The 85835-nt window shown below is 53.2% G+C and carries 78 protein-coding genes and 5 tRNA genes; 20 read left to right on the top strand and 63 right to left on the bottom strand.

Features of this window, described 5'->3' with window-relative positions:
• Positions 1-97: 97 nt before the first annotated feature.
• From hemG to pepQ, 4 genes are read right to left on the bottom strand one after another with little or no spacing between them, the layout of a single operon-like run.
• Positions 98-643, bottom strand: a complete 546-nt coding sequence (hemG, locus tag N0B36_RS22200) for a menaquinone-dependent protoporphyrinogen IX dehydrogenase (RefSeq protein ID WP_016155152.1) — start codon at positions 641-643, stop codon at positions 98-100.
• An 11-nt stretch (positions 644-654) separates the two neighbouring features.
• Positions 655-2106, bottom strand: coding sequence for a Trk system potassium transporter TrkH (gene trkH / locus N0B36_RS22205; RefSeq protein ID WP_003017848.1), 1452 nt, complete (start codon positions 2104-2106; stop codon positions 655-657).
• A 38-nt stretch (positions 2107-2144) separates the two neighbouring features.
• Entirely contained in the window at positions 2145-2759 is a 615-nt protein-coding gene (locus N0B36_RS22210) for an IMPACT family protein (protein ID WP_047499555.1), read from the bottom strand.
• Complete coding sequence (pepQ, locus tag N0B36_RS22215) at positions 2759-4090, bottom strand: Xaa-Pro dipeptidase (protein WP_101701060.1); 1332 nt, start codon at positions 4088-4090, stop codon at positions 2759-2761. Before pepQ ends, N0B36_RS22210 begins: the two co-directional genes overlap by 1 nt.
• A gap of 189 nt (positions 4091-4279) precedes the next feature.
• Between pepQ and fadB the strand changes: the two genes are divergently transcribed.
• Together fadB and fadA are read left to right on the top strand one after the other, a co-directional pair.
• Entirely contained in the window at positions 4280-6469 is a 2190-nt protein-coding gene (gene fadB, locus N0B36_RS22220) for a fatty acid oxidation complex subunit alpha FadB (protein WP_259688981.1), read from the top strand.
• Positions 6470-6478: 9 nt separating this feature from the next.
• Positions 6479-7642, top strand: coding sequence for an acetyl-CoA C-acyltransferase FadA (fadA, locus tag N0B36_RS22225; protein ID WP_259688982.1), 1164 nt, complete (start codon positions 6479-6481; stop codon positions 7640-7642).
• A gap of 213 nt (positions 7643-7855) precedes the next feature.
• On the opposite strand, the gene N0B36_RS22230 is transcribed toward fadA, so the two are convergent.
• The 4 genes from N0B36_RS22230 to ubiD form a co-directional block, all read right to left on the bottom strand.
• A complete protein-coding gene (locus N0B36_RS22230; RefSeq protein ID WP_047416482.1) occupies positions 7856-8836 on the bottom strand; it encodes a LacI family DNA-binding transcriptional regulator in 981 nt (326 codons plus the stop codon).
• 7 nt (positions 8837-8843) lie between these two features.
• Complete coding sequence (locus N0B36_RS22235; protein WP_019078422.1) at positions 8844-9758, bottom strand: ROK family protein; 915 nt, start codon at positions 9756-9758, stop codon at positions 8844-8846.
• A gap of 233 nt (positions 9759-9991) precedes the next feature.
• Positions 9992-10693, bottom strand: a complete 702-nt coding sequence (gene fre / locus N0B36_RS22240; protein WP_003828903.1) for an NAD(P)H-flavin reductase — start codon at positions 10691-10693, stop codon at positions 9992-9994.
• 40 nt (positions 10694-10733) lie between these two features.
• Positions 10734-12227, bottom strand: a complete 1494-nt coding sequence (gene ubiD / locus N0B36_RS22245; RefSeq protein WP_016155145.1) for a 4-hydroxy-3-polyprenylbenzoate decarboxylase — start codon at positions 12225-12227, stop codon at positions 10734-10736.
• 204 nt (positions 12228-12431) lie between these two features.
• Here ubiD and rfaH point away from each other — a divergent pair, with 204 nt between their 5' ends.
• Positions 12432-12920, top strand: coding sequence for a transcription/translation regulatory transformer protein RfaH (gene rfaH, locus N0B36_RS22250; protein WP_047358740.1), 489 nt, complete (start codon positions 12432-12434; stop codon positions 12918-12920).
• A gap of 5 nt (positions 12921-12925) precedes the next feature.
• Here rfaH and tatD read toward each other — a convergent pair whose 3' ends face one another.
• The 9 genes from tatD to udp all read right to left on the bottom strand — a co-directional run bounded on the left by tatD (position 12926) and on the right by udp (position 20867).
• Entirely contained in the window at positions 12926-13708 is a 783-nt protein-coding gene (tatD, locus tag N0B36_RS22255) for a 3'-5' ssDNA/RNA exonuclease TatD (RefSeq protein ID WP_047416487.1), read from the bottom strand.
• Between the two features lie 41 nt (positions 13709-13749).
• The gene (tatC, locus tag N0B36_RS22260) at positions 13750-14541 is read right to left on the bottom strand and encodes a Sec-independent protein translocase subunit TatC (protein ID WP_016155142.1); all 792 of its coding nucleotides are present in this window, start codon (positions 14539-14541) and stop codon (positions 13750-13752) included.
• A 2-nt stretch (positions 14542-14543) separates the two neighbouring features.
• Positions 14544-15092 carry a Sec-independent protein translocase protein TatB gene (gene tatB, locus N0B36_RS22265; RefSeq protein ID WP_016155141.1) on the bottom strand — a complete coding sequence of 183 codons (549 nt, stop codon included), beginning with the start codon at positions 15090-15092 and terminating at the stop codon, positions 14544-14546.
• A 3-nt stretch (positions 15093-15095) separates the two neighbouring features.
• Positions 15096-15350, bottom strand: a complete 255-nt coding sequence (gene tatA / locus N0B36_RS22270; RefSeq protein WP_003017888.1) for a Sec-independent protein translocase subunit TatA — start codon at positions 15348-15350, stop codon at positions 15096-15098.
• 78 nt (positions 15351-15428) lie between these two features.
• Entirely contained in the window at positions 15429-17069 is a 1641-nt protein-coding gene (gene ubiB / locus N0B36_RS22275; RefSeq protein WP_200104181.1) for a ubiquinone biosynthesis regulatory protein kinase UbiB, read from the bottom strand.
• Positions 17066-17671, bottom strand: coding sequence for a ubiquinone biosynthesis protein UbiJ (gene ubiJ, locus N0B36_RS22280; RefSeq protein WP_016155139.1), 606 nt, complete (start codon positions 17669-17671; stop codon positions 17066-17068). Before ubiJ ends, ubiB begins: the two co-directional genes overlap by 4 nt.
• Before the next feature lie 13 nt (positions 17672-17684).
• Positions 17685-18440 carry a bifunctional demethylmenaquinone methyltransferase/2-methoxy-6-polyprenyl-1,4-benzoquinol methylase UbiE gene (ubiE, locus tag N0B36_RS22285; RefSeq protein WP_003017897.1) on the bottom strand — a complete coding sequence of 252 codons (756 nt, stop codon included), beginning with the start codon at positions 18438-18440 and terminating at the stop codon, positions 17685-17687.
• 94 nt (positions 18441-18534) lie between these two features.
• Positions 18535-19965 (bottom strand): DNA recombination protein RmuC, encoded by a 1431-nt coding sequence (rmuC, locus tag N0B36_RS22290; RefSeq protein ID WP_259688983.1) that lies wholly within the window; start codon positions 19963-19965, stop codon positions 18535-18537.
• Between the two features lie 140 nt (positions 19966-20105).
• Entirely contained in the window at positions 20106-20867 is a 762-nt protein-coding gene (udp, locus tag N0B36_RS22295; protein WP_259688984.1) for a uridine phosphorylase, read from the bottom strand.
• A 265-nt stretch (positions 20868-21132) separates the two neighbouring features.
• Between udp and N0B36_RS22300 the strand changes: the two genes are divergently transcribed.
• On the top strand, positions 21133-21939 hold the full coding sequence (locus N0B36_RS22300) for a dienelactone hydrolase family protein (RefSeq protein ID WP_016155137.1): 807 nt from the start codon (positions 21133-21135) through the stop codon (positions 21937-21939).
• 102 nt (positions 21940-22041) lie between these two features.
• Here N0B36_RS22300 and metE read toward each other — a convergent pair whose 3' ends face one another.
• Positions 22042-24303, bottom strand: coding sequence for a 5-methyltetrahydropteroyltriglutamate--homocysteine S-methyltransferase (metE, locus tag N0B36_RS22305; RefSeq protein ID WP_259688985.1), 2262 nt, complete (start codon positions 24301-24303; stop codon positions 22042-22044).
• 234 nt (positions 24304-24537) lie between these two features.
• On the opposite strand from metE, the gene metR reads away from it, so the two are divergent.
• Positions 24538-25491: an HTH-type transcriptional regulator MetR gene (metR, locus tag N0B36_RS22310; RefSeq protein WP_200052413.1), complete on the top strand. Its 954-nt coding sequence runs from the start codon at positions 24538-24540 to the stop codon at positions 25489-25491.
• Here the strand turns inward: metR and N0B36_RS22315 are convergent.
• The 3 genes from N0B36_RS22315 to pldB all read right to left on the bottom strand — a co-directional run bounded on the left by N0B36_RS22315 (position 25379) and on the right by pldB (position 28191).
• On the bottom strand, positions 25379-26278 hold the full coding sequence (locus N0B36_RS22315) for a carboxylate/amino acid/amine transporter (protein ID WP_141876190.1): 900 nt from the start codon (positions 26276-26278) through the stop codon (positions 25379-25381). The two genes, metR and N0B36_RS22315, sit on opposite strands and share 113 nt — an antisense overlap.
• 80 nt (positions 26279-26358) lie before the next feature.
• A complete protein-coding gene (gene yigL / locus N0B36_RS22320; RefSeq protein ID WP_008787091.1) occupies positions 26359-27159 on the bottom strand; it encodes a sugar/pyridoxal phosphate phosphatase YigL in 801 nt (266 codons plus the stop codon).
• Between the two features lie 15 nt (positions 27160-27174).
• Positions 27175-28191, bottom strand: a complete 1017-nt coding sequence (gene pldB / locus N0B36_RS22325) for a lysophospholipase L2 (RefSeq protein ID WP_003017911.1) — start codon at positions 28189-28191, stop codon at positions 27175-27177.
• A gap of 110 nt (positions 28192-28301) precedes the next feature.
• Between pldB and rhtB the strand changes: the two genes are divergently transcribed.
• Positions 28302-28922 carry a homoserine/homoserine lactone efflux protein gene (gene rhtB, locus N0B36_RS22330; protein ID WP_049281624.1) on the top strand — a complete coding sequence of 207 codons (621 nt, stop codon included), beginning with the start codon at positions 28302-28304 and terminating at the stop codon, positions 28920-28922.
• A gap of 44 nt (positions 28923-28966) precedes the next feature.
• Here rhtB and rhtC read toward each other — a convergent pair whose 3' ends face one another.
• The 3 genes from rhtC to pldA all read right to left on the bottom strand — a co-directional run bounded on the left by rhtC (position 28967) and on the right by pldA (position 32439).
• Positions 28967-29587 carry a threonine export protein RhtC gene (gene rhtC, locus N0B36_RS22335; protein WP_016155134.1) on the bottom strand — a complete coding sequence of 207 codons (621 nt, stop codon included), beginning with the start codon at positions 29585-29587 and terminating at the stop codon, positions 28967-28969.
• A 64-nt stretch (positions 29588-29651) separates the two neighbouring features.
• Positions 29652-31481, bottom strand: coding sequence for an ATP-dependent DNA helicase RecQ (gene recQ, locus N0B36_RS22340; protein ID WP_019078429.1), 1830 nt, complete (start codon positions 31479-31481; stop codon positions 29652-29654).
• Between the two features lie 88 nt (positions 31482-31569).
• Positions 31570-32439, bottom strand: a complete 870-nt coding sequence (gene pldA, locus N0B36_RS22345) for a phospholipase A (protein ID WP_016157849.1) — start codon at positions 32437-32439, stop codon at positions 31570-31572.
• A 165-nt stretch (positions 32440-32604) separates the two neighbouring features.
• On the opposite strand from pldA, the gene yigI reads away from it, so the two are divergent.
• Complete coding sequence (yigI, locus tag N0B36_RS22350; RefSeq protein WP_003017917.1) at positions 32605-33072, top strand: acyl-CoA thioesterase YigI; 468 nt, start codon at positions 32605-32607, stop codon at positions 33070-33072.
• Between the two features lie 51 nt (positions 33073-33123).
• A complete protein-coding gene (rarD, locus tag N0B36_RS22355) occupies positions 33124-34017 on the top strand; it encodes an EamA family transporter RarD (RefSeq protein ID WP_016155131.1) in 894 nt (297 codons plus the stop codon).
• Between the two features lie 41 nt (positions 34018-34058).
• Here rarD and corA read toward each other — a convergent pair whose 3' ends face one another.
• From corA to lptM, 8 genes are all read right to left on the bottom strand, one after another.
• On the bottom strand, positions 34059-35009 hold the full coding sequence (gene corA / locus N0B36_RS22360; RefSeq protein WP_003017920.1) for a magnesium/cobalt transporter CorA: 951 nt from the start codon (positions 35007-35009) through the stop codon (positions 34059-34061).
• A gap of 154 nt (positions 35010-35163) precedes the next feature.
• On the bottom strand, positions 35164-35220 hold the full coding sequence (gene ysgD, locus N0B36_RS22365; protein WP_212723238.1) for a YsgD/CorL family protein: 57 nt from the start codon (positions 35218-35220) through the stop codon (positions 35164-35166).
• A 265-nt stretch (positions 35221-35485) separates the two neighbouring features.
• On the bottom strand, positions 35486-37648 hold the full coding sequence (gene uvrD, locus N0B36_RS22370) for a DNA helicase II (protein ID WP_003828957.1): 2163 nt from the start codon (positions 37646-37648) through the stop codon (positions 35486-35488).
• 88 nt (positions 37649-37736) lie between these two features.
• On the bottom strand, positions 37737-38453 hold the full coding sequence (gene yigB, locus N0B36_RS22375) for a 5-amino-6-(5-phospho-D-ribitylamino)uracil phosphatase YigB (protein ID WP_259688986.1): 717 nt from the start codon (positions 38451-38453) through the stop codon (positions 37737-37739).
• Positions 38453-39355, bottom strand: coding sequence for a tyrosine recombinase XerC (gene xerC / locus N0B36_RS22380; protein ID WP_046274891.1), 903 nt, complete (start codon positions 39353-39355; stop codon positions 38453-38455). Before xerC ends, yigB begins: the two co-directional genes overlap by 1 nt.
• Complete coding sequence (locus N0B36_RS22385; RefSeq protein ID WP_103767363.1) at positions 39352-40059, bottom strand: DUF484 domain-containing protein; 708 nt, start codon at positions 40057-40059, stop codon at positions 39352-39354. The genes xerC and N0B36_RS22385 overlap by 4 nt, the downstream gene beginning before the upstream one ends.
• Entirely contained in the window at positions 40056-40880 is an 825-nt protein-coding gene (gene dapF, locus N0B36_RS22390; protein WP_016155126.1) for a diaminopimelate epimerase, read from the bottom strand. The genes N0B36_RS22385 and dapF overlap by 4 nt, the downstream gene beginning before the upstream one ends.
• Before the next feature lie 48 nt (positions 40881-40928).
• Positions 40929-41132 carry an LPS translocon maturation chaperone LptM gene (gene lptM / locus N0B36_RS22395; protein ID WP_003017937.1) on the bottom strand — a complete coding sequence of 68 codons (204 nt, stop codon included), beginning with the start codon at positions 41130-41132 and terminating at the stop codon, positions 40929-40931.
• Between the two features lie 138 nt (positions 41133-41270).
• Here lptM and cyaY point away from each other — a divergent pair, with 138 nt between their 5' ends.
• Positions 41271-41591, top strand: coding sequence for an iron donor protein CyaY (gene cyaY, locus N0B36_RS22400; protein WP_003828967.1), 321 nt, complete (start codon positions 41271-41273; stop codon positions 41589-41591).
• 40 nt (positions 41592-41631) lie between these two features.
• Here cyaY and cyaA read toward each other — a convergent pair whose 3' ends face one another.
• Positions 41632-44178 carry a class I adenylate cyclase gene (cyaA, locus tag N0B36_RS22405; RefSeq protein ID WP_047499563.1) on the bottom strand — a complete coding sequence of 849 codons (2547 nt, stop codon included), beginning with the start codon at positions 44176-44178 and terminating at the stop codon, positions 41632-41634.
• Between the two features lie 395 nt (positions 44179-44573).
• Between cyaA and hemC the strand changes: the two genes are divergently transcribed.
• From hemC to hemY, 4 genes are read left to right on the top strand one after another with little or no spacing between them, the layout of a single operon-like run.
• Entirely contained in the window at positions 44574-45515 is a 942-nt protein-coding gene (gene hemC, locus N0B36_RS22410; RefSeq protein WP_141876191.1) for a hydroxymethylbilane synthase, read from the top strand.
• On the top strand, positions 45512-46252 hold the full coding sequence (gene hemD, locus N0B36_RS22415) for a uroporphyrinogen-III synthase (protein WP_259688987.1): 741 nt from the start codon (positions 45512-45514) through the stop codon (positions 46250-46252). Before hemC ends, hemD begins: the two co-directional genes overlap by 4 nt.
• Before the next feature lie 21 nt (positions 46253-46273).
• Complete coding sequence (hemX, locus tag N0B36_RS22420) at positions 46274-47449, top strand: uroporphyrinogen-III C-methyltransferase (RefSeq protein WP_019078439.1); 1176 nt, start codon at positions 46274-46276, stop codon at positions 47447-47449.
• 2 nt (positions 47450-47451) lie between these two features.
• Complete coding sequence (gene hemY / locus N0B36_RS22425) at positions 47452-48651, top strand: protoheme IX biogenesis protein HemY (protein WP_047499566.1); 1200 nt, start codon at positions 47452-47454, stop codon at positions 48649-48651.
• A 459-nt stretch (positions 48652-49110) separates the two neighbouring features.
• Here the strand turns inward: hemY and N0B36_RS22430 are convergent.
• From N0B36_RS22430 to trxA, 20 genes are all read right to left on the bottom strand, one after another.
• Positions 49111-49187: transfer RNA gene (locus N0B36_RS22430), tRNA-Pro, on the bottom strand.
• 41 nt (positions 49188-49228) lie between these two features.
• Positions 49229-49314 (bottom strand) — tRNA-Leu (locus tag N0B36_RS22435).
• 20 nt (positions 49315-49334) lie between these two features.
• Positions 49335-49410, bottom strand: a tRNA-His gene (locus tag N0B36_RS22440).
• Between the two features lie 57 nt (positions 49411-49467).
• A tRNA-Arg gene (locus N0B36_RS22445) sits at positions 49468-49544 on the bottom strand.
• Between the two features lie 102 nt (positions 49545-49646).
• Entirely contained in the window at positions 49647-51032 is a 1386-nt protein-coding gene (gene thrP, locus N0B36_RS22450; protein WP_181626745.1) for a bifunctional threonine/serine APC transporter ThrP, read from the bottom strand.
• A 278-nt stretch (positions 51033-51310) separates the two neighbouring features.
• Positions 51311-52051 carry a lipopolysaccharide N-acetylmannosaminouronosyltransferase gene (gene wecG / locus N0B36_RS22455; RefSeq protein WP_200108582.1) on the bottom strand — a complete coding sequence of 247 codons (741 nt, stop codon included), beginning with the start codon at positions 52049-52051 and terminating at the stop codon, positions 51311-51313.
• Complete coding sequence (gene wzyE, locus N0B36_RS22460; RefSeq protein WP_103767360.1) at positions 52051-53406, bottom strand: ECA oligosaccharide polymerase; 1356 nt, start codon at positions 53404-53406, stop codon at positions 52051-52053. The genes wecG and wzyE overlap by 1 nt, the downstream gene beginning before the upstream one ends.
• A complete protein-coding gene (locus N0B36_RS22465; protein WP_259688988.1) occupies positions 53403-54482 on the bottom strand; it encodes a TDP-N-acetylfucosamine:lipid II N-acetylfucosaminyltransferase in 1080 nt (359 codons plus the stop codon). The genes wzyE and N0B36_RS22465 overlap by 4 nt, the downstream gene beginning before the upstream one ends.
• Positions 54479-55729 (bottom strand): lipid III flippase WzxE, encoded by a 1251-nt coding sequence (gene wzxE / locus N0B36_RS22470; protein ID WP_259688989.1) that lies wholly within the window; start codon positions 55727-55729, stop codon positions 54479-54481. The genes N0B36_RS22465 and wzxE overlap by 4 nt, the downstream gene beginning before the upstream one ends.
• A 1-nt stretch (position 55730) precedes the next feature.
• On the bottom strand, positions 55731-56861 hold the full coding sequence (gene rffA, locus N0B36_RS22475) for a dTDP-4-amino-4,6-dideoxygalactose transaminase (RefSeq protein WP_259688990.1): 1131 nt from the start codon (positions 56859-56861) through the stop codon (positions 55731-55733).
• A 4-nt stretch (positions 56862-56865) separates the two neighbouring features.
• Positions 56866-57543: a dTDP-4-amino-4,6-dideoxy-D-galactose acyltransferase gene (gene rffC, locus N0B36_RS22480; protein WP_200052407.1), complete on the bottom strand. Its 678-nt coding sequence runs from the start codon at positions 57541-57543 to the stop codon at positions 56866-56868.
• On the bottom strand, positions 57521-58402 hold the full coding sequence (gene rfbA, locus N0B36_RS22485) for a glucose-1-phosphate thymidylyltransferase RfbA (protein ID WP_016155112.1): 882 nt from the start codon (positions 58400-58402) through the stop codon (positions 57521-57523). Before rfbA ends, rffC begins: the two co-directional genes overlap by 23 nt.
• Positions 58403-58430: 28 nt before the next feature.
• The gene (gene rffG / locus N0B36_RS22490; RefSeq protein WP_259688991.1) at positions 58431-59498 is read right to left on the bottom strand and encodes a dTDP-glucose 4,6-dehydratase; all 1068 of its coding nucleotides are present in this window, start codon (positions 59496-59498) and stop codon (positions 58431-58433) included.
• On the bottom strand, positions 59498-60760 hold the full coding sequence (gene wecC, locus N0B36_RS22495; protein WP_047358756.1) for a UDP-N-acetyl-D-mannosamine dehydrogenase: 1263 nt from the start codon (positions 60758-60760) through the stop codon (positions 59498-59500). The genes rffG and wecC overlap by 1 nt, the downstream gene beginning before the upstream one ends.
• On the bottom strand, positions 60757-61887 hold the full coding sequence (gene wecB / locus N0B36_RS22500) for a non-hydrolyzing UDP-N-acetylglucosamine 2-epimerase (protein ID WP_259688992.1): 1131 nt from the start codon (positions 61885-61887) through the stop codon (positions 60757-60759). The genes wecC and wecB overlap by 4 nt, the downstream gene beginning before the upstream one ends.
• Positions 61888-61942: 55 nt before the next feature.
• Positions 61943-62989 (bottom strand): ECA polysaccharide chain length modulation protein, encoded by a 1047-nt coding sequence (wzzE, locus tag N0B36_RS22505; protein ID WP_016155108.1) that lies wholly within the window; start codon positions 62987-62989, stop codon positions 61943-61945.
• Positions 62990-63001: 12 nt separating this feature from the next.
• Positions 63002-64105, bottom strand: coding sequence for a UDP-N-acetylglucosamine--undecaprenyl-phosphate N-acetylglucosaminephosphotransferase (gene wecA, locus N0B36_RS22510; protein WP_053389656.1), 1104 nt, complete (start codon positions 64103-64105; stop codon positions 63002-63004).
• A gap of 249 nt (positions 64106-64354) precedes the next feature.
• Positions 64355-65614: a transcription termination factor Rho gene (rho, locus tag N0B36_RS22515; protein WP_002437993.1), complete on the bottom strand. Its 1260-nt coding sequence runs from the start codon at positions 65612-65614 to the stop codon at positions 64355-64357.
• A gap of 87 nt (positions 65615-65701) precedes the next feature.
• Positions 65702-65821, bottom strand: a complete 120-nt coding sequence (locus N0B36_RS22520; RefSeq protein ID WP_049259789.1) for a rho operon leader peptide — start codon at positions 65819-65821, stop codon at positions 65702-65704.
• A gap of 130 nt (positions 65822-65951) precedes the next feature.
• Positions 65952-66281: a thioredoxin TrxA gene (trxA, locus tag N0B36_RS22525; protein ID WP_001280776.1), complete on the bottom strand. Its 330-nt coding sequence runs from the start codon at positions 66279-66281 to the stop codon at positions 65952-65954.
• A 143-nt stretch (positions 66282-66424) separates the two neighbouring features.
• Here trxA and rhlB point away from each other — a divergent pair, with 143 nt between their 5' ends.
• Both rhlB and gppA read left to right on the top strand, forming a co-directional pair.
• A complete protein-coding gene (gene rhlB / locus N0B36_RS22530; protein ID WP_003829013.1) occupies positions 66425-67693 on the top strand; it encodes an ATP-dependent RNA helicase RhlB in 1269 nt (422 codons plus the stop codon).
• A gap of 8 nt (positions 67694-67701) precedes the next feature.
• Positions 67702-69186, top strand: a complete 1485-nt coding sequence (gppA, locus tag N0B36_RS22535; protein ID WP_181636113.1) for a guanosine-5'-triphosphate,3'-diphosphate diphosphatase — start codon at positions 67702-67704, stop codon at positions 69184-69186.
• 47 nt (positions 69187-69233) lie between these two features.
• On the opposite strand, the gene rep is transcribed toward gppA, so the two are convergent.
• The gene (rep, locus tag N0B36_RS22540; RefSeq protein ID WP_016157836.1) at positions 69234-71255 is read right to left on the bottom strand and encodes a DNA helicase Rep; all 2022 of its coding nucleotides are present in this window, start codon (positions 71253-71255) and stop codon (positions 69234-69236) included.
• A 145-nt stretch (positions 71256-71400) separates the two neighbouring features.
• On the opposite strand from rep, the gene ppiC reads away from it, so the two are divergent.
• Positions 71401-71682 carry a peptidylprolyl isomerase PpiC gene (gene ppiC / locus N0B36_RS22545; protein ID WP_016155104.1) on the top strand — a complete coding sequence of 94 codons (282 nt, stop codon included), beginning with the start codon at positions 71401-71403 and terminating at the stop codon, positions 71680-71682.
• 53 nt (positions 71683-71735) lie between these two features.
• Here ppiC and ilvC read toward each other — a convergent pair whose 3' ends face one another.
• Complete coding sequence (ilvC, locus tag N0B36_RS22550) at positions 71736-73211, bottom strand: ketol-acid reductoisomerase (RefSeq protein ID WP_259689230.1); 1476 nt, start codon at positions 73209-73211, stop codon at positions 71736-71738.
• A gap of 152 nt (positions 73212-73363) precedes the next feature.
• Between ilvC and ilvY the strand changes: the two genes are divergently transcribed.
• The gene (gene ilvY / locus N0B36_RS22555; protein WP_016155102.1) at positions 73364-74266 is read left to right on the top strand and encodes an HTH-type transcriptional activator IlvY; all 903 of its coding nucleotides are present in this window, start codon (positions 73364-73366) and stop codon (positions 74264-74266) included.
• A 175-nt stretch (positions 74267-74441) separates the two neighbouring features.
• Complete coding sequence (gene fabV, locus N0B36_RS22560; RefSeq protein WP_016155101.1) at positions 74442-75635, top strand: enoyl-ACP reductase FabV; 1194 nt, start codon at positions 74442-74444, stop codon at positions 75633-75635.
• Between the two features lie 63 nt (positions 75636-75698).
• On the opposite strand, the gene ilvA is transcribed toward fabV, so the two are convergent.
• The 6 genes from ilvA to ilvL form a co-directional block, all read right to left on the bottom strand.
• Positions 75699-77243: a threonine ammonia-lyase, biosynthetic gene (ilvA, locus tag N0B36_RS22565; protein WP_016157833.1), complete on the bottom strand. Its 1545-nt coding sequence runs from the start codon at positions 77241-77243 to the stop codon at positions 75699-75701.
• 5 nt (positions 77244-77248) lie between these two features.
• Positions 77249-79099, bottom strand: coding sequence for a dihydroxy-acid dehydratase (gene ilvD / locus N0B36_RS22570; RefSeq protein ID WP_016157832.1), 1851 nt, complete (start codon positions 79097-79099; stop codon positions 77249-77251).
• Between the two features lie 156 nt (positions 79100-79255).
• A complete protein-coding gene (locus N0B36_RS22575) occupies positions 79256-80185 on the bottom strand; it encodes a branched-chain amino acid transaminase (protein ID WP_003829030.1) in 930 nt (309 codons plus the stop codon).
• A 17-nt stretch (positions 80186-80202) separates the two neighbouring features.
• On the bottom strand, positions 80203-80466 hold the full coding sequence (ilvM, locus tag N0B36_RS22580; protein ID WP_003018017.1) for an acetolactate synthase 2 small subunit: 264 nt from the start codon (positions 80464-80466) through the stop codon (positions 80203-80205).
• Positions 80463-82109, bottom strand: a complete 1647-nt coding sequence (gene ilvG / locus N0B36_RS22585) for an acetolactate synthase 2 catalytic subunit (protein ID WP_047499578.1) — start codon at positions 82107-82109, stop codon at positions 80463-80465. The genes ilvM and ilvG overlap by 4 nt, the downstream gene beginning before the upstream one ends.
• Positions 82110-82248: 139 nt before the next feature.
• The gene (ilvL, locus tag N0B36_RS22590; protein WP_001311244.1) at positions 82249-82347 is read right to left on the bottom strand and encodes an ilv operon leader peptide; all 99 of its coding nucleotides are present in this window, start codon (positions 82345-82347) and stop codon (positions 82249-82251) included.
• Positions 82348-82700: 353 nt separating this feature from the next.
• On the opposite strand from ilvL, the gene N0B36_RS22595 reads away from it, so the two are divergent.
• Positions 82701-84221, top strand: coding sequence for a YifB family Mg chelatase-like AAA ATPase (locus N0B36_RS22595; protein ID WP_204566433.1), 1521 nt, complete (start codon positions 82701-82703; stop codon positions 84219-84221).
• Between the two features lie 25 nt (positions 84222-84246).
• On the opposite strand, the gene maoP is transcribed toward N0B36_RS22595, so the two are convergent.
• Complete coding sequence (gene maoP, locus N0B36_RS22600) at positions 84247-84585, bottom strand: macrodomain Ori organization protein MaoP (RefSeq protein ID WP_003018025.1); 339 nt, start codon at positions 84583-84585, stop codon at positions 84247-84249.
• A gap of 106 nt (positions 84586-84691) precedes the next feature.
• Here maoP and hdfR point away from each other — a divergent pair, with 106 nt between their 5' ends.
• The gene (gene hdfR / locus N0B36_RS22605; RefSeq protein ID WP_094761725.1) at positions 84692-85537 is read left to right on the top strand and encodes an HTH-type transcriptional regulator HdfR; all 846 of its coding nucleotides are present in this window, start codon (positions 84692-84694) and stop codon (positions 85535-85537) included.
• A 100-nt stretch (positions 85538-85637) separates the two neighbouring features.
• Here hdfR and N0B36_RS22610 read toward each other — a convergent pair.
• Positions 85638-85713, bottom strand: a tRNA-Trp gene (locus N0B36_RS22610).
• Positions 85714-85835 lie beyond the last annotated feature (122 nt).

Here is an 85835-nt window from a genome sequence, read left to right on the forward strand (position 1 = left end):
TTCCGTGTCAGTGGAGGCGCATTATAGGGAGTTATTTCAGGCTGACAAGGGGAAATTTAAAATAATCTTCCGAGTGCGTATTTTTTATTCTTTGTGCTTATTTTGACAACGTTTTGTGGGTTAATTGGGCGATTTCCCGCGCGAAATCCGCGACCTGTTCCCAATCGGTATACACCACTTCTTTATTGGTATCTGTTTCACCGCCTGACATCTTCATTATCAGTTGGATCATAACGCGGTCATACCAGCGATAGCGGGGATACAGCAAAGCGCCAGCAATAACCGCACTGCGATCAGGCCGCCACGGCGAACTCATCAGGAACTTACGCGCATAGCTGTTAGTTTGCGGCGTGCGTTTCTCCGGTTTACGGGCAACCAGGTTTACGGAGTAGAAGGCACTCGGCATCGCATTCAGCCGCGTGGCATGCTTTTTCACAAACTCCTGAAAAGCTGCATGGTAATGACCATAGCGAATCGAGGCGCCAATCACCACGCTGTCATAATTTTGCCAGTCAGGCTCCGCGGTACGATGCAAATTAACGACATCCGCCCAAACGCCCAGCTCTTTGAGTTCAGAAGCCAGATACTCGGCGATTTCACGCGTTTGTCCGTCCCGGGAAGAAAAAAGAATCAGTGTTTTCACGTGTTACTCCATTATTCACGCCAGAAAGTAGGGGTAAAGAGTACCAGCAGGGTAAAGACCTCCAGACGACCAAACAGCATATTGGCAATCAGGATCCACTTCGCCACGGGGTTCATACTGGCAAAGTTGTCGGCAACAACCCCCAGCCCTGGCCCCAGGTTATTCAGCGTCGCCACAACAGAGGCAAACGCGGAGAAGTCATCAACACCGGTCGCAATAATCGCCAGCATACTGATAATAAAGACCAGCGCATAGGCAGAGAAGAATCCCCACACAGCTTCAAGGATTCGCTCCGGCAAAGCACGGTTACCCAGCTTGATACTGTAAACCGCATTCGGGTGGACCAGTCGTTTCAATTCGCGGTTACCCTGCTTAAACAGCAACAGGATTCGAATCACCTTCAAGCCACCGCCCGTCGACCCGGCACAGCCGCCAATAAAAGCAGAACACAACAACAGCACCGGCAGGAACAACGGCCAGCGGGCAATACTGTCCGTAGTAAATCCGGCGGTCGTCGCCATTGATACCACCTGAAAAAAAGCCTGGTTGATGGTCGTGAGTGCCGAACCATAGGTATTGTGTATCCACAGCACCAGCGTACAGACAGCCACCAGCGTCAGCTGCACCCCAATGAACATGCGGAATTCTGGATCGCGCCAGTAGACCTTCAGGCTGCGGCCGCTGAGTAAAGAGAAGTGCAGACCATAGTTACAACCGGAGATCAGCAAGAAGATAGCAATAATGGTGTTAATCGTGGGACTGTCGAAATACCCCACGCTGGCATCGTGTGTGGAAAAGCCGCCGATGGCTATCGTAGCAAAGCTGTGCCCAATAGCGTCAAACGCGGGCATCCCGGCAAACCATAGCGCCAGCGCACACGCCACCGTCAGTAATACATAGATAAGCCACAGCGTTTTCGCCGTTTCGGCAATACGCGGACGCATTTTGTTATCTTTCAGCGGGCCCGGCATTTCTGCCCGGTAGAGCTGCATCCCACCGACGCCAAGAATAGGCAGAATAGCCACCGCCAGCACGATGATCCCCATCCCGCCGAACCATTGCAGCATCTGTCGATAAAAGAGGATAGCGTGTGGCAATGAATCCAGCCCCACCAGCGTTGTCGCCCCCGTGGTGGTTAATCCGGAGAAGGATTCAAAAAAAGCGTCGGTTATCGTGAGGTTAGGGCTTTCCGCAAAGATGAACGGTAGCGCACCCACGCTACCCAGCACGGTCCAGAACAAAACGACAATCAGAAACCCTTCGCGCGATTTCAGCTCGCCCTTCTCTTTACGGTTTGGCCACCACAGCATGGAGCCGATCGCCAGAGCAACGAAGAAAGTTTGAGTAAACGCACGCCCTGCCCCATCGCGGTAGATGAGCGCTACCAGTCCGGGGATAATCATTGTCCCCGAGAATAAGATGACCAGTAGTCCAACGATTCGGGTGATGGCGCGAAAATGCATCTCTGCCGCTTCCTTAGTTCTTTAAAATGAGGTGGGGATTATTCTTCAATCGCTAACAATTGCAATGAACCCCGACTAAAATCCGCCAGTTTTGCCGAAAATTCATCCACTTTGGCATAAGGAAGCGCCACCCTGAGCCGAACAAAAGCCTGGTAATCACTGGCAACAACTTTACCGTCAAACTGCCCCAGCAAAGCTTCAATGCCTGCCAGCTGACCGTACTCACACTGCAAAGTATATTCGGTTAATGGCGTCTTGCGCTGCGTCGTTAACTGACGCAACGCCTGATTCACGCCGCCACCGTAGGCTTTCACTAGCCCACCCGTACCCAGAAGGATACCGCCGTAGTAGCGCACCACCACCGCGGTAATCTCACCGATGCCACTCCCCATCAGCTGCGCGAGCATCGGTTTGCCTGCCGTACCAGCCGGTTCGCCATCGTCTGAAAATCCCAGCTGCTGCGAGTCATTGGGCGCGCCCGCCACCCACGCCACACAATGGTGGCGGGCGTCCGGGTGTTCCATTTTGACTGACTCAACAAACGCTTTCGCCGCTTCTACGCCGTCCGTATGGGCGAGCAGCGTAATGAAGCGGCTTTTTTTGATCTCTTCAACGACGCTTACCGGCGCCGCAGGGATTAACCAACTGTCCATTACGCCAGTTTTAAATCCCGTGTCATGTTTTCGATATTGTTCTCGTGGACCACCACGTTATCTTCAATACGAATACCGCCGAACGGTTTCAGGGCTTCAATTTTCTGCCAGTTGAAGTGTTTGCTGAACTGCCCTTCACGCCACGGCGCCAACAGCGATTCAATGAAGTAGATGCCCGGTTCGATGGTCAGGACCATGCCCGGTTGCAGCACGCGGGTGCAACGCAGGTAAGGATACTTCGACGGCGCGGCCAGATGCGTACCGCTGTCATCCTGCATAAAACCAGCGACATCGTGTACCTGCAGACCCAGCGGGTGACCAATGCCATGCGGCATAAACGGCCCGGTAAGATCGTTTTCCACCATCGCCTCTTCACTCATATCAGTGACGATTTGATGCTTACGCAGCAGCTTCGCGATGCGCTGATGGAACTGAATGTGATAATCCACATAGCTGGTGCCCGCTTTCATAGTGGCAATCAGCGCCAGTTGCTCGTCATTCACATCCTTCACCAGATGCGCATAGTCGTTGTCGCTTTTCGCCGACCACGTACGCGTCAGGTCTGCTGCGTAGCCGTTGTACTCCGCACCGGCGTCCAGCAGGAAACTGCGGATTTCAGACGGAGCCTGATGATCCAGCCTGGTGTAATGAAGAACCGAAGCATGCTCGTTAAGCGCCACGATGTTGCTGTACGGCACGTCGGTGTCGCGATGACCGGTAGCAGTCAGGTAAGCGAGGTTGATGTCAAACTCGCTCATCCCGGAACGGAACGCTTCTTCCGCGGCACGGTGTCCATTCACCGCCATTTTCTGTGCTTCGCGCATACAGGCCAGTTCGTAATCTGTTTTGTAAGCACGATAATAATGCAGGTAGTCGATAACCCCTTTCGGGTTGATATTACTGGCCGCGATGTCCAGTTGCAGCGCGCGTTCCGGAACCGGACCGATGTAACCGATATTGCCGCGAGCAGCAGGCAGTTGGCTACCGATACCATCAGCTTTTGGCAGCGCGATGATCTCAATTTCTTCCGTCCAGAAAGAGGTCGGCAGCGGCTCAACGTTGTGCCAGTAATCGACCGGCAGGTAGAACCACAGTTTCGGCTTATTCACGCCATCCACCAGCAACCAGCAGTTAGGAACCTGCGTTACAGGCACCCAGGCTTTGAATTGCGGATTGACCTTAAACGGGTAGGGATGATCGTCGAGAAAGACGTTAACAAGTTCTCCTGAGTGAATAAGTAACGCATCCAGCTTGAAGCGCTCCAGCGCGTCGCGCGTCCGTTCTTGTAGGGTAACGATATGATTTTTATAGAGTGCGGCCAGTGATTCCATTTTCTATCCTTCTGTTTTTTTGACCTCAAGTGTCCGCATCTTAGCACATCGTTTTGTGAGTGCGTGATTTCTGCCGAGCGTGATCAAATCGTCATTTCTTTAATCATTCATTTGCATTTTATTAACATAAAACACACACTTCGATTCATCTGGTATGACCAGATCACCTTGCGGATTCAGGAGACTGACATGCTTTACAAAGGCGACACCCTGTACCTCGACTGGCTGGAAGATGGCATCGCCGAACTGGTGTTCGATGCCCCAGGCTCAGTCAATAAACTCGACACGGCCACCGTTGCCAGCCTGGGCCATGCGCTTGACGTGCTGGAAAAACAACCGAATTTAAAAGGGCTGCTGCTGCGTTCTAACAAAGCAGCCTTTATTGTTGGTGCCGACATCACCGAATTCCTTTCACTGTTCCTCGTGCCTGAAGAGCAGTTGAGCCAGTGGCTGCATTTTGCCAACAGCGTGTTTAATCGCCTGGAAGATCTGCCTGTTCCGACTCTCTCAGCGGTTAACGGCTATGCGCTGGGCGGCGGCTGTGAGTGTGTCCTGGCGACCGATTATCGTCTGGCTACGCCGGACCTGCGCATCGGCCTGCCGGAAACCAAGCTGGGCATTATGCCAGGCTTTGGCGGCTCCGTACGTATGCCACGTATGCTGGGTGCGGACAGCGCGCTGGAAATTATTGCTGCGGGTAAAGATGTGGGTGCTGAGCAGGCGCTAAAAATCGGTCTGGTCGATGGCGTAGTGAAGCAAGACAAACTGCTTGATGGCGCGATCGCGGTATTACGTCAGGCGATTAACGGCGACCTCGACTGGAAAGCCAAACGTCAGCCGAAGCTGGAGCCGTTGAAACTCAGTAAAATTGAAGCGGCAATGAGCTTTACCATCGCCAAAGGTATGGTGGCGCAGACGGCAGGTAAGCATTATCCCGCACCGATTACCGCGGTAAAAACCATTGAAACAGCGGCCCGTTTTGGTCGTGAAGAAGCGCTGAATCTGGAAAATAAAAGCTTTGTTCCACTGGCGCACACCAATGAAGCCCGCGCACTGGTTGGAATTTTCCTTAACGATCAGTTCGTGAAAGCCAAAGCCAAAAAGCTCACCAAAAATGTTGAAGCGCCAAAGCAAGCGGCAGTGCTGGGCGCAGGCATTATGGGCGGCGGCATCGCTTACCAGTCGGCCTGGAAAGGCGTGCCGGTTGTCATGAAAGATATCAACGACAAATCATTAACGCTGGGTATGACCGAAGCGGCCAAGCTACTGAACAAACAGCTTGAGCGCGGCAAAATTGACGGTCTGAAAATGGCGGGCGTTATTTCCACCATTCATCCCACCCTCGACTATAGCGGTTTCGAACGCGTGGACGTGGTAGTTGAAGCGGTCGTAGAAAACCCAAAAGTGAAAAAAGCGGTACTGGCGGAAACCGAAGATCAGGTTCGCCCGGACACTGTACTGGCTTCGAATACCTCCACCATCCCAATCAACGAACTGGCCAGCGCGCTTAAGCGTCCGGAAAACTTCTGTGGGATGCACTTCTTTAACCCGGTGCACCGTATGCCGCTGGTTGAGATCATTCGCGGCGAGAAAAGCTCGGATGAAACCATCGCTAAGGTTGTCGCCTGGGCAAGCCAGATGGGCAAAACGCCGATTGTGGTTAATGACTGCCCTGGTTTCTTCGTTAACCGCGTGTTGTTCCCCTATTTTGCCGGTTTCAGTCAGTTACTGCGCGACGGGGCGGATTTCCGCAAAGTCGACAAAGTGATGGAAAAACAGTTTGGTTGGCCGATGGGCCCGGCTTATCTGCTGGACGTGGTAGGTATTGATACCGCGCACCACGCGCAGGCGGTGATGTCCGCAGGCTTCCCTCAGCGTATGCAGAAAGATTATCGCGATGCGATAGACGCCCTGTTTGATGCTAACCGTTTCGGGCAGAAAAACGGTCTCGGATTCTGGCGTTATAAAGAAGACAACAAGGGCAAACCGAAGAAAGAAGAAGATGCCACCGTTGACGCTCTGCTGGCAGAGGTCAGCCAGCCGAAACGCGACTTCAGCGATGAAGAGATTATCGCCCGCATGATGATCCCTATGGTCAACGAAGTAGTGCGTTGCCTAGAAGAAGGCATTATCGCCAGCCCGGCAGAAGCCGATATGGCGCTGGTGTATGGCCTGGGCTTCCCTCCGTTCCACGGCGGTGCGTTCCGCTGGCTGGATACGCTCGGCAGCGCGAAGTATCTCGATATGGCTCAGCAGTATCAGCACCTTGGTCCGCTGTATGAAGTTCCGGCCGGTCTGCGTGATAAAGCGCGCCATAACGAACCGTATTATCCCCAGGTTGAGCCAGCCCGCCCGGTTGGCAGCCTGAAAACGGCTTAAGGAGTCACAATGGAACAGGTTGTAATTGTTGATGCGATCCGTACCCCGATGGGCCGTTCGAAAGGGGGCGCGTTTCGGAACGTGCGGGCAGAAGATCTCTCTGCACATTTAATGCGTAGCCTGCTGGCGCGTAATCCGGCGCTGGAGCCAACCGCGCTTGATGACATTTACTGGGGCTGTGTGCAACAAACGCTGGAGCAGGGTTTCAATATCGCCCGTAATGCCGCGCTGCTAGCGGAAGTTCCGCACTCCGTTCCGGCCGTCACGGTCAATCGCCTGTGCGGTTCGTCCATGCAGGCGCTGCACGATGCGGCACGCATGATCATGACTGGTGATGCTCAGGCGTGCCTGATTGGCGGCGTTGAGCATATGGGCCATGTGCCAATGAGCCACGGCGTTGATTTCCACCCGGGTATGAGCCGCAACGTGGCGAAAGCCGCAGGGATGATGGGCCTGACCGCGGAAATGCTCTCCCGCATGCACGGCATTAGCCGTGAAATGCAGGACGCTTTCGCCGCACGTTCACACGCTCGCGCCTGGGCTGCAACACAGTCTGGCGCTTTTAAAAACGAAATCATCCCGACCGGCGGTCATGATGCCGACGGCGTGCTGAAGCAGTTTAACTACGATGAGGTTATCCGTCCGGAAACGACCGTTGAAGCGCTCTCCACCCTGCGCCCGGCGTTCGATCCGGTGAACGGAACGGTGACTGCCGGTACCTCTTCTGCGCTCTCCGACGGCGCAGCGGCGATGCTGGTAATGAGCGAAAGCCGCGCCCGTCAACTGGGTCTGACGCCGCGTGCCCGTATTCGTTCGATGGCTGTTGTCGGTTGCGATCCGTCAATCATGGGTTACGGCCCGGTTCCGGCCTCAAAGCTGGCGCTGAAAAAAGCGGGGCTGACTACCAGCGATATCGGATTGTTTGAGATGAACGAAGCCTTTGCCGCTCAGATCCTGCCGTGTATTAAAGATCTGGGGCTGATGGAGCAGATCGATGAGAAGATCAACCTCAACGGCGGGGCGATCGCCTTGGGTCACCCGCTGGGCTGTTCTGGGGCGCGTATCAGCACCACCCTGCTCAACCTGATGGAACGCAAAGACGTGCAGTTTGGTCTGGCGACGATGTGTATCGGGTTAGGTCAGGGTATCGCAACGGTATTTGAGCGAGTTTAATCAAAGCATGCCGGGGGCGCTTCGCTTGCCCGGCCTACGAAATGTTATCTCAAAGCCATTGGTGCCAGAACAAGGCGGCAAGCGAATGAATCCCGATGAGCTTACGTATAGTAAGTGATTCGGGTGAATGAGCGAAGCCAACACAGTTATGGTGCCAATGGCGAAGAGAGAAAGTTTAGTTGCCGTTCTTCCCGCCTGTCAGGGGCGGGTTTTTTATTTCCCAGAACTACCACGCACCACTAACTGCACCGGCAGCAGCAGATTCTCTTCCTGATTTTCTTCCAGCAGTAAACGCAGCGCTTCACGCCCCAGCTGTTTTTTATCAACCGCAATGGTAGTCAGCGGCGGATGTGACCAGGACGCAGCATCGATATCATCAAATCCCACCAGCGCAAGATCTTCCGGGATACGTATACCCTGCTGCGCACACACCTGCTGAACAACCATCGCTGCCGCGTCGTTATAGGCAAAAATGGCATCGGGCGGCTCTGGCAGTCTGAGTAGCTCATTAACCGCATCCACCAGAGATTGCTCGGTATCCAGCAGCGGCGGCGCAACGACATCGTACTCTGGCGGCATTAGCAAACGGGCTTCATACAATGCCTGACGGTAGCCCTTTTCACGCTGACGGATGCTGTAGTGCGCAAGCGTACTGGCAAGAAAAGCAATGCGGCTGCGGCCTTGTGCAATCAGATGTTGCGTAGCCAGATAGCCGCCCAGAGTATTGTCAGGATTCACGCAAGGCAGTCCTGGCGCCCAGAGATCCACCAGCACCAGCGGCAATTTCATCTGTTGTAGCAGCCCAAGCAACTCAGGTTCAAAAAATCCCGCGCAGATTAGCGCATCAGGCTGGTGCAGCATTACCTGCTCACTCACTGCATCGCCTGGACCTATAGAGAGAAAGCTCAGCGCAACCCCCTTTTCGCGACACAGATCTTCTATCCCCAGCAGCAGCTGAGAGTAAAACGGTAAAGCCCGGCTGATATTGTGCTGGCGATGCAGTAAAAACAGGACACGTTTGATTTTGTCTGCGCGCAGGCGAGAAAAATCATAACCCTGCTGCTGCGCCACTGAAATAATGCGCTGCCGGGTCTCTTCACGCAGCCCCGGTTGCCCTTTTAGCGCGCGGGAAACAGCGCCAACCGAGACGCCACAAGCGTCGGCAATGTCTCTGATACGTACAGGTTTCGTCATTTCAGTCTCATGGATTTACTGTGGCTTGTTGCGCCCCCAGCCATGCTGCGCCGCGTACGCCGCTGCTGTCGCCGTGGCGGGCCTGAACGATCGGTGTGCGGCACTGTTTACCAAACACGTACTGCGCCACTCGCGCCTGTAAGCCTGAGTACAGTAAATCGATATTGGATACCCCGCCCCCCAGCACGATAACATCGGGATCGAGCATATTTACCACACTCGCCAACGCGCGAGCCAGTTGATCGCAATAGCGTTCCCATAACAAACAGGCGTCTGCATCACCCGATGCTACCCGTTGCATAATTTGTGGCACACCCATATGTTGCGCGGTGTGATTCATATACTGGCGCTCCAGGCCACTACCCGAAATAAAGCTCTCAATACAGTTCAACTGTCCGCAATAGCATGTCACTTCAGCCCCGTCCCGAGATCCGTGGTAGCGCGGCAAGGCATTATGCCCCCACTCTCCGGCACAGGCGTTAGGGCCGGAGATCAACCGGTTCTCGATGCATAGACCACCGCCGCATCCGGTACCGAGGATCACGCCAAATACCACGCTATGCCCACGCCCACTACCGTCCATCGCTTCTGACAGGGTAAAGCAGTTGGCATCATTAGTAACGGGCACTGGCATTCCTAATGCACGCTCGAGATCTTGCGCAAAGGCCTGCTGATTCAGCACCAGAATGTTGGAATTCTTAATCAAACCTTCGCTATCCACCGCACCTGGCACCCCGACGCCAACCGATAAAGGCTGATTAATGGCCTGCATAGCCCTGGCTATCATCTCCGTCACGGCCTGGAAAAAATCACCGTAACGCTGCTTTGGTGTCGCGCATCGTTCGCGGTAAACAATTTCACCCGCGTTATCAATCACCACCGCTTCGATTTTAGTCCCGCCGATATCCAGTCCGAGCCTCATGGTTTTTCCTCATTTGCCTCTCACAATGTGATGCGGTTTAGCTTGCCTATTTTGTTTACTAAACACATGGAGAGCTGTCACAAAAACTCAATTTATGTTTGAGTGACGGACATACTATGTTTACTAAAAAATAATTATGATGAGAAAGAGAGGCAATGACGCCGGGCCTGCGCCCTGCTAGTTGGAAGACAGATGATTGATGGATGCGCCGGAAGGGCTCCGGCGCACAGCGCTTAAATGAACGCGAAAGCGTCGCCAAACAGGCGATCTTCACGCGCACTGCGTTCATTACAGAACAGATCGCGCGCGATTTTGGCCATTTCAAAACGACCGGCAATGTAGATATCGTGCTCAGCCAGGGTACCGTAATCCTGCAATACCGCCGTTAACACGGTTCCCGTACGACCACGCCAGCCGTCTTCTGGCTGTTCCACCACTGGCTCAACGCGCAGATTCGGGTGATTAACAGACAACGCTTCCAGTTCGGAGAGATCGTAGAGATGCTTCTCTTCGCGCCCACCCCAGTAAATGGTGATATCGCGGTTTGGATTACGCGCCAGCGCAGTAAGCAGAATGGAACGCACGTAAGAGAACCCTGTACCACCGGCAATCAGGATCAGCGGGCGCTCGTCTTCATCACGCAGCCAGGCTTCGCCATGCGGAATGTCGACCTTGATTTCCCGGTCTTTCAGAATGCGGTCCATCACAGCCATGGCATAAAGATTTAGCTCAGAGGCGCCAACGTGCAGCTCAATGAATCCTTGCTCGTCCGGCGTGGATGCCATGGAGAACGGACGCTTATCCCTTTCGTCCATCACGACCATTAAATACTGGCCAGCACGAAAGGAAAACGCCGCGTCTGGCACTAAACGAACGCGATATACGGTATCAGTGATAGCTTCTACCGAGGTCACTTTACAGCTTAAGGTTGTCATGCGCTCTCTCTGTCGGATCAATAGGCAAAACGATCGCGCCTCAGGCGCTTTTGCCGTCATTAAAGATGGCCAGTTCATCCCAAATTGCGTCAATACGCGCAGTTACTTCAGGATCTTTTTTAATCGGGCGTCCCCATTCGCGTTGGGTTTCGCCCGGCCATTTATTTGTGGCATCCAGCCCCATTTTTGAACCCAGGCCGGAAACCGGCGAGGCAAAGTCCAGGTAATCAATTGGCGTATTCTCTACCAGTACCGTATCCCGAGCCGGGTCCATACGGGTAGTAATTGCCCAAATCACATCATTCCAGTCGCGTGCATTGACATCATCATCGCAGACAATAACAAATTTGGTGTACATAAACTGGCGCAAAAACGACCAAACACCCATCATGACGCGTTTGGCATGACCAGCGTACTGTTTTTTCATCGTCACCACGGCCAGACGATATGAACAGCCTTCCGGAGGCAGGTAAAAATCGACGATTTCCGGGAACTGCTTTTGCAGAATAGGAACGAAAACTTCGTTCAGCGCCACGCCAAGCACCGCGGGCTCATCAGGCGGACGTCCGGTATAAGTAGAGTGATAAATCGCCTCTTCACGCTGGGTAATGTGCGTGACGGTAAAGACCGGAAAGCTATCTACTTCGTTGTAGTAGCCCGTATGATCGCCATACGGTCCTTCCGGGGCCAGCTCACCCGGTTCGATATACCCTTCCAGCACGATTTCAGCACTGGCGGGCACTTCCAGATCGTTGGAAATACATTTGACCACTTCGGTCTTGGTGCCACGTAACAGCCCGGCAAATGCGTACTCGGATAATGTATCAGGGACGGGCGTCACGGCCCCCAGAATGGTCGCAGGATCTGCCCCCAACGCCACCGAAACCGGGAAGCGTTCGCCAGGATGCGCCGCACACCACTCCTGGTAATCGAGTGCGCCGCCGCGGTGGGACAGCCAGCGCATAATGAGCTTGTTTTTGCCAATCAGCTGCTGGCGATAAATACCCAGATTCTGCCGCTCTTTATGTGGGCCACGCGTTACGGTTAGCCCCCAGGTAATCAGCGGTGCGGCATCTTCCGGCCAACAGGTCATAATCGGAATACGGTTTAAATCGACGTCATCACCGGAGTAGATTTTTTGCTGACAAGGCGCACCGCGCAACCGCTTAGTCGGCATGTTCAGCACCTGCTTAAACTGCGGCAGCTTATCAAACAGATCGCGGAATCCTTTCGGTGGCTCCGGCTCTTTCAAAAACGCCAACAGTTTACCGACTTCCCGTAGTGCCGAGACATCTTCCTGCCCCATCCCCATCGCAACACGCTTCGGTGTGCCAAACAGGTTACACAGCACCGGCATGGAATAGCCTTTAGGATTCTCAAACAGTAACGCAGGCCCGCCAGCACGTAGGGTGCGATCGGCAATTTCAGTAATTTCCAGGTGGGGATCCACCTCAAGCGAAATGCGTTTGAGCTCGCCCTGCTGTTCAAGCAGCGTCAGGAAGTCGCGTAAATCGTGATATTTCATGGCGTCCATTGTGGCCTCTTCGTAAGCGCTTCATTATACGGCGTTCATCATTGTGATGCTGTATTTTTGTTAAATTAGCGTGAACTCTGGCGATACATATAAGCCCTGGGAGTATATACCCGTTGGGTTTCAGCCTGCTTTGAGGCGGGTATAATTAACTTAACTCATGGCTTTTGCTATGCTAGCGCTCAGAACAAGCGAATAAGAGTTATTATGCAATCCTGGTATTTACTGTACTGCAAACGTGGGCAACTTCAGCGAGCCCAGGAACACCTGGAAAGACAGGCGGTGAACTGCCTGACGCCTATGATCACCCTGGAAAAAATGGTGCGCGGTAAACGTACCACAGTCAGTGAACCACTATTCCCTAATTACATGTTTGTCGAGTTCGACCCGGAAGTGATCCACACCACCACGATCAACGCCACGCGTGGTGTCAGCCATTTTGTTCGTTTTGGAGCGACACCTGCGACCGTTCCATCCCCCGTTATTCACCAGCTTTCTATCTACAAGCCTGAAGGTATTGTTGACCCGCAAACCCCTCAGCCTGGGGACAGCGTGATTATTACTGAAGGGGCGTTTGAGGGACTGAAAGCGATCTTCACCGAACCGGATGGCGAAGCGCGTTCCATGCTACTGCTTAACCTCTTGAATAAAGAGATTAAGCAGAGTGTGAAAAATACCGGTTTTCGAAAAATATAAGCCGTTTAGAAGGTCACTTCGAACAGCGTTCTGACGTTGGCATCAATGGTTGCTGACAGCCATTGAGGATCTTCCCCACGCCAGTGAGCAATTCGCTCAAGAATATGCGGCAGGTGCGCCGGTTCATTGCGACGTGACGTCGGTTTAGGCGTTAAGTCGCGAGGGAGTAGATAAGGTGCATCGGTTTCTATCAGCAGTCTTTCCACCGGAATAAACGGCAGCAGCTCCCGCAGTTCCATCCCCCGGCGTTCATCACAGACCCACCCGGTGATACCGATATAAAGCCCTCGGTCCACGCAGTCCTGCATCTCCTGGCGCGAACCGGTGAAACAGTGCAGCACCGCGCCTGGGAGGCTGTCCAGCCACGGCTCCAGCAACGTCAGAAAACGCTCATGCGCATCCCGACAATGCATGAAAATCGGCATCTGCAGTTCAGCAGCAATGCGCAGTTGCGCTTCAAAAGCACGTTCCTGCTCCTGCGGCGTGGAGAAATTGCGATTGAAATCCAGGCCGCACTCACCAATAGCGACTACCTTCGACTGGTTTGCCAGCGCGATGATCTCGTCTTCCGTTGAGGATTGCCATTGGCTGCTGTCATGCGGGTGCACGCCAGCCGTGGACCAGCAATGCGGATAATGCTGCGCCAGCTTTAACGCCTGCTGGCTTTCGTGAAGGTTTGTTCCGGTCAGAAGCATACCGTTTACGCCCGCAGCAAAGGCGCGCGCCACGACCTCATCCCGGTCTTTCGCAAATTGTGAACTGGTTAAATTAACGCCAATATCAAACATGCTTCCTCCCATATGACAACCGCCCTGACGGGCGGTTGAATTTATTCTTCAGTTTTCTCGGTGGCTTCGGCTTCTTTTGCTTCTTCAGCCTCGTTGTCCTCATCTCTCGTACGTCGCTTACCGACATAGAAACGAGAGAAGAAAACACCCACCTCGAACAGGCAGTACATCGGTATCGCCAACAACGTTTGCGAGAAGACATCTGGCGGAGTCAGTAGCATCCCGACGACAAAAGCACCCACCACAACATAAGGACGTTTTTTGCGTAAATCATCTGGCGTCGTAATGCCCATCCAGCATAGCAGCACGATGGCGACAGGCACCTCAAAAGAGACACCGAAAGCCATAAATAGCGCCATTACAAAGCTGAGATAGCTGGCAATGTCCGTTGATACCTGCACGCCTTGCGGAGCCGTGTTGGCCAGAAAACCAAACGCTAACGGGAAGACAACAAAATAGGCGAATGCCATGCCGATGTAGAACAACAACGAACTGGAGACCAGCAGCGGAACAACCAGGCGGCGTTCATGTTTATACAACGCCGGCGCAATAAATGCCCACACCTGGTAGAGGATCACTGGCGCTGACAGGATCAGCGATACCATGAAGGTCAACTTGATTGGGGTAAAGAACGGCGAAGCCACATCGGTGGCGATCATCGTTGCACCCTGCGGCATCTGTTTAATCAACGGCGCCGCGACCATATGGTAAATGTCGTTGGCAAAGTAAACCAACGCCAGAAAGATCACGATTACCGCAATGATGCAGTTCAGGAGTCGCTTACGCAGCTCAATAAGATGCGTGATGAGCGGTTGGGTATCTTCTACAGCCATGTTTACGGTTTATCACTCGACGAGGGGGAGGATTCGGCAACAGGTGCGACAGCTTTCTTTTCTGCATCCATTAACGTAGCGGAAGTGTTTTCCGTTGGCTCTGGCGTTTTAGCACCCGTGGATTCCGGTTTTTGCTCCGGCGAACTGGCCTGGTTTTCAGCGGCAGCAGGGGTGACCCCTTCTCGCTGCGCTTCAGCTTCTTTCACCACCGGATTATGGATAGTGTGCGCTTCATCGCTCTCTTTCTCAGGATCGTGCACACTGTAAGAACGCTTCATCGACTCTGCCGCTTCACGCAGCTCATCCATTGAGGCTTTCAACTCCGGGGTCAGATTTGTCAGGCTCGCTTTCTCTACTTTCTTCAGGCTGTCCTGAAACTCCTGAAGCTTAAGCTCCTGGGTCAGTTCATTCTGAACAGTAGTTGCCAGGGAACGCAAAGCACGAACCCAGCCAGCAACCGTTTTTACCGCTACAGGTAAACGTTGCGGCCCCAGGACGATGAGGCCGATCACGAACACCAATAACAGTTCGCTAAAACCGATATCAAACACGGATTATACCTGCTCTTTATCTTGGCTTTTGGCGTCTTCTTTTTTCACTTCGCCCTGCTTATCGGTAATGGATTTAGCAGTAAAATCAGCGTCCTGGCTGGTTTTATCTTGCTTTGGCTCATCATCACCCATTGCTTTTTTGAAGCCTTTAATCGACGCGCCAAGATCGGAACCGATGGAGCCGAGTTTCTTGGTGCCAAATAGCAGTACAACGATGACGGCAATGATCAACAACTGCCAAATACTGATACCACCCATACATGTTCCTCTGTCATAGATGATGAATTAATAAGGCCGTAGTATACGTTACACGACCTGCCTAGGGCGATGAAAAATTCAGCGCATTTTGCGCCAGCCGATCAACCAGGCTAAGACGCCGCCGGCCATTAACCAGCCCGGCATAAGCCCCCACTCAGGACGGCTTACCAGCAGGAATGTTCCACTGAGCAACAATGTTGCACCAATGCCCAATAAATAACGGGATTGTCCCTGACGTACATGATTCGCGTGAAGCTCGCGGGCAATCTTATCAACACTGTGCTGTAAATATTTGCCCTGGCGCAAACTGTCATACACCAGTTCAGGTATTTCTGGCATTTTTTCGACCCAGAACGGTGCTTTTTCTTTAAATGCTCTAACAAGCGCCGGAATACCGACCTGATCTTTGATCCAGGATTCGAGGAAAGGCTTGGCCGTTTTCCACAAATCTAACTGCGGGTAGAGCTGACGTCCGACACCTTCAACGTACAGCAGCGTCTTCTGTAGCAATACCAGTTGAGGCTGAACTTCCATATTGAATCGGCGCGCTGTGTTGAACAGATTTAACAGCACATGACCAAAGGAAATCTCCGCCAGCGGTTTTTCGAAAATCGGCTCGCACACGGTACGAATGGCAAATTCAAACTCTTCTACGTTGGTATCCGGCGGAACCCAGCCAGAATCCACATGCAGTTCAGCAACTTTGCGGTAGTCGCGGTTAAAGAACGCGATGAAGTTTTCAGCCAGATAACGCTTATCTTCTTTGTTTAAAGAACCCACAATCCCACAATCAATACCAATGTATTTCGGGTTTTCAGGATGCTCATAACTCACGAAAATGTTCCCAGGGTGCATATCCGCATGGAAAAAGCTGTCGCGGAATACCTGAGTAAAGAAGACCTGAACACCGCGTTCAGCCAGCAGCTTCATATTGGTGCCGTTCTTCTCAAGCGAGGTGACATCTGAAACGGGAATACCGTAAATGCGCTCCATCACCATCATGTTCTGACTGCAATAGTCAGAGTACACTTCCGGGATGTACAGCATTGGGCTGTCTTCAAAATTACGTCGCAGCTGAATCGCGTTCGCCGACTCGCGCAGCAGATTCAGCTCATCAATCAACGTTTTTTCATATTCACGGACCACTTCTGTTGGTCGCAGGCGGCGGCCGTCTGGCATCAGGCGAGGTACCCAACGAGCAAGGCGGTAGATCAGTTTTAAATCCGCTTTAATTACCGGCAGTATGTCCGGACGGATAACTTTGATCACCACCTCTTTCCCATTCGATTTCAGTCGCGCGGTGTGAACCTGAGCAATAGACGCGGATGCCAGCGGTGTGATCTCAAAATCATCAAACCATTCCTCGACGGGCAGCCCACCCATCGCCTCTTCGATTTGTTCTTTCGCTCTTTGCCCATCGAATGGGGCTACCCGATCCTGCAATAGCGCTAGCTGATCGGCGATGTGCGGAGGGAAAAGATCACGACGGGTAGAGAGCATTTGCCCGAACTTGATCCACACCGGGCCGAGCTCCTGTAAAGCCAGTCTCAGCCGTTCTCCCAGCGGTTTGTCTTTATGTCGGTTGGGCATCCAGAACAGCGTGTAACGCCACAGCCGGAGCGGCACCGTGATACGCATTTTGGGGATGAGTTCATCAAGACCGTAGCTTAAAAAAGTGCGAATGATGAAATAAAGGCGCCGTACTTCACCTGGCGTCATTTGGCCTCCAGTTTTTCCAGCCGTTTGGCCAGAGATTCGACCGCACGCTCAACGGCTGCCGTTTCTTCTGCAAACCATGCAACCTCAAGCGGACCTGGAGCCATACGCCACTCTTCGGTGATCGCTTCGGCAACATAGCGCTGCTGGCGTTGAATGTTGTGGCACAGGAACTTCGCTCCACCACGTAAAACTTTGCTGACCCCTTCCGCGACGATATCGCCGGTATAAGGTGCTAACAGTTCTGCGGGATCAAACTCCGCCAGATCGGCCAACGCGACAAAATTCTGTACCACCTGGATATCGCCCTGAACCTCCAGCTCACCACTGCGGATAAGCGTGGTGAGTTGCTGCCGGTCGCGTAATTTCGGTAACACGCTGGCATGTGTGATTACGGTGCAATCGGCTTCGCCTTCCCATGCCCCCAGCACATCGACCTGGCGCTCACTAAACACCAGCACTAACGGTGTTGAAAATCCTTTGAGCTCAACACGCAGCACTTTGCCCTGTAAACGCGTTCTGGCTGACTTGAGCGCAGGAGAACGATACAGAAAGGTGTTAAGCAAATTTTCAACGCCGGCGGTCACTAAGGGTTTTAAAGGCATCCCCAATCTCCTGTCAGAACTTGTAACCACGATGCAGCGCCACGACACCTGCCGTCAGGTTGTAGTAATCAACGCTTTCGAACCCGGCATCTTGCATCATTGCTTTTAAGGTGTCCTGATCGGGATGCATGCGGATGGACTCCGCCAAATAGCGATAACTGTCTGCATCGCTTGCCACCATAGAACCAATGCGCGGCAAAACGTGGAAAGAGTATGCGTCGTAGGCTTTACTCAGCGGTTCGATAATCGGCTTGGAGAACTCCAGCACCAGTAGACGTCCGCCCGGCTTCAACACGCGATACATAGATCGTAATGCTTTGTCTTTATCCGTTACGTTGCGCAGACCGAAAGAGATGGTGATGCAGTCAAACGTGTTGTCTGGGAAAGGTAATGCTTCCGCATTCGCCTGAACGTACTCAACGTTACCCACGACGCCGATATTACGCAGCTTTTCGCGACCCATTTTGAGCATTGAGTCGTTGATATCCGCCAGCACAACTTTGCCAGTTTCGCCAACCATGCGAGAGAATTTCGCCGTCAGATCGCCCGTACCGCCCGCCAAATCGAGAACGGTTTGCCCGCGACGCACGCCACTGCAGTCAATGGTGAAGCGCTTCCACAAACGATGAATGCCAAATGACATTAAGTCATTCATAACGTCATATTTAGACGCCACAGAATGAAAAACGTGGGCCACCATGTCAGCTTTCTGCTCTTTAGCGACGGTCTGAAAGCCAAAGTGCGTCGTTTCTTGTGAATTATCCACCATCTCAGTGCCTGCTCATCCAAAAAATGTTCAAGAAGTGTAACAGATTGGGCCAATTTGCCCTACCCTTCTGCCCGGTTCAACTATCCCAAACGGACTAGTTTGATTGCTGGTTTACCGCTTCATCATCAGGGTAAGGTTCATCCTGCTGCGTCTCAGGGACCGAGCGCAAGCGGTACTCTTCATCCTGCGTAGTGGCTTGTTCAGCCAGTTCAGGATTAATCTCGCGCTTAATTTCCACGCCTAAACTGCGAAACGCTTCTGCCTGCGACAGGACGTTTCCACGGCCTGAAGAGAGTTTTTTCATCGCCTGTCGGTAGTTATCCTGAGCTTTATCCAGGCTTTGGCCAATTGCCGACATATCATCCACAAACAATCGCATCTTGTCATAAAGTTTGCTGGCCCGATCGGCGATCTGTTGCGCATTACGACTCTGATGCTCGTAGCGCCACAAGTTGGCAATCGTGCGCAATGCCACCAACAACGTGGTAGGACTAACCAGCATAATGTTATTTTTAAGGGCTTCGGTAATCAGTTCAGGCTGTCTATCGAGCGCCAGTAAAAAAGCAGGCTCAATGGGGATAAACATCAGCACATAGTCAAGTGTGCGCAGCCCAAGAAGCTGCTGATAGTCTTTGCGCCCCAGCAGACGGATATGGTTTCGTACCGAGGCGATGTGCTCCTGCAACGCGCTCTCGCGGGTGTATTCATCTTCAGCATTAAAATAGCGTTCATAGGCGACCAGCGTCATTTTCGCGTCGATCACCACATCTTTGCCCTGCGGTAACCGGACGATGACATCTGGCTGCATCCGCGAACGGGCATCGTTCTCAATGCTGACCTGGGTTTCGTATTCATAGCCTTCGCGTAGACCGGAAGCCTCAAGCACCCGCGTGAGTACGACCTCGCCCCAGTTGCCCTGCGTTTTGTTATCGCCTTTTAATGCCCGCGTCAGGTTTACCGCTTCCTGCGCCATCTGCGCGTTCAGTTGCTGCAGATTACGAATTTCGTGCGCCAGAGTATGGCGTTCTTGCGCCTCTTTACCAAAGCTATCCTGAACCTGGCGTCGAAAACCGTCCAGTTGTTCGCGAAGCGGTGTAAGCAGGCTGTTCAGGCTTTGGCGATTTTGCTCGTCTACACGACGGTTGCTGTGCTCGAAAATACGGTTCGCCAGATTTTCAAATTGTTCGCTCAGACGCTGTTCGCTGTTGATCATCTGGCGGATTTTATCTTCCGCATGCTGCTGCGTCGCTTCCAGTCGGGTAGTGACTTCACGAAGATCGGCTTCAAGAGAGGTGTTGATGCTGTGCAGGCTGCGCAATTCGTTATTGAGTAGTTCGCACTCATCGCGCCAGTGGGCTTCCTGTGAGAGCTGCTGGCGGGCGGCGCTTAGCGCAATATCCAGTTCGCGTCGTTCTTCGATGAGGTCGGCACGGATCCGATCGGCATGCGCTTTTGTTGCCAGCCATCCCACCAGCAGCCCTGCGGCTAACGCCAGCACGGCACTCATCATAATTGAAATATCCACAACGCCCCCTTACAGCAACGACTTACCCGCACAAAATAGAATTGTGCTGTATAAACGTCCAGTTTAAAAGGAATTTCCTGCGAGGCACTACGCAAAATAAAAAGGCCGAACGCGTCGGCCTTTTTGAATAGACGGGAGAATTACAGTAAACGACGCGCAGCTTCCACCACGATTTTCACCGCGTGGCTTTCTGTTTGTTTCATCGTTTCCGCATTAGGGATCTCTTGCTGAGTACGGTTCACGATAACCCCCGCGACCATACCAGCACGCAGACCCTGGCTTGCGCACATGGTGAGCAGCGTAGCAGATTCCATTTCGTAGTTCATGACACCCATAGACTGCCACTCTTCCATTGAGCCTTTGAAACGGATCACTACGCGACCAGAGAAGGTGTCATAACGCTCCTGGCCCGGATAGAAGGTATCAGAAGACGCGGTAACGCCTACGTGGGTGGTGGCGCCGATAGATTTCGCCGCTTCCACCAGCGCGGTGGTGCACTCGAAGTCCGCGACGGCCGGGAATTCCATTGGCGCGAAGTGCAGGCTTGCACCGTCCAGACGGACAGATGCTGTGGTGACCAGTACATCACCTACGTTGATATGTGGCTGAATGGCGCCAGTCGTACCGATACGCAGGAAGGTACGAATGCCCAGCTGTGCCAGTTCTTCTACGGCAATAGAGGTTGACGGACCGCCGATACCGGTAGAGCAAACGATCACGGCTTTACCATCCAGCTCAGCACGCCAGGTAGTGAACTCGCGATGAGATGCCAGCTTAACCGGCTTATCCATCAGCGCGGCGATCTTTTCCACACGCTCCGGGTCGCCAGGGACGATAGCGAGCTGAGCCCCTTGTAAATCGTTCTTAGTGAGGCCGAGATGAAAAACATCAGACTTAGACATAAAAACTCCTCTGTGAATCGGTTTTGTCAGAAGAAGCAAAAACACACTTTACCGAAGGCATGAACATATTTTCGTGACAGTCATCACTATGATGTAAATCAATTGCATTCCATTACCATAAAATAGTGACTTGAATCACATAAATGATGCGATGTAAGGAAGCCCTGCACAAAAGATAGACCGTTTAAGGCAATGTGGTTCGTTGCATGTGTCTATAGTTAACAATGCGCTTTTTGGCTGAATATTTAAGGGTACGGAGAATACCATGACAACACGACAATCTGGCTTTGCACCTGCTGTATCTCCACCGACGTCTACCACGGTTCACACTCCGGATAACGCCATTATCGCCGGTGTAACGTCCATACCTTCACAAGGCGATGATATGCCAGCGTATCACGCACGACCAAAACAGTCCGATGGCCCGCTGCCTGTGGTCATTGTCGTGCAGGAGATTTTTGGCATTCATGAACACATTCGTGACGTTTGCCGCCGTCTGGCTCTGGAAGGGTATCTGGCTATCGCACCAGAGCTCTATTTTCGTGAAGGCGATCCCAATGACTTTGCCGATATCCCCACGTTGCTCAGCAGCCTTGTCGCCAAAGTGCCTGACTCTCAGGTATTGGCCGATCTGGATCACGTCGCCAGTTGGGCTTCTCGTAACGGAGGAGATGCCCACCAGTTGATGATCACCGGATTTTGCTGGGGTGGACGCATCACCTGGCTGTATGCAGCTCATAATCCGCAGTTAAAAGCGGCGGTAGCGTGGTATGGCAAACTGGTGGGGGATAAAACCCTCAACTCACCGAAACATCCTGTTGATATCGCGACCGATCTTAACGCCCCCGTTCTGGGACTTTATGGCGGCCAGGACACCAGTATTCCGCAAGATACCGTTGAAACAATGCGTCAGGCGCTGCGTGCCGCCAATGCAAAAGCGGAAATCGTGGTCTATCCCGATGCCGGACATGCGTTTAACGCCGATTATCGTCCGAGCTATCACGAAGAGTCCGCAAAAGATGGCTGGCTGAGAATGCTGGAGTGGTTCACACAATACGGCGGGAAGAAATAAACGTTAATTGCCCGGCGGCGACTACACCTTACCGGGCCTACAACTCTTGCTATTTCCTGTAAGCCGGGTAAGCGCTTGCGCTTCCCGGCCACCGGCACGGAATTACACCTGACGCAGGTTCTGCGCGGCTTTGACCATGTTCGCCAGCGCGGCGCGGGTTTCCGGCCAGCCGCGCGTTTTCAGGCCGCAGTCCGGGTTGACCCACAGACGCTCGGCCGGAATACGCTGCTCGGCTTTCTTCAGCAGGGCTTCAATCCACTCCACGCTCGGGACGTTCGGCGAGTGAATATCGTATACGCCCGGCCCGATTTCGTTCGGATAGTCGAACTCTTCAAACGACTCCAGCAGCTCCATATCAGAGCGTGAAGTCTCAATGGTGATCACGTCCGCGTCCAGCGCCGCAATGGAGTCCATGATGTCGTTGAACTCGCAGTAACACATGTGGGTGTGGATCTGGGTTTCATCCTTCGCCACCGCCGCGTTAATGCGGAAGGCTTCCACGCCCCACTCCAGATACGCCGCCCAGTCGCTGCGGCGCAGCGGCAGACCTTCGCGCAGTGCCGGTTCGTCAATCTGGATGATGCCAATACCCGCCGCTTCCAGATCCGCTACCTCATCACGCAGCGCCAGCGCAATCTGCTTAGCAATGGTTTCACGCGTCACGTCTTCACGCGGGAATGACCAGCAGAGAATGGTCACCGGACCGGTCAACATGCCTTTTACCGGTTTGTCGGTCAGCGACTGGGCATACTTCGCCCACTCCACGGTGATCGCTTCCGGGCGGCTGACATCGCCAATAACCACCGGCGGCTTCACGCAGCGAGAGCCGTAGCTCTGCACCCAACCATTCTGGGTAAAGACGAAACCGTCCAGGTGCTCGCCAAAATATTCCACCATGTCGTTACGTTCGGCTTCACCGTGCACCAGCACGTCAAGCCCCAGACGTTCCTGTTCAACAATCGCCTGTTTGATATGTTCCGCGATACCGGTGCGGTAGTTACCGGCATCCAGGTTGCCCTTTTTGAAGTCCAGACGCAGGCCGCGAATTTCCGTGGTTTGCGGGAATGAGCCGATAGTGGTGGTCGGCCATGCCGGCAGATTAAAGCGGGCACGCTGCGCTTCGGCGCGAACCGGGTAAGCGTTGGCACGTTGGCTGTCCTGGGCGGTGATCGCCGCCAGACGTTTTTCCACTGCGGCGTTGTGTACGCGGGTAGAGTGACGACGAGCCTGGATCGGTGCGCTCCACGCCACAATTGCTGCCGTATCACCGCTGTTCAACGCATCACGCAGCAGCGCCAGCTCGCCGCATTTTTGTAGGGCGAAGGCAAACCAGCTCTTCACTTCTGCATCAAGGCGGGTTTCCACGCTGAGATCGATTGGGCTGTGCAGCAAGGAGCAGGAAGAAGCTACCCACAGGTCTCGTTTCCCGACGATATCTTTAATTTGCGCGTATTTTTCGCTGAGATCGGCACGCCAGACGTTGCGACCGTTCACCAGCCCCGCTGACAGCAACCAGTCGGCAGGCAGACGCTTGTGCAACTCGGCCACATCATCTTTACCGTGCACGAAGTCAACGTGCAGCCCCTGCACCGGCAGCGCGGTAATGGTATCCAGGTTTGGCGTTACGCCTTCGAAGTAGGTGGTCAGTAGCAGCTTCACCTGACCCGTCAGCGCGTCATACGCCGGTTTGAAGGCGTTCAGCCAAACCTGAGGCAGCTCCAGCACCAGAGCCGGTTCATCAATCTGCACCCACTCAATACCGCGTTTCGCCAGCTCAGCCAGCACCTGCTGGTAAACCGGCAGAATATCGTTCAACAGACTCAGGCGGTCAAACTGTTCGCCCTTCACTTTCCCCAGCCACAGGTAAGTTACCGGTCCCAGCAGCACAGGTTTCACCTTGTGACCGAGCGCCAACGCTTCATCCACTTCATCCAGCAGTTGGGTCCAGGTCAGTTTGAACTGCTGACCTTTGGTGAACTCTGGCACCATGTAGTGATAGTTGGTGTTAAACCATTTGGTCATTTCTGCTGCCGCCGCGGGCTCCCCGGTTGGTGCGCGGCCACGGCCAATGCGGAATAAGGTATCGATATCGACCGAGCCGTCTTTATTTTGATGACGAGCCGGAACGTTGCCGAGCAGCAGGCTGGTGGTCAGCACGTGATCGTACCAGGCAAAATCGCCCACCGGCAGCAGGTCAACGCCCGCCTGCTTCTGCTGATCCCAGTGACGGGCACGCAGCTCGCGGCCAACGGTTAGCAAATCTTCACGGGAAGAATTTCCCGCCCAGTAGCTTTCTTGCGCTTTTTTCAGCTCGCGACGCAGGCCAACGCGAGGGAAACCGAGGGTGTGATTAAGTATTGTCATTTTTCTTCCTCTAATTATATGTAAATCCTATTGATTTTTAATTTAGGGAAGGTGGCAAGTTTATTCATCCCAGGAGCTTACTGAAGTAAGTGACCGGGGTGGAAAAATACAGCCAACGCACCATAAATTTAAAAGACGAAAGATTTTAGCCATCCAGATGTTTACACATCCATAATTGACAGTTACTGTATATTCCTCAAGCGCAATTTGTTCATGCCGAAGTGAAGGACTTTCATGATCGAGATTAAACACCTGAAAACGCTCCAGGCGTTGCGGAATAGTGGTTCGCTGGCGGCCGCAGCGGCGACGTTGCATCAGACCCAATCCGCCCTCTCTCACCAGTTCAGCGATCTGGAACAGCGCCTTGGCTTTCGACTTTTTATCCGTAAAAGCCAGCCTCTGCGCTTTACGCCGCAAGGCGAAATTTTGCTGCAGTTAGCAAATCAGGTGTTGCCGCAAATTGGTCGTGCGCTGCAGGCCTGCAACGAACCGCAGCAAACCCGGCTGCGGATCGCTATTGAATGCCATAGCTGTATTCAATGGCTGACGCCCGCGCTGGAGAATTTTCGTGCCAACTGGCCGCAAGTGGAGATGGACTTTAAATCCGGCGTGACGTTCGATCCGCAACCAGCGCTACAACAGGATGAGCTGGATCTGGTGCTGACATCCGACATTCTGCCGCGTAGCGGACTGCACTACTCGCCGATGTTCGATTTTGAAGTCCGCCTGGTACTGGCGCCGGACCATCCGCTGGCCAGCAAGACGCAGATCACGCCGGAGGATTTAGCCAGTGAGACGCTGCTTATTTACCCGGTGCAACGGAGTCGACTGGATGTCTGGCGGCATTTCTTGCAGCCTGCGGGCGTTAGTCCGTCGCTGAAGAGCGTGGATAACACCCTGCTGCTGATTCAGATGGTTGCAGCCAGAATGGGTATTGCAGCTTTACCGCACTGGGTGGTGGAGAGTTTTGAACGCCAGAGCCTGGTGGTGACCAAAACCCTGGGCGATGGATTGTGGAGTCGGCTGTACGCCGCCGTGCGCGATGGCGAGCAGCGACAGCCGGTCACGGAAGCGTTTATTCGCTCAGCGCGGAATCACGCCTGCGATCACCTGCCGTTTGTACGGAGTGCGGAACGACCCACTTTCGATGTACCCACAGTGAAGCCACTATCACAGCCGCACCAATGATGAAGCTTGGCCAGTGAGGCTGTTGATGCCAGATAGCCAGGTTAACCAGCAGCCCGGCCGGCACATGCATATTGTTCATGATGCCCAGCGTCCCCGCATCCACCTGGGTCGCGCCGTAGTTCCACATAAAGTAACCAATGCCGGACGCTGCCACGCCAAGAAAGACCAGAATTCCCCACTGTAGCGTGGTTGCAGGCATTTTCTGCGCATTCCCCAGCATGAACCAGGCCACGACCGCCACCATAAAGGCCCCCATGTAAAACCAGGCAAAGGCGTTGTGCTGCGGCATTGGCCGCGTTTCCATCAGACGCTTGTAGCCCACCATGCCAATGGCAAAGCTGAGATTGGACAACTGCACCAGCAGCAGGCCGGTCCAGAAGTGGCTGGTCACCTGATCGTAACGAATGATCCCCGCACCAATCACCGCCAGCAACGCACTGAAGGCGTAGCTCCAGCGCAGACGACGTCCGCTCATCAGGTCATAAATCAGCGTAATGTAGAGCGGCGTCAGCACGGTAAAGAGCAGCAGTTCTGATACCGTCAGGTACAGATAGGCGTGAAAACTCAGCATATACATAATGCCAAGCTGCATGGCGCCCACCAGCATATACAGCGCGATGGTTTTTACGCTATGTCCACGGGTACGTAAAAACGGCAGGAACACCAGCGCCGCCAGCCCAACGCGCACCAGCACCGCAAAATAGCTATCGACATGACCGGCAAGGTACTCGCCAAACAGGCTAAAGGAAAAGGCCCACAGAATTGTGGTAATGATGAGTAACGCCACAATGGATGTCTCTTAACAAAAGGTACGCCCATTGTAGCGAAGTTTTAAGTTGACATCTGGTCAACTAACGAACAAAAACATTACTGCAAAAACAGCTCACGCAGATAATGCGGCACGGCATCGTCGGCATTAAGACCAATGACTTCCAGTTCCGGATGCAGATCCTTCAGGCGCTGGTGAGCATTGCCCATAATGCAGCCTTTCCCTGCCATGGAGAGCATTTCCGCATCGTTCATTCCGTCGCCAAAAGCGATGCAATCTTTCAGGCTGTAGCCCATCGCTTTCGCTACCGCTTCCAGCGCATGACCTTTCGATACGCCGCCAGCCATGACTTCCAGGCAGGTAAGCGTAGAGAAACTGACGTTGACGCGGTCGCCCCAGCGAGCGTTAATCGCCTGTTCCAGCGGCAGCAGCCTTTCGTGAGAATCGGTGGTGAAAAACACCTTACTCACGCCTTCCGGCTCCAGTAGCGCAGGTTCAAACAGTGAATAGTTAAACACTGCTTCTTTGAAGAAGCGCATTTCGTCCGGGCGATGGCGGTTCATAAACCACTCATCATCACGATAAACGTTGGTCACGATGTCCGGGTTTGCATTCACTACGCCAAACAGGTCGCTGGCAATGTCGCGATCCAGGTTATGCGAAAACACCAGATTCCCGTCAGAATCATGCACACGCGCGCCGTTGGACGTGATCATGTAGGTTTTAATGCCGAGGTTATCGCGAATTTGCCCCACATCAACATGATGACGGCCAGTCGCAAACACGAAGTTAACGCCACGAGCGGTCAATAACTTCAGCGTCTCTTTGGCATAAGGGGACAGAGTATGGTCGGGAGAAAGCAGCGTACCGTCTAAATCAGACGCAACAACCTGATACATAAGAAAATTCAACCTCTAGGCAAAGCGGGTTCCGCTGGATGAGTTATGCTTGTCGAAAAATTCGACAATAGCGTTAAGCGCGACTGAGCGCATTGCGTCCTTTTCAAAAAGGATCTCATGGTACGCGCCTTTGATGACCAGCGGCTGCCCCCCTTCTACGGGATGGCCCGCTGCGGCGCGGAGTTCACAAAAACGATCGTGCATGCGGTTATCTACCACACGCTCTTCTTCGGCCTGAATCAGCAACGTCGGCGTCGCGTCGTCTCCTGCTCCAGCCAGAACCTGTTCGCCAGCCAGAATACCTTCACGTACCCAGTGGTAGGTGGGGCCGCCAACGCGCAGCCGTGGCTCATCCGCATAGAAGCGTAGATTGCGCCGATAGCGCTGTCGACTATGGGTTAACGCATTCATACCGAATGGCAGCGCCCGCCAGCGCCCGGTACCCATCGCATAACCTTCGCGGATCCGCGGATGCCCTTCAGCCCAGTCCAGAATGTGGCGTACCATCCAGTCGGGAAAGCGCATCACAATACCAAACATCGGCGCGCAAAGCGCGATGGCATCACACTGATTCGGGTGGCGCTGCAAGAATAACGTGGCTATCGCACCGCCCATTGAATGCGCCAGTATATAGCGCTTTCTCCACGGACCGGGTAGCACTTCCTGCTGCCAGAAGGCGGTTAAATCGTCGACATAGTCATTAAAGTTATCGACATGACCGCGATGCGGGTCCGAAAGCATACGCCCGGAACGCCCCTGGCCACGGTGATCGATAATGAGGACGTCAAAACCAGAATGAAACAGGTCATACGCCAGTTCAGCGTATTTCACGTAGCTTTCAATGCGTCCAGGACAGACGACGATAACGCGATCGTTTTTTTCTGCGTGAAAACGCACAAAATGGACGGGGATATCATCCACGCCCGTAAATTCCGCTTCTTCCCGCTGACGCCAGAAATCTGTCAGTGGCCCCATGGAAAAAGCAGCAAACGCGTTTTCTCTTGTTTCCCAGTCTTTTTGCTGCTGAAACATCGGGTATCCAGCCTCGCTGACCAAGTAAAATCGTTTTTTTCTCCGTCGCTGACACAACCTAACGGCAGTAGCGTATTGTGGCATAAAAATAGACAATCCGGGAGTTTCTCATGACCTTTGAATGGTGGTTCGCCTACCTGTTGACCTCTATTATTTTGAGCTTGTCTCCAGGCTCTGGCGCAATCAACACCATGACCACCGCCATCAGTCACGGTTATCGCGGCGCCAGCGCGTCGATCGCTGGTTTACAGACCGGGCTTGGCATTCATATCGTTCTGGTTGGTGTAGGACTGGGAACGCTATTTTCACGTTCGGTTATCGCATTTGAGGTGCTGAAGTGGGCGGGGGCGGCCTATCTGATTTGGCTGGGTATTCAGCAATGGCGGGCAGCGGGTGCTATCGATCTGAACACCATGGCGAATACGCAATCGCGCAGCCACCTGTTCAAACGCGCAGTCTTTGTTAATCTGACCAATCCCAAGAGTATCGTTTTCCTTGCAGCCCTGTTCCCGCAGTTTATCCTGCCGCAGGAACCGCAGTTAATGCAGTACGTGGTGCTTGGCGTCACGACCATCGTGGTCGATATCATTGTGATGATCGGTTACGCGACGCTGGCCACGCGCATTGCTGGCTGGATTAAAGGGCCAAAGCAAATGAAAGCGTTAAACAAAGTGTTTGGCTCGCTGTTTATGCTGATAGGCGCCTTGTTAGCCTCGGCACGGCATGCCTGATGAAGGTGCCGGAGGCGCTTGCGCTTATCCGGCCCGGAAGAAACTTAACGCGAAATAATCAGGTGGATACCGAAGCCCGCAAACAGCGCACCGGCAAAACCATCAATCCACTTCGCCAGACGCTGATAGCCACGACGCATTTTCGGCAGTGCAAACAGGCTGGCGACTACGGTAAACCACGCCAACGTTTCCACGATGATCAGGGCAAAGATCCCCCAGCGTGCGCCCGTTCCCACGTTATCGCCAACGAACAATGAGAACACGGAGCCAAAATAGATAATGGCTTTAGGGTTCGCCAGGTTGGTCAGCAGCCCCTTCAAAAAGCTGCGTCCGCTCTGCGCCAGCTCAACCTGCGGAGTGGGAGTCGCAACATCCTGTTTTTTAAACGCGCCGCGTAGCATCTGATAACCCATCCAGCACAGATACAGCCCCCCGCCCACCATAATAATGGTGTGCAGCCAGGCCATTTTTTCGATAATCAGATGTAGGCCGAGCAGCGCTACGCCAGCCCAGACCATGACGCCACAGGTAATACCCAGCACGCCCATCATGGCTTCTTTGCGCGAACGGCTAACCGCTGTTTGAGAAACAAAGAAAAAGTCGGGACCAGGACTCATCAGCGCAACGATATGCACCAACGCAACGGTGAAAAATAGCGTTAACATAAAAATGACTCGCGGGGGAAATAGTTCAGTGAGTCACCATCCTGGCACTTTTTTGCCTGGCTGACTACTCTTCGTCGTCACCATCAACGTGCGCGCGAATAAGCGCCATAAACTCTTTGCCAAAACGCTCAAGTTTACGCATCCCCACGCCATTGACGCTCAGCATTTCGCTCGGTGAAACCGGCATCTGCTCAGCCATTTCAATCAGCGTGGCATCGTTGAACACTACATACGGCGGGATATTTTCTTCATCAGCAATGGCTTTACGCAGCTTCCGCAATTTGGCGAACAGTTTGCGATCGTAATTGCCACCGAAGGATTTCTGCATCGCTCGCGGTTTCAGCGCCACAATACGCGGTACCGCAAGCTGTAGCGCAACATCACCACGCAGTACCGGACGCGCGGCTTCGGTTAGCTGTAACGCGGAGTGATGAGCAATATTCTGCGTCACCAGCCCAAGATGAATAAGCTGGCGGATAACGCTTACCCAATGTTCATGGCTTTGCTCACGACCAATGCCATAGACCGGCAGCTTATCATGGGCCAGCTCGCGAATTCGCTGGTTATTCGCTCCGCGCAGAACCTCCACGACATAACCCATACCAAAGCGTTGATTAACACGGTAGATAGTCGACAGCGCTTTGCGCGCATCCATGAGTCCGTCGTACTGTTTTGGCGGGTCGAGACAGATGTCGCAGTTACCACACGGCTCCTGACGCCCCTCGCCAAAATAGTTCAACAGCACCAGACGACGACAGGTTTGCGCCTCGGCAAACGCCCCCATCGCATTGAGCTTATGCCGTTCGATATCCAGCAGTTGCCCGGCGGGTTTCTCTTCGAGGCAACGGCGCAGCCATGCCATATCAGCCGGATCGTAAAACAGCATTGCTTCCGCAGGCAGGCCGTCACGCCCGGCGCGGCCGGTTTCCTGATAATAGGACTCGATGTTGCGCGGAATATCGAAATGCACCACGAAGCGTACGTTGGGTTTGTTGATTCCCATACCAAACGCCACGGTCGCTACGACGATTTGCAGGTCATCACGCTGGAATTTCTCCTGCACTTCTGCACGTACAGCGTTTTCCAGCCCGGCATGATAAGCCCCGGCGCTAATGCCTCGGCTTTGCAGACGCGCGGCGGTGTCTTCTACTTTAGCGCGACTGTTACAGTAAATAATACCGGACTTACCGCGCTGCTCTTGCACGTAGCGCATCAGTTGATCGAGCGGCTTAAACTTCTCCATCAACATGTAGCGAATATTCGGGCGATCAAAGCTGCTGATCTGAATTAACGGGTCGTTGAGCCCCAGCAGACGCACAATATCCAGCCGGGTTGTCTCGTCCGCGGTCGCGGTCAGCGCGACAAACGGCAGAGTTGGGAAACGCTGACGCAACTGCCCCAGCGCGGCGTATTCCGGGCGGAAATCATGCCCCCACTGCGAAATACAGTGCGCTTCATCAACCGCCAGCAGCACCGGGTTCCAGTGCGCCAGATTTTCAAGGAAGTTATCCAGCATCAGGCGTTCGGGCGCAATGTACAGTAAGCGAATCTGCCCGCTACGACAGCCTGCCATCACCTCAAGCTGCTGCTCACGGCTTTGGGTGGAGTTCAGACACGCGGCCGCCACGCCGTTGGCAAGCAGTTGATCGACCTGATCTTTCATCAGAGAAATCAGCGGAGAAACAACAACGGTGAGGCCGTTAAGCAATAATGCGGGAATTTGATAGCACAGGGATTTTCCGCCACCGGTCGGCATAACGACCAGGCAGTCGCGACCAGCGATCACGGTATCAATGATTTCTTCCTGACCAGGGCGAAACTGTTGGTAGCCAAAGGTTTCCTGCAAAACCTGTTTAGCGCCCATTTCCAGATTCAACACTTCCGCCTGCGCCACATTAACCCCATTAGCCTGAAATAAAAACAGGCGCTATTTTCAGCGCCTGAGAGAGAAACTGCAATGATTAAAATACTCTCAATACCTGTCAGAAGATATCGTTAAGCATTACACCCACGCCAACACGGGTCTGATTGAAGTTGTAGTCAATCAGTGATTCGCCGTAGCCGCTGTAGACCTGGGTATAAAGACGCACATGCTTCGTAATGGGATAACTGGCCCCCAGCTCTGCGCCGCCGTAGCCGGTATTCCAGTTGTACTGGCCTTTCACACTGATCACCGCGTCACCCAGGTGATAACCCATTTTCAACTGATAGTAGCCCATATATTTGGTGATATCAGGGTTATCGTCAGTGCTGCCGATAACGTACCACGGCTTAACTTCCACCAGCCAGTTACCGTTTTCAGCCATCAGCCGGGTGTAAAGGCGGTTCCAGCTACGTGAGGTGGGGTCGGATCGACCATTGGAGTCATGGTTATAGCCCATTTCAACATCGCGGAGCGTCCAACCGGCAAAGCGATAGTCGGTGGCGAAACCGAGGAACAATTGCGGTTCATAGTTGGTTTCGCGAAACGGCGCAGACTCTTCACTGTTCGAAAGCTGCCACCAGGACTTCTGGGTATAGGAACCGCCGAGTACCGAGTTCGGGCCTAATATTCCGCGCCAGAGCGGAAACGCCAGGCTTAGCTGAAACTTAACCTCATCTTTGCGCGCATTTTCGGACCAGCTATAGCTGCTGATCGCCTCTTTGTTCATGTCGCTGGTATTGGTGTAGATGAGATAGTTGGTCTCATAAGGATAAAGCGTGAAAGGGTTGTCATGCTCCTGCAGCATGTTGGCGATGATACTGCCGCGAACCGCCGGTGCATCATGAATCTCTTTCACTGTCGCTTCCTGCGCATACGCGGTCAACGGCAGCATGACTGCTGGTAGTAACCATCCCAGAATCGCCCGCATCGGTAATGTTCTCCTGAACCAGAATATTGATGAATTGTATAATTATCTGGCAAGTATTCTACATACTTAGCGAGTTCCTCGTTAGTTATCCCGTCCTAAAGTAGAAAACAACAAATAATAAGCATAATATCAACATTTCATTAACCATTGAGATGTAGGGATCGTATGTCTGCCGTACTTACTGCTGAGGAAGCGCTGAAGTTAGTGGGTGAAATGTTTGTCTATCATATGCCGTTTAACCGGGCTCTGGGTCTGGAGCTTGAACGCTATGAGAAAGAATTTGCTCAATTAGCCTTTAATAATCAACCGATGATGGTCGGCAACTGGGCGCAAAGCATTCTGCATGGCGGCGTGATCGCGTCGGCGCTGGACGTTGCCGCCGGGCTGGTGTGCGTTGGCAGTACGCTGACCCGCCATGAGACGATCAGCGAGGATGAACTGCGTCAGCGAATGTCACGTATGGGAACAATCGATTTGCGCGTCGATTACCTGCGCCCGGGGAGAGGAAATCGCTTTACCGCCACCAGCAGCCTGCTGCGGGCGGGGAATAAAGTCGCCGTTGCGCGCGTGGAACTGCATAACGAAGAACAGCTTTATATTGCCAGCGCAACCGCCACTTATATGGTGGGGTAAGTGCTCAAAAAAAGGTAAACTGCTGTTACATTTCTGAAATGAGTTTTCCCGATGGATGCTAAACAAACGCGGCAGGGCGTGTTACTCGCTCTTGCTGCTTATTTTATTTGGGGTATCGCTCCTGCCTACTTCAAGCTGATTTACTATGTCCCGGCGGATGAGATCCTGACGCACCGCGTCATCTGGTCATTTTTCTTTATGGTGGTACTGATGAGCATCAGCCGCCAGTGGTCGGGCATCAAAACGCTGCTACAAACGCCAAAGAAGATCTTCCTGCTGGCGCTCTCTGCAGTGCTCATCGGTGGAAACTGGCTGCTGTTCATTTGGGCGGTCAATAATCATCATATGCTGGAAGCCAGCCTGGGCTATTTTATTAACCCGCTGGTGAATATTGTGCTGGGAATGCTTTTCCTCGGCGAGCGCTTTCGTCGCATGCAGTGGCTGGCGGTACTGTTAGCCGCCTGCGGCGTACTGGTACAGCTGTGGACCTTCGGATCGCTGCCAATCATCGCGTTGGGCCTGGCGTTCAGTTTTGCTTTCTATGGTCTGGTACGCAAGAAGATTGCCGTCGAAGCACAAACCGGCATGCTGATCGAAACCCTGTGGCTTTTACCCGTTGCGGCCATCTATCTGTTTGGCATTGCGGACAGCCCAACCAGCCATATGGGGCAAAACCCCATGTCGCTCAATCTGCTGCTGATTGCTGCAGGTGTCGTGACCACCATTCCGCTGCTGTGCTTTACCGGCGCGGCGACCCGTCTGCGTCTGTCCACGCTGGGTTTCTTCCAGTATATCGGACCCACGCTAATGTTCCTGCTGGCCGTCACTTTCTACGGTGAAGTTCCGGGAGCGGATAAAATGGTCACGTTTGCGTTTATCTGGGTGGCGCTGGCAGTTTTCGTGATGGATGCGATTTATACGCAACGACGGGTACGTCGGAGCTGAAGAAGTGCCGGATAAGGCGTAACCGCCATCCGGCACAGCCATTACAGCCAGTTCTTGCGCTTAAAGTACAGATACGGTGCCAGACCCGCGAGCATCATAAAGACAATCGCCCCTGGGTAACCGAAGCTCCAGTGCAGTTCCGGCATGAACTCAAAGTTCATCCCGTAGCTGGAAGCCACCAGCGTCGGCGGCAGGAACACCACAGAGACCACCGAGAAGATCTTGATGATGCGGTTCTGCTCGATATTGATAAAGCCCATCGCCGCCTGCATCAGGAAGTTAACCTTCTGGAACAGTGATTCGTTGTGCGGCAGCAGGGATTCGATATCGCGCAGAATCTCGCGCGCCTGTTCCAGCTGACTCCCCGGCAAACGCGCTTTACGCACCAGGAAGTTCAGTGCGCGCTGGGTATCCATCAGACACAGGCGGACCTTCCAGCCAATATCTTCCAGTTCCGCCAGCGTCGAAAGCGCTTCGTCATATTCATCGCCCTGACGCCCTTCCATGATCACACGGCTGAGTTTTTCCAGGTCGCTGTAGATATTTTCGATCTCATCCGCCAACTGTTCAATTTTAGTTTCGAACAGGTCGAGCAGCAGCTCGTAAGCGTTGCCATCCACCATCGCCTGATTACGCGCACGCATGCGGTACAGACGGAATGCCGGCAGCTCGCGCTCGCGCAGAGTAAACAGGCGACCTTCGCGAATGGTAAATGCGACGGTTGAGTTACCCGCGTGATCGTCGGCATCTTCATAGAAGAAGAAGGAGTGAATGTGCAGACCGTCTTCGTCTTCAAAAAAACGCGCAGATGCTTCGATGTCTTCCAGTTCAGGGCGCGTAGCCAGATTCTGGCCCAAGTCCTTTTGCACACGGTTTCGTTCTTCGTCATCCGGCTCGACTAAATCGACCCAAACCGAACTGGCCAGGTGCTCGATCTCGTCTGCCTCAAGGCGAGTTAAACGATTGTTTTCCAGTTGAAATGCGCTCAGCATGACCGGGACTCCCAATGCAAAAAATTATCGGACAGTTCGGAGGGCACACAGAAACAAATTGGGTTTCAGACCATTAAACAGCCTGACTCAGCGCGACGGGAAAAAACAGAAGGTCGCTGACAACCGCGAAGGCTATCAGCAAAAAGGGATAGCCTTAGGAGTTGATCCTGGATGACAGGATAATGAGCCAGTATCTACTGGGTGTGTCCAAGGCGAATGTCCTCTTAGCGTAATCGTGCGCGCATGTTACGCCAGCAAAATTTTGACGTCAACACGCAACAGATGGCGAAAAAGTAATAATTTCCCCTTATACAAAAAGGTTAGCAGAGGGGAATTATTTATCTATGATTTCAGAATATTAACCGACAGATAGCGGGATGGCGGCTTCGCCTTGTCCGGCCTGGAAATCAAAATGTTACCCGGTCTGTAGGCCGGATAAGACGCGCCAGCGTCACCATCCGGCAAAGCCAAACCGATCAAACCGTTTCCAGTCTGGCGTAGGCCGCCACCAGCCATTTGATCCCTTGCCCCTGGAACGCGACCTGCAAACGACTATGCTCACCGCTTCCTTCCAGATTGACGATGGTGCCCTCACCAAACTTAGCGTGGCGCACGCGCTGGCCGAGCTTGTAGCCGGTATCATTTTCCGCCATTGGCGTGCCCATCCGCTGATGGCTCACCGGACGGCTAACCGTGGCGCGCAGGCGAACCTCTTCAACGCACGCTTCCGGCAGTTCGCCGATAAAGCGCGACGGACGGTGGTAAACCTCTTTGCCGTACAGACGACGCGTTTCGGCGTAGGTCAGCGTCAGCTTTTGCATCGCGCGAGTCACGCCTACGTAAGCCAGGCGGCGCTCTTCTTCGAGGCGCCCACCTTCGTCCAGCGACATCTGGCTGGGGAACATGCCTTCTTCCATACCCACGATAAATACCTGGGGGAACTCCAGACCTTTCGCCGAGTGCAGCGTCATCAGTTGTACCGCATCCTGCCAGGTATCCGCCTGCCCTTCGCCTGCTTCCAGCGCGGCGTGAGACAGGAACGCCTGTAGCGGCATTAAGTCTTCGTCTTCTTCGTTGTAGCTGAACTGGCGCGTTGCCGTCACCAGTTCGTCTAAGTTTTCGATACGCGTCTGACCCTTCTCGCCTTTTTCCTGCTCGTACATCATGCGCAGGCCGGAGTCTTTAATCACCCGGTCAGTCTGCACGTGCAGCGGCATATCGGCGGTCTCCTGCGCCAGCGCATCGATCAGCTCCATAAAACGCTGTAAGGCGCTGGCGGCGCGACCCGCGAGGGCTTTTTCCTGCAACAGCTCACGACAGGCCTGCCACAACGTAAGCTGGCGGTCACGGGAGGTCTGACGCACGACATCTAATGTACGATCGCCAATCCCGCGGGTTGGCGTATTCACCACGCGTTCAAATGCGGCGTCGTCATTGCGGTTAGCGATCAGGCGCAGGTAAGAGAGCGCATCTTTGATTTCCTGGCGTTCGAAGAAGCGCATCCCACCATAGATACGGTACGGCATGCTGGCTTGTAACAACGCCTCTTCCAGCACGCGCGACTGGGCGTTGCTGCGATAAAGAATGGCGCACTGTTCCAGCGCACCGCCGTTGTCCTGCCAGGTTTTGATACGATTGACCACAAAACGCGCTTCATCGAGTTCGTTGAACGCGCAGTACAGTGAGATTGGTTCGCCGTCGACGCCATCGGTCCACAGCTTTTTACCCAAACGCCCGTTGTTGTTTTCAATCAGGGCGTTGGCCGCGCTGAGGATGTTGTTGGTCGAGCGGTAGTTCTGCTCCAGGCGAATAGTTTCTGCGCCCGGGAAATCCGTGAGGAAACGCTGGATGTTTTCCACCTGCGCCCCACGCCAGCCGTAGATCGACTGGTCATCATCGCCAACGATCATCACTTTGCCGGTATCGCCCGCCAGCAGGCGGATCCAGGCGTACTGAATGTTGTTGGTATCCTGGAATTCGTCCACCAGGATATTGGTAAAGCGTTCGCGGTAGTGCTGCAGGATATGCGGCTTGTTGAGCCACAGTTCATGGGCGCGCAGCAACAGCTCGGCGAAATCCACCAGCCCCGCGCGATCACACGCTTCCTGATAGGCCTGATACACCTTTTGCCAGGTTTGCTCAACCGGGTTGCCATAGCTCTGCAGATGGTGCGGGCGCAGCCCTTCGTCTTTCTGGCTATTGATAAACCACATCGCCTGACGCGGCGGCCACTGCTTCTCATCAAGATTCATCGCCTTGATCAAACGCTTGAGCAAACGCAATTGGTCTTCGCTGTCGAGGATCTGGAAATCCTGCGGCAGGTTCGCATCCATATGGTGCGCGCGCAGCAGACGGTGCGCCAGACCGTGGAATGTACCCACCCACATACCGCCCTGGCTGGTTCCCATGATCTGGCCAATACGGTGGCGCATTTCCGCCGCTGCTTTGTTGGTAAAGGTCACCGCCATAATGGAGTATGGCGAGTTGTTCTCTACCGTCAGTAACCAGGCGATACGGTGCACCAGCACGCGAGTTTTACCACTCCCCGCGCCGGCCAAAACCAGCATGTTGCTGCGTGGCGCGGCCACCGCTTCACGCTGTTTATCATTAAGGCTGTCGAGCAGGTAAGAAACGTCCATTGGCACCGCCGCGTAAAAGTAGGTAAGGCGGATAAGCGTAGCGCCATCCGCCAAAAAGCTGGGTATATATACAGAGTTCTGCTGGTGATTATATCAGCGAGGTCAGAGATGCCAACTGTGAAATTTCGATATGCGGCAGCAAACGGCTGTCTGCGGTTTGCATCAGGTCGGCATTTTCCGGTTTGATCCAGCAGGCCTGCATACCGCAACGGATGGCCCCCGCCACGTCTGTCGTCAGGTCATCGCCCACATGCAGAATCTTAGCCACGGGCATTTTCAGTTTATCTGCCGCCAGCGCGTACATGTCGCTGAATGGTTTTGATCGCCCGTCGGGACCGGCGCGCAGCACAAACTCAAAGTAATCGCCCAGGCCGAACAGTTCTGGCTGTGCGTTACCGTTGGTGATCGCCACCAGCGGCCATTTGCGGGCCAGCGCCTTCAGCGTGTCATGCGTCGCCTGCGGGACGTCAATGCGGCTACGCCATTTGGCGAAATTCATCATCGCCGCATTTGCCCCCATTCTGGCTTCTGCTTCTGACAATCCCGCCTCCAGCATAGCGCGCTCTACGGCGCGGTGACGCCATTGGGTAACGTCGTGGTAGATTTCCGGCTCAGCGTCGCGAACGGCCTGACGTAAGCGCTGTAGGTCGCTATTTTGCAGCGAATTCAACGCCGGATGGTAATTCTGTACAAACGCGAGCGCTTCCTGCTCGGTGCGTGTGATAACGGGACGGTTATCGTAAAGGGTGTCATCAAGGTCAAAGGTGAGCGCAGAAATGCGCCCCAAAGGCCGGTAAAAACGCATTATTTCCCCCGTTTGGCGCGCGGATGCGCCGCATCGTACACTGAAGCCAGGTGTTGAAAATCAAGATGGGTATAGATTTGGGTAGTGGAGAGATTAGCATGCCCCAATAACTCCTGTACCCCGCGCAGATCGCCGCTCGACTCCAGCATATGCGTCGCAAAAGAGTGGCGCAATTTGTGGGGATGTACGTGGCTGTTCAGCCCCTGTTTGATCCCCCATTCCGCAAAGCGTTTTTGCACATTACGCGCAGAAATGCGTTTGCCCAGTTTTGACAGGAATAACGCATCGTCATCGCTGCCAAATAGCCCCCGCAGGTCCAGCCAGTGCTCAATCCACGCCACTGCATTGCGGCCAATTGGCAGGCGACGTTCTTTACTGCCCTTCCCCATCACCCATACTTCGCCGGTGTCGAGATCGAGATGTTTAATATCCAGCCCAACCAGTTCAGACAAACGCAGCCCTGCGCCGTACATCACTTCTAACATTGCCCGGTCGCGCACGGCGAGGGGATCGTTGAGGTCGATATCCAGCAGACGATTAACGTCGTCGACATCGATATTTTTAGGTAGATGACGCGGTGCTTTCGGCGCGGAAACACTTTTTGCGGGATTGGCTTTCAGCTCGCCCTGATTAACCAGCCAGTCAAAGAAACTGCGCAATGCGGAGAGACGCAGCGCCAGGCTCGCCGGCCCTAGCCCTTTACGACGGCTGCGCACGGCAAAACTGCGTACCATCGAAGCGTCACATTGTTGCCAGCTTTGCAGACCGGTCTCTCCGGCTAACGCAATGATGGCATCAAGCTGACGCTGATAATTCAGCAATGTGATCGGGCTAAGCTGCCGCTCAACGCCCAGATAGCGTAAAAAGCGCGCCACATCCTGAGAAAGGGGTGAATCGGTCATACGCGTTCAATCCAGCGCTCCAGCAGCTCCGGCAACATCAGCGAAATTTCCTGCAGTAATTGCGTACCTTGCCCCTGCTGGTAATGATTAACATCGCGACTGCTGAACAGCATCACGCCCAGGGATCCATCTTGCCCCAACATCGACATCGCCACCGAGCCTACCGCTTTCGCCTCGGGCATCATGACCAGAAGTTCCGGGCCATTGAGCGGCCCAAGATAGTGCTGTGACTGGCCCAGACGCTGAATACGCAGCGGTTCAAAAGCCTGACGGCTTAATGCCAGATGAGTGAATTTTGATGGCGCACCAAGTCGCCAGCGATCCGGGAACAGACGAACCGTCGCCCCAGCCAGCCCTAACTCACGCGCCCAGCGATGAAATCGCATCAGCATGTCGTCAAGACTGCTGGCCGATACCAGCCGTGCTTGCAGATTTAACAGACGATAGAACAGGCTTTCATTGGCGTTGGCTTGGTCCATCAACAACGCCATATTCTCTTCCAGCACGTTAATATGATTACGTGCCCGCGCCATATGCCATTCCACTAAAGAGACCGTGCCCCGCACCGGGTGTGGAACACGCATCGCTTCAACTGCCTGGGCATTACGGATAAAAAACTCAGGATTACGTTGCAGGTAATCGACGACCGCCCGGTCGTCCAGCTCCATGAGCGTTTCCTGTAGTTCTTCCCCTGGTTGCTTCATAAGTGAATAAATCCGTCGTAGACATGTGCCGCCGGGCCAGTCATATACAGCGGATGACCCGGACCTTTCCAGGCGATATCAAGTCGACCGCCCGGTAATTCCACCCTCACTTCTTCTGCCAGCAGGCCCTGCTGGATACCAACCGCAACAGCGGCGCACGCACCGCTGCCGCAGGCCTGCGTTTCACCCGCGCCGCGCTCATAGACGCGCAGCCGGATATGCTCGCGCTTTACCACCTGCATAAATCCGATATTGGCGCGTTCAGGAAAGCGTTCGTGGCTTTCCAGAACCGGCCCCAACGTTTCTACCGTGGCCGTATCAACATCATCAACCTGAATTACGCAGTGCGGGTTCCCCATTGAAACCACGCCGCACAATACTGTCTGTTCAGCCACGCGCATAATATAGGTCTTCTCTGCTTTGTTGGCGCGAAACGGAACCTGCGCGGGTTCAAAATTGGGTTCACCCATATTCACCCGTACCAGCTCGTCGTCGGTTACGGTTAATACCATACGACCATTAGCGGTACTGACGCGAATATCACGCTTATTGGTCAGCCCTTTCAGGCGAACAAAGCGGGCAAAACAGCGGGCGCCATTGCCACACTGTGACACTTCACTACCGTCGGCATTAAAAATACGGTAGTGGAAATCCAGCTCCGGATCATACGGAGGTTCAACCACCAGCAGTTGATCAAATCCAACGCCGAGATGCCTGTCGGACAAGCGGCGGATCAGCTCTGGTGAGAAAAAGACATTCTGCGTTACCGCGTCGACGACCATAAAATCGTTGCCAAGGCCATGCATTTTAGAGAATTGCATCATTCACTCCGTTCACGCGGGTACAGAAATATACATCTATTCCTGACGTCAGTAATTCACCTGAGAAGGCCCGTCACTAATCCCACGATCGTTTTTTTCTGGCGTGGTGGATTGCGATTGCGGCTGAACGCTCTTGGTCGGAGGCGGCGCGGTTTTATCTGCTGGCGGGAAATAGAGCGGGCCTTTTAGCCCACAGCCCGTCAGGCTGAACAGAGTAAAAATGACAGCGAGTGGCTTTAACACGTTTTTCATTATCGATTGCCTGTAAAGTTCATGCTTTCTGTTTTCTATCATCGCAGGAGAAGGCGTAAAAGCAAGAGTTAGCCTGTAATCTGCAACGCGTTTTGTTTCAGGTTATACTGCCGTCATCACGAAAAACAGGATAAGAAAATGAACGACAGTGAATTTCATCGCCTTGCTGACACCCTGTGGATGACCATTGAAGAGCGTCTGGATGACTGGGATGGCGACAGCGATATCGATTGTGAGATCAACGGCGGCGTGCTGACCATCAGCTTCGAAAACGGCAGCAAAATTATTATTAACCGTCAGGAGCCGCTGCATCAGGTGTGGCTGGCGACCAAACAGGGCGGCTACCACTTTGACCTGAAAGGCGACGAGTGGATCTGCGATCGTAGCGGCGAAACGTTCTGGGATCTGCTAGAACAGGCGGCGACACAGCAGGCGGGTGAAGAGGTGAGCTTCCGTTAAGTTTTATTGCCGGATACGCTTCGCTTATCCGGCATCATGCTCACGAGAAATACTGCTGTAACTGCGGAGTGTCGTTTTCCTGACTGACGGGCGGCACGGCGCTAATCGGCTGGGTACGGAACGGGATCACCTGCGCGCGCCCGTCGGTTTTCACAATCTGATAGAACTGCGGCAGGTTAAAGTTGATGAAGCTGGAGCCGTAGGTAAAGCGATCGTGCGACGACGAGTAGAAACGGCTGACATCGCGTACCAGCTCCTCTTTGCTGCCTTCGCAGTGGTGATACACCTCAGCCCGATTACTCTCATCCAGAATGTAGATATTAAAGCCCTGCTCATCACCCGTTTCTTCGAAAAAGAACTGAATGATCCCTTCGCTGGCAAAACCGTCAACCACTGACGGGAGTTTCACATGATTGGTCTCAACCTGAACGGAAAGCCCGTGCAGTTTGTTATGTGAAATCGCGCCATAAAATTCAATCGCGTTTTCCAGCTTCTGTACCGAAACGTTCAGGCGCTCGAAGAACAGACCCCACGTCTGACCAGAAACGCGCAGCGCTTTGAAGCGTCCGGTTTCCTGACGGGTGCTGGAGAGGCGCAACTCGATGCACTCAGACACCAGTTGCTGCACGCGGGTGCGAATTAAACCGCGCAGATGCTGGCTATAGCAGAAAACCTCGACGCTATCCGGCGGCGCGGCATCCTGGTGCATTTTGCCGAGAATCGTTTTTAACGCTTCAATCATCGCCTGCTCACCGTTGAAGTGCAGCGTACGCACTTCATTCCACGAGTTGCGGTACAGCAGATCGACGCTACCCACCAGGCAATTTTGTTCTTCACCAAAGCTGAAGACGTCCAGCTTACGGAAATCAAAATGTACCACCTGATTGCGAAATGCTGCCGTCGGGTCATATTCAAGGTTAACGATAATCGCCAGGTGGCGAATCTCGCATGGGCTATAGAGCGCTTTCGGCGTTGGCGCTGGCAGTCGCAGCGGGAAGTGGTGCGACACGTCGGCGACCATTTCTTGCAGCTTCGGCAAATCAACAATGCCGTTGCCCTTAATAAATAAATGCGTACGCGAGGTCAGCAGGCCGTTGAACCAGGCCCACGCCACCAGTTTATTGAGGTAGCGGTTATATTCCAGCGGCTGATGGCTGATGATCGAGTCCATGTTAGGCGCGCGGTTATAGAGATACCAACCCGAACGGTTGGCACGGCCCGGCGGCACATGGATAAAGGTCAGATTCGGTTCCGAGAGATCCGGAGATATCTGCGGGTTCACCAGCGTTACTTTACCTGGTAATGCTTCAAACGCGGCATACAGCTTACGGGTCAGCACGCCGATATCCTGCGGGCTGGCGCTCACGCTGAGGTTATTTCGGCGGGCAAAACGGATCAGGTTACGATAGCTCTGCATCATCGCATCGAGCAGTTCGTTATGCGCTTCGCGTACCTGGTCAATCTTCCAGTTAGCGCGGTTATCCAGCATAGTCAGACGGGCGTCATCCCAGCCCCACTCTTTCACTAACTGACTTAATACTTCACGACGCCAGCCCACGCAGGCGCGCTCGCGGCTCAGTTTCTCACACACTTTTAAGTAGAAACATCGACGCACTAAATCCAGACGAGTCGGGTCTTCGATCGCCGTGAGGTACTCGGTAACGCGCTCCAGCATCATGCAGTAAGGGTCGAGACCAAAAGAGACGATCTCACCATCGTGCAGGCGCTGTTTAATATCTTTCGCCAACAGGCGTGGATTGGGGTATTCCCAGGAATAAGCTTCCAGCAGCAGCGTTTTCAATACCGCTTTGTACGGGGAGTCGATACTCTTGTACAGCTGCCAGAGGCTGGCGCCAAAGTACTCTTCGGCGGAGAGCGAACTGAGTCCGCCGAGATCCAGCCATTCGTTTGGCGTTAATACCCCCTGTGCGTAAAGCGTCATGACGTAATCGTCGTAATGCTCTTCTTCGTCGCCCGGCACCATATTCCACAGAATACGTTTACCCGCGAGACGCACAGCGGTGCGATAGAATTCATCAAGCAACAGGATATGCTGCGTCGAGCCACAGTCTTCACCACCCAAACTGCCGCTTTCATTGTGGCGGAAACGGTTTTCATCAATCAGGAAGAAGCTGACTTCCACGCCCAGCGAGGCGGCCCAGCTTTCCAGCAGGCTACATTTACGCTGCAGCAGTTGGCGCTCTTCGCTATCCAGCCAGGATTGATGGCAGACCCAAATATCAAGGTCAGAGGAACAGCTTTGCCCTACCGAAGAGGTGCTGCCCATTGAGTAAACGCCGGTGATAGGCAGTTCGCCCTTGGGAGGATCCTGCGGTGACATACCGCGGTACAGTTCCAGTTCGTTCAGGTAGTGGCGTTGGGTTTCATCAGGCGTGTAAAGGCATATGCCTTTGGGAACGTTACCATCAAGGTAACCCGGCATCAGCGGATGGTGGTAGTGCAATAATGTCGGCAGCAGACTGTATACCTGCTGGAAGGCAGGTCCCATGGCAGCAAGCGCGCGATCCACACGCAGTTGATTTATGGCATCCAGTCTCTGTTTCAGAGTCTCAATATAGAGGTACAAGACGTATCGCCTGATGTTGCTATCCGTCATGTTGTCGATTGCTGCGGCACAAGGGCTCACAATAATCGTCATCAATTCGGATAAACCGTATGTCAAAAATAACCGTTACCTGTTTTTTCGCCCATATTTTTTTATGCTGTACAGCCGAAAAAATGGTCTAAAACGTGATCAATTTAACACCTTGCTCATTGACCGTAAAGAAAGATGCGCTACATACAAGTGTAGCACCGTTCGTTACGTGTAAATTCCTTCATACGGTCGGGAGGTTTCTCGTCATTATTCACTGCCAGTGATGATGCAGCGCCTTTTCCTCTCACTCACGTTTGAGCGTAACGCTGACATCCCTTTGATAAGGATGTTAGGATGGTCAATGATTGATAATGACGGTAACAAGCATGTTAGACAATGTTTTGAGAATTGCCACACGCCAAAGCCCCCTTGCGCTCTGGCAGGCACATTATGTCAAAGACGCCTTAATGGCAAACCACCCCGGTCTGATCGTGGAACTGGTTCCGATGGTAACCCGTGGCGATGTGATCCTTGATACCCCGCTGGCGAAAGTCGGGGGGAAAGGGTTGTTTGTTAAAGAGCTGGAAGTCGCGCTGCTGGAAAAACGCGCCGATATCGCCGTGCATTCCATGAAGGATGTGCCGGTTGAATTCCCTGACGGTCTTGGACTGGTCACCATTTGCGAGCGAGAGGATCCGCGTGATGCTTTCGTCTCAAATAAGTACAACACGCTGGATGAACTCCCGGCAGGCAGTATCGTCGGGACATCCAGTTTGCGTCGCCAGTGCCAGTTGGCAAAGCGTCGCCCGGATCTCGTCATCCGTTCACTGCGCGGTAACGTAGGTACGCGTCTGAGCAAACTGGATAACGGCGATTATGACGCCATTATTCTGGCGGTCGCCGGATTAAAACGTTTAGGTCTTGAGTCGCGAGTCCGCACCGCTCTGCCGCCGGAAGTCTCCCTTCCCGCTGTCGGGCAAGGCGCAGTTGGCATAGAATGTCGACTGGATGATATGCGCACTCAGGCGCTGTTAGCGCCGCTCAACCATGAAGAGACGGCGCTACGCGTCAAAGCCGAACGCGCCATGAATACCCGCCTGGAAGGGGGATGTCAGGTCCCTATCGGCAGTTATGCAGAACTCATTAACGGTGAGATTTGGCTGCGGGCGCTGGTCGGCGCGCCTGACGGTTCGCAGATGGTATGCGGAGAACGTCGCGGCGCCGCGCAGGATGCTGAACAGATGGGCATCTCTCTGGCTGAAGAGCTGCTGGAGAACGGTGCGCGCACCATTCTGGCTGAAGTTTACAACGGAGAAGCCCCCGCATGAGTATTCTGGTCACCCGCCCGTCTCCCGCAGGGGAAGAGTTAGTGAGCCGTCTGCGCACACTGGGGCAGGTGGCCTGGAGCTTTCCGCTCATCGAGTTTTCGCCCGGTCGGGAACTGGCAACGCTGGCTTCCCGACTGTCGGCGCTGACGGAAAACGATCTGGTCTTCACCCTCTCGCAGCACGCCGTCACCTTTGCAGATGCCGAACTTCAGCAACAAGGGAAAAGCTGGCCCTCCCTTCCGCGTTATTTTGCCATTGGTCGCACAACGGCGCTGGCGCTGCATACCGTTAGCGGTTTCAATATTCACTACCCTCTGGATCGGGAAATTAGCGAAGTCTTGCTACAATTACCTGAATTACAAAATATTGCGGGAAAACGCGCGCTTATATTACGCGGCAATGGTGGCCGTGAGCTGATAGGTGAAACCCTAACAGCACGCGGAGCTGATGTCGATTTTTGTGAATGTTATCAACGCAGTGCAAAATATTACGATGGTGCAGAAGAAGCGATGCGCTGGCAATCTCGTGGTGTGACCACGGTGGTTGTCACCAGCGGAGAGATGCTACAACAGCTCTGGTCGCTCATTCCGCAGTGGTATCGTGAGCACTGGTTACTACGCTGTCGGCTGCTGGTCGTCAGTGAGCGTCTGGCGCACCTCGCCCGGGAACTGGGCTGGCAAGATATTAAGGTCGCTGATAACGCCGACAACGATGCGCTACTACGCGCATTACAATAACTCTCATAATGGGATGCCATAATGACGGAACAAGAAAAATCCTCCGCCGTGGTTGAAGAGACCAGGGAGGCCGTGGAAACCACGTCACAGCCAGTCAATACTGAAAAAAAGAGTAAGAACAGCACGGCGCTGATTCTGAGCGCTGTGGCGATTGCTATTGCGCTGGCTGCAGGCGTTGGGCTGTACGGTTGGGGGAAACAGCAGGCAACAACGCAGACAGCAACCAGCGATGCGCTGGCGAACCAGCTTACGGCGTTGCAAAAAGCGCAAGAAAGCCAAAAAGCTGAGCTGGAAGGCATTATTAAGCAGCAGGCAACGCAGTTGGATGAAGCCGCTCGCCAGCAGGCCGCGCTGGTCAAACAGCTTGACGAAGTCCAGCAAAAAGTCGCCACTATCTCCGGCAGCGATGCCGGGACATGGCTGCTGGCGCAGGCTGATTTTCTGGTGAAACTGGCCGGTCGCAAATTATGGAGCGATCAGGACGTTACTACCGCCGCGGCGCTGCTGAAAAGCGCTGACGCCAGCCTGGCGGATATGAATGACCCAAGCCTGATTACCGCCCGTCGCGCGATTACCGACGATATCGCGAGCCTCTCTGCGGTGACTCAGGTCGACTATGACGGCATTATCCTGAAAGTGAATCAGCTCTCTAACCAGATTGATAACCTGCGTCTGGCCGACAACGACACCGACGATTCGCCGATGGATTCCGACAGTAGCGAGCTTTCCAGCTCGATCAGCGAATGGCGCGTCAATCTGCAAAAAAGCTGGCAGAACTTTATGGACAGCTTTATCACCGTTCGCCGTCGTGATGAAACCGCCGTCCCGCTGCTGGCACCGAACCAGGACGTTTACTTACGTGAAAATATCCGTTCTCGCCTGTTAGTAGCTGCCCAGGCCGTGCCACGTCATCAGGAGGAAACATATCGCCAGGCGCTGGAAAACGTCTCCACCTGGGTGCGCGCCTACTACGACACCGACGATGCAGCCACCAAAGCTTTCCTTGAAGAGGTAGACCAACTGAGCCAACAAAGCATCAGCATGGACGTACCGGAAACGCTGCAGAGCCAGGCGCTTCTCGACAAGCTCATGCAGACCCGCGTACGTAATTTACTGGCACAGCCTGCCACAGCGCCGGTTGCAGCAGCTCCTGCGCCTTCAGCTGAAACTCCGGCAACTGCGCCGCAAGGAGAATAATGATGCTTAAAGTATTATTGCTCTTTGTGCTGTTGATCGCCGGGATCGTTGTCGGTCCAATGATTGCCGGTCATCAGGGCTACGTGCTGATCCAGACGGATAATTACAATATCGAAACCAGCGTGACGGGTCTGGTGATCATTCTGATCGTCGCAATGGTCGTCTTGTTTGCGATTGAATGGCTGCTGCGCCGAATTTTCCGCACTGGCGCGCATACCCGCGGATGGTTTGTCGGTCGGAAGCGTCGTCGCGCCCGTAAGCAGACGGAGCAGGCGCTGCTCAAGCTGGCAGAAGGCGATTATCAGCAGGTTGAAAAGCTGATGTCGAAAAACGCCGATCATGCAGAACAGCCGGTAGTGAATTACCTGCTGGCGGCAGAAGCTGCTCAACAGCGCGGTGACGAAGCTCGTGCCAACCAACACCTTGAGCGTGCTACCGAACTGGCCGGAAATGATACGATCCCAGTAGAAATCACTCGCGTTCGCCTGCAGTTGGCGCGTAATGAAAATCACGCCGCGCGCCACAGCGTAGATAAACTGCTGGAAGTGACGCCACGTCATCCGGAAGTGCTGCGTCTGGCTGAACAGGCCTACATTCGTACCGGTGCATGGAGTTCGTTACTGGATATCATTCCATCCATGGCAAAAGCGCACGTGGGTGATGACGAGCACCGCGCGATGCTGGAACAGCAGGCATGGGTTGGTCTGATGGATCAGGTTCGCGCCGATCAGGGCAGCGAGGGGCTACGTGCATGGTGGAAAAACCAGAACCGTAAAACCCGTCACCAGGTTGCCCTGCAGGTGGCAATGGCTGAACATCTGATTGAGTGTGACGATCACGATACGGCGCAGCAGGTCATCATTGATGGTCTTAAACGCCAGTATGACGACCGCCTGGTGCTGCCGATCCCGCGTCTGAAAACCAACAACCCGGAACAGATAGAAAAAGTGTTGCGCCAGCAGATTAAAGCCGTCGGCGATCGCCCATTACTGTGGAGCACGCTGGGCCAATCGCTAATGAAGCACGGCGAATGGCAGGAAGCCACGTTCGCCTTCCGTGCCGCTCTCAAACAGCGTCCAGATGCCTATGACTACGCCTGGCTTGCTGACGCGCTGGACAGACTGCATCAGCCGGAAGAAGCCGCCACCATGCGTCGTGATGGCCTGATGTTGACGCTGCAGAACAACAATCCCCCGCAGTAATTCCTTCTTGCCCGGTGACGCTTCGCTTACCGGGCCTACCGTTATTTCATATACACCAAATCATTCGAGATGCTTCGAGGCGACTTGAAGGATGAGGTGTATATGCATAAAAAAACGCCCGCTCTTTTGGAGCAGGCGTTAAACAGGTCTGTATGACAACATAAATGGGTGCTTCACTCAACGTTATGTCCATGGTGTTTGATGAGGCCAGAGCGACATCTGTCTGTGGACGATAAGCACCGTAAACGGCTCTGCATCATTCCTGAGTTTATGAGGCCAGATGGCGAACATAAGAGATGGAATGAGCATCTACCCGTATATTATTGCACAAGGCATGCCACGATTGCACTGCAAAAACAATGGAACCGGACTTTTTAAGACATCAGGAAATTCGGGGAAATAAAGGCTGAGAAGGGAAAATCAGAAAACAAAAAACCCCGCCGAAGCGGGGTTCAAAATTGGTCGGCGAGAGAGGATTCGAACCTCCGACCCACTGGTCCCAAACCAGTTGCGCTACCAAGCTGCGCTACTCGCCGTTTTACTGCTTTTTGAATTTTTAGTTCAATTCTTTAAGTCGTGGTGCGAGGGGGGGGACTCGAACCCCCACATCCTAAGGACACTAACACCTGAAGCTAGCGCGTCTACCAATTCCGCCACCTTCGCATTTCACAACTTTAAATTAATGGGGTGGCTAATGGGATTCGAACCCACGACAACTGGAATCACAATCCAGGGCTCTACCAACTGAGCTATAGCCACCACTGCAAATCTTTTACGCGGTATTAAAACCACCGCAGCTCCGGCACCATTACTAAATGGTGCGCCCGACAGGATTCGAACCTGAGACCTCTGCCTCCGGAGGGCAGCGCTCTATCCAGCTGAGCTACGGGCGCTTAGCGCCGTTGCGGGGCTGGATATTACGGAGGTCTCGGTCTGCTGTCTAGTGCTTTTTTAAAATAAATTATCGTTTGGTCATGGTTTGTGCGTTTTGTCGCTTATTCCTGCAATTTTTGGGCTGTGCCATGACGATTCAGGCCAAAAACCTTATAAATGAGCGTCACGGCCAGTAAGAAGATAATGCCAACAAACAGCGACATTCGGGTATCTTCATTAAAGTACATGCCGATTAATACGCAAATCAGGAACGCCATCGTCAAATAGTTCGCCCACGGGAACAGAATCGAGCGGAAGGGATGACTGGCGATCGCCGCTTTATGCGCCTGACGGAAACGTATCTGGCTTATCAGAATAACAAACCACGGCACCATCCCCGGCAGCACGCTGGCGCTATAGACATAAACGAACACACGCTGCGGGTTGGGAATGACGTAGTTCAGGCACGAACCAACTAGCAGGATCGCGATAGAAATAGCCACGCCGGCAACCGGCACGCCCTGGCGCGAAACTTTTCCAACGGCGGCAGGTAGCTGGCGATTCTTTGCCAGCGCGTAAAGCATACGCCCACAGCTGTACATCCCACTGTTACAGCCCGACAGCGCCGCCGTCAGGACCACAAAGTTAATAATCCCTGCCGCGGCGGTAATACCAATCTTGGCAAAGGTGAGAACAAAGGGGCTACCGTTACTGCCAATCTCATTCCACGGGAAAATAGTGACGATAACAAAAATCGCACCGACGTAGAAAATCAGAATACGCCACAGCACTTTCCCTACTGCACTACGCAGCGTGACCTGCGGATTCTTCGCTTCACCCGCAGTAATGCCGATCAGCTCCACGCCCTGGTAAGAAGCCACGACAATACACAATGCCGTCAGGAAGCCCTTCCAACCACCAGCAAAGAAGCCGCCGTGCTCAGTCAGGTTGCCAAAGCCGATCGCCTGACCGCCATTGCCAAAACCGAAAAAAATCACCCCTAATCCAATGACGATCATCACAATGATGGTGGTCACTTTAATCATGGCAAACCAGAACTCAATTTCACCATACAGGCGAACCGCGGCGAGATTTGCCAACGCAACCAGTCCGACAGCAATCAGTGCGGGTATCCATTGTGCCATTTCCGGGAACCAGAACTGGACGTACACCCCGATAGCGGTAATCTCTGATATCCCCACCGCCATCCACATAAACCAGTATGACCAGGCAGTGAGATAACCAAAGAAGGGGCTCATATATCGATGAGCGTAAACAGCAAATGAACCGGCAACCGGCTCGAGGAATAACATCTCCCCCATAGAACGCATAATGAAAAAGACGAACAGCCCGGCGACGATGTATGCCAGCAGAACCGAAGGTCCCGCCCATTTCAGGGTACTGGCGGCCCCCATAAATAGCCCGACGCCAATAGTCCCCCCAAGGGCAATTAATTCGATGTGACGAGCCTCCAGCCCACGCTGTAGCTCAGGTTTGTTCTCGGCCATAAATCCTCTTGTTGTGTTTGCATACTGTCCGGTATTACCGGTTCTCGTTATGGGTACATCTTGTTATGCCATAACAGGCCATACGGCACCGACCGCTTAACGGCTGGCGTCAAAAACACCACGGCACTGCAATGATTGTTGCGAATGGTTTCCTAAAATCGCTTAAATGGCAATTAAAGCATTCAAAAAATAAATAGATTGTGCGAGAAAGCAGCGATTATGTTGTGAATAAGTAGCGTAATTAGCAGATCACGCTACTTATCAAAGGAGGGAGGGCGTCAGAGGTTGCCGGTATAGTGCCAGCGGAGATAGCGTAATAAGCGAAGTTGACGAGTGATACGGCTTGGCTGCGACAATAAGCGATACAGCCACTCCAGCCCCAGAGTCTGCCAGATTCGCGGCGCACGCTTAACGTGACCGGTAAAGACGTCGTAGGTACCACCGACGCCCATATACAGCGCTTCAGGGTGAATCTTCCGGCAGTCACGCATAAAGATCTCTTGTTTCGGCGAGCCCATCGCCACCGTCACAATCTGCGCACCGCTGGCGTGGATACGTTCAAACAATGCCTGACGCTGGTCCGGGGTAAAATAACCGTCCTGACTGCCTACAATGTTCACGCGCCACTGGGCACGCAGTTTGGCTTCCGTTTGCGCCAGAACTTCAGGCTTGCCACCAATCAGGAAGACAGGCGTTCCTTCCTGCCCGGCTCGCGCCATAAGCGCTTCCCAAAGATCAGCCCCTGCCACGCGTGAAACATGCGCCTGCGGGAATTTTTTGCGCACTGAGCGCACCACGCTAATCCCATCCGCATATTTGAACTCAGCGGCGTTGATCAAATCCCGCACTTCAGGGTTATCTTCTGCCGTCAGCATCTTCTCAGCGTTGATTGCCACCAGCGTTCCTGACCTGAGATGTCCCTCGGCAAACAGGTAATTTAGCGCATGCTGCATATCGCGCCAGCCAATCAATTGTAACCCGCGCAGCGAGTAGAGTGGCGCAGTTGTGTTATCTGTCATTACGATCCTTCAATCTGTGTCCGGGGCAGCGATTTGATTCGTTTATGGATGAGTCCCGCACTATCGAATAGCCAAAACAGCAGTTTTGCCACCAGCAGACAAACGCCGAAAATCACGAGGAAAAAGACCACTCGCGAGACAAACGAATCCAGCCCTTCACGTGCCAACACGATCATATTGAAAATAGCGCCAAAACAGAAACTGTGCAGAATCGCCGCCTTGTAGCGATTGGTTTCGCGGTTGCCTAACTCATACAGCCAGTCAAACCACTTGATGATGAGTCCAACGACAATCGCGCCTAACGGGATAAACAGCGCCCCGCCCATCACCACCAGTGAACCAATTAACGTCGGCGAAATCGCCAGACCTGAGTGGTTGTTCAACACTTCCCAGGTAAAGTAGTTCGCTGAGTTGAGGACAATACTCGGCCGCCCAGGCCACAGCCAGGAGGGGATAAAGACGTAGAAGTCACGGACAATCGGCGCCAGCCCTTGAAACTCAATATTGTGGTAATTTTGCAGCAACAGCGCCAGATTCTCCCACGGCGAGAAAGTGTCCCGCGTGAGGTACAGGAAAGTATAAAACGCCTCGTCGCCGCTAACGTTCATCCCATAGCGCTTCAGCGCCAGCCAGAACATCCCGACGATACCCAGCACGCCCGCGGCGGCCAGCATCCACAGCGAAATCCAGCCGCGAATGATGCCGATAAACAAGAAGATGGCAAACGCAATGATGATATTGGCGCGCGTCCCGCCAACAATTATATAGGTCAGCAAACCAAACGCGACGGTACTCACCAGAAAGAATAACCACGCTTTGCTGTCCTGACGCAGGAAATAGACCACCAGCATTGCCGGAATGAAGAAGTAGAAGAAACGCTTCAGAGCGACGCCAGAGACTTCGCTGGAAAAAATTTGGCTGTAGGATTGCAGTCTGAACAGCAGGAATCCGTTGTGCATAAAGAAGACGCCCACGCTCACCAATGCAATCGCCATCAGGATAACCCAGGTCAAATGCGCTTCAACGCGATTAATGGTAAATAGCGGCCTGCGTGGCTTATCCTCGACTCGCTTGCGAAGGCGGGTTTTATACGTCACGTAGTAGACGGCATAGAAACAGGCGGCTGACAGCAAGGCCTGCAGTAGGATCTCCGGCGGAGCCACTGCCACATCAAAACGGAACACCAGTATGCTGGTCAACGGGAACCCGAAGAAGAACGTCAGCAAAAACAGCAGTGAGAAGAAAACATTGAAGTTAAAACGCACGCGGCGGAATTCAAACCAGGTCAGCGTGGCGATAAACAAGGTGGAGAGCAGCCATACCACCAGCAGACCGCTAAATTGCATCAGGCTCATATGGTTTCTCCTGAAGCAATGCGCAGCGCGTTGTGCCACGGCTGCAGATAATTCGGGCTAAAGAAGGTGATTGAATTTTTATCTACCGATGCCAACTGGCGCTGCGCTTCGCGTACGACGCCTTCATTGAGCTCATCAGTGGTAAATAACACCGGGAGATTCTGTTCCACCATATCCTGCCAGAAGGGATTTTCACGGTTGAGCACGCACGGGATACCGGCCTGAATCAGTAAACACAGGGTACCGATCCCCTGCTGACGGGCAAAAATAAAGTAACCCAAATCACACTGACGTAATAATGTCAGATAGGCATCAAATTCCAGCTTTTCACTTAAAATTTGCAGATTCTCAGCGCTAAACAATGCCAGGCCGGCCTGACGAACCTCGTCGATATAAGCCGCATTATTGGCGGGGTACCCCATCGGTACAATCACATTCACCGTGTCGCCGAACTGCTGATGGACGGCGCGTAGCGCGGCAATATGCTCATTGCTGCGATCGCCAGAGTTGCCAACCAGCACCGTCATCTTGCCGCTGCGCTGACACGCGTTGCTCATATTATTGAGCGAGGGATCCATCCGCGTTGGGAAATAGAGCAACTCGCCACGCACGCGCGGATGCTGTTCGGCGAAATAGCTCAAATCACCCCGCGTGGCAAATACGCAGCCCACACGGTTCTGCGCCATACGGCGAATGGGGTAAAACAGTCGAAATTTCAGTCCACTGGAGACTTCATATAAATCCGCGCCCCAGATATGCCAGTAAAACTGCTCCGGTTTAATTCCCCCGCTCAGCAGCGCTAACCACAGGCTGGTGTTGAACTGACCGTGGAAGAAAAAACACTGTTGGCGATCCGCTTTTGCTTTCGCGATAACCGCTTCAGCCAGCGCCTTTTTCCCACCATAGAAGCTTAGCGATAACGCCGGGCAGTTCTCACTGAATCCGGCATCCTGACCTGCAACCATAAACGTGCGCGCGTGCTCGCTCGTCGCGGCCAGCGAGTCGTTGAAAAACCGCAGCACGGTTTGGTTATGGTGAGGGATATCCGATCCCAGAACGTGAATCAGTACAGTCATACCCGCCTACGCCAGAGTAAAAACACGCCACAACAAAGAGAGAAATAGACAATGTACGTTGCCATGTAAGCCTGTGCCGCGCCCAGCGCACCATGTGCAGGGATCAGCCAATGTGCAAACGCCGTCAATAACATGAACTGGCTAATTTCTGCCAAGATATAAAACCGCAGCGACGCTTTCGCGATCACCAGATAACCGAAAACATAGGCGCCGACTTTCAGCACATCACCGACCAGTTGCCAGGCGAACAGGTCGCGCATGGCGGTGAATTTAGCGGAGAAAAGCAGCCAGATAGCAAAATCGCGCAGTAGCCAGACGGTAAAGCTTGCGGCAGCAACCGCCGGCAGCACGAATTTCAACGACTTTATCACTTCGCGTGTAATATCGCGCTTTTCAGTCAAACGCGACAACGTCGGCAGCAAGTAAACGCTGAATGAGGCGGTGATAAATTGCAGATAAGCATCGGAGATACTGCTCACCCCCTGCCAGATCCCCACATCATCCCAGCTGTACTGCGCCGCCAACAGGTTTCGCATCATCACGTATGCCACTGGCAGCGTTACGGAGGTAATCAGCGCCATCAGCGTAAACTTGCTTAACTGCCCTGCCAGACCGTTATCCCACGAGGGTTTCAGGTAATGCAGGGGGATAGTCCCACGCTTAATCAGCATTATAGCGGCAGGGAGAACGACCAGCGCAGGTACCAGCGCCAGGCCCAGCAAGGCGCCTTCATACCCTCCCAGGCGATAACAGCCATAATAAGCCGCTACACCCACCAGGCTCCCCACAATCAACGACAGCGCGTTACCCGCCGCATCGCGGAAGCCCTTCATCAGCGCCAGCAGCAGGTTCGCCCAGGCAATGCCCATCTGCACCAGCGCAACCAGTCGAACCAGCCCCTGATAATGAGTATGACCAAATAATCCCTGACTGATAGGTGCGGCCGCCAGCAAAAAAATCACCGCCATCAGCGTAGAGAATCCCAGCACCATCGCGGAAGACGTACCGACCACCTTACGGAGCCGGGCCGGATCGTCATGATGCTGCGCAACGTATTTCGTGACGCCATTGAAAATGCCGGCCCCCGCCAACACGCCAAGCACGGTGACCATCTGGCGGAAGTTACCCGCCTGCCCCACGCCTGCCGGGCCAAACGACACCGCCAGCAACTTCACAACCAGCAAACCTGCACCAATTTTTACCAGCGTACTGGCCGCCGTCCATAAGGACGCTTTTGCAAGCGACATATCAGGCGAAGTAGTTGAGTAAGGTCGTAATGACTGTTCGCTGGTTCACCGGCGACAGATTGTAGAACAGCGGTAAACGCAGCAGGCGTTCGCTCTCTTTGGTGGTGTAACGATCAACACCGGCAAACACGCCGAATTTATCGCCAGCCGGGCAATCATGCAGCGGGATATAGTGGAACACCGCCATAATTTCAGCTTCTTTCAGGAAGTTAATCAACGCCGTGCGATCGTCGATATCGCGCAGTTTGATGTAAAACATATGCGCATTCTGTACGCAACCCTCCGGTATCAAAGGCAGGTCAATACGCCCGGCACGCGCCAGCGGTTCCAGGGCATCGTAATACTTTTGCCACAGCGCCAGACGCTGCTGGTTAATACGATCAGCCGCTTCCAACTGCGCCCACAGATAAGCCGCCTGCAGATCGGACATCAAATAGCTGGAACCGATATCACGCCAGGTATACTTGTCTACCTGGCCGCGGAAAAACTGACTACGGTTCGTCCCTTTTTCACGGATGATTTCTGCACGCTCGACTAATTTTTTATCATTAATCAGCGTCGCTCCACCTTCCCCGCCTGCGGTATAGTTTTTGGTCTCATGGAAGCTAAAGCAGCCGATGTGACCAATCGTACCCAGCGCACGCCCCTTGTAGGTCGACATGACGCCCTGGGCAGCATCTTCCACCACATACAGGTTATGTTTAGTGGCCAGCCCCATGATGGTATCCATTTCACAGGCCACGCCCGCGTAATGAACCGGCACAATAGCGCGGGTTTTATCGGTGATCGCCGCTTCAATCAACGTTTCGTCAATGTTCATGGTATCCGGACGGATATCAACAAAGACGATTTTCGCGCCGCGCAACACGAAGGCATTGGCCGTAGAGACAAACGTGTAGCTCGGCATAATGACTTCATCGCCAGGCTGGATGTCCAGCAGCAATGCCGCCATCTCAAGCGATGCGGTGCAGGAGGGCGTCAACAGCACTTTCTCGCTGCCAAAATGCTGCTCCAGCCACTGCTGACAGCGACGGGTAAAGCCACCGTCACCACACAGTTTGCCGCTATTCATCGCAGACTGCATGTAATCGAGTTCAGTTCCCACCACCGGCGGTGCATTAAATGGAATCATCGTGTCACCTGTATAACCAATACGCGGTGCTTTCCACATTCGCACCACTGTGTATATAACGTTTAAGCGCGGCGGTGTTGCCCATTTGGGTCGCCACACGCAATGTTGTTTTACCGCGGGCCTGTGCCCAGCAAAGCGCGGCCTGCATCAGTTCTGCACCCGCACCACGCCCGGCCAGCAGGCCAATTCGCGCCTCGGTCGCATTCAGTTCACGCAGCGAGACATAGCCACGAATCTCACCAGTCGGTTTACGAAAAATGAGGCATTGGTGATCAAACGTCCCCAGCACCGCGTTTTCAATCCACTGTGCGTAGAAACGCGCGCTGGCATCTTCGGCATACCACGGGGCGCGAAAACGACTTTGCGCAAATGCCTGTCCTGCCAGATGGCGTAATACCGGGATATCCGTAGTTTGCGCGACCTGCGCACCGGGGTCGCAACTGGCACACGTCACCGGCAGTACAAAATCGACTTCACCTTCTACCAGTGAGAAACCCAAATGCTGCAGAGCATCTAATTCATGGCTATTTGCGGCAAGTATTTTTGCTTGTACACGCGACCAGGGCAGCAACGCATCCGCGGTTAAAACCGGCGCGCGTTGGTCAAAACGGACAATGGCGCTATTCACGCCAAAGAACGTATTTTCCCAGCTAAGCGGCTCAATACTGGCGCGGACGAGCACGGAGCAGCTCCAGCAGGTATTGGCCATAACCCGTTTTGGCCAGTGAACTGGCGGCACGCTTCACGCCTTCGTCATCCAGCCAGCCGTTACGCCAGGCGATTTCTTCCAGACAGGCTATTTTAAAGCCCTGGCGTTTCTCCACCGTCTGCACAAAAGTGCTCGCTTCGATCAAACTGTCATGCGTACCGGTATCCAGCCAGGCAAAGCCACGCCCAAGCAATTCAACCGTCAGATGTCCGTCATCAAGATACATCTGGTTGATAGACGTAATCTCCAGCTCCCCACGCTCAGAAGGTTTCACGCGTTTCGCGTATTCCACCACTTTGCTGTCATAAAAATAGAGCCCTGTCACCGCCCAATTAGATTTCGGCGCTTTCGGCTTCTCTTCCAGAGAGACTGCGCGAAAATTGTCATCAAACTCAACAACACCAAAACGTTCAGGGTCCATGACCTGATAGCCAAACACCGTCGCGCCTTGCGTTCTGGCGGCCACATGACGCAGTTTTGGACTGAATCCTTGACCAAAGAAGATGTTGTCCCCTAACACCAGGCACGATGGTTCACCGTTAAGAAACGTTTCACCGATAATAAAAGCCTGCGCTAATCCATCCGGGCTCGGTTGCTCAGCATAGTGCAGTTCAATGCCGAACTCAGATCCATCGCCCAGCAAACGCTGGAAATAGCCTTTATCTTCCGGAGTGGTGATAATCAGGATTTCGCGAATTCCCGCCAGCATCAGTACCGATAGCGGGTAGTAAATCATCGGCTTATCGTAAATGGGCAATAGTTGCTTCGATACGCCCCGCGTAATGGGATACAGGCGAGTACCTGAGCCACCCGCCAGAATGATACCTTTCATGCGTTGTCTCCTCCGCAAAACCAGGCTGTTAGCCCTTCAGACCTAAACGTTCGCCCTGGTAACTGCCGTCCTGCACGGGTTTCCACCATGCCTGATTATCCAGATACCACTGCACGGTTTTGCGCATTCCACTTTCAAACGTTTCCTGCGGCATCCACCCGAGTTCACGCGCAATTTTTGAAGCGTCAATGGCGTAACGCAAATCATGGCCTGGGCGATCGTCCACAAAAGCGATCAAGTCGCGGTACTGCGCGATGCCCTGCGGTTTATGCGGAGCCAGCTCTTCCAACAGGCTGCAAACCGTTTCGACAACATCCAGGTTTTTACGCTCGTTATGGCCACCAATATTATAGGTTTCCCCAACCGTGCCCGTCGTCGCCACGCAATAGAGCGCCCTGGCGTGATCTTCTACATACAACCAGTCACGGATCTGTTGACCATTGCCATATACCGGCAACGGTTTGCCCGCCAGTGCGTTGAGGATCATCAGCGGAATCAGTTTTTCCGGGAAATGGTACGGACCATAGTTATTGGAACAGTTGGTAATCAGCGTTGGCAGACCGTAGGTACGCAGCCAGGCGCGAACCAGATGATCGCTGCTGGCTTTCGACGCGGAATAAGGGCTGCTCGGCGCATACGGCGTGGTTTCGGTGAAGAAATCATCTGTGGAATGGAGATCGCCATACACCTCGTCAGTCGAGATATGGTGGAAACGAAACGCCAATTTTTCCTCGCTGGCTAATGTACTCCAGTAAGCGCGCGCCGCTTCCAACAGCGTGTAGGTTCCCACAATGTTGGTTTCGATAAAGGCGGCGGGACCATCAATTGAACGATCGACATGGCTTTCTGCAGCCAGATGCATCACGCAGTTCGGCTGATATTGTTGAAACACCCTGTCGAGCGATGCCCGATCGCAAATATCCACTTTCTCAAAGGCAAAACGGGAATTCTGCGCAACCGGCTTCAGCGACATCAGGTTTCCGGCGTAGGTCAGCTTATCGACCACAACCACCGCATCCTCGGTATCATGAATGATATGTCGCACAACCGCCGAGCCGATAAATCCCGCTCCACCGGTAACCAGAATTCGTTTCATTAGCGCCAGACCCCTTTGGTATCAACGATGTACTGCTGTTGAACCGCATCGCCTTTGATGCCTTTAAATTCATTATGGTCAACCAACATGACCAACACATCAGCACGTGCCAGAGCATCGTCCAGCGTCGCCAGTTGGCAAAGACCATCCAGTTTTTTCGGCAGTTGATGGATGTTCGGTTCCACCACCAGCATTTCGCCTTTGTGCCATTGCGCAATATTCTGCGCAATTCCCATCGCCGGGCTTTCACGCAAATCGTCAATATTGGGTTTGAATGCCAGACCAAAACAGGCAATTTTCACTTCGCTAGCCCGTTTGTTGGTATCCGCCAGACAGTCGGCTACGGCAGCCTTTACCCGATCGACCACCCAATGCGGTTTACCATCGTTTACCTCACGCGCGGTGCGGATCAATTTCGCCTGCTGCGGGTTCTGCGCCACGATAAACCACGGATCGACCGCGATACAGTGTCCACCTACGCCAGGGCCGGGCTGCAAAATATTCACGCGTGGATGGCGGTTTGCCAAGCGAATCAGTTCCCAGACGTTGATCCCCTGATCGGCACAAATCAGCGACAGTTCATTGGCGAAGGCGATATTGACATCGCGAAAGCTATTTTCCGTCAGCTTACACATTTCTGCGGTGCGGGCGTTGGTTACCACACATTCGCCTTCGAGAAAGATGTTGTACAGCTCGCTGGCGCGCGCGGAACAGACGGAGGTCATTCCTCCAATCACCCGATCGTTTTTAATCAGTTCGACCATTACCTGACCCGGCAGTACGCGCTCTGGGCAATAAGCAATGTTAACGTCCGCCTGTTCACCGACCTGCTGCGGGAAAGTCAGGTCAGCCCGCATTTCTGCAAGCCATGCGGCCATCTGTTCAGTTGCCCCGACAGGTGAGGTGGATTCCAGAATCACCAATGCGCCTTTTTTCAAAACTGGCGCAATAGATTTCGCCGCGGCTTCTACGTAGACCATATCGGGTTCATGATCTCCCTTGAACGGGGTAGGCACCGCAATCAGATACGCATCAGCATCTACGGGTGTCGCGCTCGCACGTAAAAACCCATTTTCGACCGCCGTTTTCACCACCGCACCCAGATCGGGCTCAACGATGTGAATTTCACCGCGATTAATGGTATCCACCGCATGTTGATTTATATCTACGCCAATTACGTGTTTTTGACGGGAAGCAAAGGCAGCCGCCGTTGGCAGTCCGATATAACCCAGCCCAATGACAGAAATGGTCGTAAAACTCATAGCGATATCCGATTATTTTTTAATGCTTCTAAAATGCGGTCACATGCCAGCCCGTCTCCATACGGATTATGGGCGCGGCTCATGATCTGATATTCATTGTCGTCATGCAGTAAACGCGTGACTTCTTCAACAATCCGCTGTGGGTCTGTACCTACCAGGCGTACAGTCCCTGCGGTAATAGCTTCCGGGCGCTCTGTTGTTTCACGCATCACCAGCACAGGTTTCCCCAGAGACGGCGCTTCTTCCTGAATCCCGCCGGAATCAGTAAGGATCAGCCAGGCGTGATTCATCAGCCATACGAATGGCAGGTAGTCCTGCGGTTCAATCAACACCACATTTTCAACGTGACACAGGATGCGATTGACCGGCTCACTGACGTTAGGGTTCAGGTGTACCGGATAGACAATCTGCACATTTTGGTTAGACGCGGCTATTTCCGCCAGGGCATGACAGATTTGCTCAAAACCGCGACCGAAGCTTTCCCGACGATGACCGGTCACCAGGATCATCTTTTTATCAGCATCCAGGAAAGGATAACGTTCGGCCAGATCCGCACGCAGCGTCTCATTTCCCAGTACGCGATCCCGAACCCAGATCAACGCGTCAATAACCGTATTACCCGTGACGAAAATACGATCATCAGGGATAGCTTCTCGTAACAGATTTTGGCGCGAGTTTTCTGTTGGGGCAAAATGATACATTGCCAGACGCCCGGTCAGCGTACGATTAGCCTCTTCCGGCCATGGTGAATAGAGATCGCCTGTACGTAAACCAGCCTCTACATGCCCCACCGGGATGCGCTGATAGAACGCGGCCAGACTGGTAGCAATCGTGGTTGTGGTATCACCATGAACCAACACCACATCGGGTTTGAATTCAGCCAAAATAGGCTTTAACCCTTCCAGGATGCGGCAGGTTATTTCTGTTAGTCCCTGACCTGGCTGCATAATATTGAGATCGTAGTCAGGTACAATGGAAAAAAGATTCAACACCTGATCGAGCATCTCCCGATGCTGCGCCGTAACGCAAACTTTCGCCTCAAAATCAGGATCTTTTTCCAGCGCATGAACCAGAGGAGCCATCTTAATGGCCTCCGGTCGCGTACCAAATACAGTCAGTACTTTCACATCGATTCTCTTCGGATTGGCAGTGAGAGCCCAGCCCCTCACTGCAACGGCATTGCTAAATCGTACGGCGACGGGTTAACGCGACACCAGCACCGATCAGAGCCCCAACGATACCCCACATAATCATCAGGAAGGCGCGACGAGGGCTGTCACGTTTTACCGGCTCTTCCGGCGTTCTCAAATAACGATAGGTCTGAAAACGCGGATCTAAAGTTGGTCCAACGTTCAGGGTGTTCAGCATTGCCCTGTTCTGGAAATAGTCCAGATCGAAATCCGGACCAATTGACTGCAGATTCTCGAGTCGCGCCTGCAACATAGGACGTCCGAGTAAGAACAATTCTGAATCCGGCAATTCATCAGCTGGAACATCTGTGGAAGTACGCGAAATATTATGCTGCTCAGCAATTTTAAGCGCTTGTTCAATGCTGTGGACGCGTCGAGAGAAAATGGATTTTGCCACTTCTTCCTGACGTTTAACCTGCGCTTTCATCTGCACAGTGCGTGCAGCCCATGCGCCTTTTAACTCATCGTTCAGATGACGTGCCGCGCGTTGGCTGGCAAACGCGACGTACTGGCGCAGCAAATTGTTGGCATCAGGAGCCGTCTCGGCAATCAGCTTCACGCTGTCATTGGTATTACGCAGCGCATCGCCAGGCAAAAACTGAATGTTATTGATCAGTTCATCCAGCATCGCCGCATCGGCTTTGCTATTACCGACCATACGCTGCTTATAGTAATCAGTCTGCTGCCAGAATTCTCGGCGTGTATCCCAGGAGGCAAGCTGCATAATGAATTCTTTATAGGCCTCATCCATTACTGACGGTTGGTCCGTGGACGCAAGACTGGCCTTAATATCCAGGTTGCGTAAAAACTGTTGTTGAGAGTAAAAGCCACCCAACATATTGACCGTTGGCCTGTCCGTAATCGCCGTGGCGCTCCACTCCTGACGCGCAAAAAACGTATAGGCGAGGGCCGCTATCGCGAAGGCGAGAGCCATACCGACGATCCACACCTTCCCTGACCACAAGGTACGAAACAACCCACGGATATCCAGTTCATTTTCAGCGCTCACGGCATCTTCCCCCGGTAATGGTTGTCTCATCGTACCCTCAATTTATTTGGTTAAGTCTGGTTTACTTTCACGGTTTCTACGCAACTTGCGCTTCAAACGTTTGATAAATCTCGCTACCTTCCAGGCCCGTTTAATACAGATGTCGTACAAGACAAACGCCAGTAAAAAAAACACCAACATCACCCACTCCGGGACAATGCGAGAATATTCAGCCAGCACGCCAATAGATGCCAGAATAGCTGCAGCCAGGGTAATCAGGACAAAAGCCTGTCGGGAGGTAAATCCGGCGCGCATGATTAAATGGTGAATATGTTGGCGATCCGGGGAGAAAGGGCTCATGCCCTTGCGTAAGCGACGATACATAATTGCCACCATATCCATTAACGGAATGGCAATAATCCACAAAGCGGTGACCGGGCTGATAGGATGCGTTGGCCCCTGGGTAGTCTCCAGCAGGATCCAAATCACCGTGAAGCCAATCAGCGTACTGCCCGCATCCCCCATAAAAACTTTATAGCGGCGTCCGAGAATACCCAGATTCAGCAGGATGTAAGGCAGAATGGCGGCGATCATGGCAAAACACCAGATGGCCAGGCTTGTTTGACCATCGAACCACAGGATAAGCCCCATAGCGGCGAATGACACGCTAGATAATCCACCCAACAGACCATCAATCCCATCCACCATATTGAAGGCGTTTATTGCCGCCCAGACGGCAAACAGGGTAAGGAAATATCCAAAAGGACCGAGCACCATCTCCCAGGGGCCGAAAATATAGCCAAGGCTTAGCAGATAGAGTTTACCCACCGTCATCATAATGATGCCGATAAGGGCCTGGATGGTTGCGCGGATTTTTACACTGATATCAAAACGATCGTCCAGGGCACCTATAAACACCAGTACACCAGCACAACCCAGGTAGAGAGTAGCATGCGGGATATAGTAATCGGCGATAAGAAACGTAAAGCAAATGCCTGCGTAAACCGAAATCCCCCCAACCAGCGGAATCAGTCCCTGATGACGTTTGCGGAAGTTGGGTTTATCCACCAATCCAATCTTTTTCGCGACCTTGCGGGCAAAGAAAAGAAACAGCGTTGTGAATAAAAAAATACTGATGAGATCAGTACTTGCTGTCAATAAATTCACTATACATGCTCTCAGAGAATATCAATACACGAAGTATAACCATCCAGCCAATTATTCAGAAGAGAAACCCGACTCAATATCAGCTCCATATCAGGTGGTTCTATATGATTAGCAACCACAAAATACGAATTTCAACCCTTCTTCGCCATGCGGTATGTCATACCGTATTATCGTTATTGTGTCGTTAAGATTACAGCCACAAAAGCAAAACGCCACGTAAAAACGTGGCGTTTTCGGATGAGACCTGAATTACGAACGTTTCATCATGTCGAAGAAGTCGTCATTAGTCTTGGTCATCGCCAGCTTGTTAATGAGGAATTCCATGGCATCAATTTCACCCATCGGATGGATGATTTTGCGCAGGATCCACATTTTCTGCAGCTCTTCCTGGGTGGTGAGCAGCTCTTCTTTACGGGTACCGGAACGGTTGTAGTCGATAGCCGGGAAGACGCGTTTTTCAGCAATCTTACGAGAGAGATGCAGTTCCATGTTGCCGGTACCTTTAAACTCTTCGTAGATAACTTCATCCATTTTAGAGCCGGTATCGATCAGCGCAGTCGCGATGATGGTCAGGCTACCGCCCTCTTCCACGTTACGCGCCGCACCGAAGAAACGCTTCGGACGATGCAAGGCGTTGGCATCAACACCACCGGTCAAAACTTTACCGGAAGCCGGAACCACGGTGTTGTAAGCACGCGCCAGACGGGTGATGGAATCGAGCAGAATGATAACGTCTTTCTTGTGTTCAACCAGACGTTTCGCCTTCTCGATAACCATTTCCGCAACCTGAACGTGGCGGGAGGCTGGTTCGTCAAAGGTAGACGCAACCACTTCACCTTTCACCAGACGCTGCATCTCGGTAACTTCTTCCGGACGTTCGTCAATCAGCAGCACCATCAGCACGCAGTCCGGATGGTTGTAAGCAATGCTCTGCGCGATGTTCTGCAGCAGCATGGTTTTACCTGCTTTCGGCGGAGCAACAATCAGACCACGTTGGCCACGACCGATCGGTGATGCCAGATCCAGTACACGCGCCGTTAAGTCTTCAGTAGAACCGTTACCACGTTCCATACGCAGACGAGAGTTTGCGTGCAGCGGTGTTAAGTTCTCAAAGAGGATTTTGTTACGGGCGTTTTCTGGTTTGTCGTAGTTAACTTCGTTAACTTTCAACAGCGCAAAGTAGCGTTCACCTTCTTTCGGCGGGCGAATCTTACCAGAGATGGTATCACCAGTGCGGAGGTTGAAACGGCGGATTTGGCTGGGAGAAACGTAGATGTCATCAGGACCGGCGAGGTAGGAGCTGTCTGCAGAGCGGAGGAAACCAAATCCATCCTGCAATATCTCCAGCACACCGTCACCAAAGATATCTTCGCCACTCTTTGCGTGCTGCTTCAGGATGGCAAAAATAATGTCCTGCTTGCGCATACGAGCCAGGTTTTCAAGGCCCATATTTTCGCCGAGAGTGATCAGCTCAGAAACCGGCGTATTCTTTAATTCGGTAAGATTCATAATGGTGTGAGTTCTTAAACTTGGGGTAAATCTCGAACTTAATGTTGTGAATGGTATGGCAGGGTCATCCATGCCTGTTTACGGCCATCAACTCATGTCTGTTCGCTGTCTGGTCACAGGAAAGTACGCAGAACTGAAACGACAAGACGGATTGAGTGACAAGCCAGGAATCTGTCCACTTCTCGCGCGAGAAACAACGGGAAGTATTGGATATAACTAGATTCAAACTTAATAAGGTATGTTTAATACGAAGTCAACACTAACTTAGCACGACTCAAGTCGGGCGTCCAGTCATCCGAATCATTTCGAAGTATGGTCGCCCGATCATGAGACTTCCTTACGCTAAATTAGCGTCGAGGAATTCTTTCAACTGACCTTTGGATAGTGCGCCGACTTTAGTCGCCGCAACTTCGCCGTTTTTAAACAGCAGCAGGGTCGGGATGCCACGGATACCATACTTCGGCGCGGTGCCTGGGTTTTGGTCAATGTTCAGTTTAGCAACCGTCAATTTGCCCTGATATTCGTCAGCGATTTCATCCAGAATTGGAGCGATCATTTTGCACGGACCGCACCACTCTGCCCAGAAATCAACGAGGATAGCTCCGTCCGCTTTGAGTACATCCGTGTCAAAACTGTCGTCAGTCAGGTGAATAATTTTATCGCTCATATTAACTCCACAGGAATAAGCCTGGTGCGTTGGTGTACTCTTAATCAACGACGTGTTGATGTAGCATTAACCAACTAAAGGTTGACTTTATTTCACCGGATACGCTTTCGTAAAGCAATAGTAAGCTGATATTCTACCACACTATGAGCAAAACACATTTAACAGAACAGAAGTTTTCCGACTTCGCCCTGCACCCAAAGGTGATAGAAGCCCTTGAAAATAAAGGCTTTCATAACTGCACGCCCATTCAGGCCCTCGCGCTGCCGCTAACGCTGGCAGGTCGTGATGTTGCAGGGCAGGCGCAAACCGGTACCGGAAAAACGATGGCGTTCCTGACGTCAACGTTTCATTATCTTCTCTCTCATCCCGCGATTGCCGATCGCAAGGTGAACCAACCGCGTGCGTTAATTATGGCGCCAACGCGTGAGTTAGCCGTGCAGATCCACGCTGACGCCGAGCCGCTGGCACAGACCACCGGTTTGAAATTAGGCCTGGCTTATGGCGGCGACGGTTACGACAAACAGCTGAAAGTGCTGGAAAGCGGCGTCGATATTCTTATCGGCACGACCGGTCGTCTCATCGACTATGCAAAACAGAACCACATTAACCTGGGCGCGATTCAGGTCGTGGTGCTGGATGAAGCCGATCGTATGTACGATCTGGGCTTTATCAAAGATATCCGTTGGCTGTTCCGTCGTATGCCGCCAACCACCCAACGTCTGAACATGCTGTTTTCTGCAACCCTCTCTTACCGCGTTCGCGAACTGGCGTTCGAACAGATGAATAACGCCGAGTACGTTGAAGTCGAACCGGAACAGAAGACAGGTCACCGTATTAAAGAAGAGCTCTTCTATCCTTCCAACGAAGAGAAAATGCGTTTGCTGCAAACGCTGATTGAAGAAGAGTGGCCAGATCGCGCCATCGTCTTTGCTAACACCAAGCATCGTTGTGAAGATATCTGGGGTAGTCTTGCCGCTGACGGTCATCGCGTCGGTCTGCTGACCGGTGACGTGGCGCAGAAAAAACGTCTGCGTATCCTTGATGAGTTCACCCGTGGCGATCTCGACATTCTCGTTGCGACGGATGTCGCCGCGCGTGGTCTGCATATCCCAGCCGTAACGCACGTATTTAACTATGACCTGCCGGATGACTGTGAAGATTACGTTCACCGTATCGGTCGTACCGGTCGCGCCGGTGCAAGCGGTCACTCTATCAGCCTGGCCTGTGAAGAATACGCGCTGAATTTACCAGCAATCGAGACCTATATCGGTCACTCGATCCCGGTCAGCAAGTACAACCCGGATGCGCTGATGACCGATCTGCCGAAGCCGTTACGCTTAACGCGTCCGCGCACAGGCAATGGCCCACGCCGTACCGGTGGTGCTCCGCGTAATCGTCGTCGTTCAGGTTAACGTTAGATATGCTCACAACCACTTCGCTGTACGCCGCAATTGATTTAGGCTCGAATAGTTTTCATATGCTGGTTGTACGCGAGGTGGCGGGAAGCATTCAGACACTCACGCGTATTAAACGCAAGGTGCGTCTGGCCGCTGGCCTCAACAGCGACAACGTTCTTTCCGCTGAAGCTATGGAGCGCGGCTGGCAATGCCTGCGCCTGTTTGCTGAACGTCTGCAGGATATCCCTCAGCCGCAAATCCGCGTGGTCGCCACGGCAACATTACGCATCGCGGTAAACGCCGATGAGTTTATCGCCAAAGCGCAAGAGATCCTCGGCTGTCCTGTCCAGGTCATCAGCGGCGAAGAAGAAGCGCGGCTGATTTATCAAGGTGTTGCCCACACCACCGGCGGCGCCGATCAGCGTCTGGTCGTTGATATTGGCGGTGCCAGTACTGAACTGGTTACCGGCTCCGGCGCGCAAACCACCTCTCTGTTCAGCCTGTCAATGGGCTGCGTCACCTGGCTCGAAAGGTATTTCACCAATCGTAATCTGGCACAGGAAAACTTTGACGAAGCAGAGAAAGCGGCTCGCGAAGTTCTGCGCCCGGTCGCCGACAAACTGCGTTTTCATGGCTGGAAAGTTTGCGTTGGTGCCTCTGGCACCGTCCAGGCGTTACAGGAAATCATGATGGCGCAAGGCATGGATGAGCGCATTACGTTGGCCAAGCTTCAGCAGCTTAAACAGCGCGCCATTCATTGTGGTCGTCTGGAAGAGCTGGAAATAGAAGGGTTAACGCTGGAACGCGCACTGGTTTTTCCCAGCGGACTGGCCATTCTGATCGCCATTTTCACCGAACTGAATATTCAATGCATGACACTGGCCGGCGGCGCACTACGCGAAGGTCTGGTCTACGGAATGCTGCACTTGCCGGTTGATCAGGACATTCGCAGCCGTACGCTGCGTAATATTCAGCGTCGATTTATGGTCGACACCGATCAGGCGAATCGCGTCACGCAATTGGCTGTACATTTACTCGAACAGGTGAAAGATGAGTGGCATCTTGAAGCCATTTGTCGTGAACTGCTGCAAAGTGCCTGTCAGTTGCATGAAATAGGACTGAGCGTAGAATATAAGCAGGCGCCACTGCATGCCGCCTGGCTGGTACGTAATCTCGATCTCCCGGGCTTTACTCCCGCGCAGAAAAAACTGTTAGCCACGCTGTTGCTCAACCAAACTAATCCGGTCGATCTCTCTTCACTCCACCAGCAAAACGCTGTGCCACCACGCATCGCTGAGCACCTTTGCCGTTTGCTACGCCTGGCGATCATTTTCGCCGCTCGCCGTCGCGACGATTTAGTGCCACATATCACCCTGCAAGCTCAGGATGAGAATCTGACGTTAACGCTACCGGAAGGCTGGCTGGAACATCATCCATTAGGTACAGAGTTAATCGATCAGGAAATACAGTGGCAAAGCTATGTCCACTGGCCGCTGGAAGTGCATTAGATGCTGGCTGCCGGATAGCGCTTACGCTTATCCGGCCTACAAAATACCTATTTCTCTTTGGCTTTCGCCATCATCGCCCGAATATTGGCAATGCTGGCCTGCCCTTTTTGCATCCGCTCCTCGGCACTCACCACTTTACGCTCCTGTTCCCAGATAACGTCATCTTGTGGTAGTTCCAACAGGAAACGGCTCGGTTCCGGTCGAACCAGTTCACCGTACTGGCGGCGCTCTTTACACAGCGTGAAGATAAGTTCTTTCTGCGCACGTGTAATCCCGACGTAAGCCAGACGACGCTCTTCGTCGATGTTATCTTCATCGATGCTGCTCTGGTGCGGCAAAAATCCTTCTTCCATTCCCACCATAAATACGTACGGGAACTCCAGTCCTTTTGAAGCATGCAGCGTCATCAACTGCACCTGATCCAACTCTTCTTCGCTCTCTCCGCGCTCCATCATGTCGCGCAGGGTAAAGCGGGTAACGACCTGAGTCAGGGTCATTGGCTCTTCCAGCTCACTACCTTCCAGCATCTCCGTCATCCAGCTGAACAGCGTGTTGACGTTTTTCATACGCATTTCGGCCGCTTTCGGGCTCGGCGAGGTTTCATACAGCCAGGATTCGTAATCAATGCCGTGGATCAGATCGCGTACGGCGGCAACCGGCTCGCGCTCCGCCAGACGTTGAATTTCACCCAGCCAGTGCGTAAAGCGGGTCAGAGAATCATATCCGCGCCCGGTTAGCGTCTGGCTAAGTCCCATATCAAAGCTGGCGGTAAACAGGCTTTTATTACGCGTCATCGCCCATTCCCCCAACTTTTGCAGCGTGGCCGGACCGATTTCACGCTTTGGCGTATTTACGATGCGCAAAAATGCACTGTCATCATCCGGGTTGCTGAGCACGCGCAGATAGGCCAGCAGATCTTTAATCTCCGGACGTGAGAAGAACGACGTCCCGCCGGAAATTTTGTACGGGATGCGGTTTTGCATCAGAAACTTTTCGAACACTCGCGACTGATGATTACCACGATACAGGATGGCGTAATCTTTATACTGCGTCTTGTTCACAAAGTGATGGGCAATCAGCTCCCCGGTCACGCGTTCTGCTTCGTGCTCTTCATTATTCGCACTCAACACCTTCAGCTCAGCGCCGTAGCCCAGCTCAGAAAAGAGCCGTTTTTCAAAGACGTGTGGGTTGTTAGCAATAAGGATGTTCGCCGCCTTCAGGATACGCCCTGATGAGCGATAGTTTTGCTCCAGCTTCACCACCTGCAGCGCCGGAAAATCTTTGCTTAACAGTACCAGGTTCTGCGGACGTGCACCGCGCCAGGAGTAGATCGACTGATCGTCATCACCCACGACGGTAAAGCGCGCGCGTTTCCCCACCAGCAACTTCACCAACTCGTACTGGCTGGTGTTGGTATCCTGATATTCATCCACCAGCAGGTAGCGGATTCGGTTTTGCCAACGCTCACGTACCTCTTCATTGCGCTGCAACAGCAGCGTGGGGAGCAGGATCAGATCGTCAAAATCGAGGACGTTACACGCCTTCATATGCGCGTCATACAGACCATAGCAGTGGGCAAAAATACGATCGCGTTCACCCTTTGCACTGGCTGCCGCCTGCGCTGGGGTCATCAGATCGTTTTTCCAGTTGGAGATCGTTGAAATCAACTGTTGAAGGATAAGCTTATCGTCTTCAATTAGCCCTTCGGTCAATTCCTTAAGCAGGGCCACCTGGTCAGTATCATCAAATAACGAGAAGTTCGACTTCATCCCCAGCGCGGCGTATTCACGCTTAATGACATCCAGTCCCAGAGTGTGGAAAGTAGAGATCATCAACCCGCGCGCTTCTTTACGACCCAACGTTTGCGCCACACGCTCTTTCATCTCACGCGCAGCCTTATTGGTAAAGGTTACTGCCGCAATATGTCGTGCCTGATAGCCACATTCACGGATCAGATGTGCGATTTTGTTTGTGATAACACGCGTCTTACCGGAACCCGCTCCCGCCAGCACCAGGCAAGGTCCGGTGACGAATTCGACGGCTTGTTGTTGTCCGGGGTTCAAACGCATAGAGGATTGCTCAATCTGTAAACACGGGGATGTGGATTGTAGCAGAAAGTGACGCCAGGGGGATCGGTCATAGCCCATCGCCGAAGACCATGGATTACATGCTACTATTGCGCCCTGATTTATCACTCAACTCAGAGCACAAACCATGGCAAAAACAGCATCAGCAGTGCATATCCTTGTTAAAGAAGAGAAACTGGCTCTCGATCTTCTGGAACAAATCAAAAATGGCGCCGATTTTGGTAAACTGGCGAAGAAACACTCTATCTGCCCGTCGGGCAAACGCGGCGGCGATTTAGGCGAATTCCGTCAGGGCCAGATGGTTCCGGCGTTTGATAAAGTGGTGTTCTCCTGCCCGGTGCTGGAGCCAACCGGCCCACTGCACACTCAGTTCGGTTATCACATCATTAAAGTGCTGTACCGTAACTAATAAAAAGCCCGGTGTGTTCAACCACCGGGCTTTTTTTGCCGAATGGCAGCCTCTTAGCCAGCTACAGCAATACGTTTCATATCAGTCATATAGCCACGCAGTTTCTGGCCCACTTTCTCGATAGCATGGCTGCGAATAGCATCGTTTACGTCGCGCAGCTGCGCGTTGTCTACCGCACCTTCGGCAATCGCTTTGCCCAGATCCCCGGTTTGCAGGGTAGTCATGAACTCTTTCAGCAGCGGTACGCACGCGTAAGAGAACAGGTAGTTACCGTATTCTGCGGTATCGGAAATGACAACGTTCATTTCGTACAGGCGCTTACGGGCGATGGTGTTCGCGATCAGCGGCAGTTCGTGCAGTGATTCGTAGTAAGCAGACTCTTCGATGATGCCGGAATCCACCATGGTTTCAAACGCCAGCTCAACGCCAGCCTTCACCATCGCGATCATCAGCACGCCTTTATCGAAGTACTCCTGCTCGCCAATTTTACCTTCAAACTGCAGCGCGGTTTCGAACGCGGTTTTGCCGGTCTCTTCACGCCAGGTCAGCAGTTTCTTATCGTCGTTGGCCCAGTCAGCCATCATGCCTGAAGAGAATTCGCCGGAGATGATGTCATCCATGTGTTTCTGGAACAGCGGCGCCATGATCTCTTTCAGCTGTTCGGACAGCGCATAAGCACGCAGTTTCGCTGGGTTAGACAGACGATCCATCATCAGGGTGATACCGCCCTGCTTCAGCGCTTCGGTGATGGTTTCCCAGCCGAACTGAATCAGTTTTTCGGCGTAAGCCGGGTCAGTACCCTCTTCCACCAGCTTGTCGAAGCACAGCAGAGAGCCAGCCTGCAGCATACCGCACAGAATTGTCTGCTCGCCCATCAGGTCAGATTTCACTTCCGCAACGAAGGACGATTCCAGCACGCCTGCACGGTGACCGCCAGTGGCCGCAGCCCATGCTTTGGCAATCGCCATGCCTTCGCCTTTCGGATCGTTTTCCGGGTGAACGGCGATCAGGGTTGGAACACCAAAACCACGTTTGTACTCTTCACGCACTTCGGTACCCGGACACTTCGGCGCAACCATCACCACAGTGATATCTTTACGGATCTGCTCGCCCACTTCGACGATGTTGAAACCGTGGGAGTAGCCCAGCGCCGCGCCGTCTTTCATCAGCGGCTGTACGGAACGTACAACGTCGGAGTGCTGTTTGTCCGGGGTCAGGTTAACCACCAGATCCGCCTGCGGGATCAGCTCTTCGTAGGTACCTACTTTGAAGCCATTTTCGGTCGCTTTGCGCCAGGAAGCGCGCTTCTCAGCAATCGCTTCTTTACGCAGGGCGTAGGAGATATCCAGACCGGAGTCGCGCATGTTCAGGCCTTGGTTAAGCCCCTGAGCACCGCACCCGACGATGACCACTTTTTTACCCTGAAGGTAGCTTGCGCCATCGGCGAATTCGTCGCGCCCCATAAAGCGACATTTGCCCAGCTGCGCCAGCTGCTGACGCAGGTTCAGTGTATTAAAGTAGTTAGCCATGGTGATACCTCGTGATGTTGTACTGTCTTATTGTTCGGTTCGCGTTTCAGCGAGAATGAACCCACATTACAACAGGAAATTTATTGCGGAAATTGATATATTCACAACATCACATTGCAATATCTGCAACGTAGAAAATCGGAGGCTCGTCCGTGGATTTACGCGATCTGAAAATGTTCCTGCATCTGGCGGAAAGCCGCCACTTTGGCCGCAGTGCGCGGGCAATGCACGTCAGCCCCTCCACACTCTCACGCCAGATCCAACGGCTGGAAGAAGATCTCGGCCAGGCGCTGTTTGTGCGCGATAACCGTACGGTCACGCTGACCGAAGCAGGCGAAGAGCTGCGAGTGTTTGCCCAGCAGACGCTGTTGCAGTATCAACAATTGCGCCACACCCTCGATCAACAGGGACCGTCGCTGTCGGGCGAGCTGCATATCTTCTGCTCGGTTACCGCCGCCTACAGCCACCTGCCGCCAATTCTCGACCGCTTTCGCGCCGAGCACCCCTCGGTTGAAATTAAGCTCACCACCGGCGATGCCGCTGATGCGATGGACAAAGTGGTCACCGGAGAGGCCGATCTGGCAATAGCAGGTAAGCCAGAGACGCTGCCCGGTGCTGTGGCATTCTCGATGCTGGAGAATTTAACGGTAGTGTTGATCGCACCAGCATTGCCTTGCCCGGTACGGAATCAGGTTTCGGTCGATAAACCAGACTGGTCGACGGTGCCGTTTATCATGGCCGACCAGGGGCCGGTACGCCGCCGCATCGAGTTGTGGTTCCGCCGTCACAAAATCAGCAACCCATCGATTTACGCCACCGTGGGGGGGCACGAAGCGATGGTCTCGATGGTGGCGCTGGGTTGCGGCGTGGCGCTGCTGCCGGAAGTGGTGCTGGAAAACAGCCCGGAGCCGGTACGGAATCGCGTGATGATTTTAGAACGCAGCGACGAAAAAACGCCGTTCGAGCTGGGCGTCTGCGCGCCGAAAAAACGGCTGCATGAGCCGCTGATCGACGCGTTCTGGAAGATTGTTCTGGAGCGTAAATCCGCCGAGTAGCGCCAGCGTCAGGTCTAAAATCAGTGGTAGATTCAGTATTGGCACTCCTTTTCTGTATAATGTCCCGTGCCATAATAGATGTGGGGGGCTTGTTAACCATCACGTTTAGCAAGCCAGAACAGACGGTGTCATTGCGCACTTGACAGCGAAAATACAAACTTAATTAGCCATCATTATGATAATCAAACCAAAAATTCGTGGATTCATCTGTACAACGACCCATCCGACTGGCTGCAAAGTCAATGTGGAAAAACAGATCGATTATGTGAAGAAAAACGGGAAAATCGCTAACGGCCCTTCCCGCGTGCTGGTCATCGGTGCTTCCACCGGTTACGGCCTTGCTTCCAGAATTTCCGCCGCGTTTGGCAGCGGAGCCGCCACTATCGGCGTATTTTTCGAAAAACCAGGCACGGAAACCAAGCCAGGTTCCGCGGGCTGGTATAACTCTGCAGCCTTCGATGAGGCCGCAAAACGTGAAGGTCTGTATTCCAAAAGTATCAACGGCGACGCGTTCTCCGACGAGTGTCGCGACGAAGTTATCAAACTGATCAAAGAAGACCTGGGTCAGATTGACCTGGTGGTTTACTCACTGGCATCTCCGGTACGTAAAATGCCGAAAACCGGTGAAATCGTCCGTTCTGCGCTGAAGCCAATCGGTGAGGTTTATACCTCTAAAGCGATCGATACCAACAAAGATCAGATCATAACCGCCAGCATTGAGCCGGCAACCGAAGAAGAAGTTCAGAACACCGTCACCGTTATGGGCGGCGAAGACTGGGAACTGTGGATGGGCGCGCTGAGTGAAGCAGGCGTGCTGGCTGACGGCGTGAAAACCGTTGCCTACTCCTACATCGGTACTGACCTTACCTGGCCAATCTACTGGCACGGCGCGCTGGGCAAAGCAAAAGAAGATCTCGACCGCGCGGCAGGCGCGCTGCGTAATCAACTGGCTCCGCTGAACGGTTCCGCTAACGTTGCTGTACTGAAATCCGTTATCACGCAGGCCTCTTCTGCGATTCCGGTGATGCCGCTGTACATCTCCATGGTCTTCAAGCTGATGAAAGAACAGGGCATTCATGAAGGCTGCATCGAGCAGATCAACCGTCTGATGACCACCAGCCTGTACGGCGATAAAGTGGCGCTTGATGACAACCAGCGTATCCGTATGGATGACTGGGAACTGCGTGAAGACATTCAGCAGGCATGCCGCGATCTGTGGCCGCTGATCACCACCGAAAACCTGGCGCAAAAAACGGACTATGCAGGATACAAGCAGGAATTCCTGAATCTGTTCGGTTTTGGTCTCGACGAAGTGGATTACGATGCGGATGTAAACACCGAAGTCGAATTCGAAGTCATCACGCTGTAATCTGCTGATACAGTTGCAAAAAGGGTTCATGTTTTTACATGAACCCTTTTTTAATGGCTACCGCTAACCCGCCAGGAAGAACCTGAACGCCGGGTTATGCGTTTCATCGTGACAGTCATAACCCAGTTCGTTCAGTCGCGTTTCGAAATCAGGCTCGTGCTCACCCAACTCAAACGCCGCCAGTACGCGACCATAATCGGTTCCGTGACTACGATAGTGGAACAACGAAATATTCCAGTGCGTCCCCAGGGTATGCAGGAATTTGAGCAACGCCCCCGGAGATTCCGGGAATTCGAAGCTGTACAGCCGCTCCTGCAAGGGTTTCGACGGGCGCCCACCGACCATGTAGCGCACGTGCAGCTTCGCCATTTCATCGTCGGACAAATCCACTACGCTGTAGCCGCCCTCATTAAGCAACTGGAGGATTTCCTTACGCTCTTCCAGCCCACGGCTCAGACGGACGCCAACAAAAATACAGGCATCTTTCGCATCAGCAAATCGGTAGTTAAACTCGGTAACCGAGCGTCCTCCCAACAGCTGGCAAAACTTCAGGAAGCTACCCTTTTCTTCCGGAATAGTTACTGCCAGCAACGCTTCGCGCTGTTCGCCCAGCTCGCAACGTTCGGAAACGTAGCGCAGGCCATGGAAGTTAACGTTAGCGCCGGAAAGGATATGCGCCAAACGTTCGCCACGAATGTTGTGCTGGGCAATGTACTTTTTCATCCCCGCCAGCGCCAGCGCACCGGATGGTTCCGCCACCGCACGCACATCCTCGAACAGATCTTTCATTGCCGCGCAGATAGCGTCGCTATCGACAGTGATGATGTCGTCGAGATACTCCTGGCACAAACGGAAGGTTTCGTCGCCGATACGTTTCACCGCCACGCCTTCAGCAAAGAGGCCAACGCGCGGAAGATCGACCGGTTGACCGGCATCCAGCGCCGCTTTCAGGCAGGCTGAGTCTTCAGCTTCAACGGCAATCACTTTGATCTGCGGCATCAGCTGTTTGATCAGCACCGCCACGCCTGCCGCTAATCCGCCACCGCCCACCGGCACGAATACACGATCAAGGTGGGCATCCTGCTGCAATAACTCCAGTGCCAGCGTGCCCTGCCCGGCAATCACCATCGGATGGTCGAACGGAGGAACCCAGGTAAAACCCTGCTGCTGCGACAGCTCAATCGCTTTGGCTTTGGCTTCATCAAAATTCGCGCCGTGTAGCAGTACTTCACCACCGAAACCGCGAACGGCATCGACTTTGATATCGGCGGTAGCCGTAGGCATGACAATCAGTGCCTTCACGCCTAATCGCGCAGAAGAGAAAGCTACGCCCTGAGCATGATTACCTGCCGATGCGGTGATTACGCCATGCGCTTTTTGCTCTTCGGTCAGACCGGCCATCATGGCATAGGCACCGCGCAGCTTGAAGCTGTGAACGGGTTGACGGTCTTCGCGCTTCACCAGGATCACGTTGTCGAGGCGCGAAGAGAGTTTTTCCATTTTTTGTAGCGGTGTGACCTGCGCCGCTTCGTATACCGGCGCACGCAGCACTGCTCTGAGATACTCGGCGCCTTCTGGAGCGCCGGAGAGGGGTTGAGAATCCGCCATGGTCATTATCCCCCTAGTTTCGACTTATCGCGCACCGCACCTTTGTCGGCGCTGGTTGCCAGGCTGGCGTAAGCGCGCAGCGCAAAGGAGACCTGACGCTGACGATCTTTTGGCGTCCAGGCTTTGTCACCACGAGCTTCTTGCGCTTCACGGCGCGCAGCGATTTCCGCATCGCTCAGTTGCAGTTGAATGCCACGATTCGGGATATCGATAGCAATCATGTCGCCATCTTCGATAATTGCGATATTACCGCCGCTGGCCGCTTCAGGAGAAACGTGACCAATGGAAAGCCCTGAAGTACCGCCGGAGAAACGACCGTCGGTAATCAGCGCGCAGGCCTTACCGAGACCCATCGATTTCAGGAAGGTGGTTGGGTAGAGCATTTCCTGCATGCCTGGCCCGCCCTTCGGCCCTTCGTAGCGAATCACCACCACGTCGCCAGCAACCACTTTACCGCCGAGGATAGCTTCAACCGCATCGTCCTGGCTTTCATACACTTTTGCCGGGCCGGTAAATTTCAGGATGCTGTCATCCACACCAGCAGTTTTTACGATACAGCCGTTTTCCGCGAAGTTACCGTACAAGACAGCCAGGCCGCCGTCTTTGCTGTAAGCATGTTCCAACGAGCGAATGCAACCTTCTGCGCGGTCATCATCCAGGGTGTCCCAACGACAATCCTGCGAGAACGCCTGGGTGGTACGGATGCCAGCCGGACCTGCGCGGAACATTTTTTTCACCGCGTCGTCTTTGGTCAGCATAACGTCATAACTATCGAGCGTTTGCGGCAGAGTCAGTCCCAGCACGTTTTTCACGTCGCGGTTCAGAAGCCCGGCGCGATCCAGCTCGCCTAAAATGCCCAGTACGCCGCCCGCGCGGTGCACGTCTTCCATATGGTATTTCTGCGTACTCGGCGCAACTTTACACAGCTGCGGGACTTTGCGGGACAACTTATCAATATCACTCATGGTGAAGTCGATTTCCGCTTCCTGCGCAGCCGCCAGCAAGTGCAGAACGGTGTTGGTGGAACCGCCCATCGCAATATCCAGCGTCATGGCGTTCTCAAACGCCGCCTTGCTGGCAATGTTGCGCGGCAGGGCTGAAGCGTCATCCTGCTCGTAGTAGCGTTTGGTCAGCTCAACGATGCGTTTACCTGCGTTGAGGAACAGCTCTTTACGGTCGGCATGAGTCGCCAACAGCGAACCGTTACCCGGCTGCGACAGACCCAGCGCTTCGGTCAGGCAGTTCATCGAGTTGGCGGTGAACATCCCGGAGCACGAGCCGCAGGTCGGACAGGCCGAACGTTCAACCTGCTCGCTCTGCGAGTCTGAGACTTTCGGGTCTGCGCCCTGAATCATCGCATCAACCAGATCAAGCTTGATGATTTGGTCAGAGAGCTTGGTTTTCCCGGCTTCCATTGGGCCGCCGGAAACAAAGATCACCGGAATGTTTAGCCGCAGAGAGGCCATTAACATCCCGGGGGTGATTTTATCGCAGTTAGAGATGCAGACCATCGCATCGGCGCAGTGGGCGTTAACCATATATTCCACTGAATCGGCGATCAGCTCACGCGACGGCAGTGAATAAAGCATGCCGCCATGACCCATGGCGATACCATCATCCACGGCGATGGTGTTGAACTCTTTCGCCACGCCGCCTGAGGCTTCGATTTGTTCGGCAACCAGCTTACCGAGATCGCGCAGGTGGACGTGGCCCGGCACAAACTGGGTAAAGGAGTTCACCACAGCGATAATCGGTTTACCGAAGTCATCATCGGTCATCCCGGTGGCGCGCCACAGTGCGCGGGCACCCGCCATATTGCGGCCGTGGGTGGTGGTAGCAGAACGATACTTAGGCATGCTTGATTAACTCCCGTCTGTCTTTCCCCTGCATATTTCACGCCGCAGCTGAGGGCTGCCTCGCTCCCCCCAGTCACCTACTAAAGTAAGCTCCTGGGGCTCGCTGCGTTGCCGGCTTCCTGCAACGTGAACTATTTTGGGGAAATATTAATTTTGTTATTGGTTTACTGAATCCAACCAGCCGTATTTATCTTCCGTTTCACCGGTGAAGAGGCCAAAGAAGGCCTGCTGGATGCGTTTGGTGACCGGACCGCAGCGGCCTTCGCCCACCTGAATACCATCGACGCTGCGTACTGGGGTGATTTCGGCCGCGGTACCGGACATGAACACTTCGTCGGCCAGGTACAGCGATTCACGAGACAACACCTGCTCACGCACTTCGATATCGAGATCTTTCGCCAGCTTAATGATCGCGTCACGGGTGATACCCGGCAGCGCGGAAGAGGTAAACGGCGGGGTAAACAGAATGCCGTCTTTTACTTCAAACAGGTTTTCGCCCGCGCCTTCGGAGATGTAGCCATTCACATCCAGCGCAATGCCTTCCTGGTAGCCATGACGACGCGCTTCACTACCCACCAGCAGCGAAGACAGATAGTTACCACCTGCTTTAGCAGCGGTAGGAATCGTGTTCGGCGCAACGCGGTTCCAGGAAGAAACCATCGCGTCGATCCCCTGCTCCAGCGCTTCAGCACCGAGGTAAGCCCCCCATGGGAACGCGGCGATTATCACATCAGTGGTGTATCCCGCAGGCGGGTTAACGCCCATCCCTACGTCGCCAACAAACACCAGCGGACGGATATAGGCGCTGGTCAGGTTGTTTTTACGAATCACCTCACGGCAAGCTTCCATCAGCTCATCAACGCTCTGAGAAACGGGAAAACGATAGATCTTGGCTGAATCACGCAGACGCTGCATATGTTCGCGATGACGGAACACTACCGGCCCTTTGTGAGAATCGTAGCAACGGATCCCTTCAAATACAGAAGTTCCGTAGTGCAGCGCGTGGGACATCACGTGGACCTTCGCGTCTTCCCAACGAATCATCTCGCCATTAGACCAAATGTAATCAGCTTTTTTCGTCGTCATTTTTCTTCCTTTTGCGCTCAGGCGCGGATTTGTTGTGATGTGGTTGTGCTCTGGCAGATAGCAACATGTGCAACATCTACCAGTTTACTTAACTGACTAAACAGTAAGTCGACCGACCGGGGGCTGGCAACGGTCAATTCGATATTTATATTCTGCGCATCGCTGGCGGCTTCCATATTCATGGAGCACACCTGAAAACCACGATGGCGTACCACGCGTAAAACACGTTCTAACGTTTCCGGATTGAAACGAGCCTCAACGGCGACCTGATGTTGCATCATGATAATTTCTCCAGCATTTCTGAGTTACTGGCGCCAGGTGGCACCAGAGGCCAGACATTCTCAAGTTCGTCGATTGAGACATGAAGCAAGTATGGCCCCTCGCTGTTCAGCATGGTGTCGAGTGCCGCTTCAACCTGGTCTTTACGGGTGATGTGTTGACCAGGAATGCCGAAGGCTCTGGCCAACATGAGGAAATCGGGGTTATCGGTAAGGGTGGTTTCGCTATAACGTTCCTGGAAAAACAGCTGCTGCCATTGTCGCACCATGCCTAACCGCTGGTTGTCGAGTAAAACTATCTTCAGCGGCAACTGCTTGCGTTTTACGGTGCCCAATTCCTGTACATTCATCATGAAGGAACCGTCACCGGAGATACAGATTACCGTATCATTCGGGCGAGCAACCTGCGCGCCAACCGCTGCTGGCAGGCCAAAGCCCATCGTCCCCAGACCGCTCGACGTGATGAAATTTTCAGGGCGAGTGTAGGTCATATGCTGTGCCGACCACATCTGATGCTGGCCCACATCCGTTGTCACTACGCTATCCGCAGGTTTGCGATCGGATAACTGCTTTAACAACAGTGGCGCATAGATAGCTTCCCCCGGATGGTCGTAGCGCCAGGTATGTTCTGCGCGCAGTTCAGCGCTGTGCTGACGCCATTCGTCAATCTTCATCAATTGCTGTAATGCTGGCAGAAGAGAATTTAAATCCCCCTGCAGCGCTACGTGTGCCTGGCGCAGTTTGTTCATTTCCGCCGGGTCGATATCCATGTGGATTACGCTGGCGTTCGGTGCGAAGGTATTCAGCTTGCCAGTCACCCGGTCATCAAAACGTGCGCCAACCGCAATCAGTAAATCGCACTCTTGCACCGCAAAATTCGCGGCTTTAGTACCGTGCATTCCCAACATCCCCAAATAGTACGGGTAGTCAGCATCTACTGCGCCCAGACCTTTCAGCGTGCAGGCGACCGGCATTTGGGTTACCGCGATAAATTCACGCAGGGCCGGGACCGCCTGCGCCATACCTACGCCACCACCTACGTACAGGATGGGCTTTTGCGCCTGCGCCAGCATATTACGTGCCTGCTCAACGTCAGCGTGCGGAAACGTCTCTACGTTTTCGACGGTCGTAAAATATGGCTCCAGCGTACCGCTGGCTAATTGGATGTCTTTCGGGATATCAACCAGAACCGGACCCGGACGACCGGAATTCGCCACGGCGAAAGCCTCAGCCATGATACGCGGCAACTCTTCGAGTGACTGTACCAGGAAGCTGTGTTTGGTGCAGGACAGAGACATCCCCAGCACGTCCACTTCCTGGAACGCATCTGTTCCGATGAAAGGTGATGCCACCTGACCGGTGATCGCCACCACTGGAACAGAATCTAACAGCGCATCGGCAAGGCCCGTGATCAGGTTGGTTGCGCCAGGGCCGGAGGTAGCGATACAAACGCCGGTTTTACCGGTCGCACGGGCATAGCCAATCGCCGCCATTGCCGCACCCTGCTCGTGTCGGCACAACAGGTGCTCTACGCCGCCGTCATACAACGCATCGTAAACCGGCATAATTGCGCCACCAGGATAACCAAAGACGGTTTGAACCCCTTGTGCACGCAACGCATGTACCACCCACTGTGCCCCATTCATAGTTACATCCCCGCCGTAAATCTTGAGAAACAGAATTTTATGCTACCGTTCACTTTCTGCTCCTCGTGTATGTTTTTAAGGTCAAAAAAAACCCCCGGACCTTTCGGTGCGGGGGTCTTAGTTCGTTAAGGCTTGTTTTCTAAGCCTTTCCTCGTCCAAGTGCAGCCCCGCACGGTGGGATAATAATCACCACCACGCTAATCACGACCAGGCTAATCACTCGTAGAAGGGCTGTCATTTTTGTATTTTCTTGCATCTTGTTCGAAGGAATACCTAAAGAGTTACCATAGAATTTGCAAATGACACAAGATATTTTTTTATTCGTTTTTCTGACGTCGTTAACGGTTTAGATAAATACCGTTGTTTTTTATACAAAAAAATCAAAAATGAAAATATTTCACGCTTCAGGCGATCCTCGGTAACCCGATCCCCAATACAAACACCATTCAAAAGCATTTGCGGGCGTCATTCCAGGCTTAATGTAAGCAGTTATACGTTGCGCAAAAATACAGGAATCAGCATCTAAAAACCGCAATTATATGAAATCTTGCCGCGATGTATTACGACATAATACTTTTATCAGGAGGAATTATGTCACTATCGATTGTTCACACACGCGCCGCGCTAGGCGTGAATGCGCCAGCCATTACCATCGAGGTACATATCAGCAACGGCCTGCCTGGTTTAACCATGGTGGGGCTGCCCGAAACGACGGTGAAAGAGGCTCGCGATCGGGTACGCAGTGCGATTATTAATAGCGGTTATGAATTCCCGGCAAAGAAGATAACTATAAACCTCGCTCCGGCCGATCTCCCGAAAGAAGGGGGGCGATATGATTTACCTATCGCTGTTGCGCTTCTGGCCGCTTCTGAGCAGCTTACACCCAACAATCTCGACACCTACGAGCTAGTAGGTGAATTAGCGCTTACAGGCGCGCTACGCGGCGTTCCCGGCGCGATATCAAGCGCAACCGAGGCCATTCGTGCAGGCAGGCGAATTATTGTCGCAAAAGAGAATGCCGCTGAAGTTGGACTGATACACGGCGAAGGGTGCCTGATCGCCGATCACCTGCAGACCGTATGCGCATTTCTCGAAGGTAAGCATGATTTAGACAGGCCATCATCCGCAGATTTTACGCCTAACGCATTAGCTGATGATCTGAGCGATGTTATCGGCCAGGAACAGGGTAAACGCGGGCTGGAGCTTACAGCAGCAGGCGGCCACAACCTCTTGCTCATCGGCCCGCCTGGTACGGGAAAGACTATGCTAGCCAGTCGACTCAGAGGGCTGCTCCCTCCACTTAGCAACGATGAAGCGCTGGAAAGTGCCGCGATACTCAGTCTGATCCATTCCGACACGATACAAAAACAGTGGAAGCAACGCCCTTTTCGCTCGCCACATCACAGTGCTTCATTAACCGCCATGGTCGGTGGAGGCTCTATTCCTGCGCCAGGAGAGATCTCTTTGGCGCACAACGGCATACTGTTTCTGGATGAACTACCCGAGTTTGAGCGGCGTACGCTGGATGCACTGCGCGAACCCATCGAGTCCGGGCAGATCCATCTATCTCGCACCAGAGCAAAAATAACCTATCCCGCACGCTTTCAACTCATAGCTGCGATGAATCCAAGCCCGACGGGCCATTATCAGGGAAACCATAACCGCTGTACCCCAGAACAGACGCTGCGCTACCTAAATCGATTGTCAGGTCCATTTCTTGACCGCTTCGACCTCTCCCTCGAAATTCCCTTACCGCCGCCCGGTATACTCAGCCAGAGCGCGATGAAAGGGGAAAATAGCGCAACGGTGAAGCAACGTGTTATGGCAGCGCGAGAGCGTCAGTATCAGCGGCAAAATAAGTTAAACGCACATCTGGACAGTCAGGATATCCATAAATACTGCCTACTGCGTAGCGACGATGCACAGTGGCTTGAAGAAACGCTCGCGCATCTCGGATTGTCTATCCGCGCCTGGCTACGCCTGATTAAGGTCGCTCGAACGATTGCGGATATCGAACAATGTGATCACATCTCTCGCCAGCATTTACAGGAGGCCGTTGGGTACCGAGCGATAGACAGGTTACTCATTCATCTGCAGAAACTACTGACATAAAAAAAGGGCTTTCGCCCTTTTTTTATTAATCATCAGATTCGGTGTAGTCTTCTGCGCCTTCCACCTGAGGTTTCCCACCCGATAAGGTGTGGAAGCGTTTTGGACGCTTAATACGCGTCATGTATTTAGACCACACACGTTCAGCTTCGGTAACCGGCTCACGTTCACCACGGCATACCGCAACAAACAGTTTTTCTTCTTCAGTTACCGGCTCACGCTTGCCCAGATCCAGCTCGTTGAAAGCATAACCGTGACGCTCAAGCAGTTGTGCTTCTTTAATGGTGAAATCACCATGACGGGAGAATCCGCGGGGATAATATTTATTATCGAAATATCGATTAGTCGTCGTAAAGCTTTCCGCCATCCTGCACGCTCCTAATTCTTTGGCCGAGCTATTTATGGCGCGGAGTATTAGTTACGCTTGACAGAGCGTCAAACAAAAGATTTAAATCATAACGACAAATAATTTTATGGAGCGAGTTGTGGATACGGAATTGTTAAAAACTTTCCTGGAAGTTAGCCGGACACGCCACTTTGGCAGGGCTGCTGAAGCACTCTACCTGACCCAATCAGCGGTTAGTTTCCGGATCAGACAACTGGAAAATCAATTGGGTGTAAACCTGTTCACCCGACACAGAAACAATATCCGTTTAACCGCTGCAGGTGAAAAATTATTGCCTTACGCCGAAACGTTGATGAATACGTGGCAGGCAGCACGTAAGGAAGTCGCGAATACCTCGCGGCATAACGAGTTTTCTATCGGTGCCAGCGCATCTCTCTGGGAGTGCATGCTTAATGACTGGTTGAAGCGTTTGTATCAATCTCAGGAGCCACAATCCAGCCTGCAGTTTGAAGCGAGGATCGCTCAACGCCAATCGTTAGTAAAACAGCTTCATGAACGACAGCTTGATCTACTGATTACTACCGAAACACCCAAAATGGACGAATTTAGCAGCCAACTGTTGGGATATTTCACGCTGGCGCTCTATTGCAGCTCTCCGTCGCAAACCAAAGATGAGCTGAATTATTTACGCCTGGAATGGGGACCCGATTTTCAACAACACGAAGCGGGACTAATAGCGGGAGATGAAGTGCCGGTACTCACCACCAGTTCGGCAGAATTGGCCAGGCAGCAACTTTCAGTGATTAAGGGCTTTAGCTGGCTTCCCGTCAACTGGGCCAAAACCAAAAGCGATCTCCATACGGTTACCGACAGTACAACGCTTTCACGTCCTTTATATGCAGTTTGGCTGCAAAACAGCGATAAAAATGGACTAATTTGCGATCTGCTAAGAACGAATATTCTGGAAAATTAAAGAAAATATAGGCAAGGATGCCGGGAGTAAAACAGCAGGAAGGCACGATTCAAATTGCAGGTAAAAAAAAATCCTTAGCAAAAATGCTAAGGATTATTTCTGGCAGGGGCGGAGAGACTCGAACTCGCGACACCCGGTTTTGGAGACCGGTGCTCTACCAACTGAGCTACGCCCCTAAATTTTCTTATCATTAAGCCTGCTTGGTAGCAGGCTTAATTTTCTAATAAGTGGCGGAACGGACGGGACTCGAACCCGCGACCCCCTGCGTGACAGGCAGGTATTCTAACCAACTGAACTA

This window comes from Citrobacter sp. XY323 (assembly GCF_025106035.1).
Taxonomy (GTDB): Bacteria; Pseudomonadota; Gammaproteobacteria; order Enterobacterales; family Enterobacteriaceae; genus Citrobacter; species Citrobacter braakii.

Bases quoted from the DNA above. Each gene is read 5' to 3' on its own strand.
- trkH (WP_003017848.1), bottom strand. From the start codon at position 2,106: ATGCATTTTCGCGCCATCACCCGAATCGTTGGACTACTGGTCATCTTA.
- N0B36_RS22210 (WP_047499555.1), bottom strand. From the start codon at position 2,759: ATGGACAGTTGGTTAATCCCTGCGGCGCCGGTAAGCGTCGTTGAAGAG.
- pepQ (WP_101701060.1), bottom strand. From the start codon at position 4,090: ATGGAATCACTGGCCGCACTCTATAAAAATCATATCGTTACCCTACAA.
- fadB (WP_259688981.1), top strand. From the start codon at position 4,280: ATGCTTTACAAAGGCGACACCCTGTACCTCGACTGGCTGGAAGATGGC.
- fadA (WP_259688982.1), top strand. From the start codon at position 6,479: ATGGAACAGGTTGTAATTGTTGATGCGATCCGTACCCCGATGGGCCGT.
- N0B36_RS22230 (WP_047416482.1), bottom strand. From the start codon at position 8,836: ATGACGAAACCTGTACGTATCAGAGACATTGCCGACGCTTGTGGCGTC.
- N0B36_RS22235 (WP_019078422.1), bottom strand. From the start codon at position 9,758: ATGAGGCTCGGACTGGATATCGGCGGGACTAAAATCGAAGCGGTGGTG.
- fre (WP_003828903.1), bottom strand. From the start codon at position 10,693: ATGACAACCTTAAGCTGTAAAGTGACCTCGGTAGAAGCTATCACTGAT.
- ubiD (WP_016155145.1), bottom strand. From the start codon at position 12,227: ATGGACGCCATGAAATATCACGATTTACGCGACTTCCTGACGCTGCTT.
- rfaH (WP_047358740.1), top strand. From the start codon at position 12,432: ATGCAATCCTGGTATTTACTGTACTGCAAACGTGGGCAACTTCAGCGA.
- tatD (WP_047416487.1), bottom strand. From the start codon at position 13,708: ATGTTTGATATTGGCGTTAATTTAACCAGTTCACAATTTGCGAAAGAC.
- tatC (WP_016155142.1), bottom strand. From the start codon at position 14,541: ATGGCTGTAGAAGATACCCAACCGCTCATCACGCATCTTATTGAGCTG.
- tatA (WP_003017888.1), bottom strand. From the start codon at position 15,350: ATGGGTGGTATCAGTATTTGGCAGTTGTTGATCATTGCCGTCATCGTT.
- ubiB (WP_200104181.1), bottom strand. From the start codon at position 17,069: ATGACGCCAGGTGAAGTACGGCGCCTTTATTTCATCATTCGCACTTTT.
- ubiJ (WP_016155139.1), bottom strand. From the start codon at position 17,671: ATGCCTTTAAAACCCTTAGTGACCGCCGGCGTTGAAAATTTGCTTAAC.
- ubiE (WP_003017897.1), bottom strand. From the start codon at position 18,440: ATGGTGGATAATTCACAAGAAACGACGCACTTTGGCTTTCAGACCGTC.
- udp (WP_259688984.1), bottom strand. From the start codon at position 20,867: ATGTCTAAGTCTGATGTTTTTCATCTCGGCCTCACTAAGAACGATTTA.
- N0B36_RS22300 (WP_016155137.1), top strand. From the start codon at position 21,133: ATGACAACACGACAATCTGGCTTTGCACCTGCTGTATCTCCACCGACG.
- metE (WP_259688985.1), bottom strand. From the start codon at position 24,303: ATGACAATACTTAATCACACCCTCGGTTTCCCTCGCGTTGGCCTGCGT.
- metR (WP_200052413.1), top strand. From the start codon at position 24,538: ATGATCGAGATTAAACACCTGAAAACGCTCCAGGCGTTGCGGAATAGT.
- yigL (WP_008787091.1), bottom strand. From the start codon at position 27,159: ATGTATCAGGTTGTTGCGTCTGATTTAGACGGTACGCTGCTTTCTCCC.
- pldB (WP_003017911.1), bottom strand. From the start codon at position 28,191: ATGTTTCAGCAGCAAAAAGACTGGGAAACAAGAGAAAACGCGTTTGCT.
- rhtB (WP_049281624.1), top strand. From the start codon at position 28,302: ATGACCTTTGAATGGTGGTTCGCCTACCTGTTGACCTCTATTATTTTG.
- rhtC (WP_016155134.1), bottom strand. From the start codon at position 29,587: ATGTTAACGCTATTTTTCACCGTTGCGTTGGTGCATATCGTTGCGCTG.
- pldA (WP_016157849.1), bottom strand. From the start codon at position 32,439: ATGCGGGCGATTCTGGGATGGTTACTACCAGCAGTCATGCTGCCGTTG.
- yigI (WP_003017917.1), top strand. From the start codon at position 32,605: ATGTCTGCCGTACTTACTGCTGAGGAAGCGCTGAAGTTAGTGGGTGAA.
- rarD (WP_016155131.1), top strand. From the start codon at position 33,124: ATGGATGCTAAACAAACGCGGCAGGGCGTGTTACTCGCTCTTGCTGCT.
- corA (WP_003017920.1), bottom strand. From the start codon at position 35,009: ATGCTGAGCGCATTTCAACTGGAAAACAATCGTTTAACTCGCCTTGAG.
- uvrD (WP_003828957.1), bottom strand. From the start codon at position 37,648: ATGGACGTTTCTTACCTGCTCGACAGCCTTAATGATAAACAGCGTGAA.
- yigB (WP_259688986.1), bottom strand. From the start codon at position 38,453: ATGCGTTTTTACCGGCCTTTGGGGCGCATTTCTGCGCTCACCTTTGAC.
- xerC (WP_046274891.1), bottom strand. From the start codon at position 39,355: ATGACCGATTCACCCCTTTCTCAGGATGTGGCGCGCTTTTTACGCTAT.
- N0B36_RS22385 (WP_103767363.1), bottom strand. From the start codon at position 40,059: ATGAAGCAACCAGGGGAAGAACTACAGGAAACGCTCATGGAGCTGGAC.
- dapF (WP_016155126.1), bottom strand. From the start codon at position 40,880: ATGCAATTCTCTAAAATGCATGGCCTTGGCAACGATTTTATGGTCGTC.
- lptM (WP_003017937.1), bottom strand. From the start codon at position 41,132: ATGAAAAACGTGTTAAAGCCACTCGCTGTCATTTTTACTCTGTTCAGC.
- cyaY (WP_003828967.1), top strand. From the start codon at position 41,271: ATGAACGACAGTGAATTTCATCGCCTTGCTGACACCCTGTGGATGACC.
- hemC (WP_141876191.1), top strand. From the start codon at position 44,574: ATGTTAGACAATGTTTTGAGAATTGCCACACGCCAAAGCCCCCTTGCG.
- hemD (WP_259688987.1), top strand. From the start codon at position 45,512: ATGAGTATTCTGGTCACCCGCCCGTCTCCCGCAGGGGAAGAGTTAGTG.
- hemX (WP_019078439.1), top strand. From the start codon at position 46,274: ATGACGGAACAAGAAAAATCCTCCGCCGTGGTTGAAGAGACCAGGGAG.
- hemY (WP_047499566.1), top strand. From the start codon at position 47,452: ATGCTTAAAGTATTATTGCTCTTTGTGCTGTTGATCGCCGGGATCGTT.
- thrP (WP_181626745.1), bottom strand. From the start codon at position 51,032: ATGGCCGAGAACAAACCTGAGCTACAGCGTGGGCTGGAGGCTCGTCAC.
- wecG (WP_200108582.1), bottom strand. From the start codon at position 52,051: ATGACAGATAACACAACTGCGCCACTCTACTCGCTGCGCGGGTTACAA.
- wzyE (WP_103767360.1), bottom strand. From the start codon at position 53,406: ATGAGCCTGATGCAATTTAGCGGTCTGCTGGTGGTATGGCTGCTCTCC.
- N0B36_RS22465 (WP_259688988.1), bottom strand. From the start codon at position 54,482: ATGACTGTACTGATTCACGTTCTGGGATCGGATATCCCTCACCATAAC.
- wzxE (WP_259688989.1), bottom strand. From the start codon at position 55,729: ATGTCGCTTGCAAAAGCGTCCTTATGGACGGCGGCCAGTACGCTGGTA.
- rffA (WP_259688990.1), bottom strand. From the start codon at position 56,861: ATGATTCCATTTAATGCACCGCCGGTGGTGGGAACTGAACTCGATTAC.
- rfbA (WP_016155112.1), bottom strand. From the start codon at position 58,402: ATGAAAGGTATCATTCTGGCGGGTGGCTCAGGTACTCGCCTGTATCCC.
- rffG (WP_259688991.1), bottom strand. From the start codon at position 59,498: ATGAAACGAATTCTGGTTACCGGTGGAGCGGGATTTATCGGCTCGGCG.
- wecC (WP_047358756.1), bottom strand. From the start codon at position 60,760: ATGAGTTTTACGACCATTTCTGTCATTGGGCTGGGTTATATCGGACTG.
- wzzE (WP_016155108.1), bottom strand. From the start codon at position 62,989: ATGAGACAACCATTACCGGGGGAAGATGCCGTGAGCGCTGAAAATGAA.
- rho (WP_002437993.1), bottom strand. From the start codon at position 65,614: ATGAATCTTACCGAATTAAAGAATACGCCGGTTTCTGAGCTGATCACT.
- trxA (WP_001280776.1), bottom strand. From the start codon at position 66,281: ATGAGCGATAAAATTATTCACCTGACTGACGACAGTTTTGACACGGAT.
- rhlB (WP_003829013.1), top strand. From the start codon at position 66,425: ATGAGCAAAACACATTTAACAGAACAGAAGTTTTCCGACTTCGCCCTG.
- gppA (WP_181636113.1), top strand. From the start codon at position 67,702: ATGCTCACAACCACTTCGCTGTACGCCGCAATTGATTTAGGCTCGAAT.
- rep (WP_016157836.1), bottom strand. From the start codon at position 71,255: ATGCGTTTGAACCCCGGACAACAACAAGCCGTCGAATTCGTCACCGGA.
- ppiC (WP_016155104.1), top strand. From the start codon at position 71,401: ATGGCAAAAACAGCATCAGCAGTGCATATCCTTGTTAAAGAAGAGAAA.
- ilvC (WP_259689230.1), bottom strand. From the start codon at position 73,211: ATGGCTAACTACTTTAATACACTGAACCTGCGTCAGCAGCTGGCGCAG.
- fabV (WP_016155101.1), top strand. From the start codon at position 74,442: ATGATAATCAAACCAAAAATTCGTGGATTCATCTGTACAACGACCCAT.
- ilvA (WP_016157833.1), bottom strand. From the start codon at position 77,243: ATGGCGGATTCTCAACCCCTCTCCGGCGCTCCAGAAGGCGCCGAGTAT.
- ilvD (WP_016157832.1), bottom strand. From the start codon at position 79,099: ATGCCTAAGTATCGTTCTGCTACCACCACCCACGGCCGCAATATGGCG.
- N0B36_RS22575 (WP_003829030.1), bottom strand. From the start codon at position 80,185: ATGACGACGAAAAAAGCTGATTACATTTGGTCTAATGGCGAGATGATT.
- ilvM (WP_003018017.1), bottom strand. From the start codon at position 80,466: ATGATGCAACATCAGGTCGCCGTTGAGGCTCGTTTCAATCCGGAAACG.
- ilvG (WP_047499578.1), bottom strand. From the start codon at position 82,109: ATGAATGGGGCACAGTGGGTGGTACATGCGTTGCGTGCACAAGGGGTT.
- ilvL (WP_001311244.1), bottom strand. From the start codon at position 82,347: ATGACAGCCCTTCTACGAGTGATTAGCCTGGTCGTGATTAGCGTGGTG.
- N0B36_RS22595 (WP_204566433.1), top strand. From the start codon at position 82,701: ATGTCACTATCGATTGTTCACACACGCGCCGCGCTAGGCGTGAATGCG.
- maoP (WP_003018025.1), bottom strand. From the start codon at position 84,585: ATGGCGGAAAGCTTTACGACGACTAATCGATATTTCGATAATAAATAT.
- hdfR (WP_094761725.1), top strand. From the start codon at position 84,692: ATGGAGCGAGTTGTGGATACGGAATTGTTAAAAACTTTCCTGGAAGTT.